Consider the following 115,343-nt stretch of genomic DNA (forward strand, 5'->3'; position numbering starts at 1 on the left):
CTTAATGGATATGATTGATCGCCCATTAGGAACCTATCTTAATTCTGAATTACTCGATGTTTTGGAACCTACCTTTAAGAAAAATATGGACTTGAAGATGGGTGTCAAAATTGAAGGCTTTAATGGTAATGGAAAAGTTGAAAGTGTTAAAACTGATCAAGGTGATGTCCCAGCTGATCTAGTTGTTGTTTCAGCAGGTGTAATGCCTAACACTGACTGGCTAAAGGGCGTAGTTGATTTAGATCAAAGAGGTTGGATTAAGACTGATCCATACTTGAGAACTAATGTGAAGGACGTTTACGCCATTGGAGATGCAATTCTGCCGCTTTCGATTCCAGCTGGTAAGCCAATGCCAATTGCCTTAGCCACTACTACTAGAAGAGAAGCTCAATATGTGGTCGATCATATCTTCGAGGATAAGCCAGACCGTGCCTTCAAAGGTGTTATTGGTGCCTCAGCATTAAGTGTATTTGACTATCATTTTGCTACAGCTGGATTAAATCAATTCTCAGCTGCTAAGAACAAGCTTGATTACCAAACTAGTTTCTATGAAGATAACATGCGCCCAGCTTATGTTCCAGAAGCAGATAATCCTAAGGTATATGTCAGCTTAACCTTTAATCCATACACTCACCAAATTCTAGGTGGTGCAGTACTTTCTAAGTATGATATTACTGCTCAAGGCAATGTTTTGGCTTTAGCAATTAGTCATAAGATGCGTTTGGAAGACTTAGCTGAACAAGACTTCTTCTTCCAACCAGGATTTGATCGTCAATGGAGTTTGCTTAACTTAGCTGCACAACATGCCTTAGGTATGGCAAGATTCTAATTTAGTCATTAATAAAGATAAGTTATCAAGAAAAACTAGTCATGTTTTTACAACATGGCTAGTTTTTTTGTTGGATTTAGTTGTGTTTGGATAAAATAGTTAGTAATTACAATTGCTCATTGAGGGAGATCATTTCAAGTAAACTTTGGGCAGTAGAAGAGCCTTCGTTGCCTGCTTTTAAGCACGCCCTTTACAAAGCTTGTTCAATATTTTCTGTAGTTAAAATACCAAAAGTGACTGGAATTTTAGCTTGTAAATTCATCTGCATGATCGCATTAGTTACGTTTTGAATAATCATGGCATAATGATCAGTTTCACCCTTGATTACTGCACCGAGAGTCATGATTCCAGCATATTTATCAGATTTAATTAGTTTTTGAGCAGTGAAGCCTATTTCAAATGCTCCTGGTACCCAGATGACATCAATTTCATCGTCTTGGATTCCGAATTGATGAAGTGTTTCTTTAGCACCGCGAACCAAATTTTTAGTAACAATTTCATTAAATTTAGCTACGACAATCGCGATTTTTCCATAAGTATTAGTGAAGTTTCCAGTATATTCAGTCATTATTCAGCCTCCTTGAGTTCTAATAAATGATGAAATCTCTTTTTCTTAGTTTGTAGGTAAAAACGATCAACATCATTAGGTGCAATTTCTAATGGAATACGTTTATTAATCTTAATACCGTAATCGTTTAATTGGTCAATTTTATCAGGATTATTAGTTAGCAAATTGATTTCTTTGATCTTCAATTCTTTGAAAATCACAGCACCAACCAAAGTTTGGAAGCGTCCTTTTTTAGCTTCTTGTAAAGCTAAATTCATATAATATTGGTCTTTTTCCATTTAAATCACTTCCTAACAGAACAAAAAAAGAACCTCGAAGCTAAACTTCGAGGTTCAGAAATAGTATGCAAGTTAAAAAATAATTCAAGTACGCAAATAAGCGTAGATTAAAATTATCCTTCTTCCATCTAGACTATAACTATCGGTACCATTAAGGGTTCAACCGCTTGCGCGGGTTGCGGACTTTACCGCCGGTCGGGAATTTCACCCTGTCTCGAAGAACATTTAAGCATAAAGCTGCTTTTCTTTTTTGTCAAATGATATTTATAGGGCTCTTTTAAAGAATTTTCTGAAAAGTAAAGCAACGATTGTTTTTATTGCACATAACTTCAATGAAGGGATGCGTAAATTATTCGACCGTGAAATTCGTCTGGTAAAAGAATAAACAAAACATCACAAATTTCGGTGGATTGATACTGGAATTTATGATGTTTCTTTATGTTTAAAATGGTGAACTAACTGCTAAAACTCAAACTTTCTCATAAAGATTGGGTGAGTTCGGTGGTCTAGGTAACTAGCGGTTTTAGGCGTGATTTCTAAAACACCTAAATCTTTTTTTGCTGCCTCAACATCGTCAACGTAAATTTCATTTAAATGAAAATTTTTGATTGCTGGTTTGTTTAGTTAAAATATCTACCATAGTATGACCTTCCTTGTCCTGAACGCCTATCAGCATTATTATAGAATAAAAGACTGACATTTTTTGACAGGAAAGCTTGCACAACTATGAAAAAATCTGAACGACTTAATCAAGAACTACTATACTTAACCGATAAAAAGATTTTTCATTTAAAAGAACTAGAAGAAAAATTTGCAATTTCTGAGCGAACAGCTTTGCGAGATATTACCGATCTAGAGCAGTTAGGCTTAGCTTTTTATAGTGAAACTGGGCGTAGTGGTGGTTATCACATTACTAATAGTAAGTTACTATTGCCCATCCGTTTTAATACGCAAGAGATCAACGCTATCTTTTTCGCTTTACAGGCAATAAAAAATCTTAGTGAAACGCCATACAGTAATGAATATCAAAAGATTCAGACTAAATTACTAAAGAATCTACCTCAAAAATTACAAAACCAAATTAGTCTTCAAAAAGAATTTGTTCACTATATTAGTCAGCCAAGCTTGAATGAAGTACCTTTTTTTACTTTGCTACTTAAAGCTTGTCTGGATAATAGCGTAATTTTAGCGCGAAATTTTCAGTTTATTAAAGAAGAACAGAAATTGCAGTTGCTTGATATATTCTACCAAGCAGGGAATTGGTTTTGTCATGCTTATAATTTGGATTTAAAACGTTGGTTTGTCTTGCGGCTTGATAAATTTGAAACAGTAAAGCTACTAAATACTAAACAATCGGTGATGAATAAAGAGCAATTACTTGATAGCTTCCGGCAATATGAACAGGAGCATTATTGCATCCCTTATCAATGTCAGTTAACCAAAATCGGTGAACAAAAAGTTGAGTATAATTCATACCCAATCATGCAAATTGACCATAAGCATGGAAAAATATATCTGAATGGTAAATATAACAAGGAAGAACTACATTATTTAGTCGACTATTTGATATCTCTGGGTTCTGAAGTAAAAGTATTAAAGCCAAAAGAATTAAAGGATAGCTATTTGGAAAAGTTAAATGAAATAATTCAGCAATATTAATTTGCTAATTCTGACATAGGTTGTCAGGATTAAGGAATAAAGTAAAACTGAAAGGTTTTAGGAGGTAGAATTTATGACAAAGGTAATGGACGAAGATTTTTTAGACGTTTTAGAAGATAAAGGACCAGCAACGATTATTTCCATCAATGGCAATCCAGCTAGTGTGGTTAATACTTGGTCACAATATATTAATGTGGTTGCGGATGATACTATTTTGATTCCGGCTGCTGGGATGCATTCAATTGAACAGGATTTCAAGAAAGATCCTAAGCATGAATTAACGATTACGATTGGTTCTTATAATTATCAAGGAACCGCTGGTATGGGTCGCGGGTATCATATTCACGGTAGTGGTCAATTTATTAATGAAGGCGCATATTTTGATCAAATGAAAGCACAATTTGATTGGATTCGAGCAGTATTAGTGGTTAAAATTCATGATGTTGAACAGAAAATATAGTAAAAAGTTTGGAGATTAGCTCCAAACTTTTATTTTTTACGCTTTTTCACTTAAATCTTGATTATGCAAAAGTACTATAATTGAAAGAAAAGATTTAAAGGAATAATCAATGACAATAATTGAACTGAAAAACGTTAATTATCAAGTGGGAAAATGAACTATTTTAAATAATCTATCTTTTGGGATAAAAATAGGTGCAATTGGCGCAACTTTATTAAATCTAATCGTTGTTTTATTCATTAATTCTTCGACTACTTTCAGTCTTTTATCCGCGGTAATCGGTGCGGCTGCCGGTTTTATGGTTGCTACTTATATGCCTTACGGAACTTTATCAAAAACTGCGCAAAGTATAGTAAAATTATTTCCAAGTAGTTATGAAGCAGCAAGCTTTAGAAGTTTGTTGTTGAATAAAATGAGTCAGCAAGATGTGCCGCTAAAGATGCGCCAGCAATTAATTGAGTATTTAGGTATTCATTTCAAATTTGGAAATCTACAGTTAAATAATTTGGATAATGTGTTAGTAATTATCGGGATGATTGTAGTTTTAGCAATCATTGTAATAATCTTGGCATCATTGCTGAATAGAAAGAAGAAATAATCAGTTAAGGTCAAATTCCAATCGGATTCTAATTTTGAAGATAATCAAATAACCGTAAAGATAATTTCGCTTAGTGAAACTCAGAAAGTAAGTAACTTAATTTCTTATATTAAAAAGTTCGATAAAAAGGTGACTTCAATTTTACCTGTTAAAACTGAAGATCGGATTTTGACTATTAAAGTAGAGGAAATTATCAAAGTTGAAGTTGAAAAAACAGAGTTAACCTTTTATACAACTAGTGCCATTGTTAAAACTAATGGTCGCTTATATCAAGTTTTAGAGAAACTAAATAGCGATTTCGTTCAAGTTTCTAAGCATGGAATTATTAATTTAAATTATCTTGAATCACTTAAGCCTGGATTTACAGGCAATATGATTGCAAAACTAGCACTTAAACAGAAAACGGATGTCTCAAGAAGATATTTGCCAGAATTAGAGAAAAGGCTGGGATTATAGAATGAAAATTTGGTAGAAAGCGTTACATTATTTTGTAACTGGTATGAGGTTCGGTGCAATTATTTATTTACTGATATTAGGAATGACTTCCAACGAAGTAGGGGATATTGCTGTTCCGATAAATAGTGTTTTTATCGTCTTCATTTGCAGTGGTTTGATTGGCGAATTAAGTTTTCTATTTAAAACGGACTTATCGTATTTTCTAGCATTTATTTTTCATCTTATTGGAACCCTTGCATTATTTTCAATAATGATGTTTTCAAATAATTGGTTGATTAATTGGCAAACTTTATTCATTTTTATCCTTGCTTACGCGATGATTTGGTTAGTCATTAGATTGACGCAGGAACGCGATATTAGGCGGATAAATCGACAAATCAAGAAGCGTAATAAACAAAAAGTTAAATTCAAATAATCTTACTAAAAGTACGAGCACTTAATTTTCAATATTAAGTGCTTTTTCTTGATGGTCATCAATTTTTGTAAAACTCATTTCTCCTAAACTAAAGCATGTAAAACAAAGGAGAATGTAAATGGTAAAGATTCAACAATTTTTTGTTAAACATCAAAAGATAATTTTGGCACTTAATACTGTGCTGATTTTATTTGCGGAAACAGCTAAGTGGTTATTCCATATCAATGCTGCTTATCAAGTTTTGATGCTAATAGTAGGAATTATTGGCTTAATTCCAATTTTGTTAACAGCTATTTCATCATTAAAAGTAAAATTAGTTTCTATTGATGTCTTAGTATCGTTAGCAGTAATTGGTGCTATTGTTATTGGCGAATTTAATGAAGCGGCGATTGTTACCTGGCTTTTTGCATTAGGTGATGTTCTAGAAGAACTTACCCTTAAAAAGACTCGTAAAGCTGTGTCTGATTTAACTAAAATGGCGCCAAAAACTGCGTTGGTTTTGCAAGATGACGGAGCAACGAAAGAAGAGGACGTAGATTTTATTGATCTTGGTGAAAAGATTTTGATTAAAACCGGCGATCAAGTCCCAGTTGATGGAAAAATTGTCGCAGGTTCAGGCTATTTAAATGAAGCCAATGTTAATGGTGAGTCAAAACCAGCTGATAAAAAACAAGGTGATCAAGTCTATGCCGGAACAATTCTAGAAGATGGTACCTTGACGGTAGAAACTACAGCAGCTGGAGATGATACTACCTTTGGTAAAATTATCGAAATGGTAGAAGAAGCTCAAGATTCTAAGTCTCATACTGAAAAATTAATCAATCGTTTTTCTAAATACTATACTCCAGCGGTATTAGTGATTGCGATTATCGTAGGCTTAATTACTAGAGACTTCAAATTAACGATTACAGTAATGGTTCTGGGCTGTCCCGGTGCTTTGGTTATTGGCGTTCCCGTTTCAACTGTCGCTGGTATTGGTAATGGGGCTAAGAACGGCGTGATGTTTAAAGGCTCACAAGTAATGGATGCGGCTCGTAAAGTTGATGAGATTGCCTTTGATAAAACTGGTACGTTAACAGTTGGCCATCCTGAGGTAAATAAAATTGAAGTTTTGAGTGGTAATAAGGATGAAATTATTAATCTTGCTGCCAATATTGAATCTCAAAGTAATCACCCGTTAGCCAAAGCAATGGCTAAACTAAGTGAGCAGAAGATTGATCAAATCGAGACTAAGACAGTTAAGGGCAACGGTATGATAGCTGACTTGGATCGAGAAAAATATTATTTAGGGAATTTAGCTTTAATTGAGGAAAATACCTTTGCTAATTCTAAATTAACTCAAGTGGTTAATAAATTAAGTAATTTGGGAAACTCTGTTGTAGTCTTAGCTAATAGTAATCAAAGTAAATTGGCTGTTTTCGGCATTAAAGATCGTCTTCGCCCAGAAGCAGAAGCTGCATTAAGGCAATTGAAGCAACTAGGTATCAAGAAGTTGATTATGCTTTCAGGTGATAATCAAGAAACTGCTCAACAAATTGCGGCTGATTTGCCAATTGATGAAATTCATGGGCAAATGTTGCCAGCAGATAAGGCACAATTTGTTAAGAAGGAACAAGAAAATGGTCATCATGTTGCCTTTATCGGTGACGGCATCAATGATAGTCCGGCGTTAGCTAATGCCGATATTGCTATTGCGATCGGTAGCGGTACGGACGTTGCAGTCGATGTTTCAGATATTGTTTTAGTTAAAAATGATTTGCGTAAAATTGCCGATGCTTTATCAATTTCTAAACGAACGGTTTTAAATATGAATGAAAATATTGGGATTGCATTGTTAACTGTGTTGTTATTGTTTATTGGATTATTTACAGGTTATGTCGAGATGGCTAATGGCATGTTTATTCATGAATTCAGCATCTTGGTCGTAATCTTAAACGGGATGCGTTTAATTAAAAATCATCGAAAAGTTGACGGCCATCAATTTTCTGATAAAGAAAAAGATTTAGCATTAAACATGTAAGGAATAAGAAAGGAAGATTTTTATGCAAAAAGTAATGATGAAGTTAGGTGGCATGACTTGCCCATCTTGTTTAACCAAGATTGAAAAGGCGGTTGAAGATGTCGATGGTACAGATCAAATCAAGGTATTATTTAATGCCGGTAAGTTAAAGTTCATGATGAATGCTGATAAGGCTAATGTTGACGATGTTAAAACAGCAATCGAAAAGATGGGCTATGAAGTCAAGGGTGTAAAGGCAAAGGAGCTAGACTAATGAAGGCTGAGGAAGCATACAAGGCAGAATTAAAGCAAAGTGATATTGATCATCATACGCCTACAGCTGGTGCAATGGTGGATCACATTATTGCTAATTTATTAATCCATACTTTGAAAATAGATCAAGCTAAGTTCTTCGCCAAGGGTTCGGCTAGTTTATTTTTAGAACAGCATGCTGATGAGTGGATCAGATATGAACAGAATGAGTTTAACCAGTTAAATCAAATTTTAGTTAATAACGGCGAAAGTATTCCTACCACTACTGATCAATTTAAAGAATATACTATGCTTGAGGAGAATGGAGCAAGTAAGTACGAAAATGGGCAAGATCAACTTTTTGCTTTAGTAAAAGACTTTGATACACAAATTTTATTTATTACTAAAGCAATTGCCTTAACTCAAAAAGAAACTTGGCCAGAATTGAGTGCTAATTTGATTGAACTGCTAGCCTGGATTAAGGAACAAATCCGTCAATCGCAAAACTTTTTAGGTCATGAATTGCGTGAAAGATTGTATACTGAAGAAGATGATGACGACGATGATTTTTAACTAAAGGAAGTTTTTAGATGGCAGAGTTATGTGTACATTTAGTTCCATTATTTAATGCATTACCAACAAATGATCAAATGCAAATAGAAGAACTAGTTCACCATCAAAATTATCAAAATGGTGAATTAGTAATGGATCCTACTTCAAGTAATAATTTAGTAATTGTTGCTCATGGTGGTGCCCGCCTTTATACTTTAGACGAAAATGGCCGTGAAAATATTACCCAGATTTTAAAGACGGGTGATTATGCGGGTGAAAACTGGTTATTTGGTGAAGCAAATACGAATACTTATGTGGAAGCTACAGAAAATAGTGATATTTGTTTACTCAACCGAAATGATTTTTTAGCTTTAATGAAAAAGAAACCAGAATTAAGTATTCAACTCTTAGAACAAAATATTATTAAAGTACGTGCTATGCATAAGCAAATTCAATTATTAAGTTTGCCTAAGGTAGAAGATCGACTATTGAGTTATTTACAGGCTTATGCAAAACAAGTGAATAAAAATTCATTTACTTTGCCCCTAAAAATGAAAGATTTAGCCTTGTATTTAGGCACTACTCCCGAAACTTTATCGCGTAAATTTGTACTGTTAGAGAAGCAGGGGAGCCTAAAACGAAAACTACGTCATATTGATTTATTATAGTTATTAAAGATCTACGAACTAACTGGTTCGTGGATTTTTTGATTATCGGAAATTAATAAAGAGTAGTTTTTAAATTCAAAAAGGAATTGCTCCTTTGATAAAATTTTATTAAAGGAGGGAGACAATATGTCACTAATTTATATTCGTCAAGCAGCCAAAAATGACCTTGAACAAATCATGCCGATTATTGATGAGGCAAAAAAGTTTTTAAAAGAAGAAGGAAATCCGCAATGGCAAAGTGGTTATCCCAATGTTGAGACTATTACAGCCGATATTAAAGACGGGGCCGCTTGGGTCTTAATCGTTGATCAGAAAATTGCTGGTTATACTGCAATTACGGATGGACCTGATCCTAATTACAAGCAGATTGATGGAAAATGGAAGAATGATCTTGATCCTTATGTGGCCATTCATCGCGTTGCAATTTCTGATGAGTATCGCGGGATGCACCTTGCTAGCTATTTAATGAGCAGTTTGATTTCAATGCACTATGCGGAAGGCATAAGGAATTATCGCGTTGATACTTTTCGAACTAACGACGTAGTTCGGCATATTGTTGAAGACGCTGGCTTTGTAAAACGTGGTAATATTAAGAATATGGATCCAATTGATCCATACCGCGTTGCTTTTGAATTAAATTTATAGTTTTAGAATAAATAGAGGGGGCTTAATTGCATCCCTCTTTTTTAGTAGCATCTAATTAAATAGATTGTTAATTAAAGGAAACAAAAATTATGAAAATTGGATTTATCGGTATCGGTGTAATGGGTACAGGAATTATTAATAACTTACGGAAAAATAATTATGATGTAACTGTCTATAATAGAACAAAAGCTCATGCGCAAACAGTTTTGGATAATGGGGCTAAATGGGCAAACAATCCAGCTGAACTAACTAAAAAAGTTGATATTTTATTCACTATGGTTGGCTTTCCAAAAGATGTTGAAGATATTTATTTTGGTCAGGATGGTATCTTGATTGTCGCCAAAGCTGGTCAATATATTGTTGATATGACCACGAGTAAACCTAGTCTGGCACAAAAGATTGGTCAAATTGGTGAAGAAAAAGGCTTACATATCTTAGACGCTCCGGTTTCTGGTGGGGATATTGGCGCCAAAAATGGAACTTTAACGGTCATGATCGGTGGCCATAAAGAAGACCTTAATCATTTGCATGATTTATTCATAACCTTTGCTAGCAAATTAAATTATTTTGGCAGTTATGGTAGTGGACAACATGCTAAGATGGCTAATCAAATTATGATTGCTGGAACCAACCATGACTGGCATGACCGAAATGCTGGTATATGTTAAAGCGGCACATTTAAATTTAGAACAAATTTGTCAAACCTTGCAGTCTGGTGTAGCAGAGAATTTTAGTCTAGATTCATATGGTCCAAAAATATTGCAGGGTGATTATACACCTGGTTTTTTTGCTAAACATTTTTTAAAAGATTTGCGTATTGCCTTAGAAGAAGCTGATAAGATGCAGTTAGATCTGCCTGCGACTGAAGAAGCAAGGCATTTATATGAAATCTTGGTTGACCAAAAGAAATTGGGCAATGATGGAACACAAGCTTTGATTAAGTTGTGGTGGAAGTAATGAGTTTCAGAACATCATTAGCTGATAAAATGCGGCAGCCGCTGTAGTTTTGCTAATTTGTTTTGTACTCAATTTTACCTTAAAAAATAGAACTAAACCGGAATTATAGTGAGATCAATGAAAATATATAATTATATCAATAAAGTTAAAAAATTAGATATTCTTTTGTCAAGGGAGATTGCTCAAATATTATTGCGACAGGGCGTTCCTTTTCCTAAATCACAAATTGAAGTAGTTATATATTTATATCATCATCAAGATCAAGTTGTGTATCAGCGTGACTTGCCGGATGTTTTGGGAATTACGCGACCAATGGCTAATGGGTTAGTAAAACATCTGATTCAGAAAAATGCTGTAAAATTAATCGAAGATTCAGATGATTCAAGATTAAAGCGTATTAAATTAATGCCAGTAGTAATAGCGGATATTGATTCTCGAACTGCTGCTTTTGCTAAAGAATTTAACCAAATGGAAGGTAAGATGACCAAAGGCTTTACTCAGAAGCAGCGTGATGAGTTCGATCAATTGTTGGTAAGAGCTATTAAAAATTTAGAAGAAAAGTAGGAAAATGAGCTTCACTTTTGGGTGTAAAACTCATTTTTTATGATAATTTTTGATATTAAAATGATATTTTAATTATCTAAATCACGTATCATTATTAATGGAAAGAGGTGATAAAATGCAAAAAATTACTTACTATAATTCTCCCGTTGGTCAAATTCTACTAGCTAGTGATGAACAAGGCTTAACTGGTTTGTGGCTTCATAGCGATCGCTTTTATGCTGATAATTTAGCTAAAGATCATCAACTTGGTAAAAATAAATATTTAGATGATGCTATCAGATGGCTTGATATTTATTTTGCAAGAAAGGATCCTAATTTTCTCCCTAAATTACATTTAATTGGGACAACTTTCCAAAAACAAGGAGTTGGGAGTAAATTAATAGAGTTTTCACTAAGTAAAATGAAACGACCAGTTTATTTAGAAGTATTAACGGGTAATCCAGCAAAAGAATTATATTTGCACAAGGGATTTAAATTCTGTAAACATTAATCAGGAAAGATGCCAGGAAACGAAGATTTCAAAGTTGAAGTGGATTTATTAGTTTACAGGTAGAAAAAAGAGTTAAAGATATTTAGTAGATATAATGAGCTGCAAGAGTTACTAACTTTTGTTGCTTTTTTATATTGAAGATAAAACAAGATGATGATATTTTTTAATTAAAAGATAGGAAGAAGTGAATACCATGATTATTCGTAGAGTAACGATGGATGATTTAGAAGAAGTAGTAAATCTAGAATCTGCTGCATTTAAGATGACTAAAGAGCAAACCAGAGACGATATGGTTGGAAGAATTGAAAATTATCCTGATACTTTTTTGGTAGTACAAGAAGATGGTAAAGTAATTGGTCATATTTTTGGTCCTGCTTTTAATAAACGCTACATTGAAGATGAACTATACTTTAATAATCATCCCAATCAAAAAGATGATCGGTATCAAATGATATTAAGCTTGGCTGTTTTGCCTGCATATCGTAAACAGGGAATTGCAACAAAATTAATTGAAGCATTGGTGCAAGTTGCTAAAAAGCAAAAGCGCCGAGCCATTTCTTTAACTTGTTTACCAAAATTGATTAAATTTTATAAAAAACGTGGTTTCCATAATGAAGGAAAAACTAGTGATGATATTCCAGATCCAACTGGTGTTACTAGTGTAAATATGGTAAGGACTTTATAAAATGACTAAATTAACTGAAGAAATGTATGCAATTTTTGATCGTGACGAATTTGCTTTTAAAAAGCTGAAAGAGAAACATTCTGAAGAGGAGATAGCGCAAATAAAAGCAAGTTTTAAAAAAGTTTGGCAGACCTGGAAAGAGGTAAACTTAAATGTTTATCAAAAATTGCCACAAGATAAATTTGCTAAAGTTCATGTCGAAAGTTGGACAAATGGTTGGAACTTACGCGATCACTATTGGGCAGCTTATCGTTTAAATACTTTGGCTGATAAAAGCCCCTGCATCGGTGTAATGCTTGATAAAAAACAATTGCAAGTTTATTTAATGTTTCAACATTATAAGAGTGAAAAACGCGGTGACAGTCCTGAACAATATAATAAATTACTCGCTGATATTCCAACTTGGGCAAAGAATCGCAAAATTAGTAACTGGTACTTATGGGACAAAAATGAGATGGAATTTGCTGATCATTTGTCCTTGAATGAATATTTAAAAGACACACAAAAGCAAACTACGTTTAATGAAGAAGCCATCAAAACAAGTTTCTTACTGGGCAAGTTTGCTTTTAGAAATCAAGATCAAATTGAAGATATGGAAGAATTTATTTTGGATGGGATTAAGCAGTTATTGCCGTTATATGAAAAAATAGAACGTTAGATAAATTTGTCTAAAACCAGCAACTGTGCTAATAATTAGGGTGAGATTTAATTTACTATAAGTAAGCGAGTGAATTCTATGCCAATAAAAAAGCCATTAGCAGACTTAATCAGGCCTAAAGATTTATCACAGTTTGTAGGTCAAAAAGATTTAATTGAAGAGGGACGTCCCCTTTATCAAATTATTAAAAAACATGTACCAATTTCACTGCTTCTCTGGGGACCACCAGGAACAGGAAAAACTAGTTTAGCTCAAATTATTGCTCGTGAATTTGACTATCCATTGGCAACTTTTAACGCTTCAATTGATAATAAGGCTAAGCTTACCCAGATCATTAATACATATCCTTATCAATCCTTTGTTTTATTAATTGATGAGATTCACCGGATGACCACTACGCTGCAAGATTTTCTGCTGCCTTATTTAGAAAATGGACGTATTCTTTTAATTGGGGCAACTACGGAAAATCCTATTATGTCGATTGTGCCAGCAGTGCGATCACGGTGTCAGATTTTTGAATTCAAAGCGTTAAGTGATGAAGATATTGAACAAGTTTTAATCCGTGCTTTAAAAGAAGTCTTTCATTTTAAAGATGAAAATATTGACCGAAAAGCGGTTAAGATTATTGCCATTTCCGCCGATGGAGATTTACGAGTAGCATTAAATCTTTTAGAAACGATTCATGCAGTTAATGAGGATCTTTCAGTTGAAGAAGTAAAGCAATTTGTAAAGGGACAACATTTTGCTTATGATCGAAAAGCAACTAAGCACTATGATTACTTAGCTGCTTATTCCGATTCAATAGCCGGTTCTGACACAGACGCCGCTTTATATTATTTAGCAGTTTTACTTAAAAATGGAGATCTTGCTTCAGTAGTAAGGCGTCTGCGTGAGATTCCATATACTTACATTGGCTTAGCTAATCCTGAGCAAGCTACGCAGATTGTGATTGCAGCTAATCAAGCAGAAAAAATTGGCATGCCTAAGGCAAAATATCCCTTGATGTTTGCAACAATGCTGATGTGTTTATCGCCAAAATCAGGTGTTTTTGATGAAATCTGGCAAAAATTAGACGAAGATACTGATCATCCAAGTAAGCATCCCATGCCACGAGGACTTCGTGATATGCACTATAAACATTCTGAAGAAATAACTGGTGGCGGACTAATTGATAATCCATTTGCGCAGCCCTTTCAGATCGCAAAGCAAAATTACATGCCTAAAGGGCTTGAAGGAAAAAGATATTATTTTGCCAAAGATAACGCAAGTGAGAAAAAGTTTGAACAGCAGTATTTGAAGCTGCATCGATATATTTATGGTAAGGATTATGATAAAGAAGGTAATAACTATGAAAATTGATGCGTTTGCACATATTTTAACGCCGGAATTTTATCAAACAATGCTTGATATTGATGCGTCGATTCCGCAAAAATATCCCTTTATTAAGATAGAAACTTTAGTTAATTTAGATGAAAGAATAGCTAAGTGGCCTGATAAAAATACTAAGCAAGTTATTTCCTTTGCAAATATTAATCCAGAAGACTTTGTTGATGGAGAAGAGGCCAGTAAGCTTGCATAGTCTGCTAATCAAGAGTTAGCTGGTATTGTTGCAAATCATCCAAAGTATTTTGAAGCTGGAGTAGGGATGCTGGCTATGAACAACATTCCTGCCTCGCTTAAGATTCTAGAGAATATAGAAAAAAATCCTTATTTAGTCGGAGCGCAAATTTTCACACGTCATTTAGAAAAAAGTATTGCTGATCCGGAATTTGAACCTATTTTATTAAAAGCTGCAGAACTAAATCTTCCATTATGGCTTCATCCTGTATTTGATAATCGAAAGCCTGACAATAATTTAGTATTTTCTTGGGAATATAAATTATCGCAAGCAATGCTGCAGCTAGTTCAAAGTGATATTTTCAAAAAGGCACCCGACTTAAAGATTCTTGTTCATCACGCTGGTGCAATGGTGCCGTTCTTTAGTGGTAGAATTGATCATATTTTAAATCAAGAACATGCAGAGATGTTTAAGAACTTTTATGTAGACACAGCTATTTTAGGGAATACGCCTGCTTTGCAACTTGCATTAAATTATTTTGGTATTAATCATGTTTTGTTTGGAACTGATGCTCCGTTTGCAATTATGCCATCAGGAGCTGATAAGATAGTATCTGATGCAATTGAAAACCTAGATATTTCCGATTTATATGATAAGAAGATCTTTGAGACAAATTACCAACATATGATTAAGTAACTTATTCGTTTATGTAAGACTGAGTGGTTAAAGAACTGCTCAGTCTTTTTATTACAAAAATTTTATAATACATTTCTTTTTTCTTTGTTCTGACTAAGTGCTACATTAAAGATGAATAGTGGAGATTGGAGGAGATATTATGTATAACTTTGATCAGAATCCAGAACGTCGACACTTAGTTGATGAATCTGGAGTAAATATATTTTTAAGTAGACTTTATGGATTAATGGCATTAGCCGTTTTAGTTTCGGCATTAAGTTCTTATTTAACAATGACTGTTTTTGCTAGACAAATGGTAAATCTGATGAATTATCATCCTTGGGCAATGTGGTTTTTACTACTTTTGCCAATCGCATTGACATTAATCATCAATTTCAATGCTACAAGAAGTCCAGGAATGAGTTTTGTCTTGCTAATGCTCACAGCAATTGTCTATGGCGTAACTTTTGCCTTTATTGCAGGTGCTTATACTGGCGAAGATATTGCTTCAGCCTTTATAGCTTCAGCAAGTGTCTTTATTGTAATGGCTATTCTAGGAACAGTAACAAAACGTGACTTAAGTAGAATTGGTTCCTATGCTTCGGCTGCCTTAATTGGCTTAATAGTAGCGATGCTCATCAACTTGTTCTTAAAGAATCCAACAATAGATTATATTTTTTCATTTATTGCAGTTATTATCTTTACCATTTTAACTGCTTGGGATGCACAAAGAATCAAGAATATTTATTTACAATTTGGCGGAGAACTTTCAACAAACGGCTTAGCAGTATTAGGAGCACTTCAATTGTATTTAGACTTTGTTAACTTGTTCTTGCAGTTCTTAGATATTTTTGGTTCTAATGATAATAATTAGTTTTTATATTTATTGACGTTCAGGTTTAATACTTGAAACAAATTTTATTAGTTTATTTATAGCCTCCTTTAAATATATACTTGGGGCTATTTTTATACATTTAATTTTTAAGAACTATGCCTAAAAGTAATAGGAAAGCATTTACAATAGATATTTCACACTTATATTTTATCCTATCTATAATTAAGAAAAAGACAAGAAGGATGAATTATAATGCAATATCAAAAACTAGGTAAATCAGATTTAAATGTTTCTCAATTTGCATTGGGATGCATGGGCTTTGGTAAGGGAAGTGGCAGTAACGTCAATGACCGTTCATGGACAGTAGGACAAGAACAGGCAAATGAAGTAATTAAATGAGCACTTGATTTAGGCGTTAACTTTTTTTGATACTGCTCCAGCTTATCAAGATGGTACTAGTGAAAGAATTTTAGGTGCAGCAATAAATAAACTCACTAGCAGAGATAAAGTCACAATTGCAACTAAGTTTGCCACTAGAACACCATAAGAAATTAAAGATAAGGTCTCTGGAAAAGATCATGTTCTAAACTCTTTGAATCCAAGTCTTAAAAATCTAGAAACAGACTATGTAGATTTATATATCTATCATATTTGGAATTGGCTAACTCCCATGGAAGAAATTGCAGAAGGCTTAGCTGAAAGCAGTAAAAAGTGGTAAAGTTCGCTATCTTGGAATTTCTAATGCTTACGCCTGGCAAATTGCTCAAATGAATGATTATATGAAAGAACATAATTATCCGCAATTTGTTTCAATTCAGGATCATTACAATCTTATTTATCGCGAAGATGAACGTGAATTATTTACCTTCGCACATGAAAATAACTTAGGACTAACGCCTTATAGTCCCTTAGCTAGTGGTCGTTTAGCCCATCCGTTTGGAACACAAATTACTAGAAGAAAGCAAGATCTTTTTTCAGAAAAAGATAAGTATGGTAAAACTGTCGATATTGATCGTCCAATTATCGATGAAGTAGAAAAAATAGCTCAAAATCATAATATTTCAATGGCTGCAGTTGCTCTTGCATGGCTTAAAACTAAAGTAAATGCTCTGATTGTTGGGGCTACAAAAGTGCATCACTTAGATGCTTTAGAAGAAGCTATCAAGTTTAATTTAAGTAAAGATGAAGTTCAGGCTCTAGAAGATCCATACAGAGCACATGATCTAGAAGGCGTGATGGCTGACAATCGTGACCGTGAACATAACTGGACGCAGTATTTAGCTAAGAGTGCTGAGAAATAGTCCCATATATTTTATTTATTACTTTACTAGCACTAGAATGAAACTGATAGATAAAAAGGGAGGACTATACTATGACAGAAGTTCCAACAATTACATTAAATGACGGTAATAAGATGCCACAAGTAGGGTTAGGCGTTTTTAGAATTCCAGATCATGATAAGGCAAGACAAACAGTAGAAATGGCTTTGGCAAACGGGTATCGAATGATCGATACTGCTGAAGCATACGATAACCAAATTGCAGTTGGAGAAGCTATTGCAGAGAGTGCTGTTAATCGGGATGATATCTTTTTAACTACTAAGATTTGGGTTTCAAATATGTCATTTGAAAAAGCTACCAAGGCGATTGATCATGACTTAAAAGAATTAGGTACAGATTACATCGATTTAGTATTACTTCACCAACCATACGGTGACACTTTCGGTGCTTGGAATGCTTTAGAAGCTGCTAAGAGTGCAGGTAAAATCCGTTCAATTGGCCTATCAAACTTTTATCCTGACCAATATATGAACTTAGAATTAGCTCATGAAGACAAGCCTGCAATTAACCAAATTGAGATTAGTCCTTGGTTCCAGCAAGCTAATGATGTTAAATTCTTCCAAGGAAGAAATGTTGCTGTTGAAGCTTGGGCACAATTTGCAAACGGCAAACATGATATTTTTAATAATAAAGTTTTGACAGAAATTGCTGAAACCCACCATAAAACTGTTGGACAAGTTATCTTACGTTGGTTAACTCAAAAGAGTATTATTGTTATTCCAAAGGCTGTTCATGATGAACATCAAAAAGAAAACATTAATATCTTTGACTTTGAATTAACACAAGATGAAATGGCGAAGATTGGGGAACTAGACAAGGGTGAAAGTCAATTCTTCGATCACCGTGATCCTGCTGCTATTGACGATATTTTTGGCGAGAGTTTAAAACAACTTCGTGATTCAGAATAATTAAGCTTTAACAAAGACAAAAGAGACTAGTATTATCTAGCCTCTTTTATTTTGTAATTATTAATTGATAATTATTTAAAAAAGTTGTTTTAAATTCTTTGGGAAGTTTGTATTTTTGATTAAACATCACAATCATTGCATGAAAATTTTGATAGTTACGCAAAGTAAAATGATCGACATTAGCTTCTACTAACTCTTTGGCCTTTTGATAAGAGGAAGGTAAGGGACAGGCTAAGCAATCAAATAAACGCCTGGCATAAGTATCAACGACGAACTCGCCTTTTTGAATGCCATACATTAAGATCACATCTGCTGTTTCTGGACCAATTCCTTTAATGCTAAGCAGTTCAGGACGTAACTGTTCCTTAGATAATTGACGACATCTATCTAGGTCAAACTCATACTTCTGAAAGTAAGTAGCCAATCTTTTCAGTGTGGCAGCTTTTCTAGTGAAGAAGCCAGCAGAAGCAATAGCTTTTTCTAATTTATTATCGGACAGATTTAAAATATTTTCTGGCCAGAAATTCGTAGCTTGATACAGAGTTGCTAAAGCCTTATCAACATTTTTCCAATTAGTATTTTGGATCAAAATTGTTGACCAAATAACGTGCCAGTCGCTTCTTCCAGGCCACCAACCATTAGGATCTAAGTGCTCGTACATTAAGTCATAGAGTTCATTCAAATTGATCTTTTTCATTATTATTCCTCCACTAACTAATTAATTATCATAATCTTAAGCATTCAATTTAACAAAAATATGATATTTTAGGTACTAATAGATAAAATAAAAGGATAAATATAAGAAACTAGGTTTTGATAATGGAAGAAAATACTAAAAAAATGCTCGCCGGTTTACCATATCGTCCAGATACTAAAGAGTTAAGTAGAATTTCAATGAAGGCCCATCGCTTAAGCAGGGATTATAATCAAACTGCCGATGAAGATAAAGAAGTCAGAAAAGCAATTATTGATGAACTTTTTCCAGACCATGAAACAGGAGTATATTTACAAGGACCAATTGAGGTTGACTATGGAAAATTTACTAAACTAGGTAAAAATTTCTATGCCAATTTCAACTTAACTATTTTAGATACTTGCCCTGTAACGATAGGTGATAATGTAATGTGCGGTCCAAATACCTCATTAGTAACTCCGCTTCATCCCTTATTACCTGAGCAGCGTAATGCACGTCTTCAAAAAGATGGAAAAATTGCTGATATCGAATATGGTGCTCCCATTACAATTGGCGATAACTGCTGGTTAGCAAGTAATGTAACTGTTTGTCCCGGTGTAACTATTGGTAAGAATTGTGTTATCGGGGCAGGGAGCGTAGTAACTAAAGATATCCCAGATAATTCACTTGTCTTAGGAGTTCCAGGTCGGGTAGTAAGAAAAATCACTGAAAAGGATCGCTTAGATAATTATCCCTACTAAAATTTGATATAGAATAGTCTTGCGAACATTTGTTTGAATGAAGTATAATAGCTATGAAAAAAGACTGTTAAAGCATTAACTTTAGCAGTCTTTTGTTCTTACTATTTATTTATTTTAGATTTACGATTGAGTAATCCATGAGATTTTTTATACCAATACCATAGTCCAAAAGGAACGATATTTTCTTCATGATTGATTAGTCGTTTAATATTAGAACGATGTCTTACAAATAATAAGATCATCATGATTCCAGTAATAATGGTTAGAAAGATATCATGAAACCAGAAAGAACAAATAAAAATTATTACTATTGAAACTAGACTAGATAAACTTACGTATGAAGTAATAAAGAGCATTGGTAAAAATACTACTGCGCACAGTCCAAAAAATTTTAGATTGTAGCCTAAGAATACACCTGCACTAGTTGCTACTGCTTTTCCTCCCTTGAATTTTAGGAAGATTGAAAAAGTGTGACCTAAAATAGCGCAAGCACCAGCAATTAATAATAAATACTTTGGTCCCCTTAAATGGAAGATTAAAGGCAAATCAGTAGCAAGTGTTCCCTTTAATACGTCAATGATTAAAACTACACTACCGGCTACCGGTCCCATTACTCTGAATGAATTAGTTGTTCCAATGTTTCCTGATCCAAAATTTCTTATATCTTCATGAAAAAATATTTTTCCCATTAACACACCGGTAGGAAAGGACCCAATTAAGTATGCTAAAATAAAAACTAGTAAATAATTCAACGTAGACATTTAATTTTCAACCCCATTTAAAATCTAAAGCTATTTTAACAGAGATTATAGTAGCTGTGGGATTGATTTTGATTGTCTGTTAAAAATGGAGGCATTTATTTGGCTAAAACAAATAAAACGACCAGTTCATATGATGATTCTTCGATCCAGATTCTTCATGGACTAGAAGCAGTAAGAAAACGTCCAGGAATGTATATCGGTTCAACTGATCGACACGGTCTGAATCAACTAGTTTATGAAATTGTTGACAACTCAGTTGATGAAGCAATGGCTGGTTATGGTAAAGAAATTAACGTAACTATTCATAAAGATAATTCCATTACAGTCCAGGATTTCGGACGTGGAATGCCGACTGGGATGCATGCATCAGGAATTCCAACAATTGAAGTTATTCTAACTGTTTTGCACGCAGGTGGTAAATTTACTGAAAAGAATTATCAAACCTCTGGTGGATTGCACGGTGTTGGTTCTTCTGTTGTCAACGCATTATCTTCCTATTTAAAGGTTAGAGTTGTCAGAGATGGTCAAGCTTATGAAGAAGAATTTGAAAATGGTGGTCACCCGATTGGTACTCTTAAGCATTTAGGTAAAACTAAAGATAAAAATGGTACTACGATTACTTTTAAACCAGATGCAACTATTTTTTCAACTACTACTTATAATTATGAAACCATTCAAGAGCGCATTCGTGAATCAGCATTTCTTTTAAAGGGTGTTAAATTTACTTTAACTGATGAACGCGAACCCGAACATCATGATAAATTTCTTTATGAAGATGGAATTAAGTCATTTGTATCTTATTTAAACGAAGATAAAGATACGATGGGAGATGTATTCTACTTTTCTGGTAAGCAAAATGGCATTGAGGTTGAATTTGCTGGTCAGTATAATGATGGCTACTCAGAAAACTTTGTTTCGTTTGTAAATAATGTTCGAACTGCTGATGGTGGTAGTCACGAAGCTGGGGCACGAAGTGGATTCACTAAAGCTTTTAACGATTATGCTAAAAAGCAGGGTTTATTAAAAAATAAGGACAAAGGTTTAGAAGGTAGCGATTACCGTGAAGGTCTAAGTGCAGTCTTATCTGTTAAAATTCCTGAAGAGTTACTAGAATTTGAAGGACAAACTAAGGGTAAATTAGGTACCCCACAAGCAAGAAGTGTTGTTGACAGTATTGTTTACGAGCAACTTTCTTACTACTTAATGGAAAATGGAGAGTTTGCCCAGAGTTTAGTTCAAAAAGCTCAAAAGGCGAGGGATGCACGTGAAGCTGCTAAAAAAGCTAGAGATGAAAGTCGAAGTGGCAAAAAGAGACGTAAGAAAGAAATTCTTTCTGGAAAATTAACTCCTGCTCAGTCACGTAATCCTAAGAAAAATGAATTATTCCTAGTCGAGGGTGACTCAGCCGGTGGGTCTGCAAAGCAAGGACGAGATCGAAAATTTCAAGCAATCTTACCATTGCGTGGTAAAGTATTGAACACTCAAAAAGCTAAATTACAAGATATCTTTAAAAACGAAGAAATTAACACCATGATTCATACTATTGGAGCTGGCGTTGGTTCTGATTTTCAAATTAAAGATGCTAATTACGATAAAATCATCATCATGACAGATGCGGATACTGATGGTGCTCATATTCAAATTTTGCTATTAACCTTCTTTTACAGATATATGCGTCCAATGGTTGAAGCAGGGCGCGTTTATATCGCACTTCCGCCGCTTTATAAGCTTCAAAAAGGAAATGGCGCCAAGGCAAAGATCAAATATGCTTGGACTGATGAAGAGCTAAGTGAAGACTCTAAAGATATGGGTAAAGGCTTTGCTTTGCAGCGTTTTAAAGGTTTAGGTGAAATGAACGCTGATCAGTTATGGGAAACTACTATGAATCCTGAAACCCGTACTTTAATTAGAGTTAAGATTGATGATGCACAACTTGCTGAAAAGCGCGTGACAACTTTGATGGGAGATAAGGTTGCTCCGAGAAGAAAGTGGATTGACGAAAATGTTAAATTCCGCATGGGCGAAGATGGCTCAATTCTAGAAACAAGTAGAGATTAAGAGGTTATATTTTTAAATGGCAAAAACTACTGAAAGAATTAGGGAACTACCTCTTGAAGAAGTTATGGGAGAAAGATTTGGACGATATTCAAAATATATTATTCAAGAACGTGCTCTTCCTGATATTCGAGATGGTTTAAAACCTGTTCAACGTCGTATTCTTTATGCAATGTATAAAGATAACAATACATATGACAAACCTTATAAAAAAGCTGCTAAGGCTGTCGGAAATGTAATGGGTAACTTTCACCCTCATGGAGATAGTTCTATTTATGGTGCTCTAGTTCACTTATCTCAAGATTGGAAGATGCGTGAACCTTTGATTGAGATGCACGGTAATAATGGATCTATGGACGGGGATGGTCCAGCAGCAATGCGTTATACCGAATCTCGTTTAAGTAAAATTTCTAATTTACTTTTACAGGATATCGATAAAGAAACAGTTCAAATGATTTTGAACTTCGATGACACAGAATATGAACCAACTGTCCTACCTGCGCATTTCCCTAATTTATTAGTTAATGGTTCAACTGGAATTTCTGCTGGATATGCAACTGAAATTCCGCCTCATAACCTAGCTGAAGTTATTGACGCAGCTGTTTATCTCTTGAAACATCCCGATGCTACCACAGATGATTTAATGGAATTTGTTAAAGGACCAGATTTTCCAACTGGTGGTATTGTACTTGGGACAAAAGGTATTAAGGAAGCGTATGAAACCGGCCGTGGAAGAATACAAGTTCGTTCTAAGACCACTATTCAAGATATTAAAGGACACCGTCAGCAAATTGTAGTTACTGAAGTGCCATTTGGCGTCAATAAGGCAATGATGGTCAAAAAAATTGACGAAATTCGTTTAAATAAGGAAATTGATGGAATTTCTGAAGTAAGAGATGAAACTGACCGTCATGGACTTTCAATCGTTATTGAATTAAAAAAGGGTGCAGATAGTCAAAATATTTTAAACTATCTTTTTAAGAATACTGACTTGCAAGTTTCATACAACTTCAATATGGTTGCAATTGACCGTATGACTCCCGTGCAGGTTGGTTTGAAACGGATTTTATCTTCATACTTGACTCATAAAAAAGATGTAGTCACTAAGAGAACTGAATTTGATTTAAAAAAGGCTAAGCAACGACTAGAAATAGTTGAAGGCCTGATTCATGCACTAGATATTTTAGATCAAGTGATTAAGACAATTAGATCTTCTAAAGATAAAAAAGATGCTAAAAATAATTTAATCGCTAAATATGAATTTACTCCTAATCAAGCCGAGGCTATTGTTTCTTTACAGCTATATCGCCTAACTAATACTGATGTTAACCAACTGAAGCAAGAACAAACAGAACTAAATAAAAAGATCGACAAATTCAATGAAATTTTAAGCGATAATCAGGTTCTGGAAAAAGTTGTAGTTAAAGAGTTAAATGCAGTCAAAAAAGAATTTGGCTCCCCAAGAAGAACTGAAATTACAGCTAAAGCCGCTAAAATTGAAATTAATGAAAAAGCTCTAGTAGCCGATGAAGACGTTCGCGTATTGGTAAGTAAAGATGGTTACTTAAAACGCTCATCTATTCGTTCATTCCAATCTACTGATACCAGCGACAATGGATTACCTGATGGCGATAAGGTTATTTTTGAAAAGACAATGTCAACGTTAGATAACCTTTATATTTTTACCAATAAAGGAAATCTTATTTATCGGCCAGTTCATGAATTAATAGAAACAAAGTGGAAGGAAACTGGTCAACACCTTTCTCAAGAAATCGGACTTGATAGTGATGAAGAAATCATTCGAGTATTTGAAATCAATGATTTAAAAGCTAACTTAAACTTTTTAATTGCTACAAATGATGGCTATATTAAACAAGTTACCCTAGCTGATTTGCAGCCGACTAGAACTTATAAATCTCGTGCCATAACTGCAATTAAGCTCAAGAGTAAAGAAAGTAAAGTTGTAAGAATTGATCAAGTTAAACCAGATAGTAAGCAAGAAATTACCTTGATAACTAATCAAGCATATGCAGTCAGATTTGATATTAGCGAAATTCCAACCTCTGGTTCTAAAGCAGTAGGAGTTAAGTCCGTTAATCTTAAAGACAACGATTACATCGTAAATTATGTTCTTGCGGATCCTAAATATGTTGATTTAATTAATATTGGAATTATTACTCAACGTGGGGCATTTAAGCAGCTTAAACTCAACTTAATAAACAAGGTAACTCGAGCTAAACGAGGTGTATTAGTACTACGTGAACTTAAAACTAAACCTCATCGTATTATGGCAATCAATAGCTACGGCGAAAATCATATCTTGCATTTAACTACTTCTAGTGATCGTCATATTGAACTAAATACATCTGAATTTCCGTTAGGTGATCGATATTCAAATGGCTCATTTGTTTTAGATCCAATGACAGATGGAACACCGATTTCATTAACGCTGGGACAACCGTTAGCAGATGGCAGAGATATAACAGAAGACCTATTTTAAATAAAAGCTAAGAATAGCATTTTAAAAGCTACTCTTAGCTTTTTTATTAAGATAAATTATTATAGAAAAATAGCTTATATTTTATGTAAATATTTTCATTATCTAGATACAGGTGTTATGATAAAAAGTGTGGGATGAATAATAAGCTTTACAAAAGGCTATCAGAAAATAATTGTATGTATTTTAAATTTATATCAATTAGATGCTATTCCAGATTTATATAAGAGGCGTTCAATCATGAAAACAAATACTGATGCAGTTCTATCTGCGAAATCTTTACGTTACTTTCTTCAATTAATTGATAACATGAGTTACACTCAAGCAGCTCAAATCTTAGGAATAACCCAACCAGCATTAACTCAACAAATTAAGAAGCTAGAGCGTGCAGTTGGATCTCCCTTATTTGGTCAAATGGGAAAAAAGCTTTACTTAACTGATGCAGGTCTAAAAATGGAGGAAACAGCTAAGGCACTATTTTCAACGGTTAACAATGCTGTTGATAGTATTCAGCAATATACAAAATCAGATACTGGAACTATTTCCTTAGGTGTATTATCTACGATTGAAGCTAGGGTTATTGATCAATTTTTGATTGAATTTAACCAAAAATATCCAGAGATAACGTTACATGTTGGCTTTTACAATAGAACAGAGCTTTGGGATAAATTAGATAATAATCAATTAGATCTAGCAGTTCTTTATATGCCAGATCACAACGCGACTGTTAAAAACATGAAACAATATATGGCTAAGCAAATTTATCCTGAATCAGTAGTATTTTTAACTCATAATTCAGAAGCAAAGTTTAATAAGTTAACACAACATAAGTGGGTAACTTATCCTAAGGATTACTACTTACCTCAAATTGTGCGTCGATTTTATGCTGCTGAATTTCCGAATAATGAGTTGCCAGCTTCAGTTACTTTTACTGCTCCTTATCAACTAATAAAATTCGCAGAACAAACGGATTACAATACTTATGTTTCAAAGAGTTTTTATAAAGCACATAAAGCTAAAATCACGCTTTCCCCATTAGAGCCAAAACATGAAACAAACTTTGAAAGCTGCTTTATTTATCGTAAAAACAAGAGTGAAATACCTAGATTAGTTAATTTCTTAAATGAATGGGATAAATTTATTAATGAAAAAGATTATGATAGTCGATTAGAAGAGGTTAAAGTTAATATTTAATTTTAAAGCATTGTTTTTATAACTAAAAGCAATGCTTTTTAGTACTGGATTGATTTGCTTAAGTTCAAATTTTAATCTAAAATATTAAATAGATATAATTTTAAAGGAGCTCTATATAATGGCAAAAGAATTGATTTTTGGTCACCAAAATCCCGATACTGATGCAATCGGAACTGCAATTGCATACTCATACTTACAAAACAAATTAGGTTACGATACTGAAGCAGTTGCTTTGGGCGAAGCTAATGATGAAACTAAGTATGCTTTAAATAAATTTGGTTTTACAGCACCTCGTGTAATTAAAACTGCCTCAAATGAAGTTGATGCAGTTATGCTTGTTGACCACAACGAACCTCAACAAAGTGTTTCTGACATTGATAAGGTTAAAGTAACTCACGTAGTAGATCACCACCGTATCATGAACTTTAATACCGCTGATCCTTTATACTACCGTGCAGCTCCAGTTGGTTGTACAAGTACAATTATGTGGCAAATGTACAACGAAAAAGAAATTGAAATTCCACAAGATATTGCCGGAATTATGCTTTCAGCTATTATTTCAGATACTTTATTATTAAAATCACCAACTACTACAGATCAAGATAAGGAAGCCGTAGAAGCTTTAGCTAATATCGCTGGGGTTAATTACAAGGAATATGGTCTTAAGATGCTTAAAGCTGGTACTAACATTGCTGATAAGTCAGAAGAAGACTTAATCGATTTAGACGCTAAGAGCTTTGAATTAAACGGTAGCAATGTTCGTGTAGCACAAATTAACGTTGTTGACTTACCAGAAGCCTTAGAACGTAAAGAAGCCTTCTTAAAGGCTATGGATGAAGCTTCTAAGAGTGAAGGCTACGACATGTTCATGCTTTTGATTACTAATATTCTTGATTCAGATTCAGAAGCTTTAGTAGTAGGTAGTGATGAATCCAAAGCTAAGTTTGAAAAAGCATTTAATACTAAGTTGTCAGATTCAGAAGTTAAATTGCCAGGTGTTGTTTCAAGAAAGAAACAAGTTGTTCCTCCATTAACTAATGCTTTTGAGGCTTAAGTTATTATTTAGTTCAATTTTAGAAAAGACAGGTATGATCTTTCATACTTGTTTTTTTATTTAACTAGGAAAAATGAAATCATTACAAGTATTAAAAGATGTATTTGGCTACACAACTTTTCGAGCAGGACAAGAAAAAGTTATTAATTTGGTGCTTAAAGGAGAAAATGTTCTAGCAGTAATGCCAACTGGTGCAGGCAAATCGCTGTGTTATCAAATTCCTGCCTTAATTAACCCTGGTTTAACTTTGGTAGTTTCACCCTTAATTTCACTAATGAAAGACCAAATTGATTCATTAAAACAAAATGGTATTAATGCGGCAGCCCTAAATTCGGCGACTCCTCAAGAAGAAGTAAATCCAATTTTAAGGCAAGCCTATGAAGGAAAAATAAAGCTGCTTTATGTAACTCCTGAGCGATTAGCAATGAATTATTTTCGCTATCAGCTGAACTTCTTAAATGTTTCATTAGTCGCAGTCGATGAAGCACACTGTATTTCACAATGGGGACATGATTTTCGACCAGCTTATCGCCAAATAATGGATGGCGTCAAATCAATTAAGAGTAATCCGAATATTTTAGCTTTAACTGCAACAGCAACCCCCTCAGTTCAAAAAGACATCGCTGACCAATTGCAGATACCTTCTGCCAATTATGTTATTACTTCATTTGCAAGGCCCAATCTAAGCTTCAAGGTAGTGGATAATCCTAAAAATACTAATTTGTATCTTTTAGACTATATTAAACAGCATCCCCATGAATCTGGAATCATATATGCTAGTACAAGAAAACACGTTGAAGAATTAACTGACTATTTGGCTCAAAATGGCATTTTAACAGCTAGTTATCACGCTGGTCTTTCTAATAAAGAGAGGGCAGATGTACAAGATGCTTTTCAATTCGATAAAGTACAAGTAATAGTGGCTACTAATGCTTTTGGAATGGGAATTGACAAAAGAAATGTTCGTTTTGTCATTCATGCTAACAGTACACCAAATTTAGAATCATATTATCAAGAAGCCGGCAGAGCAGGTAGAGACGGTGAAGCTTGTGAGGGGATATTAATCTATCACCCTAAAGATATTCGACTCTATCGCTGGTTTATTGAACAATCTGATTTAGATGACGAGTATCAAAAAATACAATATCAAAAACTAGCTATGATTACTAAATATGTAAATACCACAGAGTGTTTACAACAGTTTATTGTCAGCTATTTTGGGCAAAGCTGTGATCCTTGTGGCAAGTGTTCTAACTGTTTAGGAACCTTTATTGAAAAAGACATTACTTCAGAAAGTAAAAGTATCATTTCAACTATTTATGAACTGGATGGTCGTTTTGGTAAGACTGTGGTTGCTGATGTAGTTTCAGGAGCAAATAATCAACGCATGAGAGAAATTGATGCAGCTCATCTAAAACATTATGGTAGTTTAAAGCTGGGAAAGACTAAGATCCTAGATTTAATAAATTATCTAATTAGCCATAATTATTTACAACTAACTGATAGTCAGTATCCATTAGTTCATGTGACTAATTTAGGATGGGACGTCTTAGATAATAAAAAGCGTGTAACTCAAAAAATTTCTAAAAAAAGAGAAAGGTTAATTCAAACTTCTAGTCAAGTTTCCAAAGAGGAAAATGACCTGTTTGTTAGATTAAAAGAAATTCGCTTAGGTTTGGCTAAAAAGCAGGGGATACCAGCTTTTTATATCTTTTCAGACAAGTCTTTAAGAGAAATGTCACTGCAAAAGCCTGAAACACAAGCAGATCTTTTAAATATTTCGGGAGTAGGTCAAGCAAAGCTTAAAGCCTATGGTCAAATTATGTTAGTTGCAATTAAAAATTACTTGAAAGAACAGACAGACTAATGAAGTGTAATTAAATAAAGTGTAGAATAAACTAGAATAGTATAAATTCAGGAGGATTAACATGGAATACCCACAATTAGATCTAAAGAATGCGAAAGGTCCAAAAGCTATAATTCAAACTAATCATGGAGATATTGAAGTTCAATTATTTGAAAAAGAAGCTCCAATGACTGTTGAAAATTTTGTTCGTTTAGCTAAAAAAGGCTATTACGATGGTACTACTTTTCATCGAGTAATCAGTGATTTCATGATCCAAGGTGGTGATCCAAAGGGTGACGGTACAGGTGGTGAAAGTATCTGGGGACATCCCTTCGAAGATGAATTTTCAAACAAATTATTTAATGTACGTGGTGCGCTCTCAATGGCTAATTCTGGTCCTAATACAAATGGAAGCCAATTCTTTATTGTTCAAAATAAGAATGTACCTAAACGGATGATTAAAGAAATGGATGCTGCAGGTTATCCAAAAGAATTAGTTAAGGCATATAAACAAGGCGGAACCCCATGGCTTGACGGTCGTCACACTGTTTTTGGACAAGTAATTAAAGGTATGGATGTTGTTGATGAAATTGCAAAGGTTCCGCGTGACAAGGCAAATGATAAACCAAAAGAAGATGTAATCATTAAGAGTATTCATATTGAAGATTAAACAATTTAAACATGGTCTAAATTGATCATGTTTTTAATTTGTTTTCATTATAATTTGGAGGTTAATCATGGGTATATTTTCAGATGAAAAATATCGTCCATCTGAATCACGTATTTTAGCTACAGCATTGACTTTTTCGGCGGGATTTATAGATGCCTATACTTATATTCAACGGGGACATACTTTATCTGCTGGACAAACAGGTAACGTAATCTTCTTTGCATCAGCATTTGCTGATCATAATATTGCAGGCATGTTAAACAGGGCAACAACATTTATTGCTTTTACCTTAGGATTGCTACTTGTTGGACTTTTCCATAAATATGTAAAAAGTAATTATTGGCGTGTATTCTGTTTATTTCCAATTTTATTTATTTGTTTAGGAGTTGGTTTTGTACCTAAAAACGTACCAAATTACTATGTAGTTCCCGTAATTGCGTTTGGCTTAGCGGTTCAGAATGCATCATTTAGTAAAATTGAAGGTATGGGGTATAATAATGCATTTACAACTGGCAACTTGAAAAAATCTGTAGTTGCTTGGAGTGCATATTTCTTTGGTGAGGATAAGTCACAGCATAACGCGGCTGTTAACTATATGTTTTTGGTTATTGCATTTGCACTTGGCGCAATTGTATCAGCATTGCTACAAAAGATCTTTGTTTTAAAAACTATTTGGTTTGCTGTTTTACTTTTAGGTGCAATCAATATTGTTTATACGATCTCTTTAAATAAAAGGAAAAAACTATCTTTTTCTAAAAATGAATAATAATTATTGATAGAGAACTTTGAGAACAATGAAACTCAAAGTTTTTTATTTACTTAAAAAAATATAAAGGAGAGTAGCTTGGCTAATCTTGAATATACTTCGTGTAATATATATTATGTAAAGTAATATAAAAATATCACATTTGTAGTTAAACTATGATCCACAGCCAACCATCAACCAGCTAATTATATATGTATCGTATATTACTTTAAAAAATTATTTTTAAATTTAGTAGCATTCTAATTAGAATGCATAATCTATTTTTTACAGTCAGAAATAATTTTACTTAACTTTATTTTTATCTATAATTACCTGAAAAATCTAAGCTAAAAGTTTTTTCCAATTAATTATATTAGATTATTAAAAAGCAATTTCTTTAGTGCTGAGATGACGCTTCTATGGTCTTTAAAATAATTATTGGTTAATAGTTGATGTACATCTCTTCTTATTCATGATATGTTTTTTTCTATCTAAGTCTAGTAAGCTTTTAATCTTGGATTATGTTAGTTCAGATATACTTAATACCAAGTTGAGTATTTCTTAAAATACCGAGAAGTATTCAAAATAAAAGGCAGAAAAAGAAATAAAACATAATCATAGTAAACTAGGTCATCGTATTTTATTACTTTTTATTACTATTGAGGGCATTTTAATTTATTTTCCTGTCAAAGACTCAAGGCTAGAAGTATCAATATTACGCATGGATCTATCATTAAAACAATAATTTTAATGATAGGTATAAGAGACTCTCCCTAAATATCAATGATTTGCTGATATATCAATATTTATACATTACATTTAATTATTATAAAATTCTATTTTTATCTTAGTAATTACACTTGATTAGTGTCTTCAAAATACTGAGAACGACAAAATCTCACCTAAAAAGTAACCAAAATGTGCCCATGAATTTACTTGATATTTACTGAAAAATAAATAACCTACTCTCCTATTAATTCAAAAAAATGTGTTTAGTTTTATACAAACTTATAACGCCTCAATTAGTAATATATAGCTCATAAACACTACTTCAATCAACTTTTAAGTATATAATCAGCTCGTTAATTATCGTAAAATTAGTAAAACTAATTTAAAATAACTTCTCAATTTAATAATTATTAAATCAACTTGAATTGTGCATTCCATAAGAAAAGTTTAGTTATTTTTCCTAACCGTCTATAGGTTAAATTCTACATTTTTTAGGTTATGATTTATTAATTTTTTCTTACCGAAGAAGACTCTCCCCTCTCTCCTACTTAGAAAAGATTAGGGGACAAGACTAAATTACTTAAATAAGATATAATATATACAAACCTACGTTCGAGGAGACTATAAATTGGAAACTAACAGATATTTAACCCTAATTAAACAAGAGCTGGCGAATATGCCTGATTTTGTAAAAGAATATAATCTTGGCACTAGCCATTCATTAACCACAACATACCAATATTTAACAGAAATTCGTCGTTTTTTTGATTGGCTGAGACAAAATAAAATATCTACAGCTTCTTCCAATAAAGAAATTGAACTATCAACACTAGAAGGCATGCAGCGAAATGATGTTATGCTTTATATTCATTATCTTAAGCACACAAAAAATCAACAAGGACGATTAAATTCACCTACTACAATTAACCGATCAATTAATGCTCTTCGTTCTTTATATAAATTCTTAACGATTACTTCAGACAACAATCATGGAGAACCATATTTTGATCGTAATGTCATGCTAAAAATTGATTCATTAAATGACACTAAAACGTTGAATTACCGGGCTCATGTTCTAGAATCTCATATGTACATGGGTGATTTAAAATATCAGTTTTTAGATTTTATTGAAAATGAATACGAGCATAAATGTAATAAACAGTCGCTACCTTCTTTCAAAAAGAATCATGAACGTGATATAGCTATTATTGCATTAATTTTAGGTACGGGAATCAGAGTTTCAGAATGCGTTGGTGTCAACGTTCGTAATATTAACTTAAAAGATGAAATGCTTGATGTAGTTCGAAAAGGTGGCCAAAAAGATAGTGTTCCAATTGCTGACTGGACTATTCCTTATTTAAAAAAATATCAAAAAATACGTACTGATCGTTATCATGCAAATAAAAACGATATAGCCTTCTTTTTAACTAGATGGCATGGAAAAACCAGAAGAATGACTGCGAATGCTGTTGAGAAAATGGTCAATAAATATTCTGCTGCTTTTGGAAAACCGCTAACCCCGCACAAATTGCGCCATACTTTGGCTAGTGAACTGTACGAAGTAACTAAAGATCAAGTTCTCGTTGCACAACAACTAGGGCAAAAAGGAACTACGGCTACTGACTTGTATACTCACGTAGATCAAAAAAAACAAAAAGATGCTCTCAATAAGATCAATAGACATAAGAATCAAGATTAATTTAAGTATAGTACTATTTTAATTATAATAAGTATGGATAGTTTATATTAAAAATGAGAGGCATCATTTATGGAGTTAAGGGTTTTAAGATACTTTCTGGCTGTTTGCGAAGAAAAAAATATATCAAAAGCTGCAAATTCTCTTCATATTAGTCAACCATCCTTATCAAGACAGTTAAAAAATCTAGAAGAAGAACTTGGTGTCACCCTGTTTTACCGAGGGCATCAAGAAATCACGTTAACCCAGGAAGGTTATTATCTTCAAGAACATGCTGAAGAGATTATTTCTTTAGCTAATAAGACACAACAAAATTTAAAACATTCTAAAATCATTTCTGGTGAATTATATATTGGAGCTGGAGAAAGTATTGCAATTAAGCGTGTGATGGATATTGTAAATAATATTGTTAAAAATTATCATCAAGTAAAAATTCATGTTTTTAATGGGAATTCTTCTATGATCGAAGGGAAAATTGAGCGTGGTATTTTAGACTTTGGAATTACAATGGGACAATATGATACGACTCAAAACTTTAATAGCCTTACACTTCCTGAAAATAATGAATATGGAATAATTGTAAGTAAAGATCATCCTCTTGCCAAGCAACCATATATTGTCCCTGAAGACCTTCAAAAATATCCACTTATTATTTCTAAGCATACAGCTAATTCTGATAACTTTAGAGATTGGTGTACTGATCCGCAAAAATTAAATATCGTAGCCACATTTAATTTACCTGATAATCTGCAATATCTAGTAGAAAAAGGACCATATTGCCTACTAATTTATAAAGATTTACTTTCACTTTCTCCGGAGAGCAACCTTTGTTTTATTCCACTTCAACCCAAAATAATTGATCATAATCGGTTAATTTGGAATTCAAGAGTTCAACTATCAAACGTTGCGCGTTTATTTCTTAAATTATTACGTAATTCTATAAAAAATGAAAAACTAGTTTAGTCCAGTAAAAAAGCTTTGAAATTCCAAATTGGATTTTTCAAAGCTTTTTAAATTATCTATTTCTAATGACTCTGACCTGATGCGGGCTGCTGATTATTTTGATTTTGTCCTTGTTGATTATTCGTATTATTATTTTGCGACTGTTGATTAGATTCTTTATTGTCTGTTGACTGGCTTGTTGTATTACTTTGACTTTGCGACTCTTGCTTAGCATCATTATGTTCTTCAGATTTACTACTTTGTGATGAGCTAGATTGCTGACTACTTGAGCTTGAACTTGATTGACTAGATTGAGAAGAACGTGAATTTTCTGAGTCTATATTGATATCAAAACTATCATCAGCTTTTGGATGGTACACTCTATGACTCTTCTTGGTAGAAGACTTCGATTTTAATGCGTTAGGAGTGCTTACTTTAATTGCATTGATTTCTGAATATGTACCCTCTTGAGAGATATTATAACCAGCATAGGCAAAGCGTAAATAGAATGAAAAGCTAGTCAAAACTAGGTGTCCACTTTTTTCTTTTAAAGTATATTCAACTTTAAGTCGTTTAAGCGCACCTTCGTTATCAAGACCTGAAGCATTACCTTTCAGTTTTTTAATGAGCTTTTTGTGGGTTTTATTCCAGAAACGTAAACTATTACCACTATAGCTAACACGATAAACAGAACCTGTTTTTTTAAGCTTCATATCACCTTTAATTGCTTTACTTCCACTTAAGATAATAGCTGGATCAAACTGGCTAACTACTTTGTTAGGCGTCATTGTAGATGAAGCCTTCCATTTTGGACTTCCAGTATTATCCCACATCTTCTGATATACTTTATCCTCATTTAGCCACATAGAAGTTTTATCTACTTTAGCTTGTGCTTTAAGTGGATCATTTTGATATTTGCCTGACCAAGTTCTAGTGGCTTCAATTCCTGGTGAATTTTTTACTTTAAATTTGTAACTCTTAAAATCAGTATTTAGTGCTTCAGCAATAATTTCTTTATCACTACTGTTACTTGTAGCAGAGTTAACAGTTGCGGGACTAGAATTTTTAATAGCGTTCGTATTTATCGCTAAAATCACTTGAAAGACTATAACTAATGCAAATCCTACACCAGCAACTAATCCTAATATTTTTAAAAATTTATTTTTCATTACTTTAGTTCACTCTCACTTTAGTTTTTTCTTTATTTATTAAAAAATAGGAAAGCAGCTCTAGCTCTCCTATTTTTTATATGATTATTTTTTACTAAAGTCCATTTTATCAATGTCTGCCATCCAAGTAATACCAAGAGATTTCTCTCCTAAATATGTGGCAATCACAGAACTAAAATTGAACATTTTGATGGTCATATTAGGGAAAGCGGCTTGAAAATCATCTTTAACCTTAGTAGCTTGCTCTAAATAATTTGAATTATAAACAGTTAACGCTATATTATCTTTAATTGGTGAATTATTAATTCTTTCAATAGTGATGTTTTCTGCTTTCTTTACTGCACGTTTCATCGAACGTACTTTATCAAAGCTTACAATTTGATAATCATCTTTTTTAAACGTTAATAGTGGTTTAATTTGAAGCATAGTACCAATAAAGGCGCTCGCATTACTTAATCTACCACCACGAACTAAATTATTTAAGTCATCTACAACAAATAAAACATCAATTGTATCTCTGATTTCATCAAGTTTAGCTAAAATCTCTTTAGGTTCCCAACCATTTTTAATCATTTTGGCAGCAGCAAGTACTAAGTTTCCCATTGAACGAACTGTCATTGCTGGATCATAAGGGTAAAGGTTAAACTCAGGATGAGTATGTGCTAAGTTAACTAAGCTGTTGTAGAAGCCTGATATACCTGATGTTAGTGGAATAGCAATAATTGCTTCATAGCCTTCATCTTTTAATTTTTGACATAATTCAAGCATAGTACCTGGACTAGGTTGCGAAGTCTTCGGAAAAGGTGCTCCATCGCGCTCTAACTCAAAAAGTTTTTCTGCAGTAATATCTATCCCATCCATATATTGCTTATCTCCAATGATAACTGGGATTGGTACTACAGTAATATCGTTGGCCTTGGCTTCTTCTGGGCTTATATCACTAGTACTATCTGTAATGAGTGCTATCTTCACGTGTGAAAACCTACCTTAAAATTAAAATAGCAGCATTAAGTTGCATGCTGCAATACTACTTATCAAAATGAAATTATATCATAAAATCAAATGTTTTTTAAATATAATCGTTGATTTATAACCCATCTGCCATTAAGTTGTTAACAACTATTTGCATCTTACTATCAAAATCTTGGATTTTTTCTTGACTCCAAGTAGAAAAAACTTGTGCCTCAATTTGTCTTAAAACATCCTTTAATTCTTGGGCTTTGGCTAGTCCTTCAGCATTCAAATTCAAAGATTTACTAGAATCCTTCTTTGAACGCTCAACTTTAATTAAGGCAGCAGTTTTTTTCTGCTTAATTTGTCTACTTAAGGTAGAAAGCGATATACTTAGTGCTTGTGCTAATTCCCCCATCGTCAACGTTTCATTTTGATGACGGTCAAAGAAAAGCAATAAACGAGTTTGAGAAAGGTTTAAACCACATTTTTTATTAATTGCCCGCTTAATACTTTCACTAACACTATTAAATATTAAGACATCCATTTTTATTTACCACCTATGCTTATATTTCCCATTTTTTCTAATCAACAATAATTCTAAGACATAATTCGAGTTTTCACAAGATTTGTGAAAATTTAACAATATTTGTGAAAAAATCACGTACTTACTAAACAAGGAAATATATAGTATTAAAGAGTATAATATATATACTATTCTTAAGGAGGACACTTATGGCTTTTGATGGTTTATTTATTCATAGTCTCTTAAAAAATCTCTCCCCCACTTTAATTGGAGGAAAACTTACAAAAATCTATCAACCATTCGAACAAGATTTAGTTTTAAATTTTAGAAAAGTTCGAAAAAACCAACGTTTATTAATTTCCGCGAATGCCCAGAATCCGCGGTTTTATATTACAACTGAGACAATTACTAATCCCGATGTCGCCCCTACTTTTGTTATGGTCCTACGTAAATACTTAGAAGGATCTATTCTTCAAGAAATTAAGCAAGTCGACGTAGAAAGAATTGTTAATTTTCATTTTTCTAATCGAAATGAGCTGGGCGATGAAATGCAGCTTATTTTATCAGTTGAGTTAATGGGGCGGCACAGTAATGTCATCTTATATAATGCAGATGACAACAAGATTATTGATCTACTTAAGAGGATCAATCCTGATGAAAACCGGGCTCGTTTATTACTTCCGCATGCATCTTATGAATTGCCACCACTTTTACCAGGACTCAACGGTTTTAATTTATCTTTAGATCAGTTTAATAATTTAAAGACAAAATATCCTGAACCAATGGATTTTGTAAAGCAATTTAACGGCTTAGATGGGGATGATAAAAAAGAATTTGCAGGATATCTAGAAGATGACTTTACCTATAGTTCCCTGCAAACATTTTTTAACCAATTTAATCGACCTAAAGGATATATCTTACAGACTACTAAGCATAAAGATCGAGTATATACTTACCTTCCCTATCATCTTGAGTTAAATTTGATTTACTCTAATGACGATATCAACAAAACACTTGATGATTTTTACCACGAGCAAGCGAATCGGGAATGGGTAAAGCAAAAGTCTAAAAAAATTGAAAATATCGTTAATAATGAACTTAAAAAGCTCAAGAAAAAAATTATTAAGTTACGCAAGCAATTAGATCAAGCTGAAAATTCTGAAGGATATCGGATTAAGGGCGAATTACTTAATGCTTATCTTCATGAGGTAAAACCTGGTATGGAAAGTATTGATTTGCCCAATTATTATAAAAATAATCAACCATTAAAAATAAAGCTTGATCCTGCTCTCTCTCCTGCTAGAAATGCTCAGAAATACTTTACTCGTTATCAAAAATTACGTAATTCAATTAAACATGTTAACGAACAAATAAAGTTAGCTAATGAAAATTTAGATTATTTTGAGTCTATTCAAACAGCAATTGATAATGCCGATCCTCAAGATATTGATGCAATAAGTGATGAATTAATTAATCAAGGATATTTGAAAGAACAAACCCATAATCGTCGACGCAAGAAGAAAATTAGTGAAAAGAATTTGAATACTTTCAAATTGAATGATGGTAAAAAAGTATTAGTTGGAAAAAATAATTATCAAAATGATTGGTTAACTTTAAAAAAGTCTGACAAACGTGATTATTGGTTCCACGTTAAGAATATGCCTGGTTCCCATGTAATACTGCAAGACAGCAATCCAAGCGATGAAGACATTAAAGAAGCTGCTGAAATTGCAGCCTACTTTTCAAAGGGAAAAACTTCAAGTCATGTTCCTGTAGATTATGTTCAGGTAAAAAGGATTAAGAAACCAAATGGTGCTAAACCCGGCTTCGTTATCTATACTGGTCAAAATTCAATTGAGGTAACACCTGATGAACAAGATGTTTTAAGTAAAAAAATATAAGAAAACGCTCAACTTATAGATTTAATTTTCTATAAATTGAGCGTTTTTATATACCCATCAGTTTACATAATTAATAATATTTAATTTTATAATGGCTGTGTAGTCATTGCTAAGGTTTCAAGCACTGTTAGTACGTCTTGAGCCGATTGTAAACTAGAAAAGACAGGAATATGAGTACTTAAAGCGGCATCCTTAATCATAATTGCATCATGACTAGCAGAATCGGATAAACTAGTAACGTTAATGACTAAATTAATGCGGTGTTGCTTAATTTTTTCTAGCAAACTATTGCTACCCTCTTGGACTTTTCCGATAATTCCAGTAGTAATACCTTCTTCAGCTAAAACATTAGCTGTCCCTTCAGTAGCTAATAATTTAAATCCTAACTGATGGAACCTTGCAGCTATTTTAATTGCATTTCGCTTTTCAGAATCCTTAACAGAAATAAATACGGTCCCATATGTCGAAATCATTAAATCACTACCTTCATATCCCTTAAATAAGGCTGTTGGTAAATGCTTAGCACGTCCAATTACACTTCCAGACGTCTTCATCTTGGAATCAAAGGTATTCTCACTTTGATAAGATAAATAAGAAAATACAGGCATTTTGACATGAATTAAGTTATTTGATGGCCAAATGTCACTAGGTAATTCTAATTCAGATAGTTTATTCCCCAAGAGAACTTTCATGGTAATTGCAGTAATATCTCTCTTCAAAGCTTTATTTAAAAAGGCTACATTATGCCCTGAATAACTCTTCATTTGCAATAAGTATATCTGATCATGAGCTAATAAAAAATGTAAATTAACTGGTCCTCTTAAATGTAATTTAGTTGCAATGCTAATTGCACTATCACGTAATCTACGTTGATCATTTGTTGACAAATTTTGTGGTCGATAAACAGCTATTGAGTCACTAGCATGTGATCCAGTTTGTTCGAAATGTTCAATAATTCCTGGAATAGTAACATTTTTACCATCAGAAATAGCTGTGACTTCGTATTTTTTCCCTTCAATGAACTTGGAAACTGTTATATGTTCCAATGAATTTTCAGCAATATATCTTTGTAAGGCAGGTAAATCAAAAACAACAGCGGACTTTTGTTTCTTACCATTGCTGGTACCACCGATCAAAGCTGGAAAACCATTGTCTTTTACAAAAGCAAAAATACTTTTTTCATTATCACATTGAAGAGCTGGAACAGGATTAACCCCAGATTGATATACTTCTTCAGCATGGTCTTCTTTTAGAATTTCTTTCAAATTAGGCTGCCCTAAAATCGTTAACCCATGTTCTAGAAGCTGAATCCGATACTGGTTAATTTGTTTACCAGAGAATTGAGTTACAACTTTAGTAATATTTTCTTTCCAAGCGACGTCTAAAATATTTTCTAAAGTAATTGGTTCAAAATAAACCCGGTCGCATACATCATAAGCTGCACTCACACTTTCAGGGTTATTACTAATAATCACTGGACTAATTCCCTGCTCTTTCAAAGTTTCTGCTGCATGATAGAGCATATAGTCGAATTCCCCAGTTAAAGATACCTGAAATGGTTTTAGCCCTAAAAGAAGGCATTTTTTTGAATTAGATAATGGTTTTACTTCATCCTCAATTCCGTAACTACTATAAACTGCCTTAATATTAGGATGTATTAATCCTGCTGTTCCATCAATTTCAATATAGCTTGGCTGAATTGACCATTTTGTACATAGATTAGCAATGGCCTTTTCTTCTTGTCCCGTAATTTCAGCAATTAAGCGATTAGAAAAACCATTCTTTTTTACTTTAAGTAATAAGTCAGGAGTTAGTTCATCCGCTTGCAACTTTTTTAATAAAATCAAAATATGATTAAACTTCTGCAAAAATACTAAATGAACATGTAAAAGTTTGTATAACTTGTGATAACTAATTCCTTTAGCTAAAGCTGCTAAAAGTGTTACTAAATGCATTTCATTAGGATGGCTTAAATCTTGCAGCAATTGTTCTTCACTTTTAGCACACTCTTTATTGAAAGTTGTTACATTATTAGAAAAACCAGTTGTTGATTGTAGCGCTTTTAAAAATGCACTTTCGAAATTACGACCTATTCCAAGTGCTTGTCCACCTGAAGTAGTTTTATTGTTTAAAGCATAGTGATTATAACCTGCTTCAGTAAATGACCAATAAGGCAATTTTACAAAGCAAGCGTCTTGTACTGGATCAACTGCCGCTGAAATACCAGACTGTGGATCAGTTATTTCATTTAAATTATATCCAAGTGCAATTTTGGCAGTTACATAGCCAATCGAATAAACACCGCTTCTATATGAAAGTAGACTAGTTTGAGTCAGGCGTGGCTTTATACTTAACACTTTATAATTAAAAGATTCACCACTTTGTTTAACAGCAAAATGAATACTTAATGCACCATGCAAGTTAAGGCAATTGGCAATTTTGCGACAACAATTTCGCAATCTCTGGATCTGATTGTTATTCCTAGTTAAAATAGGCGTAACTAGTAAGGAATCAGAAGAATTGATACCCACCGGCTCCAAACTGCCGGTATTGCCAACGAAACAAAAATTGCCATTATTATCACGGACAATATCAAAAATCAATTCTTCCCAATTAGATAGATCTTCACTTAATCGATAATCTTTCCAATTAAAATGATCGTCATTTTCTTCATCTAAAAAATATTGCTCTAATTGAGTTAGGTTGCTCAATGAAATCATATTGTCTGGACGATAATGCTGTTTTTTTGACAAAAGAAGTGGAAAGTGCGCATGTTCAACTATGCGTCTTAAATCGTCTTCTTTTTCTAAAATCCATTGATTTGCTACAGCAATCTTATTTGCCTTAAGAAAAGTATAAAAATTATGCGGTGTCGACAAACTTAAAGCCAAACTATTAATAGTTAATAGCTCAATATTCATTTGAGTTAAAATTCCGGATTCTAATAGCTCTTTAGTAAGCCTTAAGGCAGGCTTTCCTCCAAAAGCTGGAATAATTGCATCTGGCTTTTCCATTCGAATAATACGCTTCACAAAAGGAAGCGTCATTGGCTCGAGATAAACGTTTACATCTGGACGAGGATCAGTTGTTACTGTTGCTGGATTAGGATTGATTAGAACAACTTGAATACTACTTTCTTCAAATGCAGCTAAAGCCTGTTTAGCTAAAATATCTAACTCTGTAACTTCTCCAACAATACTTGGCCCGGCCCCAATCACAAGAACTTTATTAATTTCATTATGTAAAGGCATATTCTACTCCATCATATTCAAAAACTGATCATAAATGCTGGCTGCGTCAAAATTACCTGGCGAACCCTCTGGATTAAAAGCAGTTGCCAAAACTTTATCGTCTTTAATACTAAAACCAGCTAATAAATCTGACTTCAAGTCAAAATATTTACGTGAAAGATTTAATGATAAACTATCTGGAACAACTAGCTGATCAATATTCATTGCAGTTTGCCAAATTCGATTATTAGTTTGCTCAATAACGGGGAAATTACTGCCATTATAGGCAGGAATCAAGTCTAAAAGTTCTAAATTTAAGAAATTACTAATGGCAAGAAAGCCTAATCCAATTCCTAGAATTGGTAATTTTCCATAAAATTTATCAAAAACAGGCTTCAAAAAAGGTGCAACTTCTTCTACCCTACCTGGTCCATTAGAAATCACAATTGCATCTGCTCGTAAATTGATAATGTCATATATTGATGCATTGTATGGTAAAACAACACTATTAATTTTGCGTAATGAAAGGGATCGTAGCAATGAATGTTTTAGACCTAAATCAATTACAGCAACAGTTTTACCAACATTTGGTGCAGCATAGGGATGAGTAGTAGAAATTTGAGCTGTTTTATTTTTCGGCAGAACTAGCGCCTTAATTTGATCAAACGCATGAGCATCATCAGTATCCATAATGGAGGCTTTGATTACTTGTTTATTTTTTAGCTTTTGAACTAACGCCCGTGTATCAACACCATAGATTGCCGGTATTCTTTTTTCTTTTAAAAAATCATTTAAGTCTTGAAAAGTTGGATTTGCAGAAATATGAAAAGCAATGTCATTAGCAATTATTCCACGCACACTTGGATCGATTGACTCATAATCGATAGCATTAATACCACTACCACCAATCATTGGTGTTGTAAAAGCTAAGATTTTACCAAAATTAGCAGGATCTGAAATAGCTTCCTGATAGCCAAAATTACTAGTTTGAATGGCAAGTTCACCTGTAGCAGTAATCGGTGCACCAAAACCGTGTCCGGAAAATGCTGTGCCATCTTCAAGAATTAAATATCGTCTCATAAATCAATGCTTCACTTCTCGTCGTAAATTCTCTAATTGTTTTTCAAAAATCGCTGGTAGGGGTGCAGAAAACTCTAGCCATTTGTGTGTAGATGGTTGATAAAAGCCTAAAGTTTTGGCATGCAAAAATTGACCATGTCCTGCCAATGTTTTCTTAGGTCCATATAAAGGATCTCCAGCTAAAGGATGACCAATATATTTCATGTGAACTCTAATTTGATGAGTTCTCCCCGTTTCAAGAATACATTTAACTAAACTATAGTCTTTAAATTGCTCAAGCACAGTAAAATGAGTCACTGCAGCTTTCCCTTTAGGATTAACCGCCATTTGTTTCCGATTATTGGGATTTCTGCCAATCGGAGCATCAATGACCCCATTTTTGGTTTCAAAGTTACCATGAACAATTGCTAAATATTCTCTCTTATTTATTTTTTCTGCTAATTGCTTTTCTAAACTTTCACGAGCTTTATCGTTCTTAGCTACCATTAGTAGACCAGAAGTATCTTTATCAATTCGATGAACGATACCTGGTCGAAAACCTTCAGGACTATCAGCTAATTCATGAGTATGATATAGTAGACCATTAACTAAAGTATGATCAGGGTGGCCTGCTGAAGGATGAACTACCATTCCTTGCGGCTTATTAACTACAATCACATCAGCGTCTTCATAAACAATATCAAGATTTAAGTTTTGGGCCTCTAATGATAATGGCTTAGCTGGAGGGACAGTAATATCAATTGAATCACCAGCTTGCACCTTATAGGATACTTTCTCAGCCTTATGATTAACTAGGATGTTTTTATCATTAACTAGCTCTTTAATTTTTGTTCGGCTCAGATCTTTAAGCTTTTCAGCAATCACTTTATCTAAGCGTCCCTTTTCTTCTTCAATTACTAAGTGATAATTCTCAGTCATTTAACTCTTAGCCTTTAATCCTTTTCACTCATAAATATCAAATAGATAAAAACAAGGACAATTCCAACTGTAATAGCACTATCAGCAATATTGAAAATATTAAACTGGACAAAATCTAATTGCAGCATATCAATTACATACTTTAAGTGTAATCGATCAATAAAATTGCCAATAATTCCCCCTAAAACTAGGGCTAGGCCAGTATCAAAAAGCCAATTTTTATATTTAGGATTAAAAAGATAATAAACTACTACCGCAATTGCAGCAATACTAATTAAATAAAACAAAATCATTTGCCCGCTAAAGATATTCCAAGCAGCTCCATCATTTTGTAAATACGTAAACGAAAGAATTCCAGGAATAACAGTGTGTTCATCACCTATTTTAAAATTAGTAACAATATAGTTTTTTAACCCTTGATCAGCGATAACTACTAGTAAAGAAATTACTAAATATAAGACTTGTTTGGCTCTCTTCATTAGAATAATCCCGAAATCTTTCCATTATTGTCTACATCAATATCTAAAGCAGCAGGATGTTTAGGAAGGCCCGGCATGTCTAAAATTGAACCAGTTGCTACCACAATAAAGCCAGCCCCATTTTTAAGCGCAAGATCTTTAACATGGAGAATAAAATCTTCTGGAGCTCCAAGGATCTTCTTTTTATCGGTAAAACTATACTGCGTTTTAGCAATAATCACTGGTAATTCATCTTTGCCCATCTTCTTAATTTCTGCTAATTGTTTCTTTGCCGTATCAGAATATTCAATATCCTTGGCATGATAGATCTTATGAGCAATTTTGGCGATCTTATCTTCTACAGAATCTTCTGGCTTATAAACAGGCTTAAAGTCACTAGCTTTACCAGTTAACTCAACAACCTTTTCAGCTGCTTGGATTCCTCCCTTTGAACCTTCATCATGGTAAGAAACAATTTCACATTCAAAGCCATCATCTTGAACTAATTCTTTTAATTTGTTCAATTCCTGGTCAGTATCACTGGCAAACTTATTAATCAAGACAATTACTGGAACACCATAATGAGCCATATTTTCCATATGACGCTTCAAGTTAGCAAATCCCTTTTCTAAAGCAGGGATATTTTCTTCATCTAAATGATCTGTGCTTTCTTCAGCTTGATACTTTAATGCTCTTACAGTTGCTACTACTACAACAGCATCTGGACGTTTATCTAAGTGGTTTGATACAAAGTCCATAAACTTTTGCCCACCAAGGTCTGCGCCAAAACCTGCCTCAGTTAAAACATAATCACTTAAATGTAAGGCTGTGTTAGTAGCAATTACTGAATTAGCACCATGAGCGATATTTGCAAATGGTCCCCCGTGTACAATTGCCGGAGTATGTTCAAGCGTTTGAACTAGGTTAGGCTTTAATGCAGTTGATAATAAAGCAGCAATTGCTCCTTCAAACCCTAAGTCTTTAACATAAACAGGTTCATCTTTGACAGAAAAGCCAACAAGAATATTTCCAATTCTCTTCTTTAAATCATTAATGTCAGTTGCTAAACACAAAATAGCCATTAATTCATTTGCTACAGTAATTGCAAAGCTAGCTTCATGTTCGATTCCATTAAAACGTGATCCTTGACCGATAGTGATTTTTCTTAAAGTACGATCATTAACGTCAATTCCGCGTTTTAACAAAATACGATTTGGATCTAACTCTAGACTATTGTCTTGATAAATATAATTATCGACTAAAGCAGCTAAAGTATCAATTGCACTAGTTAAAGCATGCATATCTCCTGTAAAATGCAAATTGATGTCTTCCATTGGGATGATTTGTGCATATCCACCACCGGTAGCTCCACCCTTTAATCCAAAAACAGGACCCATTGAGGGCTCTCTTAAAGCAATTAAAGTGTTTTTATGGAGTTGGTTGCGAATAGCATCCCCCAAACCAATAGTAATAGTCGATTTTCCTTCACCAGCAGGAGTAGGACTAATTGACGTAACTAAGATTAACTTTCCAAGTTTTTGGTTCTTCTTAATGCAATTAATACCCTTCCAGCTAATCTTAGCTTTATCATTGCCATAAAGTTCAATCTCCTCTGGCCGAAGGTCAATTTTTTGTGCAATTTCTTTAATTGGTAATTCTTTAGTATTCTGAGCAATCTCGATATCTGACTTCAAATTCATTTCTTCTTTCTCTTAAATGCTAAAAGCAAATAAGTATTAAGCTTACCTTTTGCTTCGTATATGTCAAATGCCTTCCATTGCCACTTAATTTTTAAGTCCTGAAGCTGAATTTTTTGACGGTATGGTAATTTTAACCAATCCCCACTTGCCTCTTTTTGAAAATAAGAATTAAGCCAGGTATAAATGACAATAATTACAAAAATAGTTCCTAAAATAAGCGCAGGATAACTAATTGCCTTGTTACTTTCATACCCAACAATAAAGGCTACAAAAATTAGTGCTAAGAGCCAGGAGTAATAAATTACACCCGCAGCTCCTAAAAAAATAAAATGCTTTTTCATAATTTAGAATTTAGGTCACACCCTATTTATTAATTATCTCTATTGTAACAAAAATAAAGCAGATTTACGTTTTTGTTTAAAGTTGTGTTCTAGACTATAATATTAAGCAAGAACATGGAGGAAATTAATATTATGAAAATCGGCGTTTTAACTGACAGTTCATCTTATTTAACTAAAGAACAATGTGAAAAATATGGTATTGATATACTACCAATTCCAATTATTTGGGACAATAAAGAATATCTCGATTTAATCGATATTGGTTTTCACGAATTTTATAAAAAGCTAAATAGCTCTACAACCCTGCCGACTACTTCTCAGCCATCAATCGGAACAGTTAAAAAATATGTTGAAAAGTATGTTGCTGAAGGATATACAGATTTAATTATTATTACGCTCTCAAGCGGTATTTCTAGTTTTTATAGTAATGTCTTAAGCGTAGCAAATGAAGAAACACGTATTAATATTCATCCCTTTGACTGTAAAATCACATGTGCTGGAGAAGCAGATGCAGCAATCTTAGCTGGTCGACTGGTTAAAGCGGGTGCTGATATTAATCTAATCATGCACGATTTAAAAGATCTACGAAATACTACTGACGTTAGATTTATGGTAGATAGTCTTAATCACTTAAAACGAACTGGACGTTTGTCAAATGCTGCTAGTTTTGTGGGTTCTATTTTAAAAATTAAACCCATCTTATCTATGGACGTTCAAAACGAAGGTAAAATTTCTGCAATTGCTAAAGAAAGACAGTATAAACGTGCTTATAATCATATTAAGAAAGACTTTAATCGCCTAACTGCTAATATGCCTTATCCAATTCAGCTAACAATTTTTCATGCTGATGATGAAAAAAGAGAAGCTGCATGGGTTAATGATTATCAAGCAAGTTTTCCAAAAGTTAAAGTTGATCAGAGTATTATCGGTCCAGTTGTTGGAGTTCACGTTGGTCAGCATACTATGGCAATGATTTGGTGTCGTGACTTAGATTCTTACTTTGATAAGAATGGGCAACCACTCTTAAATATTAATTCTCAAGCAGTCGAAGATTAAAAAAAGCAAGTACTACAAACTTCATGTAGTACTTGCCTTTTTTATTTAATCTGACTTTTTGTAACTTTTTTAATACTTAATTTTCACGTGTAAGTTATCATGCGCAGAAGTATCATATAAAGTCTGCAAATATAACTCATATTGGGGATTTTCTGAAATTAGTCGTTGATAGATTTCAGACTTCTTTAGCTTCTGTAGTTCGTCAAAATTGATATGATTCTTGCCAGTAAAGAAATGATAATTCATTTCGCCAAAAAGACGCCCCATCTGTCGAACGCTCGTTAAATCATCATGATTTCGATACAAGTCTTTTTGCATTAACTCTGCAGAAATAGTCCCTAACTGAATATTTTCTAAATAGTCATGAAAATGAGTTAAAGTCCAATTTAGCTTTTCTTTATCAGTTAGATAGTCTCGCATCTTAAAATGGTGACATGTATAGCTAATTTCTTTTGGAGAAACTTTAACTACCCCATAGACCTGATCATTAGAGCAAAAACTTGCGGTTACAACTTCCATTGCTGGACATGAATTTTGGGGTGGCATGATATTTTGAGCATGAATATGACCAGAAAAGACTAGTTTCACATTATATTGAGCTAATAACTTACGTAATTCTCGATAGTCGTCAACTACATAACCTTTATTTACAGCCGGATTATGTGCATATAGATTATGATGCATACAGAAAATCACGCGTAAGTTATGCTGACTAGCATATTGAAGTTGCTCTTTAATCCACTTTCTTTGCTCTTTTCCTAAAAAAACTGCTGTAGCTGGGGCAGTAGCTGATTCTTCTTTTCCATAATCATTTGAATCCGCTAAAATTAACAAATAATCTGGATTCAGCTGAACACTATAAGCTAAAGAACTACTATCAACACTAACTGCAGTTTCATAAGAAGTTCTAAAAATATTGCGCCACATTCTAGGACTAATTTGCCCAGCATAATATTGCTTTTTACCATGAAATTCTCTTGCCCATCCATCATAAATATCGTGATTTCCAGGGAGAACAAGAAGTTTAGTTTTAGTCAAAGGCTTGAAAATCTCAGCAAATCTCTCAGCTGAAACTCGCTCCCCATTAAAAGTTACATCCCCAGTAACAATAATTGCGGCAGGCTTCTTTTCTTCTGCCATTCTAACAAAAGCACTAAGAGCAGTTTCTTGATAATAAAGATCTTTACCTTGACTAGTTTTTTGCATTTGAGAAAAAGCTTGACCATCATCATGTAAACTATCTGCAATCAGATGGGTATCGCTAATGACCCAGAAGCTCGTTTTTTTGTCTTGCGTTAACATTTTTATCTCTTATTTGCCCAATATTGATAATAATCTGTTCTTAAATTACCATTGTAAAATTTTCGTTTTTTAGTAGCTCTAGCACCAAAGAATTTTTCAAATTGTGGATCTGAAGTTAAATAATACTGACTAAATGAAGATAGCGGACGCAAAGTTTGTCCCATTTCTTCATAAATCTTTTCAGCTGCCTCACGATCTTTCAATCGCTTACCATAAGGTGGATTAGCAATAATTACCCCATTTTCCAAATCAGTCGCAAAGTCTTTTACAGCAACTTGCTTAAACTTAATATCTTGTAATACGCCAGCATTATGAGCATTAACCTTAGCAATTTCTAAAATTGACTGATCAATGTCGCTTGCTAAAATTGGTGCATGTTCTGTCTTTTCCTGCGCCTTAGCTTCATCCACTAATTCTGGATGAAGCTGCTTATTAAACCAGTCAAAATTATCAAAAGCAAACTTTCTCCAAATACCTGGAGCTACATTTTTCGCTTTGAGAGCAGCTTCGATTGCAATCGTACCTGATCCAGTCATGGGATCAATAAAAGGATGAGATCCATCAAATGGTGTTAATTCAATTAATCCAGCTGCGAAATTTTCCTTTAAAGGTGCTCCACCATGTTCTACCCGGTATCCACGTTTAAATAAACTCTGACCAGTTGTATCCAAACTTAACCGTGCTACATCCTTATAAATATGAATATCTAAAGGATACTCAGCGCCACTTTCAGGTAAAAAGCCACGTCTACGATATTGATCGGTCAGCTTATCTACAATTGCTTTTTTAACAATTGATTGCACATCAGGCTCAGAATGCAATTTACTGCGAACGCTTCTTCCCTTCACAGGAAATTGTGCATCCACTGGTAACAATTCGGCCCAATCATAGCTATAAACTTCATCGTACAATTGGTCAAAACTAAATGCCTTGAATTCTTTTAATAAAATTTTGATTCGATCCGCACTTCTAAGCCATAAATTGGTCCTTACGATATCTTTTTGTGTACCTTTAAAAAATACACGCCCATTTTCAGTATTAGTTTCATAGCCTAGATTGTTTAGCTCTTTTGCAACAACGCTTTCAAAGCCAGCGCCCATTGTCGCATATAATGTGTATTCTTTCATTTTTATTCTCTATCTATACTAAATTTTTTTATAAAAAAAGGCTGAGCCAAAGCTCAACCCTAACCTACAAATCTCTATAAGCCACGTTCTGTTCCAATAAGATTTGGTTGAATCTTATCTTCAGCGACCATCTATCTTCATTAAAAATGACTTCGTCTTTAGTTCATTTACTTAGACGAAAGCGCCCCTACCAAATTTGGGTTGCCCGCTTGCAGGGTTTACCTCGTTCCACCAGCAAAGTTTCCCTTGCTGCTTCGTCACTGTGGCACTTTTCAGGATAGTCACACATGTCAAAAAATGATTTAGTGCTTTTTCCGCCGTAACTTGCTAAAAACAAGTCCCCCAGCTTATTGGGCTGAGTACAAAAACTACAAGCATCTCAGCTTGTGCGTGCGTGGACTTTCCTCAGCTAGTATAAGCTAACCGCGATCGCTCGAAATTTGCAATAACAATTATATCATAGTTTTAATTAGCTTGGTAAGTTCTATCTTGTTGATTCATTCTTTGCTCAAGGTTGTAAACTTTACGCTCTAAAGTAGAAATCCGCTGAATCATAGCTACGTTAGTAGTTAATTCAGGAGTTTCTTTTTCTTCATTGGTGCTACTTACTATAGGTTTCTGGATATTATGAGGAGTATATGTCTTAACATCATCCTCAACTTCTTCATTTTTGAAATCTAACTTAGGAGCAGTATTTTGTGTTGATGCTTGTTTTTGTTGAGCTTTTAACTCACTAATTTGTGTCTGCAAATCTTCAATAATTGTCGCAAAAGTACTATAGTCAGAAATAATCGTATCAAGGTATGAATCTACTTCATCTGAATCATACCCCTTCATTTTGGTTCTAAATTGTTTTTTTAAAATACTTTGTGGATTTAGTTGAATATCATTTAAACTTGCCATTTATTTCGTCAAACTCCTTAATTGCAGACTAATGTCTGTCTTTAATTTAGGCGATAAGGTGTTAACTAGTTATTAGCTCAATGGCACTCACCATATCGTATATATTTAGTATAAGTTATAAATTTTCTTCAAGCAATAATAGTCCCTGTTTCTAAAAAATTTCTTATTAAATTAGTCTTATATAAGCTAAAAAATTTACTTTTAAAATCTAATAAAAATTATTTTCTTGTCGATGATTTTCTTCATACTCTTCTGCTGATTCTTGTAAATCATAAAAATCAATTATATCTACTGGGTACTCATGCCCCTCTTGATATTTTTGGATGGCCTCGTAATCATATTTAGGCTTACCAGGATGTTCAGGATCATAAATTAAAACTGCACGGTCGGTATGTTCCAACATGAAACTTTGATAATTTTTTAATTGCGCTGGACTCATATATGGATAATTTGAAGTTGAAGCGGTGAAGTCAACTTGTTCGGTTAAATTTTGATACTTCATCTGATTATTTTCATTCCATCTTTTAGAAAATTCTAAGTAAGGCGTCATCAAAGCCGTGTGAACGCTATATTCATTCTGAAGTTGAATTGCCGCCTCCAGCGCCCATTGTTCAATTCCTAAATTTGCGCCACTAATTATCCAGTCAATTTTTCCTTCTTCAAGTAAACTTTTAAAATAATTAGTTAAAGCATATTTAATTACAGTTAACTTAGGATCCTTATCACTAAAGATACTTAATTCATATGAACGATATCCAGTAACCCATAGACGCTTCATTGATGATCCTTTCTTTCTCTAAAAATGATTTAAAATCTTTGCTATAATGCTAAACAGGAGTGATGTTGATGGTAAAATATCCAACAGGCAGTTTAACACATTATACTAAAGATCAAACTGACCTTCTGCATCCAAGAAAACAAAAGCATCGCAAAGATGTCGTATTTTCTGATCGTGGAATGAACCTGGAGCAACAAATTAATGAATCTAATAAGTATTATCTTCTTGAAGATATTGCTGTAGTTCATAAAAAGCCAACTCCGGTTCAAATTGTCAAAGTAGATTATCCCAAACGTTCTCGAGCAGTCATTAAAGAAGCTTACTTCAGGCAAGCATCTACAACTGACTATAATGGCGTTTATCAAGGTCGATATTTAGATTTTGAAGCTAAAGAAACGAGAAATAAAAGATCTTTTCCTTTGAAAAACTTTCATGAACATCAGATCATCCATCTTGAAAGATGTTTAAAGCAAAAAGGGATTTGTTTTACAATCATCCGTTTTGTAACTCTTAATCGCTATTTCGTAACTCCAGCGAGTTTTGTAATTAAAGCTTGGAAAACACCGCATAAGAGTTCGATGACAATTCAAGAGTTGATTAATAATTCAATTGAAATTAAAAGCGGATTTCGACCAACACTTCCTTACTTGGATGCGATAGATAATTTTATAGATAGGAACAAAAAGAATGGCAGATAACAATCAAAAGCCAACTAATTCTAGAATGGCTAACCTTCACCCCGAAGGTAAACCGCGTAAAAAAATTTGGCTACAAATAATTAAATGGTTCTTTATTGTAGCAATGTTAATCATCGTTTCTGGGGTAGGACTATTTGCGTATTACGCTAAAGACGCTCCTAGCATTTCACAAGCTCAACTTCAAAGCGGCGGAACGAGTAGCCTTTATACTCGAGATGGAAAATTTCTTCTTTCTTTAGGTTCTGAAAAAAGGACTTACGTCAATAATGATGAAATTCCTAAAGAGCTCAAAAATGCTATTGTCTCTGTCGAAGATAGACGTTTTTATAAAGAAGGAATTGGACTTGACCCAATTCGAATTGTTGGCTCTGTCCTAGTTAACGCTAAAAGTAAAGGCGTTGCTGCCGGTGGATCAACTATCACTCAACAATTAGTTAAGCTTTCTGTTTTTTCAACCGCTGCTTCGCAAAGAACCCTTCGAAGAAAAGCCCAAGAAGCATGGCTCTCAATGAAAGTTGAACGAGAATTTAGTAAAGAACAAATTTTAGAGTTCTATATTAATAAGGTATACATGAATTACGGTAACTATGGAATGGGTACTGCAGCAGATTTTTACTATGGCAAGGATCTAAAGGATCTTGACTTAGCACAAACTGCCCTTCTTGCAGGGATGCCTAATGCACCAGTTACCTATGACCCATATGTTTACCCAGAAAAGGCTAAGTATAGAAGAGATATTGTTTTAAGAGCAATGCTTAAAAACGATAAGATTACTAAATCCCAATATACACAAGCTGTTAATGAGCCAATCACTCAAGGATTACAACCTAAGAAGAACAATGCAACTTCAGAACTAAGAAAGGTTGATGATCCATACATTAAAGAAGTAATCAGCGAAGTTAAAAGCAAAGGATTTAATCCTTATAATGACAACTTAAAGATTACTGTTAATATTGATCAAGATGCTCAACAAAAACTTTATGATCTAGTAAACAATGGATCGGTTCCATTTACTAACGATAAGATGCAAGTTGGTGCAACAATTATTGATCCAAGAACTGGACATGTTATTGCCATTATTGGCGGACGCAAGCTCCCCTCTGTTCAATTAGGTTTAAACCGCGCTGTTCAAACTGGCCGTTCAACTGGATCCACTGTTAAACCGGTATTAGACTATGGTCCAGCAATTGAATATCTTAACTGGCCAACTTCTCATATATTAGATGATTCTAAGTATGTTTACCCTGGTACTAATATTCAACTTTATGACTGGGATAATAAATACGAAGGCAAAATGACTATGCGTCATGCTCTAGAACAATCAAGAAACGTTCCTGCAGTTAAAACCTTAAGTAAGGTTGGGGTTGCACGTGCATCACTCTTTGCAAGAAAACTCGGCGTTAACGTTCCTTCTGATTCTGGCTTATCAGTCGCAATCGGGGCTAATGCTTCTTCTCTTCAAATGGCAGGAGCTTTTGGTGCCTTTGCTAATAATGGTGTTTACCATAAGCCACAATTTGTTTCTAAAATTGAAACGCCAGATGGTTTAACTAGAAATTATGATAGCAGTGGTACTAGAGTCATGAAGGAATCAACAGCATATATCATGACTGATATGCTTAAGGGTGTGTTAACTAAAGGTTCTGGTACACAAGCTCGAATTAAAAACTTATATGAAGCGGGTAAAACTGGTACTGTTAAATATTCAGATGAAGAATTGGTAAAATATCCTCAATACAAGAATTCGCCAAAAGATTCATGGTTTGTTGGTTACACTAAACTTTATTCAATGGGGATTTGGACTGGATATGATAATTTGAAAGATGGTACCCCATCAGGCGTTGGCTCTTCTTCAGCTCAACTTCTATATAAGCAAATGATGTCTTATCTCATGACAGACAAAGCTAATAAAGATTGGACAAAGCCAAGCACAGTTGTTAGACGCAGGATTGCAAATGGTACCCAAGATAAAGTAGTTTCTCCTACTGCAAGCAATTCAAGCTGGCAATTATTTGTCAAAGGTCATGCACCCAAAAATCCTTACAGTGAAGTAACCGTCGATAAACGGAAAGATGAAGATGACGACGTTGACACAAGATTTGATACGGAAGATGATACATCATCTAAGGGGCAATCTCATTCTCAAAGTAGCTCTTCATCAAGTCATGCTGAACAACAATCATCAAGTCAAAAGCAGTCATCTACTTCTAATAACAATAATTCAAATAACCAGAATCAAAACAATAATCAGCAGACGGAAAATAAATCTAACAATCAAAATAACAATTCCCAACAAAATACAAATAACCAAAATAATCAAAATCAACAACAAAATCAGGGAAATAATTCCAATAATAATCATTAATTATTGAAATTAAACAAAAGCTCCAGAAGAATCATATCAAATATGACTTCTGGAGCTTTTTTGCATATATTTTAATTCAAAAATCACTTTAAAGGTGGTAAAAAAGAATAAGGATCTTGATCTTTAGTTCTAGCTGGCATTGTATATCGACCAAATAAAATCATTGCATGATGTGTACGAATCCATTCTTCTTTTGGCAGTAACTCTTCAAGACGTTGTTCTACCTCATGCGGAGTAGCTTTTTCTCCCACTATTTTAAATCTTTTAGAAATCCGAGATACATGAGTATCAACTGCAATTGCAGGTATTTTAAAACCTTCTGCCAAAACAACATTAGCCGTTTTCTCACCTACTCCTGGTAGTGTCATTAAAGTCTTTTTATCCTTGGGAATTTCACCATTAAACTTATCTGTAATAATCTGTGCTGTTTCCTTTAAATGCTTAGCCTTTGTACGATACAAACCAATCGTGTGAATATGTGCTTCGATATCTTTAATACTAGCTTGGGCTAAACTAGCACTATCAGGATAGTCACTAAAAAATTTAGGTGTTGTTTTATTAACCATCTTATCAGTAGTTTGTGCACTCATTAAAACCGCACAAAGCAAATGAAACTTTGTATCCCAGTGAAGTTCTCCTTTTGCATCCGGATAAAGAGACAAAATTCTTTTTAAAACTAATCGAGCTTTTTCGTCTGACAATAATTTTTCCATTTAATCACCTAATTTCGTTGAAGGAAGTTTTTAATTTGGTCTGTAGTTGTAAGACCGTGTCGTTGCCAATTTAGTAAAATTCGATCAACATACTTAAAATTATATACCTGCGCTAAAATTGCTTCACGCAGAGCCAATTTAACTATTTCTGGATTGTAATGATCTATATTAAGCCAAGCAGCAATTTCTTGCTTTTCAATTGGACTTAAAAGGCGTCCAAATTCAATCTCGAATTGTCTTACTAATTCTTGCAGTGGATTTACTGATTCTCTTTTTTTTGTTCCTTCTCCTGAGTAAACTTCATCGTAAGCATTCGTATCTCTTTCATCAATAATTGTGTCTAATTTTTGATATAAAGGCTTGAGATCATAAAAATTTGTAATTCGACCTTCACTATCTCTCTTTTGCCCTAATTCAAGCAGTTTTTTATCAATTAAATCCTGAATTAGCTGCGAAACTTCGACTGGCGACAAATTCATTCTTCCTGATAAATCATTATCACTTGGGAAAAAATTATTTGCTTGTTTGAATGATTCTAATTGCAATAAAAGCATTGCTTCAATTTCAGATATTTTTAAAGAGGGATAGTAACGTAAGAGACTATTAGAAATGACTGTAAAGCCTTCATTTTGGATAGCCGCAAAAGACGCCATACACTTTTCCTTTCAAAAAAAGCTGAACTAAAATAGTTCAACTTTTTATATTATATTAAATTATCGATTATGGTTGCATTCTGTTAATTAATCTTGGGAATGGAATAGCTTCACGAATATGATCTAACTTACAAATCCAAGCAATCGTACGTTCAAATCCCATACCAAAGCCAGAGTGAGGAACACCACCAAATTTACGTAAGTCAAGGTACCATTGGTAATCTTCTAAGTTTAGTCCTGCTTCTTCAATTTGCTTTTTCAAAATTTCGTAGTTTCCTTCACGTTCAGAACCACCAAAAATTTCACCGTATCCTTCTGGCGCAATTACGTCAGCACATAAGTATTCTTTAGGATTATCAGGATTCTTCTTCATATAGAAAGGCTTAATTGTGGTTGGATAGTTAACGATGAAGACTGGACGATCAAATTGTTCTGAAATATATCCTTCATCTGGAGCACCAAAGTCGTCACCCCATTTAATATCACGACCAGCTTCTTGAAGCATTTTAATAGCATCATCGTAAGGAAGACGAGTAAAGTTACCTTCAGTAGTTGGACGTAATTTTTCAGGATCTCTACCCAAGATTCTCAATTCATATTCATTGTTTTCAAGAACTTGCTTAACCATATATGCTAAGTATCTTTCTTGAATATCTAAAGATTCATCTTGATGCATCCATGCCATTTCTGGTTCCATCATCCAAAATTCTGTCATATGACGACGGCCTTTAGATTCTTCTGCTCTAAAAGTTGGACCAAAAGTAAAGATCTTGCCGTAAGCCATAGCGCCAGCTTCACCGTATAATTGACCAGATTGTGACAAGTATGCGTCATTGTTAAAGTATTCTACATGGAATAATTGTGTAGTACCTTCTGGAGCTGAATGCATGAAAATAGGCGCGTCAAACTTGATAAAGCCCTCTTTTTCAAAGAAGTCAACAGTAGCTTTAAACATAGTATTTCTAATTTGCATAATAGCAAATGGGCGTTTAGATCTTAACCATAAGTGACGGTTATCAAGTAAGAAATCAACACCATGTTCCTTGTTACCGATTGGGTAGCCCTCGTTATTAGAAACAATTTCTAAATCTGAGATTTGAATTTCATAACCGAAGTGAGAACGCTTATCTTCGTGAACAGTACCAGTAATATAAAAACTAGCTTCTTGACGTAAAGACTTAGCTGCTTCAAAAACTTCTTCAGAAACATCATTCTTACGAACAACACCTTGGAAAAATGCAGTTCCATCACGTAATTGCAAGAAGATAATCTTACCACTTGATCGTTTATCAGTTAACCAAACATGCATCTTAACTTTTTGGTCTACATGTTTAGAAGAATCTTTAATTGAGATTAATTCTGTCATTACTTACCAACCTTTTTAATTAAATTTAATTTTATTATACTAAAAAATTGCCTATTAGTTTAACAAATTTACAAATTGTCCGCATAAGCTAATTCTTTTCCGCTTTTAAAGTTATAAAGGACATAGCCGTAATTGCCATTTTTCTTATGATAAGTCACTTCCCAGACTGGCATCCCTTTATACCAACCTAACTGACATTTAAGATTATCATGTCCAGGATGAGCACTATTAAAAATCTTTAGGATTTGTTCTTCGCTTTTTCCTTTATTTGCTTGATAAAGGTAAGCTTTTTTGCTTTTTGGCAAATAGATGAAGTAATACTTCTTTCCCTTCTTACTAGTCCCGGCTAAACTGTTACTTTCTACACTTCGACTCAAATGATAATTTTTGGTGATTGTAGTAATTGGTGTTTTTTCAAGTGCAATTTCATTAGTTTGTTTTGCTTTATCACTTGCCGGCTTAGTTGCAAAGTAAAATACAAAACACAAACATAAGTATATTACTGCAATAACTCCGACCACAATTCCAGTAATTTTAAGCCCTTTTTTTACATATTTATTCATTCTGCTTACTATTCCTTAAAACATTTAGTAGTTGTTGTTTGCTGACCTTTTTTGCACTCACAGGAAGGCCAGCTAAAAACTGTTCACCATAAGATTTATTCCAAACACGTTGATCTAAAATTATAAAGATGCCATGATCACGTTCATTTCTGATTAAGCGACCACAGCCCTGTCTAAAGCGTAAAATAGCTCGCGGCAGTGTATCAACTTCAAAAATCTTATCAGCACCAACCTGCTTTTTTAAACATTCTGTTCGCAACTTTACTTCTGGTTGATCAGGAGATTCAAACGGTAAGCGCGTAACAATTGCCAAGTCTACCCCGTTATGCTTGAAGTCGATTCCTTCCCAGAAACTATTAGCCCCAAGCAAAACGGCTTTTTCAGCAATTCCAAAACGTTTAGCAATTTTTTCATTTGAACCAGTTAATCCTTGAGCTAAAATTTCATAATCTTTTAAATTATTACTTTCACTTAACTTACTAAAGACATCACGAATAACATCTAAATTTGTAAACAAAACCAAAATATGATTGTAATTCTTAATCTGTGTAAGCAAATTACTAATAAACTCCTCATATTCGGGACTATTTGGATCTTCAGGCGCATCGTTATCAGAGAGAGCATAAACTTTTAAATGCTTCTCCACCTTAAAAGACGGCTTAGCACGATAAGTTAGCGTTTTTTTAGGATCTAAATATAGATTTTTGATTGTATATGAAAAATTATCTTGCTGCGCTAAAGTAGCTGAAATAAACAATTTTTTATCAAAATATTGATATAGTTGTTGCACTTCTTCTTCAGGATCAAGCATTAACCAAGTTAAATTAGTTGATAAAGGATCATCTTCGTTACTGATTTCCAAAACAAATCCTTCGTGATCTAACTTCTGCGGTTCGCTTAGTTGATCCAATAAAAGATAATTCTGCTCTGAATAATAGTCAAGATGGTCTATCTCTTCTTGCAAGTCCCTTATTAAAACATCATCACTAGTCAAAAGATTCTTTTGCTGATGATATAAAAGAAATAATAATTGATTTGTTTCTTGACGAACAATTTCAATATTATCCTGCATTTGACTTAACAACTGTTTAAACTGAGGAACATTTCTAAATAAATCCTGTCCTTGAAAGCCTAAACTAATTGCATTCTGTCTTCTTTCTTCCCGACTTGTAGCAAAATTTCGATTATCATAAAGGGCTTGCTGAACTTTGTTTATCGAATGAATTAAATCCGTAGTATTTTTCTCAAGTTTATCCAAAATTATCTTAAACTCGATATTATTACCGAATCTAACTTTTGCACTGTCTTCTGCATAAAAAAGCAAGTTGCGCAAATGGCTACACATACCCCAAAAGCTTTCAAACTGCAGCGAATCATTTCTTGAACTTGCCACGTTTTCAACAAAACGATGTGCCTCATCAACAACTAAAAATGGATTTTGTCCCCAAATTGAGTCCATATAATGGTTTGCTAAATAAGCATGATTCGTAATTAAAATATCAGCTTGCTCTTGTCTGCTTCGAGCAAGATTCCAAAAATCGTAATCTGCAAATGCAGTTCCAATTCTTGCATCCCCGGGATGCTCAATTGCCGCAAATAATGGCGCTTGATAATTAGTTAACTGCAGTTCATCTAAATCACCAGTTTCAGTTTCAGTGAGCCAAATCAAAATTCCCATTTGTAAAATCAGAGTTTGCTGGATAGCATTATCAGTTTGATATAGTGAATTATAGAAACCATCTAAATCTAAATAGTGACTACTTGACTTAACAATCTGAGCATCTAAATCTAAATGAGTTACTCTTAGAAGCTGCGGTATCTCTTGTTTCAATATTTGTTCTTGCAAGACCTTCGTAGGCGTTGCTACAACCAATTTTCTACCTGAATAAAGCTCATACGCATAAGCCATTAAATAGCTAAAAGTTTTTCCACTTCCATTTGGCGCTTCAACTACTAACGAGTTGTCCGTATCACTATAGACAAATTCATGCAGTCGATTAATTAAACTTACTTGACCACGTCTAAAACGCAAATTTTTCTTAAATAGTTTCTTCTTCTCCTCATCACTTTGAGGAAACTCGCCTTTGCTTACGGCTCCAATATGACGCAAAGGTACAATTTGTTTCTTAAGAATTAAATGCTTTACTTGAATTAAATCTTTGTCTAATGGTCTCTTTGTTTGACGAGCAACTTGTCCTATTTCATAAAAAATATAATCAGTATCTCGCAATAATCCTTTAGATAAAGAAGTTAAAGTATTTAACGTTGCCTGAGGAAGAGCTTCAAGTTTTTTAATAACTTTTAGCAGTAATTTAGCTGTTACTAAAGCATCTGAATCAGCGCGGTGCGGATTTAAATGCTTAATTTTTAAACGAGCAGTTAAGTCACGTAATTTGTAGGATGGAAAAGTTGGAAAAGCAATTTGAGCTAATTCAACTGTATCAATTGCCTTTCCTGTTAATGGCTCTAAGCCAGCATTTACTAATTCATAGTTCAGAAAAGGAAGATCAAAATTAACATTATGTGCAACAAAAATTGTATTCTCTAAGATTTTTCGAATTTTAGGAGCATAGTAATTAAAATCGCGTGCTTGAGCAACATCTCTATTACTAATATGAGTTAAATTTTCAACAGCTTGAGGGATTTCACGATGAGGATTGATTAAGAATGAATATGTTTTGACTACCTTACGCTTTTTGATGATTGCACAACCAAATTGAATAATATGATCGCCTTGATTACGCTGCGTGCCTGTAGTTTCAAGATCGACGACCGCAAAAACATCATCTGTAAAGGCTTTTTTCATAATAATCTCCCTTCTATTCTGTTTCTAGTCTACTGGGACCACTTTCCTTGCGTCAAGCAAAATCAAATATTTTCCAATAACCTTCTTATCATTATTCATTTCATTTAGAGCTTGTTCATATAGCCGTAGCTGTCCGGTATATTTTTGCTTAATTTTTTCAATTGCTTGTTCTTCGTTTGTTTTATCGACAAAATCAGTTTTGTAATCGAATAAAATAAGACCATCTTTTGCTTCAAAATATCCATCCACCGTTCCATGAACTAAAACCTTCGCAGATGGATCAGAAAAGTCATTAAATAATTCACTAGCATTAACGAGACTTGAAAATTGGCTTTCTCTATGTAATTTATCCGGTTGCTTCCAAAATTCTTTAGCAAAATCACTCATTACAAACCAATTTAAAGCTTCTTTAGACAAATGCGGAACCATTAAAGAATTCAGTTTTCCTAATTCAACGAGCTGATCGATTTCTTGATCTAAATTTTCTTGGTCTTTATTACCTTCATAATTATAATATTGCAAAACTAAGTGCATTGCCGTCCCTATTTCAGCACCAGTAAATTTTTGTCCCTCTAAAAAGGTTGGTGTTTCATCAATTGGTTGTAAATAACGATTACTTGAAGATATAAGACGAGAGTTTTCAAGCTCTGTATCTATTGGATCATTAAAGGCTTTTTTAATTTCAGATACAGACTGATAAGCTGTAGTCTTAGTAGCATCTTCAAATGGATACTTAAAGTTGTACAATTCTTTAACTACCTTGTTTACGTTAGAATTTACTTCTTGGCTATCCTCATTTTGATCTTTAATTTTCTCAGGCTCCAAGTCAAGATTGAATTTTAAATAATAGAGCTTATCTTGTTCTTCTAAAGCAGAGGTCATATCTCGAATAGTTTGATCAAATTCATGTTTTTGCTCTAGCTTTGGTCCTAAAAAATCAAGCGGTGATTGAGCATTAATCTTTTTAACTAATGGAATTATATCTTTCTTTTGATCAAGCTCACTCACCCATTTTTTTCGTTTGTTTTCAATTTCGTTCACGCTTGCCACTAAGATCAATTTCTGCTGTGCTCTAGTTAAGCCAACATATAAAATTCTTGCTTCTTCTTCAAGCATTTGTTGTCTTTTTTGAACATCAGCTAATGATTTAACTAAAGAATCAATACGATAATTTTTTTCTTTTATCGTTAAACCTAATTCATTCTGACTAATTGTGAAATTTCCACTTAAGTCTCTAGTCTGATACTGATGTCCTAATCCCATTACAAATACTATGGGAAACTCTAGTCCCTTAGAAGCATGAATAGTCATTAATTTCACTGCATTATCTGCTTTATCGCTTAAGAGAGGTTGAGCTAAATCTTTTTGATTCTTTCTCATTCGCTCAATAAAACTAATGAATTGATACAAGCCTTTAAAACCTGCACTTTCATACGAAGTTGCCCGTTCATACAAAGATTCAAGATTAACTCTACGTTGTTGCCCATTTGGTAAACCAGTGACAATTTCTAAAAGATGTGTTTTTTCGTAAATACTCCAGATCAACTCAGAAATTCGGTGCGTAGCAGCAAATGAGCGAAGAGTTTCAAGCTGCTGTAAAAATTCTTTACATTTCTTTCCTAGAGACGAATTAACTGATGCAAAGCTAGTAAGCGCAGTATAAAAATTGCCAGCTGGAGTTTTAACGCGAATTTGTGCAAGTTCTGGTTCTTTGAAGTTAAATAGGGGTGATCTCATTACAGCTACTAGAGGAATATCTTGCTGAGGGTTATCAATCAACCTTAAGTAATTCATAATCATAATCAACTCAAAAGTTTGAAAATAATTTTGCGCATCAGTAACAAATAAAGGTAAATCAGCTTTGGCAAATTCTTGCATTACCTGCAAGTTATCACTTCTAGTTCTTGTAATAATTGCAATATCTGAATACTCAAGTGGCCTTTTAAGCTGCGTTCTGCGATCCCAAACTTGAAAATTTTCTGCTTTTAATTGCTTAATTCTCGCAATTACCATCTGAACTTCGCTAAAATCCATTTCATCGCCATATTGATCTTCATAAGCCGACTGGGTTTGTTTTTTATCGGTAAAAATATATTCACTTGCTGTCGGCAAATCTGATGGATAATAGCTAGCTCCGAACTGTAATTGGCCTTCTTTTTTATAATCAATACCACCAAAATTAGTTGTCAAAATTGGATTAAATAAGTCATTAACTGTTTTGGTGACCCTTTTGGTTGATCTAAAATTATCAGCTAGGATGATTTTTTCACTATCATTATCTTTACCATAAGTATGATACTTACTCAAAAAGAGGTCTGGCCGTGCTTGCCTAAAGCCATAAATTGACTGCTTGACATCCCCAACCATAAAAAGCGTGTTCTGCCCCTTCTTTTTAATGGCTTTAATGATATTTTCTTGAAGTGCGTTCACATCTTGATATTCATCAATCAAGATCTCGTTAAATTTTTCTTGATAATATTCTTGTGCAATATGTGCATTTGAAGTATCTGTCGTCAAAATACTAAAAGCAAATTGCTCCATATCGCTATAGTCAATCAAATTTTGCTCACGTTTTAATTGACTGAATTTTTGAATCAATTTTTTCTCAGCTGCAACAATTGTTTTAACTATCTTTTCTGACTTTTGCAAAACTGCTATTTGCTCTTTTTCTTCAACCACAAAAAAGCTAGCAAAAATCTTTTTAAGTTGATCGTTCAAGTCTAATTTTAAATCTTGACTATCTTGATATACTTCAATGCTTTCATCTGACCATTTTTTAGACTTTCGGACTGCTTTTTCAAATTTACAATTCATTAAATTAGCACGAATTTCGTTGTACGGTTGGTCAGTATTTAAAGATTCCCAAAAGCTATCTAAACGATTAGAAAAAATGTCATAATTCTCTTTAACTTTAACTAAATCAGAACTATTTATTTCTGGTTCAGCAAGCAGAGCTTCTACTTCTGCTTTTAAATCGGATATTTCTTTAAGTAAAAGAGGCTTTATTTGCTGCTGCCACAAATTAGATCGAATTAAATTATCGCCTACTTCATAGCAAGTCGGCAGATTATCGAGAAACTTCTCATAGTTTGGTTCGGTCGTTGCTGTATTATACAGTTGCAAGAGCAAGTTGCGAGCGCCTTCTGCATCCCGATCCCCTGAGAAATTATCATAAAAATCTTGAAAGTCTTGATTATCTCCTTCAAGATAATCTGCCTCTATCTCACGCAAGGCGCGCTCTTTCAAAAGTTCTGCCTGAGTTTCATCAGTTAAAACACTAAATTGCGGATCAAGGTCAATTACATAGTAAAAACGTCTAATTACATCTAAACAAAAAGAGTCAATCGTAGAAATATTAGCTGTATCGACATCTAATAATTGACTACGTAAAAATTGATTATCAGGTTCAATTTCAAGTTGATCGCTTATCTTTTGTTTGATTCGTTCTTTCATTTCACGTGCTGCGGCCTTAGTGAAAGTAATAATCAGTAAAGATGAGACTGGTGTACCCGACAGAATCTTTTTTAAAACTCGCTCAACTAAAACGGTAGTCTTACCTGAACCAGCAGATGCAGAAACTAAGATATCTTTTCCGGCATCATTAATTGCCTGATCTTGTTCTTTAGTAAAATTTGTCACCTATTCGTCACCATCCAAATCCAGTTTTTCTTTAATTAAGTTTAAAAGCGTCTTCTTATCAATTGCTTTAATCTTATGGTAATTATTTTCTTTTAACATAGCATCAAAGAAGAAAATATCTTTAAAGTCAGAATAAGTTAAGGAACTTTGTTGTCCATAAGTATATGGATCAAGTTTAATCTTACCTGATAAGATTTCACTTCCAGCATTCTTGATTAAGTAAGAGTTATATGCTAACAGCAATTCTAGTTGATCAGGGGTAAAGCTCTGATTTCGTGGCCAGCTAATATCACCATTAACCTTTCTTTTAATGCTGCTATATATTTCCGAAGTAGCTCGATCTTTCTCCATTCCTGGTTCAATTAGGTCCAGAATCTCTTCATCGGCAACTAAAATTCCGTTATACATTAGCTTCTTTGTGCTTTCTTTGAGAAGATCCTTAATTTGATAGTTACTTAGAATCATCTTATCACTACTTAAGCGTTCCAAGCTGCTAGTAATATTTTGATAAAAAGCTCCTAAAACATCTAAGTTTTTACCTTGAGCAAAAAACTTATTATTCTTTTTTAAGACTTCCAAATAAGAAATCATCTGCATTGAAATCCCATTGGCAAAGAGGCCTAAGTCAAATTTCTTCGCAGAAGACTTATAGTCAATTACCTCTCCTAAAACTCGATCATTCACCTTAGCCAGATCAACTCGATCCATTTTTCCTCGTAGATCAACAATCTTCTTTTGATTATTTTCATCTTTCCAGCTATAAGATAGCCCTGTCACTTTTTGATTTTTGCCGAAACTTAATTCCGAATATTGTGGTCTAAAAGTTGTTTTATTTACATTACTATGCCAATAATGGGCAACATTAGATGTAGTTTGGTCTAGCTTATGGAACAAATATTTATTGAATGGATCGTTTAAAAGCTGACGATATCTCCCCTTTTCTTTTAATTCTTCTCGTACTTCAATTAGTAGCTGATTTAACTTACTGTCAGTTAAATCAGCAAAATCCAAGTTTTTTTCCTTAATTTTTTTAACTAAATAGTCAAACGTTTCGTGATAATAATTACCTGCTTGAATTACATCAAGCTCATTTTCAAACCTCTTCTTTAAATGAAGCCCATAATTTAAGAAATATTCAAAAGAATTCTGGTAATAGGTCTCAAGTTGTGAAACTGAAGTCTCTATCCGATCTCCGTATAGTTCTTGGGCCAATTTGGGAGGGAGATTCTCAGGAACATTCTTAAAATTACTTCCTTCAAGCACATTTTGAGCTACTTCGCCTATTTCTTGCTCAGTCAACTCCAAGATAGAATCTACATTAACTTCTTGTTTGCCCTTTAAATAAGTTAAGTAACCTAGACTAGCTTCCGGATTAGTCATAAAAGTTAAAAGATCGCCAGCAGAACTAGGTAAATCATGCTGTGAAAATTCATTTGCCTGAGTTAACCTGAGAAGTTGTTTATAAAAGATAGATGGTTCTAATTGTTCATTTGCCGTATTAATTACAGGATAAGAAATATAAATCTTATCACTAGCTAAACTTAGTGCATTACCAAATTGATAATTCTGATCTAGATTATTAATTTTTTGCTGATCTTCTAAATAGCCACTAGCATTATTTCCATCATTTAGTTGTTCTAAGTTTTCTGAACTAAAGAAACCTGGAATTTTTTCAATCTGCGGCAAATTACTACTTGTTGCCCCAATAATAAATACTTGCTTATAACCTTGTCCTTGAACCATTCCCATTTCAGAGATATTAACTGCATCAAGAGTAGATGGAATTTGTGAAAAATTAGCCTCACTAAATCCGCTAATTAAGAGATCAAAAAATTGTTCTAAAGAAAATTCCTTAGCTACTAATAAGTAGTCCTTTAACAAATCGTTTAAGGTTGACCAAACTTGTTCAGGTTGCTGCGCTAACTGTAAGTCGCCAGCATCATTTGCTTCCTTTCGCCAAGCCTCTAGTCTTTTTGCAACTCGATTTTTAATTAAGAAGTTCCAAAAAATCGTCACTCCAGCTTGCGGATCTTTTTCTGTTTCTATATCTTCAAAAAATTCACTTAGAATACTAATAAAGTATTTACGCAAACGGTCAAGTTCTTCTACCTCTTGCTCTGACTTATCAAGTGCAATTACTTCCGCATCCACAAAACTTTTTAAAGGTTTTTTCCAAAGTTCTCCCTTAATACCATGTGCCAACACAAAGTTTTCAAGTAAATCTACATCATTTTGATAACGCGCTACGCTTTTATACCATTCGGGAATAAAAAGCTGCGTTTTCATTAGAGCAATTACATTATCTGTTTGAAAACCCCGCTTAAAAATTTGCTGGAGATTTTCTACCGCAACGACTAAGGGATGATACTTCATCTCTTTTTGCAGGTCATTGAAGAAAGGAATATTATTTTGACGCAAAATTGGCGTTAAGTAAGTTTCATATTCATTTAGATTTGGCGCTAAAACTAAAAAGTCTTGATAACGATAATTGTTTAAAGCAACTTGCTGGTAGATTGTCCGCGCAACAAAATATGCTTCGGCATATCTAGAATCTGCTTTAACTGGCTGCAAAAACTTACTTAAACTTTCATCAAAACCATTTGTCTTGGTCCAAACTCCATTTAATAGGGAGCTAGGATTAGTTTTAGTAAGTGGAAATTCAGTAGTTTGATAATTTAATTGCTGATTTTGCCAAAAATGCTCTAGTTGTCTAATTGTTCTTTGAACCACATAATCATAGTCTCCTTGTTCCGCTTTACTATCTATTTTGCCAATTTTTGTCTTAAACGCCAAAGTCGTATTCTTAGCTTTTTTTGAAATTAAGCGTACTGAAGTTAATTCTTGCAAGGAAAAATGCGAAAAATCGGAGAAGTAAAATACCATCGTGCTTAAACTATCGCTTTTAGCTAAAAACTCATTAAGCAAGAGCTGCATCTCATCTTTAGTTGCAAATTTTTCAGATAGACGATCAATAAAATCATCATAGATAATTTGCAAATCATGGACTTTATAGCTGGTTTCTTCATTTAATTTTTCATTATCAATGTTTTCTAAGTCAATATTTCCAGCCCGAACCGATAAAATCGCTTCATACATTTGCCTTAAAGCACCAGACGTAATTTGATTTTTATTTTGAAATAGTTTTAATTCGTCCTGATGATCCTTAACAATTTGTTCAAGTAGCATCACACTAGCGGCATCATCCAGAATTTGCGGTAATTTGATTGCTTCATCTTTCAAAAAATACCAGGCTAGTCTTGAAAAAGAAAGAATATGGAGTTTATTAACTGCTACTTGTTTTTTATTTGTTAAAACAGAGAGCTTGCTAAGTGCTCGTACTTCTGTGGTAAACTTAATATGGTTTGGCACGATAATAAAAACATCGTGCGTTTTATCTTGGTAATATGACTTAACAGCTTGATCGATAATCTCATTTTGCAAGTTGTCTACTTGTCTACCAGTAATTACATTAATCATAAGTCTCTAGTCTCCTTAGCAAATATTTTAGCATATGGACAAACGATATAGACTTAATGAAATTTATAATATAGGAACGATAATCGTGAATAAAAAAGTAGAAGTTAAAGCACATGGAAAAGTGATTCTAATTGGTGAACATTCTGTTGTGTATGGATATAATGCACTTGCTTTACCAATCCAAGCCTTAAATATCAGCACAACTGTTGAAGAAACTGCTGGTCCTACATGGATGGATACAAATCACTACCACGGTGCTTTTTTTGTTGCACCAGATGAATATGATGGCATTAAGTACATTGTCAAAACTATGTTGGCTAAAGTTGCTGATGCGCCTGACGTTAAGATTACTTACAGCGGAGAAATTCCAATTGAACGTGGCTTAGGTTCAAGTGCTGTTGTAGCTCTTGGTACAACTAAAGCTTTATCACAATTCTTAAACTTAAATTTGGACCACGATGAGATCATGGAAATTACTAATCATGCGGAAATGATTAACCACGGTAAAGCTTCTGGTCTTGATGCAGCTACCGTTAGTTCAGATTATCTAGTCTTCTTTAATAAACAAGATGGTCCACAACAACTTTCTCAAAAATTAGGCGCTACCCTCTTAATTATGGATACTGGCGAGCTGGGAAATACCAAAGTTGCGGTGCAAGCAGTTAAAAAGCAAATGGATGAAAGTGATCTTAAAAAGAAACAAATTGCTCGTCTTGGTGAGCTTGCTACTGCGACTCAAGAGAATTGGCTCAAGCAAAATGCTGAAGAAATTGGCAAGATTTTTAATGAAGCTCAAAGCATTTTAGCCTCATTCGATCTTTCAACTGAAAAAATTGATAATATTTGTAAAATTGCTAACGACAATGGAGCCTTAGGGACTAAGCTATCTGGCGGCGGCCTTGGCGGAATTGTGATTGCCCTATGTCCTAACCAAGCAACTGCACAAAAAATTGCGCAAAAGTCCCAAGCAAACTTTGATAATTACTGGATTGAGGAAATCTAATGAAAAAAACTGCTCGTGCGCATACTAACATTGCGCTAATCAAATACTGGGGAAAAGCGAATCAAGCCCTGAAAACCCCACTCATGTCTAGTCTATCAATGACCTTAGATGCTTTTTATACTGATACTACTTTTGAACATGATTCTTCATTAACTGAAGATACATTTATTTTAAATGATCAAGAGCAAGGACCTGAAGAAAGTAAACGCGTCTTTAATTATATTCATTTATTACAAGAAAAATTTGGCTTTAATGATCATTTTATAATCAAGTCTACTAACCACGTTCCAACTTCTGCCGGACTTGCTTCGTCAGCATCAGCCTTTGCAGCTTTGGCAACAAGTTTTGCTGCAAGCTATGACTTAGATCTTTCAAGAAAAGATCTTTCGAGATTAGCTCGTCTTGGCTCAGGATCAGCAACCAGATCGATTTATGGAGGCTTTGTCGAATGGCAAAAAGGAATTGATGATGCAAGTTCCTATGCTATTCCAATTGATGAAAATCCAGATCTTGATCTGTCACTCTTAGCACTTGAAGTTGATACAAAACAAAAGAAAATTTCTTCAACGAAAGGGATGAAATTAGCTCAAACTTCTCCTTTCTATCAGCCTTGGTTAGCTAGAAATAAACAAGAAATTGCTGAACTAAAACAAGCGATTAAGGAAAAAGATTTTACTAAAATTGGCAAGCTCAGCGAATTAAGCGCTAATGAAATGCATGCTTGCAACTTAACAGCTAATGAGCCGTTCACATATTTTGAGCCCGAAACAATCAAAGCGATTAAATTAGTAGAAGATTTAAGAAAACAAGGCATTGAATGCTACTATACAATCGATGCTGGTCCAAATGTAAAAATTCTCTGTACCTTAAGAAATAGAAAAGAAATTATTTCAGCTGTTCAGAAATCATTGACTAATGTTAAAATAGTCGTTGCGAGTTTCGGCCCAGGCGTTACTCTGCTTTAGTAATTTGAAAATAAAAAGATTAGAGGAATATTCGTTGATTACAGAACAAGCACCAGGAAAATTGTATATTGCGGGAGAGTATGCAGTTCTTGAGCAAAACTGCCCTGCCATTTTAGTTGCAGTAAATGAATTTGTACGTGTATCTATTGCTAAGAGCACTGGCACTAGTGGTTTAATTCACTCTAAGCAGTATTCTCAAGATTCTATTCACTGGATTCGTAAAGGCAATCAAATGGTAATCGATAATCGTGATAACCCGTTTGAATATATTTTATCTGCGATTAAATTTACAGAACGTTTTTGCTTAGAACAAAAAGTTCCAATGTCTTTATACGACTTACATGTTAATTCTGATCTTGACTCAGCTGATGGTAAGAAGTATGGTCTTGGTTCATCTGCAGCTGTTACAGTTGCAACTGTAAAGGCAATTCTTAATTTTTATGGCTTACATTGTACTAAAGATCTTATCTTTAAGCTTTCAGCTATCTCTCACTATAGTGTTCAAGGAAACGGCTCAGCTGGTGATATTGCCGCCAGTGTCTATGGTGGATGGCTTGCTTATCAAACTTTTGACAAAGTATGGCTTAAGAAAGAATTAGCTACTAAGTCTCTTAGTGAAGTTTTAAATGAAGCTTGGCCGGGTCTAAAAATTCAATTATTAACTCCTCCTGAAGGATTAAATTTAGTAATTGGTTGGAGCCAAAAACCTGCTTCAACTTCACAATTAGTTGATAAGACTAATGCTAAAAAGAAATTTATTAAAACCCAATATGATACTTTCTTAGAGCAATCCAGACAATGCGTTCTTGATATGATTACAGGGTTTAATGAAAAGAATATTGCTTTAATTCAAAAACAAATTCGCCTAAATCGTCAATTGTTAAAGGATTTCGCTACGCTTAATCATATTGCTATCGAAATTCCACGTCTAACGAAATTAATTAATATTGCCGAGCAATTTAATGGTGCTGCTAAGACTTCTGGTGCAGGAAATGGTGATTGCGGCATTGTGATTGCAGATGAACAAACTGATATTGAAGAAATGAAAAATATTTGGCGTGAAAATGGAATTATGCCACTAAACTTTTTAGTTCATTCAATTGCTTAATTAATTTAATACTAGGAAACAATTATGTCACAAAGATCCCAAAGAAAAGAAGAACATCTAGCATTGGCTAAGATGTTTTTTAATAGTAATAAAAATAATGATTTTAATCATATACATCTAATTCGCCCTGCTCTGCCTGAAAGCGCAGTAAGAAAAGAAAGCATTACAACAGAAATGTTTGGCCAAAAGATCAGTGCTCCATTTTTTATCAATGCAATGACAGGTGGCTCAGATGCTTCATATACAATTAATCGACGCCTCGCTAAAGCAGCAGCTAAAGAGAATATTCCCATGGCCTTAGGTTCTGCTAGCATTCTTGAAAAAGAAATTGATCAAATAAAAAGTTTTGAAATTGCTCGGCAAGAAAATCCTGATGGTCTACTTTTTGCTAATGTTAATCCAACTACTAATCCTAAAGTGGCTCAAAAAATTGTCGATGCATTAGATGCCAACGCCCTTCAAATTCACCTTAATAGTGTTCAAGAAGCTGTGATGCCTGAAGGAGACCGAGATTTTCATTGGCTTGATAATCTGAAGGCAATTCGTCAAACAGTCGATGTTCCGATTATTATTAAAGAAGTGGGAATGGGAATTGACCCCGAATCTTTGCGGACTCTCTTGATCAATGACTTTTCAATTATTGACTTAGGTGGTAGTGGTGGAACAAATTTTGCTCAGATTGAAAATGAAAGACGAAAAAACCAAAAACTAATGTTTTTAGAAGACATTGGTCTTTCAACAGTTAAAACTCTGCTTGCTGCACGAACCATTCCGGTTAATAAGACGATTATTGCTGCAGGTGGTATTACCAATGCTTTAGATATTTTCAAGTCCTTAGTTTTAGGTGCACAATATGTTGGGATTGCCAATTATTTCTTACAGTTTGCTAGTCAGGATACCGAATCCTTGATTGTCGCAATTCAAAATCTTAAATACGAATTACGTCTCCTAACTGCCCTATTTGGATTAAAGGATATTGCTGAAGCAGATGAAGTTAAGTATTATCTTGATACCGATTTATATAATTTTACTCGACAAATTTATAATTAAGCTATTTTCTTTAATGACTGCATTGTGCAACCATTTTTTGAAAGCATCGAAAAAAGCTTTTGCATTTTACAAAAGCTTTTTTCTTTTATTCTTTTACTAAGTGAATTTCTCGATCAAATAGATCATGCATCTTTTCATTAAAATTATGTGCAATAAAAACAATGGTTGCCTTACTCTTTAATAAATTATTCAAAATATCCATTGTTGCTTTTTGATCAATTGCACTTGTTCCTTCATCGATCAAAATAATATCGCTATCGTGAACCTTAGCACGAGCCAAAACTATCTTCTGTCTTTGCCCACCAGAAATATTCAATTTATCTAAGTTAAGTTCCTTATCTATTCCCTTATCAAATCTCTTTAGATCCCCGGAAAGATTTACTTCTTTCACAGCCTCAGCTACTTTATTATCTAATTTGTCATTAAACATCGTAATATTATCTAAAATTGAAGCTGGAAAAACTACTGGATCTTGTGGAAGATATCCAATTTTTCTTAAATCCGGAGTAATTTCTTTTCCATTCTTATCTTCAAAGATTACCCTTCCCTTGCTTGGTTTTAATTCACCAAGAATTAGCTTAAACAAAGTTGACTTTCCCGCACCAGAATCACCAGTTAATAAGATCTTTTCCCCTTGCTTAATCTGAAGATCAGGATAAGTTAAACTTTCTCCATTTGGAAATTTTAATCCCAATGATTCTGTTTTAATCGTTGCAGGAGCAACAGAACTGGTTTTACGTGAATGACTTACAGGTGCTGCAGATTCATCTATTTCCTTAACTAGTTTTTTAATTCCTTTCATTTGACCACGGGCATTTGAAATCTGATTAATAGCTTGATTTAAATAAAATCTGAAATTACCAACAACTAAAAGTGCACTAATCTCTAATAAACCATTCTTAACTAAAAGACCCGACAACAAAAAGATAATTAAGCCAAAAATTGCAGAGGCAATACCAGTAATAGCATTAAGCAATTTAGTATAAGTTGTTTGTTTAACATTTGCATCTTCAAGTTTTTTACTTGCTAACTGAGAAACTGAAAATAACTTTGCTCCAGCAGCAAATTGTCTTAATTGCTCTAATCCCTGAAGCCAATCATTCAAAGTATCTAAATAAACTTGATTGTTATCAGAAATAAGTTGATTTGCTTTTTGTAGTGGTTTCTCAATTAGCTTTGGAAGGACTAAAGTAATTGCCACAATTAAGCAAATCGTAAGTAATAAGATCCAATTTAACATAATTAAATATATGATAATTGAAATAATCATAACACTACCATACAGTAAATTAAAAATAGCACCAATGTAGTTTTCATTAACCATTTGTAAGTCATTAGTTAGTCTATTTTGCATTTCAGGAACTTGATGTTTTTTGCCATCATAAAAGTAGTGCTTAACAATCTTATCTCTAACTGAATTATTTAAGTCTTGTGCTTGATAAGTAATCAAATATTGACTGACATTTATAAATACATAGCTTAAAGCAGCAACCACTAAGCTTATTGCTGAAATAATTACAAAATTACGTAAATTACGTGACAGAACAATTGTCGTTTCTAATTGAACTAGTGCTGTATTACCAATTATCGCGATTGGCGTTAAGACAGTAATTACGACAAACAACCAAAACCTAGCTGGTTTAATTTTTATTAATTCCCTAAAATTCATTACCTGTGTCCTCCCTTCTTTTCTAGTTTTATTTCATGATCAAACTTAGCCTTCAATTCTGGTGTAAAATTATGAGCAATCATTAAAACTGTTTGATCTGTCTTTAGCAATCCATCAACAATTTTTTCAGTGGCTTTTTGATCAATCGCACTAGTTACTTCGTCCATCAAAACAAATGGTTGCTGATGAATTTCACTTCTTGCCAAAACCACTTTTTGTCTTTGTCCACCTGATAAGTTTTCATTTTTTAAATCAACAACTGTATTGATCCCAGCAGGCATCTTAGCTAAATCAGTGCTTAGCTGAACTTTGTTAACTACATTAAGTACTTGTTGTTCAAGCTTTTTAGTAAACATCGTAATATTTTCTTTAATTGAAACTGGAAAAACTATTGGATCTTGGGGCAAATAACCTACTGTAGCATTCTCAAGTGGTTGATTATTTTTATCTAGGTAAGTAATAGTTCCGCTTTGTGCCTTCAACTTTCCAAGTAAGACTTTAAACAAGGTAGATTTACCTGTTCCTGAGTCACCAGTCAGTAACACTTTTTCTCCAGCTTTAATTGTAAAATCAGGATAAGAAATAGTTTCACCTTGATCATATGAAATTTTCAGATCTTTTACTGAAACACCATATGCACTTGCTTTAACCGTCCGCTTTTCATTGCGACGTAGTTCAGAAATTTCTTGACGTAATTCTTTTGTTGACTTGATTTGTGTGATTGCACTAGTAATTTCCCAAATAGCTGAGAAAACTGCAAATCCAAATGAGCCAGCAACTGCAAATTCACCAAAAGAAATTGAGCGATTTAAGAATAAAATACCAGCAAAGAAATCCAATCCAATTTGTGCTAAGGCATTTCCCCAACCATTGAAGAGATAAGAAATTGTATTATACTTGCAGCTCTTTTTACTTGCCTTAGTATAGTCATCACTTGCTTGATGAAGTTGTTTTCTTAATCTGCCATAAGCGCTGAAACGTCTTAATTCTTGTAAACCGCCAAGCCAATGTTCAATTACATTAAGTAACTTTTCATTCTTAGCATTAACTTCCTTAGTAGCTTGTGCGGTTTTCTTTTCCATAATCTTTGGAAGGAGAAAATTGATTCCCAATAATATTGCACTAACTAGAACCAAAGTCCAGTTCATCTTTAATAGAATTCCGACTGAAATAAATATTTCAAGAATTCCACTTAAAATTGAAACCCAAGGAGTTAGAAAGTTAGTGGTCAATAATTTTAGATTGTCGGTTAGTTCATTTTGCATTTTAGATACTTTTTCATCATTACTAGAATTATAGTAATGTTTCATAATATCTGACCTAATCTGATGCAAGTAATTCTGCGACTGTCTGGTTAAAGCAATTGTAGCAATTGGCAATAAAACTGCTGCTCCGATCTCCATTGCTGCTTGAACAAATGTCCAATAAATATAACCATTAAAATTTCCTTTAAGTATATTATTCAATGAATTTTTGAATAGATATTCTCCCAGAGCACCAGTAATGGCATAAAGAATATATAATCCAATAATTAAAATCGAACGAGGTATATTGCTTTTAATTAATTCTTTAAATGTCATTCTTTCCCCTCCTCTGATTTATTTATTATTAATTTTACTAATCTTTTTTTAATTTTCAATCATATTTTTCTAAGTGGTTATATTTTTATACTAAGTGGTATTTATTCAGTACTTTCTGCTATGCTATACTAACTTTATCTTGTTAGATCGAGGTGAAAACTAGGTGTTTATTTTAAATAACTTAGGATTAAGCTTAAAACTGAATTATTTTCTTTCAGTTATTAAGCTATATTTAAGAAATGTCCCCAAATTTGATGAAAGTTTGGGGTTTGTTAACTAAATAATAGATAACTTTTCCCTGAACTTTCAAAATACCGTAAAAAATACGTATTAATGAGCTTAATTATCTTTATGAAAGCTAAGCACTAAAAAACAAGGAGTTATAAATGAGTAACAAGAAAAACAAAATCAACAATGCAGAAATCAAAACAAGAGTAGTATTCTATCGCCCCAGTCAATAATTATTAAGATTCAAGAAAAGAGAAATTTATGACTCAAGACATAATTACTACGATCACCACAAAAGATGATTTTAAAAACACCTTCATTAGTGCTCAGATAAAAGCTACTGACAAGGTAATGGTTCATACTGCTTTAAGCAAGTTTTATTATGTGCCTGGTGGACCGGAAAGTTTAGTTCAAGCTTTAGAAGAAACAATAAATCAAGGCACGATCATGATGCCATCGGAAGTCACTACTAATTGTGACCCAGCGGATTGGGAGTATCCTCCTGTTAAACAAGATTTGATTCAATTAGTTCGTGACAATATGCCTCCATATAATCCTGATACCTCTCCAAGCGAAGGTTTAGGCATTACGCCTGAATACTTCAGAACTTTACCTGATGTAGTACGTAGTTGTCATCCCTATCTACCCATTGCTATTTGGGGCAAAGATAAAGTTCAAATTGCTAACAAGCAGCCACTTGATATGCCATATGGCTTGAATAGTCCTTTAGATTATTTATATCAAAATGATGGTAAAATCATTTTTTTAGGAACCGATTATGAAACTTGCACAATTCTACATTACGCTGAATCAACAATTGGTAGAAAAACAGAAACCTGTTCAGCAGCAACTGGAATAGATAAAAATGGGAAGACTATCTGGACTGATTACCAAAATATAGATATGGATTCTTATGATGATTTTAATGATCTAGGACTGGCCTTTGAAAGAAACTTTCCTAATGAATTTAATCAAGTTAAATTAAACAATAGCTTTATTAAGGTTATTAAAATAAAACCACTAATCAATTTTGCTAGAGTGTGGTTTAAGAAAAAAGATAAAAAAATTTGCAATCACTAGAACTTTAACTCCACAAAAAAACTACAGCTCATCATATAAAGAGCTGTAGTTTTTTCATATTAAATTAAACAATCACTGTCATTGTCGCAGCACCAATAATAATAGCTAGTCCAACTAGAGTAACTATCATTTCTTTCTTCGTCTTACTTTCATGTAAGAACCAAATACCAGTTAAGGTTGCCAAAACTACTGAAGTTTGCGACAAAATAAATCCTGTTGCCAAACCGTTCATATCTGGCTGTGCTGAAATCAAGTATGTCAACGCAGCAAAAGCAAAGAAGAAACCGGAAATAATTTGTTTATAAGAAATTCTTTGAGCTAAAGCAATCGCTTGATTTGGATTCTTAACTTTTAAATAAATTGCATAGAAAATTGCGACTAAGCACATTCCAATAGCTTGTGGTAAGAATGCCTTCGAACCATCAATTTTTGCAGCTTGTGGAGCAGCTGAATAAGCCCAGTAGCCAATTTCACCAATTAATAAAACGATGACGGCTTTTCTCAACTTGGCACTGTTTTCATCAGTCTTCTTTTCAGTCCACGTGGTCATCCAAGCCCCTAAGACGATTAAGGCTAAAGCAAGGAAACCAACTAACTTGTCGTTTGTACTTGGCCAATCTCCGAGTGCAAACACACCCCATAGAGAAGTCCCCAACAACTGAAAAGCAGTTGTGATCGGCATCGTACCCGATGAACCAATTAAAGTAAAGGAATGGAAAGTAAGTATTTGTGCACTGGCCCAGCCAATTCCTGAAATAATTGACCAAATCAACGCTGAACCTGTAGGGAGTGCAATTCCTTGCATCAAATTATAAATTACTGCAAAAATAAAAGTTCCAAAAGTTGCTCCAATAATTTGATTTACCGGTTTACCACCAATCTTTGCAGCTATTGTTGGAAATAAGCCCCATCCTATCAGCGGACCTAATCCAACTAAAAGGGCAATTCCCTTCATAGACTAATTCCTCCATTTCTAATTAATTAAAAAGTTACGCCACTCTCTAAAATTACATTAGAATATGGAGTTTCCTCTCCAGTTCTAATAAAGGCCTTTGATGTCTTTAAGTCTTTCTTTAGTTCTGAATGAGGAATAAATTCGATCTCAACGTTAGGAAGAGTCTTTTTAATAGCTTCTAATTGCTTAGGATTTTCAGTTTTAATTTCTTCAGCAATATATATTTTCTGAACTTCTAATTCTTTAAGAACTTCTTCTAAAACATCAATAAATGATGGCAAGCCTGGTCTAACCGATAAATCAATCTTTTCAGTTTCAGCTGGCACAGGAGTTCCTGCATCCCCCACGCCTAACCAATCCATATGTCCCATGTCAGCAATCACTCTAGAAATATTTGAGTTCATTACTCCCGTCTTTTTCATGTTTAGTTAACTCCTTACTAAAATACGTTCTTAATTTAGCATATGGAATTAATTTTACCATGTATCTATTATTTCTAGCTAATTTTATACAAGTAATAATTCTGCGTTTTATTTTATTTTTTCAAAAACTTTGCAAACCATCGGCGCCTGAGGATAAAAAACTTTCCCGTGCTCTTTATATTCTCGTGTAAAAAATTCATCATGAACCTTTCGCCAATAAGCATAGCTTCGATCGCCCTCTCCTTCATGATAGGCATGTTCTTGAGAAATTAAATTATATGAGATGATTTCAGCGCATACATCTTTTATTACGCACACTGGTTTAGCATTACTATCTAAAATAATGCTCCACTCACCTACTTTAGGTAATTTTTCATCTTTACCATACAATTCATAAGCTGAAGTAGTAGCTGTCTTAATCCCTTTATCGACCAAAGAAGCTAACGCATTAGCATCTTTTTGGGTTGCACCAAAGGCCCATGCTTCAACGGGTGTATTTTCATTTATCTTATGTTTTTTACAAAATTGATGCCAAAATGTTTGTATATTCTCATCCATACCTATTTGATCCTTGTTAAAATTTTGGCGCCAATGCTTAAGCCAGTCCGATGTGATTCACTACCCTAATCACGTTCATCATAATTTTCCATGTCGGCTAAAGTATCAGCAGTAAATAATATTTGAGCAAAATCAACTTTCCTAAACTTAGCACAAGCTGCTAAAGCTGAGCATTCCATTTCAACAGTTGATGCGCCTAACTGACGAAATTGCGCAACCTTTTTAGGCGTTTCTCTAAAGAAACCATCGGTTGTCCAAGTAGTGATTTCATCATATTTTAAATTTAATTCAGATAATACGTCTTCTACTTGATTCAAGAAATCACGATCTAAATCAATAAACTGTCCTGGTTCCATGTAATGAAAAGACGTACCCTCATCACGAAGTGCTCTTTTAACTAAAAACATTTCGTTTTCTGGTAAATCATTCAAAGCTCCAGCAGTACCAAACGTTATGACTTTTTCTACACCATAGGCGATTAACCACTCAAGCAATTGTACAGCAGCTGGTGCTCCTAAGGGTGCTTGACACAAAGTGAAAAATTCATTGTCAATTTGAACTTCATAGATTTTTGGGTTAAACGAGCATGTTTCAAATTTGCCTAAAGTACGATGAAGATGTTGATCTAAAAATGCGTTAATTTCTTTTTCTGGCACAAATGCGTAAAGCAATCTTGGATGAAAATGAAACGGTTCTTGATCATGATTTGGTTCAAGAACCGCATGCGGATTTTTGTCAAAATCTAAAATAAATGGTCCTTCATTCATGTATACCCTCTCCCTTAATCAATAAATGGATAGTCTTTATTAAAGTAATAATCAATAAAAAGTTGATGTTGCTTGTTAAAAATCTTTGGTAATTTGTTTTTAGAAAAATACTTCAGGTCAAGAGTTTCAGAGCTGATTCTCCAAATCTAAAACTAAAACAATTTCTTCTCCAATTTTTTCACCATTAGGCACAAAGCCAGCAGCTTTGTATAGTTTTTCAGCAGCAACATTTGTAGGAACATAAGAAAGATATAGTTTCTTTCCTCTTCCTAATGGCATGCTTTTTATATATCTAATAAGGCAAACTAATGCATCTATTCCTAATGCCTGATCTTGATATTTTTGATCAATCATAAAACGCCACAAGCAATAATTATTACGAGCAACTTTTGGTGCACCTTCCCAGTTGCATACATTAAAGTTAATCATTGCAAAGCCAACTAAATTATCTTTTTCATAAATCGCAAAGGTTTCAACCTTTTCACCTTCATTTTGAGTTGCATACGCTTCTAGCAAACTAATCGTATTATCTGCAATATATTCTTTTTGATCTGACTTGACTTTGAGATTTACAACATCCCAAAGATTTTGATTAGTTATCCTTTTTAGCTCCATAATTATCGCCTACCAGCATTATTTCTTAAGACAAATTTTTTATGCCCATTATCATCAATTTCTTGATACTTAAATCCACTTCGCTTAGCCACATTCTGACTAGCAAAGTTCTGCGGATGAGTTCTTAAAATTAAATAATCAAGTCTCAACTGTTCAAATGCATATTTTTTAAGAAATTCAACACACTTAGTCATAATCCCCAAATGCTGAAAATCATTCGACAGCCAATATCCAACTTCACCGGATTTTGAACTTAAGTAATGTAAATCAATCATACCTGCTGGGGTTTCATCAACTAAAATCACCAAATTAAATGCCGTACCATCGACCATTTTCTGTTGAAATTGCTTGATTGAATCTACTTCTTTTTGAACAGAATCAATTTTGTTAGCCCAAACTAGCCATTTAGAAAATTCAACTAGATTTTTTTGAAGTTGATCAAACAAATCTTTCGCTTGCCAAGTTTCAGGTAAAACTAACTTAACACTATGTTTACCAGTTACAAAATTATGTAAAACAAACGGATAATTATGCAATCATCTCACCCCATTTTCATCTTTTATTCTCTAGTTAAATTAAATATTACTTAAATATAATTAATATTTCAATAGATTACTTATAAAATTTTTAACTACAAAAATAAGCAGAGATCTTTTTTAATCTCTGCTATTTTAAAACTATCTACAAAACTAACTCACTTAAAAGAGTCAAAGCCTTCACCAAGATTAAAGAAATCAGGTTGACTTAGCATTACATTATTTTCTAAATCATAACCCCCTTCAGAAAGTAATCTAGCATACAATTTAATACAATTGTATTAAATTGTGATACAATGATAATATAAAGTATTTTATTTGAGGTGATACATATGACAACTACCGTAAGTTTAAGATTACCAGAAGATTTAAAGAAACAAGCAACAGATGTATTCAACGAATACGGTCTCGATTGGTCATCTGCAATGCGAATGATCTTAACTCAAGTCGTAAGTGAAAATGCAATTCCTGTTAATTTACATAGATATTCTGAAATTTCTCCTTCGATGAAATCAAATATTGATAGGTCACTTCAAGAATACAAAGCAGGAAATTATAAAACCACAAACTCAGTAAAAGAGCTATTTGAGGAGTTAGATAAAGACTAATGGCTCAAATTAACTACACTCCTCAATTTAAGCGAGATTATAAGAAGCTTAAAAGAAAACATTATGATTTGAATAAATTAAAAAATGTCATTCAATTACTTATTGACGAAAAATTTAAAATTCTTGTTGATAAATATGATGACCATCAACTAAAAGGTTCTTTAAGGTCACTACGTGCATTACATGTTGAGCATAATAAAGCTGGTAATTGGATTTTAGTTTATAAAATTCATAGCGGCAATTTAGAACTGTTAACCATCGACTTGGTTTCTACTGGTTCCCACGATCATACTTATAGAACATAAAGGAGAGCTTACTCCTTTTTATTTTTCAATTATTTTCTTAACAGCTAGTGCAGTTAAAATTTCTTCCAGTTTCAAATCTACTGGGGTATATTCTGTATCAATACATTCATCCCAATAAATAAAAAAGCAGGTTCATACAAGAATCTGCTTTAATCTTACTAATTACTTATCAAACTTATCCAATCTAGTTTGACTTTGTGCGAATTTTCTTTCTTTTTCAATCCTAGTTAACAAATCTATTCGCTTATCTAATTCATCTTGCTCATAATCAGCCACTAATTCAATAAATGACTCATAATTATCCTTAATTTGTGCTTGTTTTAAAGCTTCCATATAAGCATTTCGACTAATCTTATCTGGTTGAATATTAATTATCAAATAACCATGCTTTACTAATTCAAAATTCATTAAAAGTCGTGCAGTTCGACTATTTCCATCTCTAAAGGGATGAATAGTAACAAACTTCAAATGAAGCATAGCAGCCACTTTAACTGGGTGCTCTTTTCCCTCTACTTCTTGATACCACTGAATTAGTTTTTGCATGTCATTAGGAATATCACTTGGATCCGCATAATGTACTTCTGGTACGCCATTAGGCCATACTTTAATTTGACGATACTGACCAGCCTCTGCTCGTTTAGTAGGATTATCAGAATAAGTTACTAGGCGATTAATATCACGAATAGCAATTTCATCAAGAGGCAATTTTCCAATTGCTAATTCTTGAACATAATCGTAAGCTCTACTCAAATCAAGTGCTGCCAAATGATCTGCGAACGGTTTCCCATGTACTGTTAAACCAGTTTCTAATAAAGCAGCAGTTTCATACTTGGATAAAGAACTTCCTTCAATAGCATTTGATGACCAAATATGATCATATTTTTTATCTTTTTCAATACTTTCTACTTCTTCTTTGGATAAGGGACGAAAGGTATTCATTTTATCACGAAGATCAGTTAATTTAGTATAAATTTGCATTTTATCACCTTAACTCTAAATTAATTGATAATATCTAACATAATTAATAATAAAACAAAACCTAGAAAAAGTGATGATAGGTTATCCTTTTTCAGTAAATAAAATCATCAATTATTCTTGCCTAAAGCTTTTGCTTCTATAACATCATCTTTCCAAATAAAGTTCGCGTAATTTATTTTCTAATTCAGGAGTTACATTTAGAGCATTCCTTAAATATGTTTCGAGATCTCCATATTCTTTTTCAATAGTTAAAAGAACTGTGTCAAAAAGTGAATCAGATGCTGAACTTAAAACTCTCATGTTAGCTCTAAAAGTTAAACTTTTACCAGCTTCTTGAAATTTCTTATCTCTGACTGCACGATATTCAGTCAAAATCTCATTCGACGCTAGATAATCCTGTCGTATTAATTCTAAGTCAACGCCTAAAATATATAAAACAAATAAGGCAACAAATCCGGTCCGATCTTTTCCCTCAGTACAGTGAAAAATAACTGCTCCTTCATCAGTTTCAGACAATATTTTCAATACTTGACGAACAGTTTCTTGATCATGTGCTGCAATAGCATGATCTCTATAATGATCACGCATCATTTTAAATGCAGCATGTGGATTTTCATTATATAATTTTGATTCTTGTTTTAAGTTGTTTTCTCCTCCTAATGTTCCTTCTTCACTGGAAAGAGGCAGAGAAATATTTTGAACGCCGTCAATTTGAGGATCAGGATGCGAAATACTTTCTGCTTTTGAACGTAGGTCAATAATTTTAACAACACCGTAATCCTTTAGAAATTGCCTGTCTTTTGACGACATTTTACTAAGATCACCGGTTCTAAGCAGACGATGCATCTGTATTTTACGATTATTAAAACCAGTTAATCCCCCTAGTTCACGCGGATTAATGGCTGTTGTGATTGGTAATAGATTTGAGTACATATTGTTCCTCTACTATTTGTTATGCTTTCATTCTTCTCAGAAATTCTAACAAAATATCAAAATTGCCATTAATAATCAGATAATAAAAATATATCCAAAGTAACAGGCATACTTAATTTCTTCGAAAAAGCATGATAAGCCAATATTAATAATAATGATTCTAAAATAAGTCGAATGATATTAGCATGTATTTTCAAGGGAAAAACTATAACTAAAATTGGAATAATAATTGCTGCGGATAAATACCATTCTTTTGGAATTTTCTTAAACCAATCCTGGAATAAAAAAAATACGACAGCTGCTAAATAAGGGGAAAATGTATTTACATCTACTTCCATAAAAATCTTCTCCTTAAAAATAAACTTATATAATCTACATATGTCTCTTAAAAGATTCAAAAGCCTGTAAAGCCAACTTTAATCGTGGAATATACCCCAGCCAGTCATAATCATTTCTACCTTTGTTATATTGAAAATTAAATGGCAGAAATGAAACTTCATTATAATTAACTATTATTTGGCTGTCTTTACAAATTAATGGCCATTCTGTATCCGTTAATATTTCCGTAGAATTTTCGGCGATTACTTTTCCAACATTACTATCAAACGCGCAACAACCAGCTAATAAATCAACATTATCAATTCCGAAAATTTTTGCAGCAACTTTATTAGTAATTCTTTCTGTTTCAATCCATGTATCTGGATACGATTCAAAATCTTTACTATTTCTTCCTACAATTCGATATTCATTCTTTAAATTTAATGTTGAAATAAAATTTTTAAATTCAAAATTTCGATTTAACAGTGCAACAATTACTTTATCAAAATCACAATAAAAATAATTAACTTTTCCACTAACATTTTTTAATGCGAACTTTAAAACTTTTCTTCTAGCATCTGCTGCACCATTTGGGAAAATTGTAAGACAATGAAAAGACTTTTCGCTAAGACTACTTTTAATTTCTGATGATGTTACATTACTTATTGTTAAGTAAACCTCATCAAAAATTATTTGTAATTGTTCACAAACATACTCTAAATTTTTTAAAGACACATCGGGATGATGAACTGTCGATAATAAAATCTTTTTCATTTAGCATTACGCATCCTTTTCAATTGCCTTCTCAAAAGCCGGTGCAATCAAACTTTCTTCTAACTCCATATCAACTGGCTTATATTCCGTATCAATGCATTCGTCCCAATATTCAGTATGTTTCTTATCAATATAGCTTTCTGATTCTTCAACGGCATTTCCGCCTTCTCCTTGAACTGAATACCAGTAAAAATAGGTATATCCATCTGGATTTTTCTCTTTAAAGACGCTTTCCACGTACATTTTTTCACCAGTCATTGTAGCTACAGTATCAGTGTGATGTTCATTTAGAAAGTCCATCCATTCTTGCGCTTTAGCTTCTTTTCCCTTTCTAATTCTAAAACGAGTAAGTTCTACTTTAGTCATCAGTAATTATCTTCTTTCCATGCACATATTTTCTTTTCGCATTAATCGCCATTTTCTTAACAATATCTTCACCAAGATCACTACCAAGCATTTCAGATATTCCTAATAGAAAAATGGCTACATCTGCTAATTCTTCATTGATATTTTCTTGGTCCTCTTTAAGCCAAGCTTGAAACAGTTCATTTACTTCGCCATACAACAAAAGAATTTCAAACTTAACATCAGTAGTATTAAAATTATGTTTTTTCTTATTTTCAATAACGGCTTTTTGTAATTTTTTCGTATCTATAATCATAATTTCGAACCTTAATATTTACTATTGAATTTTTTCTCTATTATTTCTTTTACATTAGGATCAAGCAGTGAAATAGAATTTAATTTTACATATATAACTTGCAACAACGACTTCAGATTATTAAATCGATAGTATTCTAAAAGTTCATCTGAATAAGGATTAAAAGCAAATGATTTTATCCAATTAATAAAACTATAAGAGTTAATTTTATTTTCTTTAATACCATTTACAAATACATCAGCTAAACGATATTCTTCCCCGTCAATAAAACGTCTATCGACTTTATTCAACATTTCTTTAACCGCTAATAAAAAAGCATTTACCATTTTTTGATCAAAATTATCACAAAGTATGCTATCTGCTAATGCATCTGAACAATGTGCTATTGCATGCACCCAACCATATTTTTTTGAAAAACCAGTAAAATCATGCTCATTAGCCAAATAATTGATTAAATCTTCAAATACTTGTTGCTCTTCATTCTTATTTAAAACCTGATAATAACGAGAATGTTTATCATTATTTGTTCGAATAATTAAATCCCATAATAAGCATGTAAAAGATCTAGTTAACGTTGCCACTTTCTTTTCGTTAATTCGATAATATAGAAGATTTTTCTTCTGAAGTTGATCAATCAAATATTTAACTTGGTCAAAAGTAAATTTTCCTTCGAAAAATGAACTTCCAAAACTATTACAAACTAAATTATCACGAATTTTGCTTTCAGGATTTCCGATATTATCAAGTAGCCACTCTACCTCTTCGTCAGAATATGTTGCCTTTGGATCTTCAAGTTTTATCTTAAATTTTTCTATATCCATACTTACTTCATCTCCATCGTATCCTGCGAAAATTCTATTGGATACTCATTAGACCACTTTTCAACCACAGTTTTTACTACTTTAAAACCATATTTTTCATACAATGTTTTTGCTGCCAAGTTGTCAGTAAATACTTCTAGCTTTATTGGTCTTTCTAATTGCTTTAAAGCAAACTCCATTAGTTTCTTTCCGACTCCGTGCTTTTGAAAAGTTTGGATCTACATATAAAAACGATAATTCATGTGATCGTAACCCGACAAATCCGACCATTTTTTCTTCCTTAATTGCGACATAAATTTTGCATTTTAACAAATACCCTAAATATGGGGCATCCCTCAATTGAATAAACACTTGCTCCATATTGGCTGTCTTTAATTCCTGCATGCGTGCCCTATCCATCACATGACACAATTGGTCAAAATCAGAATTTTCATACTTTCTAATAAGCATTAGATATTAAAAGTCACTCCTAGCAAAATAAGCAGTACAATTGCCCAAACAAATCCTACCATCAAACCCAAAATCCAAGCCAGCCACTTTTTCATCTTTTGACTTAATAACATTGCAGCCAAGACAAACATTGCACTTTCAGAGATAATTACTGGATAAGTAACCCAAGATTTTAAATTAAAAATTGGGAAAAGAAAACTAATAATTGTCGAAATAATAACTACAATAGCAGGTACTTTTATAGAAGTATTTTCATTAAATGAAACTACAAAGCCAATAATAATTGCAATAAATAAAGGTGAGATATTAATAAAAGACATTACATTTTCTTGCATGTACACTTCCTCCAAATTCTTTTATTAAAATAATATCTAATACTATTTTAATTTTCAACAGAATATGCTATATTATTTTCATCAAAGAAGAAACGACTTAAATGAAGTCACTTTGATGGGGTCTAGAAAGGTATATTTATGTCACTAAAGTTTGCTAACAAAAAGAAGCTAGCACTTTATGTCTTTTTGGCCTGCATAAGTGCTTGTGGTAATGTCGTTATCGCTTATGTCACGAAGATTATGCTTAACAGCGCTCAATATCATCGTGGCTCATTAAAACAGTTAATTCTTATTGCTGCGCTGGGAGCAGTATCACTCATCATTATTATGTTTCTTAATTTTGCTTATAGATATTTACGTTCCGATATTACACGTGATATCAACTTGAATTTAAAAGAGAAAACTATCACTTATTTAATTGCTCAACAAAATGATTCACAAAAAGACGGTCTAAATTTAATGACCAATGATCTAAAGCAAATCGAATCACTAAAAATTACGAATGAATTAATGATTATTTCTGAGATTGCTGCTTTTGCAATTTCAATTTTTGTCGGTTTGATCAATTCCTGGCTTCTAACTATCATTTTCGTTATTGCTACAATTATTCCTGGTTTTATTCAAAAGTTTTTCATTAAGGATATTCAAAATAAATCTGCTATCTGGGAAAAGCAAAACGCTGAATATACTCAGGCTACAGTTGATGCAATTAATGGATCAAAAACGGCCATGTTGTATGATGCACAAGTTCCTGTTATTTCTTATGTCATCAAGCAGGCAAAACAAATGGAAAATGCATTACGCAGTCTTAACTACACTCAAGGTGCCATTTCTACGCTAATTATTACCATTGCTGATATCTTCAGCTTTATTATTCCATTCTTAGTAGGTGCCATTTTAATGTTTAATGGTCAAATTGGAGCTGGTACTTTAGTAATGATCGTGCAGCTATCCAACGATTTCATTAATCCAATTACAATGATTCTTGATCAGCTTAATCAAATTCGATCTACTAAGCCTATTTGGGATAAAGTTCAAAAAGCAATCAACTTTAATAATAAAAATGAAACTGCTACAAATCTATCTTTTAATCAGTTATCAGTTGAGAAATTAACATATACAATTGATGATAAAACTATCCTAAAGAACGTAAGCTTCACTGTTAATGCTAAAGAAAAAGTCCTTCTAATGGCGCCAAGTGGTTTTGGAAAAACAACTTTACTCCGACTTTTAGTAGGTCAATTAAAGCCAACAAGTGGTTCTATTATAATTGACCAACAGAATTTAACTGGCAATTGGCAGAAATCGCACGATTACTTTAGCTATATCAATCAAAAGCCGTTCATGTTTGACCGCAGTCTACTTTTTAATCTAACTTTAGGTAAAAAGTATTCCAAAGAGGAATTAAAGAATGCTATTAAATTAGCTGGTCTAACAGAATTAGTCAAAGAAAAAGGACTTGACTACCAGGTTGGTCAGACTGGTAATAGTCTCTCTGGTGGTCAAATCCAAAGAATCGAAATTGCCAGATCTATCTTAGCAAAGCGTCCAATTTTGCTAGCTGATGAAGCAACGAGTGCTTTAGATAATGAACTATCACTACAAATTCATCAGACTTTGCTGAAAAATTCAAATTTTGCAGTAATTGAAGTTGCTCATAAGATCTCCGACCAGGAAAAAGAAATGTTTGATAGGATTATTGACTTGAGCAAATAAAAAACATTGGTCCAGTATCAGGATCAATGTTTTTTACTACCTTCAATTATTTTCTTACAACTTTATAACGTTTTGATCTATCTTCTGGCTTTCCATTATTAGCTGGATAACCAATTGGCAAAAGTACAGAAGTTTCGCAGCCTTCATCCATTCCCAACTCTTTTTGAATTTCAGGGAATTTGTTCAGCGCAATTGCTCCGCCCATTACGTAAACAGAAGCTAACCCCAACTCGAAAGCTTCAACCATCACATTTTCTGCTGCTACAGAAGCATCTCTTTCACCAAATTGACTATCTTTTTTAGTATTGATCATAAAGACAAGCGGTGCATTATAACAAGAATTGTTAGTATTATCTTCAATTTTCTTAAGAAGTTCTTGATCCGTAATTACGCTCAACTCCATAACATCAGTTTGATGCAGTGCACACGGCGCAGCTTGAAAAGCATCGATTAACTTTTGAATCTTTTCTTCATCAACTTTTTCATTAGTATATTCTCTAACTGCTCTTCTTTCAAAAATTGCGTTCATTGTCTACTCCTTAAATGAATATTTTTAATAAATCGCTTTCACAAATTTATTCTATTACACTAATATTTAATAAGCAATTTTTCAAATCTCAACAATCTGGTCAAAATCAGCCTTATTTTCATTATGAAGTTGATGACTAACAAAAATTACAGTTACATCATCTAGCCCTAAAAAAGTATTCTCCACTTTAAGCGCTGTTTTCTTATCTAAATTACTAGTACTTTCATCAAGTAAAAATAGTTTTCTCTTTCTCAATAACCCTCTCGCCAAAGCAAGTCGCTGTTTTTGTCCACCAGAAAAATTGTTGCCATTTTCATTTATTTCTGTATCTAGTCCATCAGGTAAGTTACTTATTGTTTCCCATAAATTAGCCTTTTTGAGTGCATCGATTATTTCAATATCCGTAAAATGCTCTCCTAAGGTCAGGTTATAGCGCACAGTATCATTGAATAAATATGGCGTTTGCTCCACATAAAGTAAAATTTTCTGGAGAGCACTATACTTTATTCGATTTAATTCTACTTTATTTAGCTGAATCTCACCGGTATAACTTCTTATTTGTCCAGAAATAATTTTCATGAAAGTAGTTTTACCACTACCTGATTTACCATAAATCCCTACTTTTTGATTTTTGCAAATACGTAGATTTATCGGACGAGTAAACACTTCTCTATCTTGATACTTCTTTTGTAAGTTAATTACTTCTAAAGAATTAAACTTATTTTCAGTAAAATCTTGTCCCTCTTCTTTATAGTTCTTTTTCTCAGTTAAATGATACTTATCAAAAATTGGTTCTAAAGCTGTCATTTCAGTCCATATTGGTGCAATCACAGCTAAAGAATTAAACACATTATAAGCCAAGTTTCCAGACGAACCTATTACACCTATTGAGATTATCTTTTCAAGTGCTAAATAGCCTGTCCATGCTTGAATTCCAACTTGACCTAAAATATTAGAAAAACCTGCAATATTATTTGCAATTGATTGATACTTTGCTTGCTTAACTTTTTTATTCATTAAAAGAAAGACTGCTTTAGTAATTCTAGTCTCCAGCTGATTTTCAACCCCAAAAATTGAAAAGGTATTAAATCCCCGCAAGCTATCATTAATTACGTTCAACAACTTTCCATTAGCCTTAGTCGTTGAAAGACTGGCACTGGCAAGCCTTTTATGAATAAGTTGCGGCAAAAATACTGTTAAGAGAGAAACTAAAGCAATAATTGGAATAAAGGTCCATGAAAATTTAGCTAAAGCAATCATTGAAAACAAGGGATCTGTAATAATTTGTACACTCTGCAAAATATTATAAAAGCCATCATTTTCTACCGTAGTCACGTCATTAGTTAACCAAGAGGCATAGACTCCTGTGTCCTGCTTATTAAAATCTTCAATTGATTTTCCTGACAATTGACGGATAATATCTTTTCTCAAGTCTAAGCTTAAAAGTTGCACTGTCTTAGCCATCTGAATTTGCATTAACACTAAGAAAACAGACAAAATTGCAAACACTACAATATCAATTATTACCCAATTAAAGAAGCCATGAAATTCTAACTTAATTAAGGCGTTAAAAATATTTACGTTAATTAAAGCGTGCGTCACTCTTAGAGCCGAAGTAATAATAGTTAAAACAATTACAACTCCTACTGCTCCCGGTCTTTTTCTTAAATAATGAAATAAGTAATTCATTTTGTTCACCTCGTTGCAGTTATTATTGAACAAGGTAAATAAGAAAAGATTTCTTTGTCGTAATAGAAATTGTATTGTCGTATACGCACATTTAGCTATTTAAATGAGGTAAAACAGAAACGAAATCTTTCCATCCTGCTTTTTCAAGAACATCACTAATAACTTTTACTTCATCTGCATTTTTATTAAAAACTGCTTGATAATAATTTTTAAGTATTTTAACTAACAGCAATTCCGAAGCATTTGAAAGTTTAGAAATATATTGGAGTGGTTGTTTTATTAATTCAGGTGTGTTGTGCTCATAACACTTATCTAAAAAATTAATACAAATGCCCCCTAAGATCTCCTGCGTTTTTATTGGTAACTCAGCTGGCTGGTGATACTTAGCCAAAATTGCATTTACTAAAAAACTAAGCTCATCTATATCGTAAACACGAATTGTTTCTCTAAACAACTGCAGTGAATTTTCATTCCAATTATTATCTTGAAAAACAAACTTCTTTAGATCATTTTTTAATTCAGCTGGAATATCAGCTGCTTTTGTTAAATAAACATTCAAAACCAAGTCAATTTGCAGCTGATAATACTTCTTTTGTCTCGAATCCGGTAATTGATCAATATCTTTTTTGATTGTCAAAAGTTCTTGCTTGTCTTTCTTCTCATACGCATCCCCTATTTCTTTTAGAAAATCTCTCTTTTCCTGTGAATTAAAATTAGAAAAATGAACAAAGAAAGCTGAGCTATCAATATGATGTCTGTTGAGAATAGCGATCAATTCATCCGCACTAATTTGATGAATGTTTCGTTCCACTTTTGAATAATAAGACGTTGAAACAATGTCAGCTGCCATCTCTGTTTGAGTTAAACCAAGGGATTGTCTTGTTTGTTTTAACAACTCGCCAATAGTCATTACATGCCCACCTCGTCCTCTATTTTCTACAATTATAATCGATTTTTTATCAGCTTAAATAATTTTTATCTGAAAAATATTTTAAAAACTATTTCATTTTACTAAAAATATTGGGATAATATAAGTCAAAATTAAGAAAAGGAGTTAAAGTATTATGTTAATGCGAATTTTACTAATTGTTTTGGTGATTTTAGTTTTAGTTCTATTAGCTTTAAGCTTTCATATTGTTCCGCAAAACTATGAAGGTTTAGTTGAAACTTTAGGTAAGTATTCACGAACTGTAAAAGCAGGCTTTGTGATGATTTTTCCTGGAGTTCAAAGAATTAGAAAAGTGTCGCTAGCTCTTCAACCTTTAGAAATTTCTAAATACCGAATTATTACTAAAGATAACGCTGAAATTACTACTAGTCTGACTTTAAACTATCTTGTCACTGACTCTTATAAGTACTTCTACAACAACACTGATTCTGTTGAATCAATGGTGCAATTAATTCGTGGGCACCTTCGTGATATTATTGGCCGAATGGAATTAAACGAAGCTCTAGGTTCAACTAGTCAGATTAACGCACAACTTGCCGAAGCAATTGGCGATTTGACTGACATTTATGGTATTCGCGTTGTTCGTGTCAATGTTGACGAATTGCTTCCTAGTCCTGAAATTCAAAAGGCAATGGATAAGCAATTAACGGCTGATCGTGAAAAAACAGCGGCAATTGCACGTGCTGAAGGTGAAGCCAGAAATATCGAATTAACTACTAAGGCGAAAAATGATGCCTTAGTTGCTACAGCCAAAGCGAATGCAGAAGCAATCAAAACTCAAGCTGATGCCGATGCTTACAGAATTAAGAAATTACAAGAATCACTTGATAGCGCTGGCGAGGGCTACTTTAGAAATCAAAGTCTTGATAGCTTCAACCAACTTGCTCAGGGTCCTAACAATTTAATCGTTGTTGATAAGGATGAAATTAGCAATTTAGGAAAAATTCCAGCTGCTAAAAAAATCTGGGACCAAAGCAAAAAAGAAGATTAAGAAAACAAAGACTTCTAACTTTTTTGAGCTAGAGGCCTTTTATCTTATAAAGATGTATTTAACTTGGAAAGGAAAACAGAATGAAAATCAACCGCAAAGAATTAAGAAAAATTGCTTGCAAGCAGCTTAAAGGCAACTGGCTATGGGTAATTGGATTGTTAATCATTCCTGGAATTATTAATTTATTTCTCGAATATATAACTAATTATGTCTGGACCGGTAGTTTGAATACTAATAATCTTTCTCTTATTTCATGGTGGCAAGGCTTAGGCTGGAGCATATTCACTATAATTACCGCCTTAATTGCTACGATGATTGCCTGGGGAGTTCAATATGCAACGTTAGCTTTTAGAGATACAGGTAAAAAGCCAAATGTTTTTAAAGCAATGTTTTCTAGTTTTACTAATGGCTATTTCTTTAAAACATTCCTAACTAGCTTACTAACTACTCTATTTACTTTCTTCTGGGGACTTTTATTAATAGTTCCAGGCATTATTAAAAGTTTTTCCTACGCAATGACGCCTTACATTATGAAAGATATGATTGATTCAAAACACGAAATGACTGCAACAGAAGCAATCAGTGAGTCACGCAAGATCATGAAAGGTAATAAAACCACTTTATTCATCATTTGGTTAACTTTCAATATTTGGTATTTTATTATTGGTTTAGCTGGAATAGCTATTGCTTTTCTTTACCTGAAACCATTTAATAAACCATTAGCTGATCTCATCTTCCAAGCATTGATTGCATATTTAATTGCAATTATTCTAATCGCTATCATCAACTTTCTACTTTCCCTTTACCTTCAACCGTATTATCGTCAAACTGTTGCCAACTTTTACCGCAACTTAGTAGGCGATAAATATCTTAGAAAAGATAATAATTAAATAAGATGGCAAAAATACGATCTAAGACTCAATGCCCTAGATCGTATTTCTTCTTTTGTCATCAAACAGCCGTCCATTTCTTATTGTGAAAATGAGTAAACAAATTCTTATTTTCTCTTAAAAGTTGCACAATTCCCTGCTTATCTATTAATTCTATTTGATTATCCTTTAAAAACTGTATAATTGTAGCAAGCTTTTGATAGTCAGTATTCCCTAAAGACAATATGTATTTCTGTCCATCTTTTGTATCAAGATATAAGTTAAGATAATCTGGGTTAAAATCAACAAGACTGATTCTGATATTTTTCTTATATACAATTTCCGCATTTCCAATATTAGCTAGTTTTATCACTTGCTCATCTTTTTTATGTAAGCCTAAAAGCTGCATTAACTTAATACCATCATTATTGCTATAAGAAGTAATCTTTACTTCTTCCTTATTAATCCTCCAATAAGAATTGAAATATGTCGGTAAAGTAATAAAAATTCTAGAGTTAAGACAATTATAAATACCCACCAAGGCAAATAGCTAAAGCCAGTAACAAATAATGAAAGTATAACAATTGCAGCTGCTCCAATTAAAACACGGCTAATTTTTACCGGTTTACCAATAACGATTTCATTTATATTTTTCATTTCAATCGCCTTCTTTTATTATCATTTATATTATCAAGCGCTTTCAAGAAAATACTACTATAATAAATAATCAAGGAGTTAATTATGGAAAAAGTTAGCTTAACCCAATTTACAGAAAACTCATTAAAAGGAATTTGGCAACAAGGCTTCTCAGCCGATCAGCCTGAATGGACCAAATTTAATGCACCATACTTTAACGATTATCAGAAATTTAGTGATTTTGAATCATTCAAGGACAGCACCATTGCCAAATTTTTATTAAGTGAAGATTGTCGCTGCATTATAGTTAACAAGCAGCCAATCGGTATGGTTTCAAAAGATTGGATTGATGAACAAACGCGCTGGCTTGAAATCGGAATTGTAATCTATGATTCAAGCAAATGGAGTGGTGGCTATGGCACAACTGCGCTACGAATTTGGATTAATCACATTTTTCAAAATACTGATAAGTTGGAACACATTGGATTAACAACCTGGTCTGGTAATCCCTCGATGATGCGTGTTGCAGAAAAACTCGGATTTCAAAAAGAAGCTCAAATCAGAAAAGTACGGTATTACAATGGTAAATATTATGACTCTATGAAATATGGGATTTTAAGGGATGAATGGGAAAATGTCTGTAAGAATTAAAAAGATCAAAGATAATCAATATCATGTTTGGTGCGATGAACAAAACATAGGTACTATTACTACTTATCATAATGAATTTCATAATAAGTATCTTTACCTAGAATTTAACCTGAGCAAATACCCTATTTACTTTCCATTTAGTGAAATCAAACAAATCGAAGGTAAATCACTTCAAGTAATGACTGATTCAACTAATACTGATTTAGTCCACTTATTGCTTCAAAATGGATTTAAATGTAAACGTCATTGTTATACTCCAAAAGTAACTAAAAACGATTTGAGGGTAAAACTAAATTCTAATTGTTCTCTGTATACCTTTGATATTAACAATAAAAAATATGACATACTTTGTCATCTACTATATAAATATTACCAAGCAATGCATCAATCCGTATCTCCGCTAACTGTTTCTGAGAATACTTTTGTTAAAGAAGTTCCGACCCAAACTGGCTACTATAGTACAAATGAAGATGGGAAAATTGAAAACCTAATTTTTACTGAGAAAAACGAGATAGCTTATATTTGTTCATTCAGTGAAAAATCTTGCAATCTATTCATTCAAGCTATTTTAAGTAAAATGTTTAGTAAATATTCTGCGATTTTCTTTGAAGCAGACGACACAGATTGGTCTGCAACTAAGTTACTTGATTGCTTTAATGTCGATAAAGAAAATAGTTTTAATACTTATATTTATATATGAAAAAAGCCATCGCAAAAGCGATGGTTTTATTTTGAATTAATTTCTTTTCTTAATACCCAATCCAAAGAAGCTAACTAAGCCAGTTAAAGCTAATCCTAACCAAGAAATCCAGGATACATCTTCTGCCCCTGCCTTTGGCAATGAAGCTTTCTTAGATTCATTTCTATTAAGACTCTTACTTCTTGTTAATGTAGCCAAGCTAGAATTTTTGCCTACAGGTTCATTTACGACTTTAAGTGTATTTTCCTCTCTCTTAGCTTTTGAAAATACATAAATAATCTTCGTACTCTCTTCTGATTTCTTAGCCTGTTCTTGTTCAGAAGTCTTAGTCTCATCTGCTTTATTTACTAACTTATCAGTTTTATCTAAAATCTGACTATTTTTCTCACCTAAATCATTATTTGTCGTACCTTGCTTTGATACTTGCGTTTCTTGCTTTAACTTATTCAACAATTCATCTAATTGTGGCTTAGTTAGATAAAACTTACGATTTAATTCAGGAGCAAGAATTAGTTTACCAGCTGCAGTTTGATCTTTGAAATAATCTACGAATAAGTCAGTATCAATTCCTACATCAGCCACCTTTTTTGCACCCTTAAATTCAGCAGTTGAATCTACTAAATAGTTGCTTGTAATAACTCGATAAGTCTTGTTTAAATCAAATTGCTTACCATTGCCGTCTAACATAACAGCTACTTTTTGCGGATGAGATGGATCATCAGTATCTGTATATGCATAGCGCATCCCGCCAACGAGGTAGTAACGTTCACCGTTTTTAACGTATTGTGAATTCAAAACATCGTAAATTTGTTTTCCTGTTAAATTAAATACTTGAATTTGATTATTAAATGGCTGTACAGCTTGAGCTGATTTCCATTTTATTGATCCGTCGTTTTCAATATTTAAGTTGCTTCGAACGCCGCCTCCATTAGTGATAGCAAAGTCAGCTTGGATTCCCTTCTTCCTAGCTTCAAAAAGTTGAGCATCAACGACTAAATCACCAACTGCATTTTCTTTATTATCATTGAGAGTGGTACTAATTTCAGTACCAGGGGTCGTTTTACCAATTACAGAATTTGTAATCTTGCTAGTACGATTTTCTGCGTCTTTAATAATTGCTTCGACTTTAGGATCAGCCTTAGTAAATTTATCTTCTTTTGGTGACATTACAGGATAAACATGAGTTATCAAGCTACCATTAACAAAATCATTTGTCTTAGGATCAATATAACCAATTGCGTCATCATAAGCCATTGAAAATTTATTGGCTTGAACAATTTTAGTTCTACCAACTGTACCATTTGCATATTGGTGTGAATGGGCAGCAACATATAAATCTACAGAATTATTGGGATCGATTTGATACAGCTTCTTCAAAATGTCGACTGCTTCTCCACTAGTTTTACCTTTATATGTTGAAACACCAGTATGGGCTAAAACAACAATCGCATTTACACCTTGATTTTGCAAAATACGATCATACTTTGCAATTGTTTCAGCTGGATCTAGAATTTGATAATCTTTTAAATTTTTAGCGAAAGTAAGTTTAGGCATATCAGCAGTTACAACACCAATAAAGCCAACCTTACTTGACTTATTGCCAGCTTTTACCTCTTTTGTCAAATATGGCTGCCAATTAAATGGCACAGTTTGATCTTTTTTATTAACTACATTAGAAATAACAATCTGTAAATTTGAATTTTCATGGGGATAGTTCTGCTCTTCTTGGTTAAATTGACCTTTTTGGGGAGCTTTACCTTCCACAATGCGGTCAAATTCACCTAATCCCTCATCAAATTCATGGTTACCCAGAGTACCAATATTAACGTTCATTGCCTTCAAAGATTTCATCGTCGGTTCATCTTGGAGTAGTGATGACGTCGCTGGAGAAGCACCTACCATGTCTCCCGCTTCAACTCTAAATGTGTTACCTTCGGGATTTTTTTCTTTAAAATCACTTTCCGCATTGTTCAAGTAACTACTTAAGCGTGCCACATTTCCAGCATTATAATGCATTCCTCGTCCAACATATGCTTTCCCAGTGGTATCAATATTTCCATGTAAATCATTAATACCTAACACTTGAACTGGGATATCATCCTTATAATTAGCAGGATTGGCCCATTGATCATTGTTCGGCTTTTTAGCATTATCTTGATTCGTCGTAACCCTTACTTCACTGCTTTGCTGAACTTGCCTTGGTTGAACGACTTCATCAGCTTTAACTGAACCATTATTTACTAAAAACAAGCTCATTAAAGCAGCACTAGCTAAACTACCAACTAAAACACGACGATGATTTTTCATTTCTTTCTCCTCTAAAACAATCAACATTAGCTTTTATACGTTCAAGTATATTCTTAATCATTACTACGTCAATGCTGAAATTGTTCGTTATTTTCGGTTAATATGTATATAGCTAGTTATCAGTAGCCCAAAAATATTTTTATTTACGAATAATTGAGTCTCACTTGCAAAAAATGTTATTCAAGCTAGTTCTCAAAAAGAAAAGAACCAAATTTTAGAACATTATTTAAATGAAGCAATCAATCCTAACGATGAATTAATTAACTTCGGCATTTATCCAGACAGTAAAATTCAACTATCTTACGTTCAAGTTTCAATAGCAGTCGCTTTATTAATTAACAGTCGTTCTTTAGACTTCATTGTTACTGGCTGCTCATCTGGTCAAGGGATGATGCTGGCTTGCAATACTTTCCCCAATGTTCAATGTGGCTATCTTCCTACCCCACAAGATGCTTTTCTATTCAGCCATATTAATAATGGAAATGTAGCTTCTTTCCCTCTAGGCCTAAATTGGGGTTGGAGCGGAGAAATTAATTTGGCGGAAACTATGAAATCCCTCTTTAAGCTGCCTTGGGGCACTGGCTATCCACCCTCTCAAGCATCCCGAAAAATGAAAAACACTACAGAAGTAAAAGAACTTAACCAGCTCAATAAAAAATCTATAATTTCTATTCTCCCTTCTGTTGATCCTGATCTACTAATTCCTATCTTAAAGTACAAACCAGTTTATGATTTTATTATCCAAAATGGTACAAATCATGAACTAGTTGATTTGATTAAGAAATTAAGGTACGACTATTTCAATTAGATATAAATAAAGACCATGTTTTTCAGGCGTGGTCTTTATTTTTACTATAATTTTTCATTTTAATCATCAGGATGCAAACTATACAGCTGCGGATTATTTTTCAAATAAAGCTGAGTATTATCAATCATTAATCCCTTAGTTTTCAAATTCACGTACATTTCATAAAAGTCTTCTGGGCCTTCTTCATAAAAAGGTACAGGTGGATGACATAAATATTCATATACCTTTGAATCTTTAAAACGCTTTTCAGCTTCTTCCACTGATATGTGTTCGTTTCCAGCAATTAACTTAGATACTACATTAGTAATTCCAACAATGTATTCTTGTTCATTATTATCTGTTTGTTTCATCTATGACACCATAAAAAAACCACTAAAACAAACCTGTTTTAGTGGTTTTAAAATTACTTCTTATCTTTCTTCTTTTTGCTCTTTACTTCCGGTTCCTTTTCATCATTAATGACATTTGGAGTTTGACCACCATCTTTTTTAGACTTATCAAGCCCTTCACCCGGTCTTTTTGGTGTCTTTTTTGGATCTGGAACAGTCGCAAATTTATCGAGCATTTGTTGTAAGTTATTAGGATTGTTAAAAGTTAGTCCCATGGTTATCATCCTTTTCTTTTTCTATGATTATAAAACGGAATTGACCAACTGACAAATGTTTACCGAAAAAATTTACTTAACCTTAAGAGCCTTGCTATAGTCAACTTCTCTTAAAACCTTGGCAAAATAAAAAGCGGTATTTTTCAACACCGCTTCTCTCGTCTATTCAAATTTCAAAATATCATCAACTGGATATCTAACCGACTTCAATTCTTCCGCACTCTTATCAGGTTTACCAATCGCAATACCCATCACAGGAACATATTGTGCTGGATCAAGTCCCATTACGCTGGCAGCTTTTTTAGCATCATAACCAGCCATTGCATTTGTTTCATAGCCGTGTGCTCGAGCAACCAGCATCAACTGCATGGCAGCAAGGGAAGAATCAACCATTGCATCAGCAGTAAGCATTGTCTTATCCGCATGTTCATACAATGGTAAAAAAGTATTGTAGACCTTGTCTAATTCTTCTTTGGAAATTCTCTTTTCTTCATACATATGATCCCACAGAGCACGATACTTCTTAAAAGCTAAAGTATTGCCAAAGATTTGAATAATTGCACTTGAAGTATCAATTTGCGGATTATTAAATGGCATGTAAAATTCATGCAACTTCTTCTTGCCTTCGTCAGTGTCTACTACGATGAACTGCCAAGCTTGCAAATTACATGCAGATGGTGCAGTAATTGTTTCTTTGATCATTTCTCTAAGTTCTTCGCGAGGAATTTTTACATCCTTATCAAAGTGACGAACTGAATGACGATTAAGTAATACGTCCCCAAAATTATTGTTTTCAAATTGTGTCATCAAATTTGCCTCCTATATATTAGCGCTTACATATATAATTATAGACTAAAACTACCTCAGCGCACATAAAAACGGATATAGTTTAATCGCTATATCCGTTTAATTTCATTTTTAATCTTTATTCTAATCCCAGAATTGATTTTGCAGCACGTCTGCCTTGGTGAATAACACCACCAACAGCTGTACCAGAACCAGGATAATACGATCCAATCCAACCACCTGCATTTAATCCTGCTGCATACAAACCAGTAATCGGTTGCTGATAAATATCAAGAACATTACATTTCTTGTTAATCTTTAAACCACCTATTGCTCCAAGATTTCCAGGAGTATTCTTATATGCATAATACGGACCTGAAAATGGCTTTACTCCCATCGTTCTGTCATATTCTGGATCAATACCTTTCGCTGCATTTCTATTCCATGTATTTACACTTTTTACTAAATTATTTACTGGTACATCAATCAAAGATGACAGTTCCTTAAGAGAAGATGCTTTAATTACTAAACCATTTTTTACATCTGTATCTAATGATTCAGTACTCCATGGAGAAGCTTTTTCGGAAATTGATGTTTGTCCAAAAATTTGATAAGTAGGCTTATTAAGTTGCTTTTCTTGATTAAAAATTGCTCTAAATCCATATGCATATGTTGAGTCTTCATTAACAAATCTTAAACCTTTACCATTTACAAAAATTGACGGAATAGTTGGCAATCGGTCATCTGTTCCGTTTCCAGTTCTAGCATCAAAATCAATTGTTCCGCCAAAACCAGTAACAGCAGCTCCTAATGACATTCCCATAACAATTCCATCACCTCTATCTGTCTGGACTGACCAACAATGATGTGCTTTTACATCTTCATAATGTTGAGGACTTAAATCTTTAGCTAGTTCAAGATTCTGATCAATAGAAGCTGTAGCAAGGATCACACCTCTTCTTGCTTTTAAATATTTAAGTTTCCGAGAATGATCTTCCGTAACCACTCCCAATACTTTATGTCTGTCATTAGAAACAATAAGCCCTACTACTGCAGTATTATATGTAAAACGTGCGCCTTGTTTTTTTGAATAATTCAGTAAAGCTTGAGTTAAAATAATTCCATTTCCTCCAGCTCCACCACCTTCGTATACATGAATTCGATCGGCAAAATTTTCTTTAGCATAGGGAATTTCAGTATGTCCATACACACTAGTCCACTTAATTCCCATCTTGCTAAGCCATTCAATATTTTTAGGTGAATTTTGGGTGAAATCATGAACTAATTCTTGATAAACTCGTCCTTCACCTGCCTTCATATATTCTTTTTCATGATTTTCTGGTGTATCATTTTGATATTTAGTATATTTTTTCTGCCATTTATCACCAGCAGCTTGAATAACACCACCAGAATAATTTGTTGTTCCTCCAGCTATACCCTGCTTCTCAATAACCATTACTGAAGCATTATTTTCTGCTGCTGTAGCAGCTGCTGATAATCCTGCACCACCTGCTCCAACAACGACAATATCATATGTATCATCATATTTAACTATCTCTTTTTCAGTAGTTAATTTATTAATAAGAGGAAAATTTGCTGGTTTAGGAATTCCATTATATTCCGAATGTGAATCATTTTGAGATGCACCTGTTATTGCATCTGTATTCACTTTTATCAATCCAGCTTCATTTGCAGCTTTAATAGCTGCTTTTCTAAAAGCTCCAGTGGAAATTGAAGCTCCTGATATTGCATCAACTTCTACTGAACCCTTCTGGTTTGCTTTTCTAAGCCATTTTTTAATTCCAACTGCTCCAATAGTATTTTCAGCAATATCTTTTGCCCATACTTTTTTTAGCTTTTCATTATCTTTATCTACATCAATAACGGCTTCTATTTCATTATGAAATCCTTTTTCCCTTGCACTAAATTGAACCATTTTATTACCTTCTTATAAAAAACAATTGATATCGTTTACATTTTTATTATAAGAAGTATATAGTTATAAGTGAAATTAATATCTGTTATTAGTAATAAGAATAGGTTATATCAAATATGGATATAAAAAAATTGACAATCTTTATTAACTTAGCTGAAACTAGAAGTTTCTCAAAAACCGCTATAAATATGCATGTAACCCAACCAACCGTTACTCATACTATCAAATCAATCGAATCAGAAATTGGCACTCAATTGTTTAATACTAATAAACACTATGTAACAATAACTGAAAATGGAAAAACTTTCTATCACGATATTAAACCATTAATTAATAATTACTACTCCGCCTTACAAAATATTAAAAAGAAGAATTTAAATGCAGCAAGTCAAATAACAATAGGATACTCATATACTCCATTTAACCAGACATATCTTCCAATTTGGATAAATAATTTTCATAAAATTAATCCTAATATTAAATTTAATTTAACCGACCTAAATCATAATGATTTTAAACAAGATCTTATATCAAATAATTTAGATCTTGTCATTACGACTGGAAGAGACGCACAAGGTTTAAGTAATATAAAAAGAACCATTTTATTCTCTGAATATTTTAAAGCCATTGTGCCCAACGATAATATTCTTTCTAAAAGAAAAATTTTAAATATCAATGATTTTACAAATCAAAATATGCTTTTTCTGGATAATACTTGGGCAGCAATAGATCTTATCAGCCTTCAAAATAAAATCAAAAATTCGGTTTCAAATATAAACATAACTTACGCAAATGATATTTCTGCTTTAGACTTACTTATTAAATCACAACAAGGAATTGCATTAGGGTTATATTGTCTTTACCCAGAATTAGAAGGAAACTCATGTTATATACCTTTGAATTGGAAGTCAAAAGTAGAACTTGCCATTCTAACTTCTAAAACAAACAGAAAAAAGGCAGTTAATAGTTTTATAAAATCAATCGTAGCTTATACTCATAACATAACATTTAATAAAAATTAGCCTAAAAAGGCAAAAAGTCTAGAACTCATGAAATCATGTTAGTTCTAGACTTTTTATCTTATTTTTCTATAAATACACCTTGAGAACTGGCCTTTAATTGCTCAATTCTATCATCTAAGCCAGCTTTTCTTAAACTAGCAATAAACTCTTCAGTCCTGCTATGTTCAATAGTTGTCATTACTGTAGATCCAGCACCGCTCAAATAAGTAGCAAAGGCTTCATGCTGATGCGCAATTTTTCTAATTTTTACTAATTCGGGCACTAACTTTTGTCGATATGGTTCATGAAATTCATCTGCTTCAATCAGTCTCTTAGCTGTTCCATAATCCTGTAAAGCTAAGCTAGCGGTTAAAGTTCCTAAAATGCTGCTTGCATGTGTTGCATTCTTAAAAGGCAGCTTTTCAGGTAAAGCATTTCTTGAAGCCTTCGTATCTAGCTCATAATTAGGAATATAAGCAAGAAAGTCAAATGGAATCAACGGTAATTCTTGAAAATAATATTGATCTTCTATCTTACTTGCAACTACCATTCCGCCTAAGATAGCTGGCATGACATTATCGGGATGCCCTTCAATCTTTGCCGCAATTTTACATTTATCTTGCTGACTTAAATTAAGATTGGCTAGTTGATTCGCAAGCTCAATTCCAGCCACAATGGCTGTTGAACTACTACCTAAGCCTCGACTTAAGGGAATTTGACTCTTAACTGATAAACGATGCGGTGTTAATTTAGGAGCAAGTTCTAAAGCAGTTTTAACAATTAAATTACTCTCATCATGACTTATTCCACTCATATCATGCTCAACAAACCATTTATCGCTTGTTTCTAGTACATCTAACTCTAAGAACATCGACACGGCGGTTCCTAAACAATCAAATCCAGGTCCCATATTTGCTGATGTCGCAGGTACAAAAATTTTCATTTTCTATCCTTAATAAACTTCATACAAACTATAAACTTTAATATCTTTTTCTTTCAAAGAGCTAAAAAATTTAGTTTTTTGATCAGCGGTTACATTACCTGTTAAATAGTAGCCATATTGGTCATCATTCAAAAAATCAGCCTCTTCAATTTGATACCTATTCATTAAATTGCCTACTACTTCGTTTTGAGAATGATCAATCTTAAACCAATACTGTCTAGTAAAGATATCCTTAACGCTCGCAGAGGTAGAATTCCAATCAGTTTTAAAAGGTGCTTCATTTTTAACTGCAGCCACTAAATCATTGATAACGCTATTAGCGGTTGGTAGTTTTCCAGCACCCGGGCCATAATAAAAGGATTTTCCAATTGCATAGCTTTCTATTTCGATACCATTAAATTCATTCTTAGTTTGTCCCAACATACTATTCTCTGGAACTAGCATCGGCATTACAACTGGATAATAAGTACTATTTTGAGTTTCAAGCTTAGCAATAAGTTTCAATGTGTAGTCAAACTTTTTAATTACTGCTAGTTCTTTCTGATTTATCTCGGTAATACCAATTCTTTTAATTTGATTAAGCTTTAAATTAATACCAAAAGCTAGTCGTCCTAGAATAATTAGCTTATATGCCGCATCTTTTCCACTAACATCATTAGTTGGATCAGCTTCTGCAAAGCCTAGTTTTTGTGCCTCACTCAAAGCCTGTTCATATGACCAATTATTATCTGCCATCTGAGTCAGGATGTAATTGCTAGTACCATTAACAATACCAGAAATTTGTTTAATCTGATCTCCAACATAGTTTTGATTCAGGACCCTTAAAATTGGAATTCCACCAGCAACACTTGCTTCGTAGAACAGGCGACCTTGATGCTCGTTAGCGATTGCCATTAATTCAGGTCCAAAACTAGCAACTAAATCCTTATTAGCTGTAATTACCGTACACCCTTGCCTTAAAAGTTCTGATATATATTCTTTAGCTGGGTGAAGACCACCCATAACCTCAATAACAACTTCAATATCTTGATCTTGACTAATTTGCTCAAAGTCTGTAGTTAGATTTAAATCTGGGTATAAACTACGATACTTATCAATATTTCTTACCAATACCTTAGATACTTTAAATTCTGTGTCAGTAATTTGGCTTATTTTTTCTTTACTATGTTTTAAAATATCAATCACACCGGAGCCAACTGTACCTAATCCGAGCATTGCAACTTCAATGGTTTTCATTTTAAAGGCCTCTTTAATAATTTTTTTATTTTTGATTGTATCATAGTAGTTAAACAGGTTACAATGATAAGAACAAACATGTTTTAAGAAGGAGTAATTTATGCAATATCGTAGTACACGCGCTAACTTAAATTATCAATTAGATGCTCCCGCAGCTATTATTCAAGGATTATCACCAGAAGGTGGTCTTTTTGTTCCAACTACTTTTCCTAAGCCAATTTTTGATTTAGAACAATTTAAAAATATGTCCTACCAAGAAATGGCTAAAAAAGTTTTAGCAACCTTCTTTGATGATTTCTCAGATGAACAACTTACTCAAATTGTAGGCGAATCTTATGGTAATCAATGGGATGATAAAGAAGTTGTCAAAATTACTAAACATGCAAACAATTATTATCTAGAACTCTTCCATGGTCCAACGCTTGCCTTTAAAGATATCGCCTTACAAGTACTTCCTCGTTTAATGCATACAGCTATCAAAATCAAACAAAATGATTCTGATATCATTATTCTAACTGCTACTTCAGGAGACACTGGCGGTGCAGCAATGAGTGGTTTTAAAGGTCAAGACCATACTCACGTTATTGTCTTCTACCCTTACGGCGGTGTAAGTCCCGTACAATTAAGACAAATGCTAGGTCTTAAAGGCGGTAACTTAACTGCGATTGCCATTAAAGGTAACTTTGATGATGCTCAAACTAACGTGAAGAAAATTTTTAATAATCAAGCTTTAGTTAAAAAATTAAAACTAAACAAATTGCAATTTTCTTCCGCTAATTCAATGAATATTGGCCGCTTAATCCCGCAAATTGTCTATTATTTTTATAGTTATGTTCAACTAGTTAAAAATGGTCAAATTTCAGCTGGACAAGAAATTAATTTTTCCGTTCCAACTGGGAACTTTGGCGATATTCTTGCGGGCTACTATGCTAGAAAATTAGGGCTACCAATTCATAAACTTATTTGTGCTTCTGATCAAAATAATGTTTTGACTGATTTCTTTGAAACTGGTACTTATGATCGTCAACGTAAGTTTTACTTAACTAACTCCCCTGCCATGGATATCTTAGTTTCAAGTAATTTAGAGCGATTATTGTTTGACCTTTATGATGAAAACGCTGATGAACTATCAAAATTAATGAATAAATTAAGCAAGGAAGGAAAATATACAATCAGTCCAGCTGTTAAGGAAAAATTAGCTCAGTTATTTGCAGCTGGTTTTGCTACAGAGGATGAAGTTGAAACTGAAATTAAACGTATCTATGAAAAAGATCATTACACACTCGATCCACATACAGCAGTTGCCTCTTTTGTAACTAAAAAGTATCAAGAAATTAGTCTTGATCAAACACCAACTGTGATCGTTTCAACTGCTAGCCCATATAAGTTCCCTGAAACAGTCTTTCATGCACTTACTGGTAAAGAAGTAAAAGAAAAAGGCGTTCCTGCTATTAAAGAATTGAATAGCTTCTTAAAAGAAGACTTAAGCGGGAATGTAAACAATTTGATTCAAACTGGTAATTATCAAGAGCAAATAATTGATGCTAGCGAAATGGAAAATGCTTTACTTAATATTTTAGATATCTAAAAAAGGAATGAGTTTTTAACTCATTCCTTTTTATAACCAATCATTAGCAACTAGCTTTTCAGCAATTTGAACAGTATTTCCAGCTGCACCTTTTAATAAATTATCTGCTACAACCCACATATTAAAGGCACCGGCTGTTTCTAAATCTGGCCTAATTCGACCAACAAAAGTATCGTTAGATCCAACTGCATTTAATGGTTGAGGATACTCTTGTTTTCTAAAATCATTCTGTACTTGAACTCCTGGGAAGTCTTTTAAAACCTTCTCTAGATCAGATACAGTAGCATTTTTATCTGCCAATTCAAAATAAACACTTTCTCCATGCGCAATTTCAACGGGAACACGAACACAAGTAGCAGTTACTTTAATATCAGCTGCATCCATATCGTTTAAGAGAATCTTCTTAGTTTCGTGAATCATCTTCCATTCTTCATGACTATAACCATCATCTTCAAAAACATCGATTTGGGGCAATAAGTTAAAGGCTAAAGGATAATGCTTTTTATCTCCTGCTGTAGGCAAAACTTGGGCATCTTCCTTAATATCACGCCCTGCCATATAGTCTTTAGCTTCTTTGAATAACTCTTCTAAAGCTGCGTGCCCAGCACCAGAAGCTGCTTGATAAGTTGATACAATTACTCGCTTCAGGCCAAATTTATCCATCATTGGCTTTAAGGCCATTACCATTTGAATTGTAGAACAATTTGGATTAGCAATAATACCATGATGATTTTTAATTTCTTCACCATTAACTTCAGGAACAACTAATGGAACATCAGGATCCATTCTAAATGCACTAGTATTATCAATGCAAACACTGCCCCTCTTAACAGCTTCAGGCAAAAACTTTTTAGAAACTGCTCCACCAGCAGAAGATAAAACTATGTCAACGCCGGAAAATGATTCTGGTTTAGTTTCTTCAACTTCAACTTCTTGATTATGGAATTTTAATTTCTTGCCAGCAGATCTTTTAGAAGCTAGAAATTTAACTTTTTTAACTGGAACAGTGGACTGTTCAAGTTGCTTGATCATTCGCTGTCCCACTAACCCAGTTGCACCTAAGATAGCAACCGTAAATTCTTTTTTCATAATATGTCCTCATTTCTTTTATTTGTAGGTTATAATGATGCATAATATAAGTCAACTAGAATTTTTCAAGGAAGGATAACTAATCCGTATGAAAGTAGCTAAATTCGGTGGCAGCTCCGTTGCTTCAGGTGCAAAAATTGCTCAAGTAATTAACATTTTAAATAACGACAATAAACGCCAAGTCGTAGTCGTTTCCGCCCCAGGAAAAAGAAGTAAATCAGATACCAAGGTTACTGATCTTCTAATCAAGTACGCCAATCTTACCCTTCGTAAGCAAAATTGTGAAAAAATTCAAGCACAAATTTATGCTCGTTATGCTGAAATTGGAAAATATTTTGACTTGAGTATGCAGGGACTTAACGAAATCAAAGCTTTAATTAATGATCTTCCTACTCATACTTTTCCTAATCGTGATTATTTGATGGCAGCATTTAAAGCTCACGGCGAATTTTTAAATGCTAAACTCTTAACAATGATTATGAAAAAACAAGGATTTAAGGTGCGACTTCTAACACCAAGACAAGCTGGTTTAGTTGTAACCGGCAGTCCAAATGATGCTTCTGTCAACCCTGAAACTTATGTTAATCTCCGTAACCTTGAACTCGACCCCACTGAAAAAATTATCTTTCCTGGATTTTATGGTATTTCACCTTCTGGAAATATTGCCACTTTTTCACGTGGTGGTTCAGACATTACTGGAGCTATTTTAGCCCGCGGTTTTACTGCGGAATTATATGAGAATTTTACTGATGTTGATGCTATTTTTTCAGCTAATCCTGCTATCGTTTCTCACCCCCAGCCAATCAGTAAAATGACCTACCGTGAAATGCGAGAACTGTCTTATGCAGGCTTTTCTGTCTTTCACGATGAAGCTTTAATTCCTGCTATTCAAGCACAGATCCCAGTTAATGTGAAAAATACTCAGCATCCCGAAAGACCCGGAACAATGATCGTACCTGAGACCAACTTTAAAGCTCAACATACAATTACGGGCATCGCTGGCGGTAAAAACTTTGCAGCCCTTTATTTACACAAATATTTATTAAATAAAGGAGCTGGTTTCACTTTAAAGATTTTACAAATTCTTGATCAACATAAAGTTGCCTATGAACATATGCCCTCAGGAATTGACGATATTACAATTATTTTCAAAAAAGAAGATCTCAATGCCGAACTAATTGATCAAATTTGCAATGAAATTCAAGTTTCGCTTAATCCTGATCAAATGCAGTGGATCGATGACTATGCAATTACAATGGTGGTTGGTGAAGGAATGCGTGACAAACTTAGCCTATGTGCAAGTATCCTTTATCCTTTAGGTCAAAAGAACATTTCAATTCAGATGATTAATCAAGGTGCATCTCAAATTTCAATCATGATCGGAACTAGACGAGGCGACGCCGAAGAAGTTATTCGAACTATTTATCAGACTTTTTTTAATTAGCAATAATATCAAAAAAGAGCGGTGATTAATCTCATCGCTCTTTTCGTTATGTCTTTTACCAAATAGTAATTCTGTCTTCTGGATCAAGCCACATCCCATCTTTTGGAGTAACATTGTAAGCTTCATAAAATTCATCCTGATTTTGAGCTGGGATATTCACTCTAGTTGGCTGCGGAGCATGAACATCAGATTGTACTTCGGCAGTAATTGCTTCAGGACGTTGCTTTTGCATCCAGCTTTTAGCATAAGTTTCAAAGAGATCTTTCATCTCTCCTCCTTCTGCTTTGTTAGCTGCAATTGCACAAGAAAGTCCACTTAAGTCAGCAATATTTTCAGAAACGACTTGCTTACCATTTAACTTAACTGGGCCATATTGTAAGCCATCAAAGATATCAGCAACTGCCTTGGTCCGCTTATTAAATTCTTCAAAGTCTTCTTTGGTCCACCAGTTCTTCATGTTGCCTTTTTCATCGAATTGCGCACCATTATTATCAAAAGCATGAGAAACCTCATGGCCAATTGTTGCACCAATTCCGCCATAGTTAGCAGCCCGAGATTGTTTTGCATCATAAAATGGAGCTTGCAAGATTCCTGCTGGGAAGGTTAAGTCATTCTTATAAGGATCGTAGCAAGCGTTGTTCAAATTGCCTGGCATTTCCCAAATACTTTTATCAGGCTTTTTATTTAATCTTTGAAGAATATCTTTAATTCTTTCTTGATTAATCAAAACATGGTTTTCATATAAGGTCTTATTTGGATCGACAACTAGATTATCAAAAAGAGCCCTATTCTTTTCTGGATAACCTACCTTTAACTTTAAAGCCTTTAATTTGATAATAGCCTGCTTTTTAGTATCTTCTGAAAGCCAAGAATTATTTTGAATTCTTTGTTCGTAAACCTTAAGCATCTTTTTAATCATACTAATTACGTCAGCTTTGGCTTCATCACCGAGATAGGTCTTACCATAGTAAATTCCAATCACTTCATCAAAAGCAGCATTAGCTAGCCGATAAGCATGCTTATCTTGAGATGGTAGTTCTGGGACACCGTAAACTGCTTGTCTAAATGGAAAGGCGGCCTCTCTAAAATCCTGAGATAAGTAAGTTGCACTTTTATTGATGAATTTAATAATCATCCAGCCCTTAAATTCTTCAAATTCACTTTCATTCAAGAAGTCGTTAATATGTTTAAAGTAGCGTGGTTCTGCAACAATAACTTTGGCTGGCATTTCAGGCAAGAGCTGCTTTAAGAACGAATTAATATCAAATTGATCAAATTTTGCCTCAAAGTCAGACAAACTAGCTGGATTATACATTGCCACTTCATCAGCCCATTCTTCTGTTGACTTCAAAATCTTAGAAAGTTTTTTATCAAATTCAATACCGTTCTTGGCCCAAGTTCTAGCTTGTTCTTCACTTACTCCAGCCATCGTAAGTAATTTTACAGTTTGCTTCTCTAAGACAGAAAGTAATTTTTCAGCATCTGGAACTTGATAAGCAGTAGTATCTGGCAAGAAAAGTTGTGGACCAGTTGCATATAAAGCATTATGATCTGTATCTTTCATATCCTCAGATACGTAGATGTCAAGTGGTAATTCATAGCCACTCGATATTAATTGAGCTGCTTTTTGGTTAAATTCTGCAAAATTTTTCAAAGAAGTTAATCTGCTTAGATCTTTTTTAATTGGCTCTGCTTGATCCTTATTTCTCTTATCAAAATCAGCTGCCAACTTGTAGTAGTTAACTGCCTTTTTAAAATTTGGCACATCAGGAAGAGGCTTTTTACCACTAGCAAAAGCTTCAAAATCCTTCATAAGCTTGTCTTCAATTCGCATGTCTAAAATCAAATTGATTCCAGTTGAAGTTCTATCGGCTGGAATTTTTGCTTTTGAAAGCCACTCAGAGTTAACTGCTAAATATAAATTATCTTGTGGTCTAGTATTAACATTGGGCTTAGTTAAGTCGCCTGCACCCCCGCGAACGCTGAAATATCTTCTCATAATACTTACCTCATTTCTTTAATTAGGTAAATGATACCATTATTAAAAATATTAAGCTAATTTTTATTTTCTTGTTCCACCAATAATTGAGTAGTAGAAACTAACCGATGATATTTTTGTTCGTTATGGTATAAATCAACAAAATCTGCAATTTGTTATTCTCTTTATTTTATTCTTGCTTGCTCGTTTTATATTGCTATTCACTACACCATTAATGATTTCCGATTTTAAAACTTATTCATTAAACGCAAAAGAACCGTATGCATCTTCAACATGCACACGGTTCTTTTTTAGTCTACAGACTTCAAAGCTTCAAGCATATTGACTTCTTTAATTTCACGGCTCACAAAAATTGCCATGATTGCTGTAATTGCCAGCGGAATTATTGCTGACAAAAGATAATTGCTAAATAAAATTCCAGGTCTAAACATCGCATTCATCGGAGCTAAATTGTCAATAATAAAACTATGCAGCCAATTTCCAATTAAAAAGCCAAATAAAATACCTAAAATTGAGAGAATGATCGTCTCACGATAAATATATAGACTAGCCTCTTTATTATAGAAACCTAAAACTTTCAAAGTAGAAATTTCTCTCATTCGCTCTTCTAAATTTGTTGTAGTTAAGGTAAAAATCACAACAATTGCTAAAAGGACTGCTAAACCAATTAACAGGAACATCACCTTATCCATACTTTGAATTAGGCTATCAATTATTTGCTTATTGCTAGTATTTAAATTAATTGCATTAACTGCGCCAGTTTTCATCAACGAATTAGCAAAATCATCAGTTTGAACGTCTGACTTTAATTCAATTAACTGGGCATTGGTATTCATTTTCTGGTCAAAATATCTCTCATAGACATTTGAATTCATCAAGACATAATGTCCCATATACATTTCACAAATCCGACTAATTGGCAGTTTAACTTTCTTACCATTATTCAATTTTAAAATTAACTTATCGCCAGGCTTTAAATGTAAGAGATTAGCCAGCTTTTCAGAAATAACCACGCCATGATTATTCAAGTTGATTTTTTGACCTGACTGTCTATTTCTTAGATTAATGTAGTCGTTAATATTTTGATCTTTCTTTGGCACGATTATTGAAATATTTTGTTTCGTTCCGTCGATCTTTTTAGTAATATTTTCAAAATGTACTGGTAAATACTTATTTATTTGCTTTGAACCAAGCTTTTGCTTTAACTTTCTGCTCTGACTCTTAGACAAATCATTTTTATCAACTGCAACTAAATCATACTTAATAAGCTCGCCATATTGTTTTTGACCAATACCTGCTAGTGAATCACGAATACCGAATCCCATCATCAATAAGCCAGTACATCCCGCGATGCCCAGAATTGTCATGATCATTTTTACTTTATAACGAAAAATATTCCTTAACGTAACTTTATAGTTAAAGCTTAAATTTTGCCAAAGTGGTTTGATTCTTTCTAAGAAAATTCGCGAGCCATTCTTTGGTGGTTTTGGCAACAATAATTCGCTTGTTTTTGCTCTTAAAACCAAAAATAGTTGAATTAAAGCTGCACCCGTTGTACATAAAACTGCAATTAAGATAGTTAAAAATAAATACTTCCATGAAAATAAAGTCTGAAAATTCGTCAGTGTTAGATTAGCAGTATAAGAATTAAATATTATCCGCGGTAATAACCAATAGCCTCCAATTGCACCAATCAAAACGCCCGTTAAAGCGGCGGTTAAGCTATAAACAATAAATTTTAGACTAGTGTCTAACTTGCTATATCCTAAAGCTCTTAAAACACCAATATTTTGTCTTTCTTCATCAATGAAGCGTGTCATAGTTGAAAAACTGACTAAAGCTGCTACTGCAAATAGAAAAACTGGAAAAATGTCAGTAATTAATTCAATTTTTTCTGAATTTGACTGGTAAGTATCATAGCCAGGATCATTTTTACGATCATTAACATAATAAGAAACATTGCCCAATTGCTTGATTTGCCATTTTTGCTTACTTAATTTGCTTTCCTGTTTTTCTAATTGAGCTTTTTGCTCAACTACGTTTAAGCCATTAACTTCAGCTAACTGAACTTGCTGCCTAGCCTGATTAAGTTGCTTTTGAGCTGATACTAAATTCTTATCAAGTTCTATTTTCTTTGTTCTGCCATTTCTATCTAGGGCTTTAATAAGCTTTTTCTTTTTATCATCAATGATTCTTTGATAAGCACTAGAATATGGATCTAAATTTTTAGTTTTATCAAAACGAATGCGAGCAATACTATAATTTGAAGAATTAAAAGCACTCTTTTTCACTACTGCAATTCCTGAAAGTTGACCAGTTCCGACAGTAGTTTGACCGATATTGCTTTTATCCGTATATTCGCTTGGTCGAATAAAACCAACAACTTTAAAACGATTAGTTTTCAAATTATTATGATCATCTAACTTAATCCATTCCCCTAAACGATATTTGTTTTTAAGTAAATAACTAATCGCAATTTGGTTATTCTTATTGGGCAACTTACCACTAACTACTTGATTAGTGGAAATATTTTTGGTTTCTGATAAAAGACGCAGGCTAGTCTTTGAATTATTAACGCTTGTATCTTGCAAATATCCCAAATCTAATGTTGAATTTTTAGCGTGATTCCTAAGCGTTTGAAGATCATTTTTATCAAGACCATAATTTGAACTGACTGTTAAATCTGCCAAATTTACATTTTGATAATAACTTTGAGCGGTATTTCTCATGTCTGGACCAGCCATCTTTAAACCAATAAAGGCAAAAGCACTAACTGCCATTAATAACATAATCCCAATAAAACGTCCCCAAGAATTAGTGAGTGAATTGATAGCATCTTTCCATAAAATTTTTTTACTCATCTCACTCACCTACCATTCAATTTTTTCAATATCTTGCGGATGAGCGTTATATTCAATTTGCTTTATTTTTCCATCTTGGATCCTGATAACCTTGTCAGCTATTGGAACTAAAGCTGCATTATGCGTCACAATGATAACTGTTGAATTTTTCTTTAAACTACGATCTTGTAGAATCTTAAGGACTTTTTTACCAGTCTGATAATCTAAAGCTCCAGTTGGTTCATCACATAACAGTAAAGCTGGATTCTTAGCAATTGCACGTGCAATCGCAACTCGTTGCTGCTCTCCACCAGAGAGTTGGGATGGGAAGTTATTGATCCTATTTTCAAGCCCCACTTCTTTGAGGGCAACATCTGCATCAAGCGGATTAGCTACTAACTCATTTGCCAGTTCTACATTTTCTTTAGCGGTTAAATTAGGTATTAAGTTATAAAACTGAAAAACAAAACCAATTTTGTTTCTCCGATATTTGGTTAATTCCTTGGCAGAATAGTTTGCAATGTTATTTCCATTAACAATAACTTCTCCCTTAGTAACATTCTCCATACCGCCTAAAATATTCAATAAAGTAGATTTCCCGGCACCAGATGATCCTAAAATAATTACTAATTCACCCTGGTCAATATCAAAGCTAAGGTCTTTATTTGCCCAGACCGTAGTAGCGCCTGTACCATACCTCTTTGAACAGTTTCTTAATTCAATAAAAGCCAATTTATTCATCCCCTATTTCTAGTCTCCCTATAAATATATTGTATGAAAAATTGACCAAATATATGAGTAAAAAGCACTGATATAGAAAGACTTTTAGTAGTTCAATTAATTTTTATTAAAAATAAACTTTACGGCAATAAAGGTAAGTATCAAAATAACAAAAATTAAACTTTCTATTATATTGCCGTGCTTAATAGCCAAAATTAAAAAGCCGCACAAAACAAGAAGAGTAACAAGTTTGCTTAAATTACTCTTAGACTTCATGATAAATACTTACTTCCTTCTTTAATTGAAAGAGTTGCCATCTCAGTATGATGCTTGCTAATAAAATTTTTTACCCAATCTGGATTAGTTTTAGAATAATCACGTAGTGCCCAGCCAATTGCCTTATTAATAAAGAATTCTGAATTACCCAAGTTGTTTTCTAAAATTGCATTTAATAATTCAACATTCATTTTATCTTTACGCAAAAGCTGATGCTCAATTGCTACTCTTCTGACCCAAAAATCGTCATCCTTTGACCAAACTAACATTAAATCGCTTACTCGATCATCCCTTAAACCAATATTTCCAATTGGCTTAATTAAACTATCAATTGTATCCCACCATTGTTTAGACTTTACATAATTAAAAATATGGTCAATATCTTCAAATTTGAGATATTTTTCTAGTGCAATTAAATAGTCACAAACAAAATATTGAGCTTCACGATGTTCATCTACCCAGGCTTGATCTAAAAATTTCCAATCAATTTTTTTATTCGCTTTTTCTAACTTAATAAGATCATGATAGCTTTTCCGACGTTCTGGGGTCTTCAAACCATAAAATTTAAACTTATTTCTCATATAGCTTTCCATTTGTCTAGCTAGTTCTGGATCACTATTCTCGATTAATTTCTTTCTTAATCGTTGATACTTACTTATTTCTTTCACTTCAGTTTCCTTACTTGTTAAAATAAATCTAGTACTTAGAAAAGATGATAATCAATGAAAATTTTAGCATAGAAAATTATGTTTCAAACTAATATTCAAACATACAAATGTGTGATATCCTTATGTTAAATCTTTCACAAAAAGGAGGAAACTTTTTAATGTCCATCAAGAAGTTAGAAAACAGTAGTGACCACGCAATGGTTGCTGAAGAGGTTAAGATTTTAACCAACTTGCTTAATGAAAGTACGCGTCAATTG

104 protein-coding genes, 1 other RNA gene, 9 pseudogenes and 1 riboswitch (2 of these 115 running past the window's edge) are annotated in these 115,343 nt (G+C 33.3%); of the genes and pseudogenes, 55 read left to right on the plus strand and 59 right to left on the minus strand.

Annotated elements, in window-relative coordinates; translation table 11 throughout:
• Window positions 1-829, plus strand: partial view of an FAD-dependent oxidoreductase gene (locus LGAS_RS04770; protein ID WP_003647325.1) — the 3' portion only. Its footprint begins 536 nt before the window's first position; the window shows 829 of its 1,365 coding nt (coding positions 537-1,365); its start codon lies off the left edge, out of view; its stop codon occupies window positions 827-829.
• A gap of 106 nt (window positions 830-935) precedes the next feature.
• On the opposite strand, the pseudogene ribH reads toward LGAS_RS04770, so the two are convergent.
• Window positions 936-1,397 (minus strand): annotated as a pseudogene (gene ribH / locus LGAS_RS04775) (6,7-dimethyl-8-ribityllumazine synthase).
• Window positions 1,397-1,675, minus strand: coding sequence for a GTP cyclohydrolase II (locus LGAS_RS04780; RefSeq protein WP_003647324.1), 279 nt, complete (start codon window positions 1,673-1,675; stop codon window positions 1,397-1,399). Before LGAS_RS04780 ends, ribH begins: the two are co-directional and overlap by 1 nt.
• Before the next feature lie 112 nt (window positions 1,676-1,787).
• Window positions 1,788-1,901, minus strand: a riboswitch (FMN riboswitch).
• Window positions 1,902-1,949: 48 nt separating this feature from the next.
• Here LGAS_RS04780 and LGAS_RS09785 point away from each other — a divergent pair.
• The 23 genes and pseudogenes from LGAS_RS09785 to LGAS_RS04895 all read left to right on the plus strand — a co-directional run.
• Window positions 1,950-2,060 (plus strand): annotated as a pseudogene (locus LGAS_RS09785) (ABC transporter permease); the annotation flags it as partial.
• Window positions 2,061-2,401: 341 nt separating this feature from the next.
• A complete protein-coding gene (locus tag LGAS_RS04785; RefSeq protein ID WP_011678892.1) occupies window positions 2,402-3,334 on the plus strand; it encodes a helix-turn-helix transcriptional regulator in 933 nt (310 codons plus the stop codon).
• Between the two features lie 73 nt (window positions 3,335-3,407).
• Window positions 3,408-3,794: a hypothetical protein gene (locus LGAS_RS04790; RefSeq protein ID WP_003647323.1), complete on the plus strand. Its 387-nt coding sequence runs from the start codon at window positions 3,408-3,410 to the stop codon at window positions 3,792-3,794.
• A gap of 190 nt (window positions 3,795-3,984) precedes the next feature.
• Window positions 3,985-4,392 (plus strand): annotated as a pseudogene (locus tag LGAS_RS04795) (ABC transporter permease); the annotation flags it as partial.
• Between the two features lie 48 nt (window positions 4,393-4,440).
• Complete coding sequence (locus LGAS_RS04800) at window positions 4,441-4,848, plus strand: LytTR family DNA-binding domain-containing protein (protein WP_048739115.1); 408 nt, start codon at window positions 4,441-4,443, stop codon at window positions 4,846-4,848.
• Window positions 4,849-4,864: 16 nt separating this feature from the next.
• Window positions 4,865-5,263 (plus strand): annotated as a pseudogene (locus LGAS_RS04805) (DUF3021 domain-containing protein); the annotation flags it as partial.
• A gap of 118 nt (window positions 5,264-5,381) precedes the next feature.
• Complete coding sequence (locus LGAS_RS04810; protein WP_003647319.1) at window positions 5,382-7,283, plus strand: heavy metal translocating P-type ATPase; 1,902 nt, start codon at window positions 5,382-5,384, stop codon at window positions 7,281-7,283.
• Window positions 7,284-7,305: 22 nt separating this feature from the next.
• The gene (locus tag LGAS_RS04815) at window positions 7,306-7,536 is read left to right on the plus strand and encodes a heavy-metal-associated domain-containing protein (RefSeq protein WP_003647318.1); all 231 of its coding nucleotides are present in this window, start codon (window positions 7,306-7,308) and stop codon (window positions 7,534-7,536) included.
• Window positions 7,536-8,087: a DNA-binding protein gene (locus LGAS_RS04820; RefSeq protein WP_003647317.1), complete on the plus strand. Its 552-nt coding sequence runs from the start codon at window positions 7,536-7,538 to the stop codon at window positions 8,085-8,087. The genes LGAS_RS04815 and LGAS_RS04820 overlap by 1 nt, the downstream gene beginning before the upstream one ends.
• Before the next feature lie 17 nt (window positions 8,088-8,104).
• Window positions 8,105-8,734, plus strand: coding sequence for a Crp/Fnr family transcriptional regulator (locus tag LGAS_RS04825; protein ID WP_003647316.1), 630 nt, complete (start codon window positions 8,105-8,107; stop codon window positions 8,732-8,734).
• Between the two features lie 126 nt (window positions 8,735-8,860).
• The gene (locus LGAS_RS04830; RefSeq protein WP_003647315.1) at window positions 8,861-9,379 is read left to right on the plus strand and encodes a GNAT family N-acetyltransferase; all 519 of its coding nucleotides are present in this window, start codon (window positions 8,861-8,863) and stop codon (window positions 9,377-9,379) included.
• Between the two features lie 89 nt (window positions 9,380-9,468).
• A pseudogene (locus LGAS_RS04835) lies at window positions 9,469-10,336 on the plus strand (NAD(P)-dependent oxidoreductase).
• A 117-nt stretch (window positions 10,337-10,453) separates the two neighbouring features.
• On the plus strand, window positions 10,454-10,900 hold the full coding sequence (locus LGAS_RS04845; protein ID WP_003653021.1) for a MarR family winged helix-turn-helix transcriptional regulator: 447 nt from the start codon (window positions 10,454-10,456) through the stop codon (window positions 10,898-10,900).
• Between the two features lie 115 nt (window positions 10,901-11,015).
• Window positions 11,016-11,453: pseudogene (locus LGAS_RS04850) on the plus strand (N-acetyltransferase).
• 130 nt (window positions 11,454-11,583) lie between these two features.
• Complete coding sequence (locus tag LGAS_RS04855; RefSeq protein ID WP_003653017.1) at window positions 11,584-12,075, plus strand: GNAT family N-acetyltransferase; 492 nt, start codon at window positions 11,584-11,586, stop codon at window positions 12,073-12,075.
• Between the two features lies 1 nt (window position 12,076).
• Window positions 12,077-12,733, plus strand: coding sequence for a glucose-6-phosphate 1-dehydrogenase family protein (locus LGAS_RS04860; RefSeq protein ID WP_003647311.1), 657 nt, complete (start codon window positions 12,077-12,079; stop codon window positions 12,731-12,733).
• 78 nt (window positions 12,734-12,811) lie between these two features.
• Window positions 12,812-14,092: a replication-associated recombination protein A gene (locus LGAS_RS04865; RefSeq protein WP_003653010.1), complete on the plus strand. Its 1,281-nt coding sequence runs from the start codon at window positions 12,812-12,814 to the stop codon at window positions 14,090-14,092.
• Window positions 14,082-14,987, plus strand: a pseudogene (locus LGAS_RS04870) (amidohydrolase family protein). The gene LGAS_RS04865 and the pseudogene LGAS_RS04870 overlap by 11 nt, the downstream one beginning before the upstream one ends.
• A 139-nt stretch (window positions 14,988-15,126) precedes the next feature.
• Window positions 15,127-15,840, plus strand: a complete 714-nt coding sequence (locus LGAS_RS04875; protein ID WP_003653748.1) for a Bax inhibitor-1/YccA family protein — start codon at window positions 15,127-15,129, stop codon at window positions 15,838-15,840.
• A 213-nt stretch (window positions 15,841-16,053) separates the two neighbouring features.
• Window positions 16,054-16,200, plus strand: coding sequence for a hypothetical protein (locus LGAS_RS09685; RefSeq protein ID WP_003653004.1), 147 nt, complete (start codon window positions 16,054-16,056; stop codon window positions 16,198-16,200).
• 67 nt (window positions 16,201-16,267) lie between these two features.
• Window positions 16,268-16,519, plus strand: a pseudogene (locus LGAS_RS09765) (aldo/keto reductase).
• A 40-nt stretch (window positions 16,520-16,559) separates the two neighbouring features.
• On the plus strand, window positions 16,560-17,102 hold the full coding sequence (locus tag LGAS_RS09580) for an aldo/keto reductase (RefSeq protein ID WP_232501005.1): 543 nt from the start codon (window positions 16,560-16,562) through the stop codon (window positions 17,100-17,102).
• Between the two features lie 71 nt (window positions 17,103-17,173).
• Window positions 17,174-18,049 carry an aldo/keto reductase gene (locus LGAS_RS04895; RefSeq protein WP_003647309.1) on the plus strand — a complete coding sequence of 292 codons (876 nt, stop codon included), beginning with the start codon at window positions 17,174-17,176 and terminating at the stop codon, window positions 18,047-18,049.
• Between the two features lie 46 nt (window positions 18,050-18,095).
• On the opposite strand, the gene LGAS_RS04900 is transcribed toward LGAS_RS04895, so the two are convergent.
• On the minus strand, window positions 18,096-18,746 hold the full coding sequence (locus tag LGAS_RS04900) for an endonuclease III domain-containing protein (RefSeq protein WP_003647308.1): 651 nt from the start codon (window positions 18,744-18,746) through the stop codon (window positions 18,096-18,098).
• 122 nt (window positions 18,747-18,868) lie between these two features.
• On the opposite strand from LGAS_RS04900, the gene LGAS_RS04905 reads away from it, so the two are divergent.
• A complete protein-coding gene (locus tag LGAS_RS04905) occupies window positions 18,869-19,483 on the plus strand; it encodes a sugar O-acetyltransferase (protein ID WP_003647307.1) in 615 nt (204 codons plus the stop codon).
• Between the two features lie 101 nt (window positions 19,484-19,584).
• Here the strand turns inward: LGAS_RS04905 and plsY are convergent, their stop codons facing one another.
• Window positions 19,585-20,244 carry a glycerol-3-phosphate 1-O-acyltransferase PlsY gene (gene plsY, locus LGAS_RS04910; protein ID WP_003647306.1) on the minus strand — a complete coding sequence of 220 codons (660 nt, stop codon included), beginning with the start codon at window positions 20,242-20,244 and terminating at the stop codon, window positions 19,585-19,587.
• A 99-nt stretch (window positions 20,245-20,343) separates the two neighbouring features.
• Between plsY and parE the strand changes: the two genes are divergently transcribed.
• The 9 genes from parE (at window position 20,344) to LGAS_RS04955 (ending at window position 33,693) form a co-directional block, all read left to right on the plus strand.
• Window positions 20,344-22,302: a DNA topoisomerase IV subunit B gene (parE, locus tag LGAS_RS04915; RefSeq protein ID WP_025012213.1), complete on the plus strand. Its 1,959-nt coding sequence runs from the start codon at window positions 20,344-20,346 to the stop codon at window positions 22,300-22,302.
• Window positions 22,303-22,318: 16 nt separating this feature from the next.
• The gene (parC, locus tag LGAS_RS04920; RefSeq protein ID WP_003647304.1) at window positions 22,319-24,799 is read left to right on the plus strand and encodes a DNA topoisomerase IV subunit A; all 2,481 of its coding nucleotides are present in this window, start codon (window positions 22,319-22,321) and stop codon (window positions 24,797-24,799) included.
• A gap of 237 nt (window positions 24,800-25,036) precedes the next feature.
• Window positions 25,037-25,990 carry a LysR family transcriptional regulator gene (locus LGAS_RS04925; protein ID WP_003647303.1) on the plus strand — a complete coding sequence of 318 codons (954 nt, stop codon included), beginning with the start codon at window positions 25,037-25,039 and terminating at the stop codon, window positions 25,988-25,990.
• 118 nt (window positions 25,991-26,108) lie between these two features.
• Window positions 26,109-27,044 carry a manganese-dependent inorganic pyrophosphatase gene (locus LGAS_RS04930; RefSeq protein ID WP_003647301.1) on the plus strand — a complete coding sequence of 312 codons (936 nt, stop codon included), beginning with the start codon at window positions 26,109-26,111 and terminating at the stop codon, window positions 27,042-27,044.
• A gap of 73 nt (window positions 27,045-27,117) precedes the next feature.
• Window positions 27,118-28,911: a DNA helicase RecQ gene (gene recQ / locus LGAS_RS04935; protein ID WP_003647300.1), complete on the plus strand. Its 1,794-nt coding sequence runs from the start codon at window positions 27,118-27,120 to the stop codon at window positions 28,909-28,911.
• A 61-nt stretch (window positions 28,912-28,972) separates the two neighbouring features.
• A complete protein-coding gene (locus LGAS_RS04940) occupies window positions 28,973-29,560 on the plus strand; it encodes a peptidylprolyl isomerase (RefSeq protein ID WP_003647299.1) in 588 nt (195 codons plus the stop codon).
• 67 nt (window positions 29,561-29,627) lie between these two features.
• Complete coding sequence (locus LGAS_RS04945; protein WP_003647298.1) at window positions 29,628-30,326, plus strand: YoaK family protein; 699 nt, start codon at window positions 29,628-29,630, stop codon at window positions 30,324-30,326.
• A gap of 1,336 nt (window positions 30,327-31,662) precedes the next feature.
• Entirely contained in the window at window positions 31,663-32,733 is a 1,071-nt protein-coding gene (xerS, locus tag LGAS_RS04950; RefSeq protein WP_003656212.1) for a tyrosine recombinase XerS, read from the plus strand.
• Between the two features lie 69 nt (window positions 32,734-32,802).
• Complete coding sequence (locus LGAS_RS04955; RefSeq protein WP_003647296.1) at window positions 32,803-33,693, plus strand: LysR family transcriptional regulator; 891 nt, start codon at window positions 32,803-32,805, stop codon at window positions 33,691-33,693.
• Between the two features lie 62 nt (window positions 33,694-33,755).
• Here LGAS_RS04955 and LGAS_RS04960 read toward each other — a convergent pair whose 3' ends face one another.
• The 3 genes from LGAS_RS04960 to LGAS_RS04970 form a co-directional block, all read right to left on the minus strand.
• Entirely contained in the window at window positions 33,756-34,841 is a 1,086-nt protein-coding gene (locus LGAS_RS04960; RefSeq protein WP_003647295.1) for a hypothetical protein, read from the minus strand.
• An 84-nt stretch (window positions 34,842-34,925) separates the two neighbouring features.
• The gene (locus tag LGAS_RS04965) at window positions 34,926-35,813 is read right to left on the minus strand and encodes a DegV family protein (RefSeq protein WP_003647294.1); all 888 of its coding nucleotides are present in this window, start codon (window positions 35,811-35,813) and stop codon (window positions 34,926-34,928) included.
• A gap of 115 nt (window positions 35,814-35,928) precedes the next feature.
• Entirely contained in the window at window positions 35,929-36,339 is a 411-nt protein-coding gene (locus LGAS_RS04970; RefSeq protein ID WP_003647293.1) for a MarR family winged helix-turn-helix transcriptional regulator, read from the minus strand.
• Window positions 36,340-36,527: 188 nt separating this feature from the next.
• Between LGAS_RS04970 and LGAS_RS04975 the strand changes: the two genes are divergently transcribed.
• Complete coding sequence (locus LGAS_RS04975; RefSeq protein ID WP_003647292.1) at window positions 36,528-38,219, plus strand: Rqc2 family fibronectin-binding protein; 1,692 nt, start codon at window positions 36,528-36,530, stop codon at window positions 38,217-38,219.
• An 86-nt stretch (window positions 38,220-38,305) separates the two neighbouring features.
• Here LGAS_RS04975 and LGAS_RS04980 read toward each other — a convergent pair whose 3' ends face one another.
• From LGAS_RS04980 to LGAS_RS05005, 6 genes are read right to left on the minus strand one after another with little or no spacing between them, the layout of a single operon-like run.
• Window positions 38,306-41,470: a carbamoyl phosphate synthase large subunit gene (locus LGAS_RS04980; protein ID WP_011678896.1), complete on the minus strand. Its 3,165-nt coding sequence runs from the start codon at window positions 41,468-41,470 to the stop codon at window positions 38,306-38,308.
• Window positions 41,471-41,473: 3 nt separating this feature from the next.
• Window positions 41,474-42,529, minus strand: a complete 1,056-nt coding sequence (locus tag LGAS_RS04985; RefSeq protein WP_003647290.1) for a carbamoyl phosphate synthase small subunit — start codon at window positions 42,527-42,529, stop codon at window positions 41,474-41,476.
• A 3-nt stretch (window positions 42,530-42,532) separates the two neighbouring features.
• Window positions 42,533-43,447: an RluA family pseudouridine synthase gene (locus LGAS_RS04990; protein ID WP_003647289.1), complete on the minus strand. Its 915-nt coding sequence runs from the start codon at window positions 43,445-43,447 to the stop codon at window positions 42,533-42,535.
• Between the two features lie 14 nt (window positions 43,448-43,461).
• On the minus strand, window positions 43,462-43,926 hold the full coding sequence (gene lspA, locus LGAS_RS04995) for a signal peptidase II (RefSeq protein WP_003647288.1): 465 nt from the start codon (window positions 43,924-43,926) through the stop codon (window positions 43,462-43,464).
• A complete protein-coding gene (locus tag LGAS_RS05000) occupies window positions 43,926-45,605 on the minus strand; it encodes a formate--tetrahydrofolate ligase (RefSeq protein WP_003647287.1) in 1,680 nt (559 codons plus the stop codon). The genes lspA and LGAS_RS05000 overlap by 1 nt, the downstream gene beginning before the upstream one ends.
• A complete protein-coding gene (locus tag LGAS_RS05005) occupies window positions 45,602-45,946 on the minus strand; it encodes a hypothetical protein (RefSeq protein WP_003647286.1) in 345 nt (114 codons plus the stop codon). The genes LGAS_RS05000 and LGAS_RS05005 overlap by 4 nt, the downstream gene beginning before the upstream one ends.
• A gap of 132 nt (window positions 45,947-46,078) precedes the next feature.
• Here LGAS_RS05005 and LGAS_RS05010 point away from each other — a divergent pair, with 132 nt between their 5' ends.
• On the plus strand, window positions 46,079-47,002 hold the full coding sequence (locus tag LGAS_RS05010; RefSeq protein WP_003647285.1) for a DegV family protein: 924 nt from the start codon (window positions 46,079-46,081) through the stop codon (window positions 47,000-47,002).
• A 69-nt stretch (window positions 47,003-47,071) separates the two neighbouring features.
• On the opposite strand, the gene LGAS_RS05015 is transcribed toward LGAS_RS05010, so the two are convergent.
• From LGAS_RS05015 to LGAS_RS05030, 5 genes are all read right to left on the minus strand, one after another.
• A complete protein-coding gene (locus LGAS_RS05015) occupies window positions 47,072-48,304 on the minus strand; it encodes a metallophosphoesterase (RefSeq protein WP_011678897.1) in 1,233 nt (410 codons plus the stop codon).
• A gap of 2 nt (window positions 48,305-48,306) precedes the next feature.
• Window positions 48,307-49,431: a THUMP domain-containing class I SAM-dependent RNA methyltransferase gene (locus LGAS_RS05020; protein WP_003647283.1), complete on the minus strand. Its 1,125-nt coding sequence runs from the start codon at window positions 49,429-49,431 to the stop codon at window positions 48,307-48,309.
• 72 nt (window positions 49,432-49,503) lie between these two features.
• An RNA gene (gene rnpB / locus LGAS_RS09470) (RNase P RNA component class B) lies at window positions 49,504-49,872 on the minus strand.
• A 24-nt stretch (window positions 49,873-49,896) separates the two neighbouring features.
• Window positions 49,897-50,334, minus strand: coding sequence for a DivIVA domain-containing protein (locus tag LGAS_RS05025; protein ID WP_003647282.1), 438 nt, complete (start codon window positions 50,332-50,334; stop codon window positions 49,897-49,899).
• Window positions 50,335-50,542: 208 nt separating this feature from the next.
• Window positions 50,543-51,112 (minus strand): SLOG family protein, encoded by a 570-nt coding sequence (locus LGAS_RS05030; protein ID WP_003652966.1) that lies wholly within the window; start codon window positions 51,110-51,112, stop codon window positions 50,543-50,545.
• A gap of 68 nt (window positions 51,113-51,180) precedes the next feature.
• On the opposite strand from LGAS_RS05030, the gene recU reads away from it, so the two are divergent.
• Both recU and LGAS_RS05040 read left to right on the plus strand, forming a co-directional pair.
• Entirely contained in the window at window positions 51,181-51,810 is a 630-nt protein-coding gene (recU, locus tag LGAS_RS05035; RefSeq protein ID WP_003647280.1) for a Holliday junction resolvase RecU, read from the plus strand.
• Window positions 51,800-54,175 (plus strand): PBP1A family penicillin-binding protein, encoded by a 2,376-nt coding sequence (locus LGAS_RS05040; protein WP_003647279.1) that lies wholly within the window; start codon window positions 51,800-51,802, stop codon window positions 54,173-54,175. Before recU ends, LGAS_RS05040 begins: the two co-directional genes overlap by 11 nt.
• Window positions 54,176-54,258: 83 nt before the next feature.
• Here the strand turns inward: LGAS_RS05040 and nth are convergent, their stop codons facing one another.
• The 7 genes from nth to LGAS_RS05075 form a co-directional block, all read right to left on the minus strand.
• Complete coding sequence (nth, locus tag LGAS_RS05045; RefSeq protein ID WP_011678898.1) at window positions 54,259-54,888, minus strand: endonuclease III; 630 nt, start codon at window positions 54,886-54,888, stop codon at window positions 54,259-54,261.
• Between the two features lie 8 nt (window positions 54,889-54,896).
• Complete coding sequence (locus LGAS_RS05050; RefSeq protein WP_003647277.1) at window positions 54,897-55,541, minus strand: DnaD domain-containing protein; 645 nt, start codon at window positions 55,539-55,541, stop codon at window positions 54,897-54,899.
• A gap of 67 nt (window positions 55,542-55,608) precedes the next feature.
• Window positions 55,609-56,907, minus strand: coding sequence for an asparagine--tRNA ligase (gene asnS, locus LGAS_RS05055; protein WP_003647276.1), 1,299 nt, complete (start codon window positions 56,905-56,907; stop codon window positions 55,609-55,611).
• Window positions 56,908-56,975: 68 nt separating this feature from the next.
• Complete coding sequence (locus tag LGAS_RS05060; RefSeq protein WP_003647275.1) at window positions 56,976-57,470, minus strand: PepSY domain-containing protein; 495 nt, start codon at window positions 57,468-57,470, stop codon at window positions 56,976-56,978.
• Entirely contained in the window at window positions 57,463-60,276 is a 2,814-nt protein-coding gene (locus LGAS_RS05065; RefSeq protein ID WP_003652959.1) for a helicase C-terminal domain-containing protein, read from the minus strand. The genes LGAS_RS05060 and LGAS_RS05065 overlap by 8 nt, the downstream gene beginning before the upstream one ends.
• A 24-nt stretch (window positions 60,277-60,300) precedes the next feature.
• Window positions 60,301-63,915 carry a helicase-exonuclease AddAB subunit AddA gene (gene addA / locus LGAS_RS05070; protein WP_003652957.1) on the minus strand — a complete coding sequence of 1,205 codons (3,615 nt, stop codon included), beginning with the start codon at window positions 63,913-63,915 and terminating at the stop codon, window positions 60,301-60,303.
• Entirely contained in the window at window positions 63,916-67,392 is a 3,477-nt protein-coding gene (locus LGAS_RS05075; protein WP_003647272.1) for a PD-(D/E)XK nuclease family protein, read from the minus strand. It abuts the gene before it with no gap.
• A gap of 85 nt (window positions 67,393-67,477) precedes the next feature.
• On the opposite strand from LGAS_RS05075, the gene mvk reads away from it, so the two are divergent.
• Genes mvk through fni form a run of 4 tightly spaced genes read left to right on the plus strand, consistent with a single transcriptional unit; the run spans window position 67,478 to window position 71,518 of the window.
• Window positions 67,478-68,395, plus strand: a complete 918-nt coding sequence (gene mvk, locus LGAS_RS05080; protein ID WP_003647271.1) for a mevalonate kinase — start codon at window positions 67,478-67,480, stop codon at window positions 68,393-68,395.
• The gene (mvaD, locus tag LGAS_RS05085) at window positions 68,395-69,360 is read left to right on the plus strand and encodes a diphosphomevalonate decarboxylase (RefSeq protein WP_003647270.1); all 966 of its coding nucleotides are present in this window, start codon (window positions 68,395-68,397) and stop codon (window positions 69,358-69,360) included. Before mvk ends, mvaD begins: the two co-directional genes overlap by 1 nt.
• 34 nt (window positions 69,361-69,394) lie before the next feature.
• Window positions 69,395-70,468, plus strand: a complete 1,074-nt coding sequence (locus tag LGAS_RS05090) for a phosphomevalonate kinase (RefSeq protein ID WP_003652953.1) — start codon at window positions 69,395-69,397, stop codon at window positions 70,466-70,468.
• 24 nt (window positions 70,469-70,492) lie between these two features.
• The gene (gene fni / locus LGAS_RS05095) at window positions 70,493-71,518 is read left to right on the plus strand and encodes a type 2 isopentenyl-diphosphate Delta-isomerase (protein WP_003647268.1); all 1,026 of its coding nucleotides are present in this window, start codon (window positions 70,493-70,495) and stop codon (window positions 71,516-71,518) included.
• An 85-nt stretch (window positions 71,519-71,603) separates the two neighbouring features.
• Here the strand turns inward: fni and LGAS_RS05100 are convergent, their stop codons facing one another.
• Window positions 71,604-73,187 carry an ATP-binding cassette domain-containing protein gene (locus LGAS_RS05100; protein WP_003647267.1) on the minus strand — a complete coding sequence of 528 codons (1,584 nt, stop codon included), beginning with the start codon at window positions 73,185-73,187 and terminating at the stop codon, window positions 71,604-71,606.
• Entirely contained in the window at window positions 73,187-74,767 is a 1,581-nt protein-coding gene (locus LGAS_RS05105) for an ATP-binding cassette domain-containing protein (RefSeq protein ID WP_003655180.1), read from the minus strand. The genes LGAS_RS05100 and LGAS_RS05105 overlap by 1 nt, the downstream gene beginning before the upstream one ends.
• Before the next feature lie 489 nt (window positions 74,768-75,256).
• Here LGAS_RS05105 and LGAS_RS05110 point away from each other — a divergent pair, with 489 nt between their 5' ends.
• Entirely contained in the window at window positions 75,257-76,075 is an 819-nt protein-coding gene (locus tag LGAS_RS05110; protein WP_003647265.1) for an AAC(3) family N-acetyltransferase, read from the plus strand.
• Window positions 76,076-76,139: 64 nt separating this feature from the next.
• Here the strand turns inward: LGAS_RS05110 and rbsU are convergent, their stop codons facing one another.
• The 6 genes from rbsU to LGAS_RS05140 all read right to left on the minus strand — a co-directional run bounded on the left by rbsU (window position 76,140) and on the right by LGAS_RS05140 (window position 79,928).
• Window positions 76,140-77,030: a ribose/proton symporter RbsU gene (gene rbsU / locus LGAS_RS05115; RefSeq protein ID WP_003651609.1), complete on the minus strand. Its 891-nt coding sequence runs from the start codon at window positions 77,028-77,030 to the stop codon at window positions 76,140-76,142.
• A gap of 26 nt (window positions 77,031-77,056) precedes the next feature.
• Window positions 77,057-77,452 (minus strand): D-ribose pyranase, encoded by a 396-nt coding sequence (gene rbsD / locus LGAS_RS05120; RefSeq protein ID WP_003647263.1) that lies wholly within the window; start codon window positions 77,450-77,452, stop codon window positions 77,057-77,059.
• 108 nt (window positions 77,453-77,560) lie between these two features.
• Window positions 77,561-78,010, minus strand: coding sequence for an ASCH domain-containing protein (locus tag LGAS_RS05125; RefSeq protein WP_003647262.1), 450 nt, complete (start codon window positions 78,008-78,010; stop codon window positions 77,561-77,563).
• Window positions 78,011-78,075: 65 nt separating this feature from the next.
• Window positions 78,076-78,777 (minus strand): nucleoside phosphorylase, encoded by a 702-nt coding sequence (locus LGAS_RS05130; RefSeq protein ID WP_011678901.1) that lies wholly within the window; start codon window positions 78,775-78,777, stop codon window positions 78,076-78,078.
• 126 nt (window positions 78,778-78,903) lie between these two features.
• Window positions 78,904-79,392 (minus strand): GNAT family N-acetyltransferase, encoded by a 489-nt coding sequence (locus tag LGAS_RS05135; protein ID WP_003647261.1) that lies wholly within the window; start codon window positions 79,390-79,392, stop codon window positions 78,904-78,906.
• A 2-nt stretch (window positions 79,393-79,394) separates the two neighbouring features.
• A complete protein-coding gene (locus LGAS_RS05140) occupies window positions 79,395-79,928 on the minus strand; it encodes a GNAT family N-acetyltransferase (RefSeq protein ID WP_003647260.1) in 534 nt (177 codons plus the stop codon).
• A 332-nt stretch (window positions 79,929-80,260) separates the two neighbouring features.
• On the opposite strand from LGAS_RS05140, the gene LGAS_RS05145 reads away from it, so the two are divergent.
• Together LGAS_RS05145 and LGAS_RS05150 are read left to right on the plus strand one after the other, a co-directional pair.
• Window positions 80,261-80,536 carry a type II toxin-antitoxin system RelB/DinJ family antitoxin gene (locus LGAS_RS05145; RefSeq protein ID WP_021314843.1) on the plus strand — a complete coding sequence of 92 codons (276 nt, stop codon included), beginning with the start codon at window positions 80,261-80,263 and terminating at the stop codon, window positions 80,534-80,536.
• The gene (locus LGAS_RS05150; protein ID WP_003647258.1) at window positions 80,536-80,841 is read left to right on the plus strand and encodes a type II toxin-antitoxin system YafQ family toxin; all 306 of its coding nucleotides are present in this window, start codon (window positions 80,536-80,538) and stop codon (window positions 80,839-80,841) included. Before LGAS_RS05145 ends, LGAS_RS05150 begins: the two co-directional genes overlap by 1 nt.
• Before the next feature lie 162 nt (window positions 80,842-81,003).
• Here the strand turns inward: LGAS_RS05150 and LGAS_RS05155 are convergent, their stop codons facing one another.
• The 9 genes and pseudogenes from LGAS_RS05155 to LGAS_RS05195 form a co-directional block, all read right to left on the minus strand.
• Window positions 81,004-81,819 (minus strand): Fic family protein, encoded by an 816-nt coding sequence (locus LGAS_RS05155; protein WP_011678902.1) that lies wholly within the window; start codon window positions 81,817-81,819, stop codon window positions 81,004-81,006.
• A gap of 144 nt (window positions 81,820-81,963) precedes the next feature.
• The gene (locus LGAS_RS05160; protein WP_003647255.1) at window positions 81,964-82,752 is read right to left on the minus strand and encodes a tyrosine-protein phosphatase; all 789 of its coding nucleotides are present in this window, start codon (window positions 82,750-82,752) and stop codon (window positions 81,964-81,966) included.
• A gap of 68 nt (window positions 82,753-82,820) precedes the next feature.
• Window positions 82,821-83,090, minus strand: coding sequence for a hypothetical protein (locus tag LGAS_RS05165; RefSeq protein ID WP_225792982.1), 270 nt, complete (start codon window positions 83,088-83,090; stop codon window positions 82,821-82,823).
• A gap of 34 nt (window positions 83,091-83,124) precedes the next feature.
• The gene (locus tag LGAS_RS05170; protein ID WP_003647253.1) at window positions 83,125-83,844 is read right to left on the minus strand and encodes a hypothetical protein; all 720 of its coding nucleotides are present in this window, start codon (window positions 83,842-83,844) and stop codon (window positions 83,125-83,127) included.
• A gap of 6 nt (window positions 83,845-83,850) precedes the next feature.
• The gene (locus LGAS_RS05175; RefSeq protein WP_003647252.1) at window positions 83,851-84,210 is read right to left on the minus strand and encodes a DUF6176 family protein; all 360 of its coding nucleotides are present in this window, start codon (window positions 84,208-84,210) and stop codon (window positions 83,851-83,853) included.
• The gene (locus LGAS_RS05180; protein WP_003647251.1) at window positions 84,203-84,505 is read right to left on the minus strand and encodes a MazG-like family protein; all 303 of its coding nucleotides are present in this window, start codon (window positions 84,503-84,505) and stop codon (window positions 84,203-84,205) included. Before LGAS_RS05180 ends, LGAS_RS05175 begins: the two co-directional genes overlap by 8 nt.
• 11 nt (window positions 84,506-84,516) lie before the next feature.
• Complete coding sequence (locus tag LGAS_RS05185) at window positions 84,517-85,326, minus strand: DUF2785 domain-containing protein (RefSeq protein ID WP_003647250.1); 810 nt, start codon at window positions 85,324-85,326, stop codon at window positions 84,517-84,519.
• A gap of 2 nt (window positions 85,327-85,328) precedes the next feature.
• Window positions 85,329-85,776 (minus strand): annotated as a pseudogene (locus tag LGAS_RS09475) (N-acetyltransferase family protein).
• The gene (locus LGAS_RS05195; RefSeq protein ID WP_003652535.1) at window positions 85,776-86,111 is read right to left on the minus strand and encodes a hypothetical protein; all 336 of its coding nucleotides are present in this window, start codon (window positions 86,109-86,111) and stop codon (window positions 85,776-85,778) included. Before LGAS_RS05195 ends, LGAS_RS09475 begins: the two are co-directional and overlap by 1 nt.
• A gap of 138 nt (window positions 86,112-86,249) precedes the next feature.
• On the opposite strand from LGAS_RS05195, the gene LGAS_RS05200 reads away from it, so the two are divergent.
• Window positions 86,250-87,827: an ATP-binding cassette domain-containing protein gene (locus LGAS_RS05200; RefSeq protein WP_003647248.1), complete on the plus strand. Its 1,578-nt coding sequence runs from the start codon at window positions 86,250-86,252 to the stop codon at window positions 87,825-87,827.
• Window positions 87,828-87,873: 46 nt separating this feature from the next.
• Here LGAS_RS05200 and LGAS_RS05205 read toward each other — a convergent pair whose 3' ends face one another.
• From LGAS_RS05205 to LGAS_RS05215, 3 genes are all read right to left on the minus strand, one after another.
• Complete coding sequence (locus LGAS_RS05205; protein WP_003647247.1) at window positions 87,874-88,356, minus strand: nitroreductase family protein; 483 nt, start codon at window positions 88,354-88,356, stop codon at window positions 87,874-87,876.
• 81 nt (window positions 88,357-88,437) lie between these two features.
• Window positions 88,438-90,045 carry an ABC transporter ATP-binding protein gene (locus tag LGAS_RS05210; RefSeq protein ID WP_003652536.1) on the minus strand — a complete coding sequence of 536 codons (1,608 nt, stop codon included), beginning with the start codon at window positions 90,043-90,045 and terminating at the stop codon, window positions 88,438-88,440.
• Window positions 90,046-90,136: 91 nt separating this feature from the next.
• Window positions 90,137-90,955 carry a helix-turn-helix domain-containing protein gene (locus tag LGAS_RS05215; protein WP_003652538.1) on the minus strand — a complete coding sequence of 273 codons (819 nt, stop codon included), beginning with the start codon at window positions 90,953-90,955 and terminating at the stop codon, window positions 90,137-90,139.
• Between the two features lie 160 nt (window positions 90,956-91,115).
• Between LGAS_RS05215 and LGAS_RS05220 the strand changes: the two genes are divergently transcribed.
• The gene (locus tag LGAS_RS05220) at window positions 91,116-91,985 is read left to right on the plus strand and encodes an SPFH domain-containing protein (protein WP_003647245.1); all 870 of its coding nucleotides are present in this window, start codon (window positions 91,116-91,118) and stop codon (window positions 91,983-91,985) included.
• A gap of 80 nt (window positions 91,986-92,065) precedes the next feature.
• Window positions 92,066-92,875, plus strand: coding sequence for a DUF975 family protein (locus LGAS_RS05225; RefSeq protein WP_003647242.1), 810 nt, complete (start codon window positions 92,066-92,068; stop codon window positions 92,873-92,875).
• Window positions 92,876-92,936: 61 nt separating this feature from the next.
• On the opposite strand, the gene LGAS_RS05230 is transcribed toward LGAS_RS05225, so the two are convergent.
• Together LGAS_RS05230 and LGAS_RS05235 are read right to left on the minus strand one after the other, a co-directional pair.
• Window positions 92,937-93,263, minus strand: coding sequence for a hypothetical protein (locus LGAS_RS05230; protein WP_003652544.1), 327 nt, complete (start codon window positions 93,261-93,263; stop codon window positions 92,937-92,939).
• 38 nt (window positions 93,264-93,301) lie between these two features.
• A complete protein-coding gene (locus LGAS_RS05235) occupies window positions 93,302-93,511 on the minus strand; it encodes a hypothetical protein (RefSeq protein WP_003647240.1) in 210 nt (69 codons plus the stop codon).
• 84 nt (window positions 93,512-93,595) lie between these two features.
• Here LGAS_RS05235 and LGAS_RS05240 point away from each other — a divergent pair, with 84 nt between their 5' ends.
• Entirely contained in the window at window positions 93,596-94,141 is a 546-nt protein-coding gene (locus tag LGAS_RS05240; RefSeq protein ID WP_003647239.1) for a GNAT family N-acetyltransferase, read from the plus strand.
• Complete coding sequence (locus tag LGAS_RS05245) at window positions 94,125-94,841, plus strand: GNAT family acetyltransferase (protein ID WP_225792981.1); 717 nt, start codon at window positions 94,125-94,127, stop codon at window positions 94,839-94,841. Before LGAS_RS05240 ends, LGAS_RS05245 begins: the two co-directional genes overlap by 17 nt.
• 36 nt (window positions 94,842-94,877) lie before the next feature.
• Here LGAS_RS05245 and LGAS_RS05250 read toward each other — a convergent pair whose 3' ends face one another.
• Window positions 94,878-97,148, minus strand: a complete 2,271-nt coding sequence (locus LGAS_RS05250; RefSeq protein ID WP_003647238.1) for a bifunctional metallophosphatase/5'-nucleotidase — start codon at window positions 97,146-97,148, stop codon at window positions 94,878-94,880.
• Between the two features lie 178 nt (window positions 97,149-97,326).
• Here LGAS_RS05250 and LGAS_RS05255 point away from each other — a divergent pair, with 178 nt between their 5' ends.
• Window positions 97,327-97,956 (plus strand): RpiB/LacA/LacB family sugar-phosphate isomerase, encoded by a 630-nt coding sequence (locus LGAS_RS05255; RefSeq protein ID WP_035422690.1) that lies wholly within the window; start codon window positions 97,327-97,329, stop codon window positions 97,954-97,956.
• Between the two features lie 59 nt (window positions 97,957-98,015).
• On the opposite strand, the gene LGAS_RS05260 is transcribed toward LGAS_RS05255, so the two are convergent.
• The 4 genes from LGAS_RS05260 to LGAS_RS05275 form a co-directional block, all read right to left on the minus strand.
• Window positions 98,016-98,306: a hypothetical protein gene (locus LGAS_RS05260; protein ID WP_003647236.1), complete on the minus strand. Its 291-nt coding sequence runs from the start codon at window positions 98,304-98,306 to the stop codon at window positions 98,016-98,018.
• 53 nt (window positions 98,307-98,359) lie between these two features.
• The gene (locus tag LGAS_RS09815; RefSeq protein ID WP_003652550.1) at window positions 98,360-98,560 is read right to left on the minus strand and encodes an SPJ_0845 family protein; all 201 of its coding nucleotides are present in this window, start codon (window positions 98,558-98,560) and stop codon (window positions 98,360-98,362) included.
• Between the two features lie 162 nt (window positions 98,561-98,722).
• Complete coding sequence (locus LGAS_RS05270) at window positions 98,723-99,367, minus strand: nitroreductase family protein (protein ID WP_003652552.1); 645 nt, start codon at window positions 99,365-99,367, stop codon at window positions 98,723-98,725.
• A 118-nt stretch (window positions 99,368-99,485) separates the two neighbouring features.
• Window positions 99,486-101,282 carry an FAD-dependent oxidoreductase gene (locus LGAS_RS05275; RefSeq protein WP_003647233.1) on the minus strand — a complete coding sequence of 599 codons (1,797 nt, stop codon included), beginning with the start codon at window positions 101,280-101,282 and terminating at the stop codon, window positions 99,486-99,488.
• Window positions 101,283-101,398: 116 nt separating this feature from the next.
• Between LGAS_RS05275 and LGAS_RS05280 the strand changes: the two genes are divergently transcribed.
• Window positions 101,399-102,304, plus strand: a complete 906-nt coding sequence (locus tag LGAS_RS05280; protein ID WP_003647232.1) for a LysR family transcriptional regulator — start codon at window positions 101,399-101,401, stop codon at window positions 102,302-102,304.
• Between the two features lie 58 nt (window positions 102,305-102,362).
• Here LGAS_RS05280 and thrB read toward each other — a convergent pair whose 3' ends face one another.
• Complete coding sequence (thrB, locus tag LGAS_RS05285) at window positions 102,363-103,226, minus strand: homoserine kinase (protein ID WP_003651647.1); 864 nt, start codon at window positions 103,224-103,226, stop codon at window positions 102,363-102,365.
• A 9-nt stretch (window positions 103,227-103,235) separates the two neighbouring features.
• A complete protein-coding gene (locus LGAS_RS05290) occupies window positions 103,236-104,462 on the minus strand; it encodes a homoserine dehydrogenase (protein ID WP_003647229.1) in 1,227 nt (408 codons plus the stop codon).
• Window positions 104,463-104,562: 100 nt separating this feature from the next.
• Here LGAS_RS05290 and thrC point away from each other — a divergent pair, with 100 nt between their 5' ends.
• A complete protein-coding gene (gene thrC, locus LGAS_RS05295) occupies window positions 104,563-106,050 on the plus strand; it encodes a threonine synthase (protein WP_003651652.1) in 1,488 nt (495 codons plus the stop codon).
• Window positions 106,051-106,080: 30 nt separating this feature from the next.
• Here the strand turns inward: thrC and LGAS_RS05300 are convergent, their stop codons facing one another.
• On the minus strand, window positions 106,081-107,139 hold the full coding sequence (locus LGAS_RS05300; RefSeq protein ID WP_003647227.1) for an aspartate-semialdehyde dehydrogenase: 1,059 nt from the start codon (window positions 107,137-107,139) through the stop codon (window positions 106,081-106,083).
• 88 nt (window positions 107,140-107,227) lie between these two features.
• Between LGAS_RS05300 and LGAS_RS05305 the strand changes: the two genes are divergently transcribed.
• On the plus strand, window positions 107,228-108,583 hold the full coding sequence (locus tag LGAS_RS05305; RefSeq protein ID WP_003647226.1) for an aspartate kinase: 1,356 nt from the start codon (window positions 107,228-107,230) through the stop codon (window positions 108,581-108,583).
• Between the two features lie 55 nt (window positions 108,584-108,638).
• On the opposite strand, the gene LGAS_RS05310 is transcribed toward LGAS_RS05305, so the two are convergent.
• The 4 genes from LGAS_RS05310 to LGAS_RS05325 all read right to left on the minus strand — a co-directional run bounded on the left by LGAS_RS05310 (window position 108,639) and on the right by LGAS_RS05325 (window position 115,086).
• Complete coding sequence (locus LGAS_RS05310; protein WP_003654616.1) at window positions 108,639-110,582, minus strand: M13 family metallopeptidase; 1,944 nt, start codon at window positions 110,580-110,582, stop codon at window positions 108,639-108,641.
• Between the two features lie 290 nt (window positions 110,583-110,872).
• Entirely contained in the window at window positions 110,873-113,443 is a 2,571-nt protein-coding gene (locus LGAS_RS05315; protein WP_003647223.1) for an ABC transporter permease, read from the minus strand.
• Window positions 113,444-113,452: 9 nt separating this feature from the next.
• The gene (locus LGAS_RS05320) at window positions 113,453-114,154 is read right to left on the minus strand and encodes an ABC transporter ATP-binding protein (protein ID WP_003647222.1); all 702 of its coding nucleotides are present in this window, start codon (window positions 114,152-114,154) and stop codon (window positions 113,453-113,455) included.
• Window positions 114,155-114,414: 260 nt separating this feature from the next.
• Window positions 114,415-115,086 (minus strand): DNA alkylation repair protein, encoded by a 672-nt coding sequence (locus LGAS_RS05325; protein WP_003647220.1) that lies wholly within the window; start codon window positions 115,084-115,086, stop codon window positions 114,415-114,417.
• A gap of 158 nt (window positions 115,087-115,244) precedes the next feature.
• Between LGAS_RS05325 and ppc the strand changes: the two genes are divergently transcribed.
• Window positions 115,245-115,343, plus strand: partial view of a phosphoenolpyruvate carboxylase gene (gene ppc / locus LGAS_RS05330; protein ID WP_003647219.1) — the start only. 2,640 nt of this gene lie beyond the right edge of the window; only the first 99 of its 2,739 coding nucleotides appear in the window; the start codon lies at window positions 115,245-115,247; its stop codon lies beyond the right edge, outside the window.

Origin of the sequence: Lactobacillus gasseri ATCC 33323 = JCM 1131, assembly GCF_000014425.1 — a bacterium.
Lineage (GTDB): Bacteria > Bacillota > Bacilli > Lactobacillales > Lactobacillaceae > Lactobacillus > Lactobacillus gasseri.

What these genes read in the sequence shown, in the direction of transcription:
- LGAS_RS04930 (WP_003647301.1), top strand. Translation starts at nt 26,109, where the DNA reads ATGGCAAAAGAATTGATTTTTGGTCACCAAAATCCCGATACTGATGCA.
- lspA (WP_003647288.1), bottom strand. Translation starts at nt 43,926, where the DNA reads ATGAAGAGAGCCAAACAAGTCTTATATTTAGTAATTTCTTTACTAGTA.
- parC (WP_003647304.1), top strand. Translation starts at nt 22,319, where the DNA reads ATGGCAAAAACTACTGAAAGAATTAGGGAACTACCTCTTGAAGAAGTT.
- LGAS_RS04865 (WP_003653010.1), top strand. Translation starts at nt 12,812, where the DNA reads ATGCCAATAAAAAAGCCATTAGCAGACTTAATCAGGCCTAAAGATTTA.
- LGAS_RS05145 (WP_021314843.1), top strand. Translation starts at nt 80,261, where the DNA reads ATGACAACTACCGTAAGTTTAAGATTACCAGAAGATTTAAAGAAACAA.
- LGAS_RS05235 (WP_003647240.1), bottom strand. Translation starts at nt 93,511, where the DNA reads ATGAAAAATATAAATGAAATCGTTATTGGTAAACCGGTAAAAATTAGC.
- LGAS_RS05200 (WP_003647248.1), top strand. Translation starts at nt 86,250, where the DNA reads ATGTCACTAAAGTTTGCTAACAAAAAGAAGCTAGCACTTTATGTCTTT.
- LGAS_RS04820 (WP_003647317.1), top strand. Translation starts at nt 7,536, where the DNA reads ATGAAGGCTGAGGAAGCATACAAGGCAGAATTAAAGCAAAGTGATATT.
- LGAS_RS05180 (WP_003647251.1), bottom strand. Translation starts at nt 84,505, where the DNA reads ATGATTATAGATACGAAAAAATTACAAAAAGCCGTTATTGAAAATAAG.
- LGAS_RS04785 (WP_011678892.1), top strand. Translation starts at nt 2,402, where the DNA reads ATGAAAAAATCTGAACGACTTAATCAAGAACTACTATACTTAACCGAT.
- LGAS_RS05240 (WP_003647239.1), top strand. Translation starts at nt 93,596, where the DNA reads ATGGAAAAAGTTAGCTTAACCCAATTTACAGAAAACTCATTAAAAGGA.
- rbsD (WP_003647263.1), bottom strand. Translation starts at nt 77,452, where the DNA reads ATGAAAAAGACGGGAGTAATGAACTCAAATATTTCTAGAGTGATTGCT.
- LGAS_RS05195 (WP_003652535.1), bottom strand. Translation starts at nt 86,111, where the DNA reads ATGCAAGAAAATGTAATGTCTTTTATTAATATCTCACCTTTATTTATT.
- LGAS_RS04945 (WP_003647298.1), top strand. Translation starts at nt 29,628, where the DNA reads ATGGGTATATTTTCAGATGAAAAATATCGTCCATCTGAATCACGTATT.
- LGAS_RS05050 (WP_003647277.1), bottom strand. Translation starts at nt 55,541, where the DNA reads ATGGCGTCTTTTGCGGCTATCCAAAATGAAGGCTTTACAGTCATTTCT.
- LGAS_RS04860 (WP_003647311.1), top strand. Translation starts at nt 12,077, where the DNA reads ATGACTAAATTAACTGAAGAAATGTATGCAATTTTTGATCGTGACGAA.
- LGAS_RS05300 (WP_003647227.1), bottom strand. Translation starts at nt 107,139, where the DNA reads ATGAAAAAAGAATTTACGGTTGCTATCTTAGGTGCAACTGGGTTAGTG.
- LGAS_RS04815 (WP_003647318.1), top strand. Translation starts at nt 7,306, where the DNA reads ATGCAAAAAGTAATGATGAAGTTAGGTGGCATGACTTGCCCATCTTGT.
- LGAS_RS05065 (WP_003652959.1), bottom strand. Translation starts at nt 60,276, where the DNA reads ATGAAAAAAGCCTTTACAGATGATGTTTTTGCGGTCGTCGATCTTGAA.
- recQ (WP_003647300.1), top strand. Translation starts at nt 27,118, where the DNA reads ATGAAATCATTACAAGTATTAAAAGATGTATTTGGCTACACAACTTTT.
- fni (WP_003647268.1), top strand. Translation starts at nt 70,493, where the DNA reads ATGTCACAAAGATCCCAAAGAAAAGAAGAACATCTAGCATTGGCTAAG.
- LGAS_RS05225 (WP_003647242.1), top strand. Translation starts at nt 92,066, where the DNA reads ATGAAAATCAACCGCAAAGAATTAAGAAAAATTGCTTGCAAGCAGCTT.
- nth (WP_011678898.1), bottom strand. Translation starts at nt 54,888, where the DNA reads ATGGAAAAATTATTGTCAGACGAAAAAGCTCGATTAGTTTTAAAAAGA.
- LGAS_RS05160 (WP_003647255.1), bottom strand. Translation starts at nt 82,752, where the DNA reads ATGTACTCAAATCTATTACCAATCACAACAGCCATTAATCCGCGTGAA.
- LGAS_RS04970 (WP_003647293.1), bottom strand. Translation starts at nt 36,339, where the DNA reads ATGGATGTCTTAATATTTAATAGTGTTAGTGAAAGTATTAAGCGGGCA.
- LGAS_RS04825 (WP_003647316.1), top strand. Translation starts at nt 8,105, where the DNA reads ATGGCAGAGTTATGTGTACATTTAGTTCCATTATTTAATGCATTACCA.
- LGAS_RS05280 (WP_003647232.1), top strand. Translation starts at nt 101,399, where the DNA reads ATGGATATAAAAAAATTGACAATCTTTATTAACTTAGCTGAAACTAGA.
- LGAS_RS05040 (WP_003647279.1), top strand. Translation starts at nt 51,800, where the DNA reads ATGGCAGATAACAATCAAAAGCCAACTAATTCTAGAATGGCTAACCTT.
- LGAS_RS05315 (WP_003647223.1), bottom strand. Translation starts at nt 113,443, where the DNA reads ATGAGTAAAAAAATTTTATGGAAAGATGCTATCAATTCACTCACTAAT.
- LGAS_RS05125 (WP_003647262.1), bottom strand. Translation starts at nt 78,010, where the DNA reads ATGGATGAGAATATACAAACATTTTGGCATCAATTTTGTAAAAAACAT.
- LGAS_RS05215 (WP_003652538.1), bottom strand. Translation starts at nt 90,955, where the DNA reads ATGACTATTGGCGAGTTGTTAAAACAAACAAGACAATCCCTTGGTTTA.
- LGAS_RS04830 (WP_003647315.1), top strand. Translation starts at nt 8,861, where the DNA reads ATGTCACTAATTTATATTCGTCAAGCAGCCAAAAATGACCTTGAACAA.
- LGAS_RS04895 (WP_003647309.1), top strand. Translation starts at nt 17,174, where the DNA reads ATGACAGAAGTTCCAACAATTACATTAAATGACGGTAATAAGATGCCA.
- LGAS_RS05170 (WP_003647253.1), bottom strand. Translation starts at nt 83,844, where the DNA reads ATGAAAAAGATTTTATTATCGACAGTTCATCATCCCGATGTGTCTTTA.
- LGAS_RS05260 (WP_003647236.1), bottom strand. Translation starts at nt 98,306, where the DNA reads ATGAAACAAACAGATAATAATGAACAAGAATACATTGTTGGAATTACT.
- LGAS_RS09685 (WP_003653004.1), top strand. Translation starts at nt 16,054, where the DNA reads ATGCAATATCAAAAACTAGGTAAATCAGATTTAAATGTTTCTCAATTT.
- LGAS_RS04900 (WP_003647308.1), bottom strand. Translation starts at nt 18,746, where the DNA reads ATGAAAAAGATCAATTTGAATGAACTCTATGACTTAATGTACGAGCAC.
- LGAS_RS04855 (WP_003653017.1), top strand. Translation starts at nt 11,584, where the DNA reads ATGATTATTCGTAGAGTAACGATGGATGATTTAGAAGAAGTAGTAAAT.
- LGAS_RS05110 (WP_003647265.1), top strand. Translation starts at nt 75,257, where the DNA reads ATGACTCAAGACATAATTACTACGATCACCACAAAAGATGATTTTAAA.
- LGAS_RS05275 (WP_003647233.1), bottom strand. Translation starts at nt 101,282, where the DNA reads ATGGTTCAATTTAGTGCAAGGGAAAAAGGATTTCATAATGAAATAGAA.
- recU (WP_003647280.1), top strand. Translation starts at nt 51,181, where the DNA reads ATGGTAAAATATCCAACAGGCAGTTTAACACATTATACTAAAGATCAA.
- LGAS_RS04990 (WP_003647289.1), bottom strand. Translation starts at nt 43,447, where the DNA reads ATGACTGAGAATTATCACTTAGTAATTGAAGAAGAAAAGGGACGCTTA.
- LGAS_RS05205 (WP_003647247.1), bottom strand. Translation starts at nt 88,356, where the DNA reads ATGAACGCAATTTTTGAAAGAAGAGCAGTTAGAGAATATACTAATGAA.
- LGAS_RS04925 (WP_003647303.1), top strand. Translation starts at nt 25,037, where the DNA reads ATGAAAACAAATACTGATGCAGTTCTATCTGCGAAATCTTTACGTTAC.
- LGAS_RS05305 (WP_003647226.1), top strand. Translation starts at nt 107,228, where the DNA reads ATGAAAGTAGCTAAATTCGGTGGCAGCTCCGTTGCTTCAGGTGCAAAA.
- LGAS_RS04980 (WP_011678896.1), bottom strand. Translation starts at nt 41,470, where the DNA reads ATGCCTTTACATAATGAAATTAATAAAGTTCTTGTGATTGGGGCCGGG.
- LGAS_RS05185 (WP_003647250.1), bottom strand. Translation starts at nt 85,326, where the DNA reads ATGGATATAGAAAAATTTAAGATAAAACTTGAAGATCCAAAGGCAACA.
- LGAS_RS05075 (WP_003647272.1), bottom strand. Translation starts at nt 67,392, where the DNA reads ATGATTAATGTAATTACTGGTAGACAAGTAGACAACTTGCAAAATGAG.
- LGAS_RS05020 (WP_003647283.1), bottom strand. Translation starts at nt 49,431, where the DNA reads ATGAAAGAATACACATTATATGCGACAATGGGCGCTGGCTTTGAAAGC.
- LGAS_RS05060 (WP_003647275.1), bottom strand. Translation starts at nt 57,470, where the DNA reads ATGAATAAATATGTAAAAAAAGGGCTTAAAATTACTGGAATTGTGGTC.
- LGAS_RS04975 (WP_003647292.1), top strand. Translation starts at nt 36,528, where the DNA reads ATGGCTTTTGATGGTTTATTTATTCATAGTCTCTTAAAAAATCTCTCC.
- LGAS_RS04790 (WP_003647323.1), top strand. Translation starts at nt 3,408, where the DNA reads ATGACAAAGGTAATGGACGAAGATTTTTTAGACGTTTTAGAAGATAAA.
- LGAS_RS05000 (WP_003647287.1), bottom strand. Translation starts at nt 45,605, where the DNA reads ATGAATTTGAAGTCAGATATCGAGATTGCTCAGAATACTAAAGAATTA.
- LGAS_RS05150 (WP_003647258.1), top strand. Translation starts at nt 80,536, where the DNA reads ATGGCTCAAATTAACTACACTCCTCAATTTAAGCGAGATTATAAGAAG.
- LGAS_RS05025 (WP_003647282.1), bottom strand. Translation starts at nt 50,334, where the DNA reads ATGGCAAGTTTAAATGATATTCAACTAAATCCACAAAGTATTTTAAAA.
- rbsU (WP_003651609.1), bottom strand. Translation starts at nt 77,030, where the DNA reads ATGAAGGGAATTGCCCTTTTAGTTGGATTAGGTCCGCTGATAGGATGG.
- LGAS_RS05220 (WP_003647245.1), top strand. Translation starts at nt 91,116, where the DNA reads ATGCGAATTTTACTAATTGTTTTGGTGATTTTAGTTTTAGTTCTATTA.
- thrC (WP_003651652.1), top strand. Translation starts at nt 104,563, where the DNA reads ATGCAATATCGTAGTACACGCGCTAACTTAAATTATCAATTAGATGCT.
- thrB (WP_003651647.1), bottom strand. Translation starts at nt 103,226, where the DNA reads ATGAAAATTTTTGTACCTGCGACATCAGCAAATATGGGACCTGGATTT.
- LGAS_RS05245 (WP_225792981.1), top strand. Translation starts at nt 94,125, where the DNA reads ATGTCTGTAAGAATTAAAAAGATCAAAGATAATCAATATCATGTTTGG.
- LGAS_RS09815 (WP_003652550.1), bottom strand. Translation starts at nt 98,560, where the DNA reads ATGGGACTAACTTTTAACAATCCTAATAACTTACAACAAATGCTCGAT.
- LGAS_RS05270 (WP_003652552.1), bottom strand. Translation starts at nt 99,367, where the DNA reads ATGACACAATTTGAAAACAATAATTTTGGGGACGTATTACTTAATCGT.
- LGAS_RS05130 (WP_011678901.1), bottom strand. Translation starts at nt 78,777, where the DNA reads ATGAATGAAGGACCATTTATTTTAGATTTTGACAAAAATCCGCATGCG.
- LGAS_RS05030 (WP_003652966.1), bottom strand. Translation starts at nt 51,112, where the DNA reads ATGAAGCGTCTATGGGTTACTGGATATCGTTCATATGAATTAAGTATC.
- LGAS_RS05100 (WP_003647267.1), bottom strand. Translation starts at nt 73,187, where the DNA reads ATGAATTTTAGGGAATTAATAAAAATTAAACCAGCTAGGTTTTGGTTG.
- LGAS_RS05135 (WP_003647261.1), bottom strand. Translation starts at nt 79,392, where the DNA reads ATGGAGCTAAAAAGGATAACTAATCAAAATCTTTGGGATGTTGTAAAT.
- LGAS_RS05310 (WP_003654616.1), bottom strand. Translation starts at nt 110,582, where the DNA reads ATGAGAAGATATTTCAGCGTTCGCGGGGGTGCAGGCGACTTAACTAAG.
- asnS (WP_003647276.1), bottom strand. Translation starts at nt 56,907, where the DNA reads ATGACAGAATTAATCTCAATTAAAGATTCTTCTAAACATGTAGACCAA.
- LGAS_RS05165 (WP_225792982.1), bottom strand. Translation starts at nt 83,090, where the DNA reads ATGGAAGTAGATGTAAATACATTTTCCCCTTATTTAGCAGCTGTCGTA.
- LGAS_RS05105 (WP_003655180.1), bottom strand. Translation starts at nt 74,767, where the DNA reads ATGACATTTAAAGAATTAATTAAAAGCAATATACCTCGTTCGATTTTA.
- LGAS_RS05230 (WP_003652544.1), bottom strand. Translation starts at nt 93,263, where the DNA reads ATGCAGCTTTTAGGCTTACATAAAAAAGATGAGCAAGTGATAAAACTA.
- LGAS_RS04955 (WP_003647296.1), top strand. Translation starts at nt 32,803, where the DNA reads ATGGAGTTAAGGGTTTTAAGATACTTTCTGGCTGTTTGCGAAGAAAAA.
- LGAS_RS05005 (WP_003647286.1), bottom strand. Translation starts at nt 45,946, where the DNA reads ATGAAAAAGCATTTTATTTTTTTAGGAGCTGCGGGTGTAATTTATTAC.
- LGAS_RS05175 (WP_003647252.1), bottom strand. Translation starts at nt 84,210, where the DNA reads ATGACTAAAGTAGAACTTACTCGTTTTAGAATTAGAAAGGGAAAAGAA.
- LGAS_RS04940 (WP_003647299.1), top strand. Translation starts at nt 28,973, where the DNA reads ATGGAATACCCACAATTAGATCTAAAGAATGCGAAAGGTCCAAAAGCT.
- LGAS_RS04985 (WP_003647290.1), bottom strand. Translation starts at nt 42,529, where the DNA reads ATGAGACGATATTTAATTCTTGAAGATGGCACAGCATTTTCCGGACAC.
- LGAS_RS05210 (WP_003652536.1), bottom strand. Translation starts at nt 90,045, where the DNA reads ATGAATTACTTATTTCATTATTTAAGAAAAAGACCGGGAGCAGTAGGA.
- LGAS_RS04810 (WP_003647319.1), top strand. Translation starts at nt 5,382, where the DNA reads ATGGTAAAGATTCAACAATTTTTTGTTAAACATCAAAAGATAATTTTG.
- LGAS_RS04780 (WP_003647324.1), bottom strand. Translation starts at nt 1,675, where the DNA reads ATGGAAAAAGACCAATATTATATGAATTTAGCTTTACAAGAAGCTAAA.
- LGAS_RS05010 (WP_003647285.1), top strand. Translation starts at nt 46,079, where the DNA reads ATGAAAATCGGCGTTTTAACTGACAGTTCATCTTATTTAACTAAAGAA.
- plsY (WP_003647306.1), bottom strand. Translation starts at nt 20,244, where the DNA reads ATGTCTACGTTGAATTATTTACTAGTTTTTATTTTAGCATACTTAATT.
- LGAS_RS05290 (WP_003647229.1), bottom strand. Translation starts at nt 104,462, where the DNA reads ATGAAAACCATTGAAGTTGCAATGCTCGGATTAGGTACAGTTGGCTCC.
- mvaD (WP_003647270.1), top strand. Translation starts at nt 68,395, where the DNA reads ATGAAAAAAACTGCTCGTGCGCATACTAACATTGCGCTAATCAAATAC.
- LGAS_RS04845 (WP_003653021.1), top strand. Translation starts at nt 10,454, where the DNA reads ATGAAAATATATAATTATATCAATAAAGTTAAAAAATTAGATATTCTT.
- LGAS_RS04905 (WP_003647307.1), top strand. Translation starts at nt 18,869, where the DNA reads ATGGAAGAAAATACTAAAAAAATGCTCGCCGGTTTACCATATCGTCCA.
- LGAS_RS04960 (WP_003647295.1), bottom strand. Translation starts at nt 34,841, where the DNA reads ATGAAAAATAAATTTTTAAAAATATTAGGATTAGTTGCTGGTGTAGGA.
- LGAS_RS05015 (WP_011678897.1), bottom strand. Translation starts at nt 48,304, where the DNA reads ATGTTAACGCAAGACAAAAAAACGAGCTTCTGGGTCATTAGCGATACC.
- LGAS_RS05155 (WP_011678902.1), bottom strand. Translation starts at nt 81,819, where the DNA reads ATGCAAATTTATACTAAATTAACTGATCTTCGTGATAAAATGAATACC.
- LGAS_RS05250 (WP_003647238.1), bottom strand. Translation starts at nt 97,148, where the DNA reads ATGAAAAATCATCGTCGTGTTTTAGTTGGTAGTTTAGCTAGTGCTGCT.
- LGAS_RS04875 (WP_003653748.1), top strand. Translation starts at nt 15,127, where the DNA reads ATGTATAACTTTGATCAGAATCCAGAACGTCGACACTTAGTTGATGAA.